Origin of the sequence: Roseovarius sp. ZX-A-9 (assembly GCF_028369135.1) — a bacterium.
GTDB lineage: Bacteria > Pseudomonadota > Alphaproteobacteria > Rhodobacterales > Rhodobacteraceae > Roseovarius.
The window spans coordinates 112,771-211,866 of the sequence record NZ_JAPWHW010000006.1 but is presented as its reverse complement, the minus strand read 5'-3'; the positions used below and the strand labels follow the sequence as shown (position 1 = coordinate 211,866).

The following is a 99,096-nucleotide window of genomic DNA, read 5'->3' as shown; positions in this document are numbered from 1 at the left end:
GAACGCCATTTCGTCTATTGGCGTCATCTCTCGAATGGTGACATCGGGATCGTGACCATCCTGCACGAGCGCATGCATCAGATCGACCAGTTTCGCGATGATTTTGGGCTCGGATGATCGGACGCCTTTTCACGGCGCATCAGATTTGCGCAGCGTGGAGTTGTCAATGTTTGCACGGTCCAGCGGTAACAATAGCCACCTACTTGCTGGAGGGAAGGAGGATGCCGCTCTCACCATACGGCATCACCACGTCAAACGCTTGCAGTGCTGGAGGCGCTCGTGGGGCGCATTGCGCGAAAACTAAAAATGTAAAATCAATGTCTCGATGTGGAGAGGGTTCGACGCCAGACCCGTTCCCTCCGCCACTTGCCCCTGCGAAGGCGTTCTCTCAATCCGGCTACGGCCGGATTTTTCCGTTATATTAAAGGGTTATGCGGGGGAGGCTGTTCACCGGCCCGGGCGCATCAATGCCCGGAAGCGTTCTCTCCCCGCCTATATTCTCTGGACCTGATGACTGCGCTGATCTGGTGCAGTTTTAGTCCGGCGTTGACAAGGAGCGTTTTTACAACTTCCACAGGCCACACGGCGCGCACAACGGAAAAGCGCCTTACGAAGCGCTCAGAGAAAAGCTATAAACAACGAAGGGGACGTCTCACGAGTAACCGCACCTTACATGCCGCATGTCGCATTAGGACAAGAAACACGAAAGCGGTGGGACAATTATCCCGAAAAACCAAATGAAACTATGGGGCATTTGTGTGTCCCACTTTTCCTTAAGTATTTGTTTCCGGGCATTTTATGAACTCCGCCCCCGGGCACCATTAGAAACCTAGTAAAATATGGTGTTTTTTGCACTCACAGTGCCGTTGGGTTTGGTTGTTGTTGCCTCAAGACGACAGACTGACATTGCCCTTTCCTTGCTGCTGCTTCCGTCATATCGACCGGCGACGCGCTGCGGGTTGCCCTTTTCCAGTCGATCAGCCTATCATCTGCGGTGCATCGTCAGCATTACGCGCATCGGCTGCCGAGCGGCAGGCCCTGCGAGCTTGAGACCGGAGGGGCTGGGTTGACCGCGGAGCAGCAGAATTTTCCCCTCGCACGATTCGATCTCGTGACCCTGCGCATTTTCCTGACCGTCATTGATACCGGCAGCATTCGCTCGGCGTCGGAAAGCCTGAACCTGTCGCCGTCGGCGATCAGTCGGCGGCTGGCGGAGTTGGAGGAGAACTTCGGTCAGCCCTTCTTTTCCCGCCACTCCCGGGGTGTCGAGATATCCGATGCCGGGCATGTGATGGCGGCCAAGGCGCGCGATATCTTCGCCGCCATTGACGGCGCCCATTCAGAACTGCGCCGGCTGAGCAGCGGCGAAGCCGGGAGCCTTTTGCTGAGTGCCAATGGTTCGGCTTTCGTCAACGGGCTGGCGGCGGACATGAAGTGCTTCTCCGAACGCTTTCCGCATATTGGTATCGAGCTTTTCGAGCAGATCAGCCCGAACGTTGTGGCATCGGTAGTCAGTGGAAAGACCGAGCTTGGACTGATTTCGCGGACCTTTCGCCTTCCGCCCGAGATCGAATGTACGCGCTACTGCACAGACCGGCTGGTGCTGGCGGTGCCGCAAGGCCATGACCTTGCCGAGTTGTCGGAGGTCACGTTGTCGGACATGTCCTCCTATCCCAGTATCGGGGTGATAGAGGGCAGTTCGATGACCCGGCTGATCCGACGGGTGTCTGTCATGGGCAACAAAGAGTTCAAGTATCGCTACATGGCGAACACCAACGAGGTGGCGCGAACGCTGGTGGCGCATGGGCATGGTATTGCGATCCTGCCAGAGCAGTTCGTGCGCCCGCACGATCAGACCATGCCGATTGTGGCTGTGCCGATCAACGAAAGCTGGGCCGAGAGGGAGATCAGCCTCGTGCGGCACAGTGATGTGCCCTTGTCGAAAACCGCGACGATCTTCCGGGATTTCCTGCTGGAACTGGTGAAAGAGCGGGATATCGCACGCTAAGGGTGTCGCGTTGCGTTTTCCGTGACGCAAACATCTGGATTTCCCGCTTGGCGCAGAATGAACCGCCTTCCACCGTTTCCGCCACGACCGGCGCCGCTTGGGGCAAGCAGTGGGAGAGCCTGTTTCGCCCGGCTTCCGGCTGTATGCTGTTCGCGCCAATACTTTTTGCGGGTGATGCTCTTCCCTTCAGGGATGATGCTCCTGCCAAGGGGCGCGCATTGGACACCGCGTTGCAAATGGCGGAACGCATGGTTCGGGAATCGGCACTTCGAAGATGTTGGTCGCGGCTGTAGTCTGCACTGGACGAAAACGGTGCTGTATGCGCGAGGAGGAAGCACGCGTGCCAAGGTTCGGTATATTCCCGAAGGCGCGCGCGGTTTGCTCCTTGTTTTCGCATGACGGTTTCACATCACGCAGGCACGCGACGCGGCCCGCGGTTCGAACACGAGGACGGCAAATCATGAGCGTACATTCCGGAACCAAGAAGCTGACAGCGATGTCACTGGCGAACCGCCGTGGCGAGACGCCTGTCGTGGGTCTGACGGCCTATACCGCGCCAATCGCGGCGGCGATGGATGACAAGGTGGATTTCATCCTCGTCGGTGACTCGCTGGCGATGACGATCTACGGTGAAAGTTCGACCGTCGGGGTCGATCTGGACACGATGATCCGCCACGGGCGGGCGGTTGTGCGTTCGTGCAAACATGCCTGCGTGGTGGTTGACCTGCCGTTCGGGTCCTACGAGGCGTCGCCAGAACAAGCCTTTGCGTCGGCGAGCCGTGTGCTGATGGAAACCGGCTGTGACGCGATCAAGCTGGAAGGTGGGGCCGAGATGGCCGAGACGGCTGCATTTCTCGTGAAGCGGGGTGTGCCGGTGATGGCACATATCGGGCTGACGCCGCAGGCGATCAACACGCTCGGCGGGTTCAAGACGCAAGGCAAGGACGAGGCCGCTGTCGAGATGCTGGTCGCCGACGGCAAGGCAATGGAGAAAGCCGGCTGTTTCGCCATGGTGATCGAGGGGATCATGGAAAGCGCTGCCCGCAAGGTGATTGATGCAACCTCGGTGACAACCATCGGCATCGGTGCATCGGCAGAGTGCGACGGGCAGATCCTTGTCATAGATGACGTGATCGGGCTTTTCGCGGCATTCAAGCCGAAATTCGTGAAGCGTTATGCCTCGATTCTCGAAGATATCGAAGGCGCCATCGAGACTTTCGCCAATGAGGTGCGGACAAGGCAGTTCCCGAGCGCGGAGTATCTTTTCGGGGCCGGGAAATGACCATTGATATAACGATCACCGAGGTCGCCGCTCGCGACGGGCTGCAAAACGAGACGCATCCGGTCAGCACGGAACAGAAGATCGAGTTGATCGGGCGGATTGCGAAAGCGGGCATGAAACGTTTCGAGGTCACGTCCTTCGTGTCGCCCCGCGCCGTGCCGGCCCTGGCTGACGCCGAGGAGGTGGTGAAGGGGCTGCCGGAGCGTGACCGCCTGATCGTCGAGGGGCTGGTGCCGAACATGCGCGGGGCCGAGAGGGCCGCGGCGCTGAAGCTGGATGAGTGGGTGTGTTTTGCCTCTGCCAGCGAGAGCCATTCGCAGGCCAATTCCAACACCAGCACCGAAGAGGCGCTGGGCCGGTTGCAGCCGGTGATCGACCTGGCCAGACAGGAGGGTGTGACACCCGTGGGCGCCATCGCCACCAGCTTCGGCTGTCCGTTCGAGGGCGACGTGCCGGTCGCGCGCGTGGTTGATGTGGCCCGGCGGATGACGGATATGGGCGTCGAGACGATCAAGCTGGGCGACACGATCGGCACCGCATGGCCGTCGCGTGTGCGCGAACTGGTGCAGGCAATCAGGGCCACGCTGCCAAAAACGACGATTGTCCTGCATTTTCACAACACCCGTGGCATGTCCCTTGCCAACGTGCTGACCGGGATCGCCGAAGGCGTGGATCGCTATGAAAGCGCGCTGGGGGGCGTCGGAGGCTGTCCCTTTGCGCCCGGCGCCACCGGCAATGTCCCGACCGAGGATCTTGTGCATTTCCTGCATCTGGAAGGGAATCGGACGGGTCTGGATATGGACGGGCTGATCAAAGCGGGCCACTGGTTCGAAACGGTTCTTGAGCGCAAGCTTCCCGCGCATTTACTGCGCGCGAAGCCGGTCGGGGTCACCACCGACCTGTCGGAGATGAAGCGCGCGACCGGGTGAACGCACGGTCAAACTGGAAGGAATTGGCATGAGCCTCAAAGGAATCCAGGTCATCGACCTGACCCGGATCATCTCGGGTCCGTTCTGCACGCAGCTGCTGGCTGATTTCGGGGCGGACGTGATCAAGATCGAAACGCCCTCGGGTGACCCGCTGCGCCAGCAGGGTAGGGGCCGGAACGGGCTGAGCTGGTATTTCGCCGGCTACAACCGGAACAAGATGTCCGTGGCGCTGGACCTGCGGAGCAAGGAGGGGCTTGAAGTTCTGCGCGACATGATCCGGGGCGCTGATGTGCTGGTGGAAAATTACCGGGCCGGGGTGCTGAGCAAGATGGGGCTGAGCGACGCGGCGCTGGAAGAGCTGAACCCGAAACTGCTGGTCTGTCACATCAGCGGCTTCGGTGCCGACGGGCCTTATGCGCAGCGGCCGTCCTTCGATTTCATCGCGCAGGCGATGAGCGGCTTCATGAGCGTCAACGGCAACCGCGACGATGATCCGCTGCGCAGCGGCCTGCCGGTTTCGGACCTTGTGGCGGGGCTTTATGCCGCGCTGGGGATATCGGCCACGCTGGCAAACTCCACGCGCGAGGAGCGCCGGTTTCAAAGCGTCGACGTGGGATTGACCGACAGCCTGATCAGCCTTTTGAGCTACATGGCGAGCGATACGCTGGCCGCGGGCAGCCCGCCCGAGCGCAGCGGAAACGATCACCCGCTGGTTGCGCCTTACGGGTTGTTTCAGACGACGGACAAGCCCATCGCCATCGCCCCGAGCAACGACATGATATATGCGCGGCTGCTGAAGGTTCTGGGGCGCGAGGATCTGCTGAATGACCCGCGATTTGACACCAATGAAAAACGGATGGCTGACCGGGCCGCGATCCGGGCCGAGATCGAGCCGATCTTCCTGACTGACAGCTGCGCCGCCTGGATCGAGCGGCTGAACGAGGGCGGGGTGCCCGCAGGGCCCGTGATGTCGGTGCCCGATGTGTTCAGGGACCCTCAGGTGCAGCATCGCGAGATGGTCGTGGATGTGCCGCATGGCGAGCATGGCAACGTGCGGATGCTGGGCTTCCCTGTAAAGGTCAAACCCGATGGCTGCGAGATGCGGCGTCCGGCGCCGGAGTTGGGCGAGCATGGCGACGCCGTTTTGCGGGCACTGGGCTATTCTGACGAACGGATTGCCGAGCTGCACGCGAGTGGCGTGCTGGCCGGGAAAGCCGAGACGGAAAGTGGTGTCTGAGCTCTCCAACCGGGTGCAGTAAAAGCCGCCGGGCTGGACTGGCTTTGAGTAGTTTGGCGGCGCGTTTTGGACGAATTTCTTGGCAGCGTCCGAGGCTGGCCTGCCCAGGGGCCAGTGAGGGCGAAATACCTCGTTTTCAGCGCGGTACGGCGTTCTTCTCATCCGGAACGCGCATCATTCACCTCGTTGCCATCACGACGGCAACGCTGCAAAGCCCCGGCATCCAGGCCCCCAGCGCTATGCGCCTCAGGCCCAGGTCCAATGAACGGGGGGATGCCCGGCGACGGGGCTACGGAAGGTCGCGATACTGTCACCCCAAATACAGCCGAGGTACGCGGTTTTTCTATCCGGCCCGCCGAAGGCGATACTCGAAGTGTTGAGCAACACGGAGGAGTGGCGCTCATAGACGAAGTCGGAATACAGCTCGCCGGCGCTCAGCCGCCGCTCTACCTCGGCGACGTGGTCAGGTTCGAAATCTTCGAACAACATGACCACGTCGCCTTCGGGAGAAACGCGGAAAATCCGGTTGGTGACGACGCTGATCACCCATAGGCCGCCGTCTTCGTCGAAGGCGAGTCCGTCCGGGAAGGTGCCGGCGCCGTATTCGGCCACGACCCTGCGGTTGGTGAGGTTGCCGTTGGCATCGAGGTCAAAGCCGGTGGTGCGCTTGCCGAAGGTTTCATTGACGTAGAAATTCCGTCCCTGCGGGTCGATGCGGCATTCGTTTGTCCAGATGAACCCGTCAGCCACGATCCGTGCGCCTTTTGCATCGATCAGCCCGACGAAGCCATCCGCCTGGCTCGTGGAAAAGGCGATATTGCGCGGGCGCATGGAGGAGACGCAGAACCAGATGCGTTCGAGGTCGTCCATCCAGACGAAATTCACGGTCGGTAAGGTGATGCCGTCAACCTCGGTCAGGAAGGGGGAGAGCGTGCCGTCGGCGTCGATCTTCCAAAGCCCGCCGTCACTGCCCAGATTGGCGAAGATAATCGACCCGTCCCGGTTCAGGACGAAACCATTGGGCTTGAAGCGCTCCGGGGCGTCAGCGTTGCCGCCGATGAGGGTCTGTGACCCGTCTGGCCCGGTCTTGAGAACCCCACTGCGCAGGTCGCTGGCGTAGACCGCGCCGGAGCTGCCGCACAGGATGCATTCAGGACGGTGCAAGTTCTTGATGTCGAAAGAAAAGTCTGTTGCCGAAAGGCAATAGGGCCAAATGTTCGCGCTGTCCATTGTCGTCTCCCCGACACATTCACGTCGCTCCGGGGGGGACGGTAGCATCGGCATGGATTAATCAGAAGTGCCGATTCCGAACGCTCGCGTTCTTGCGAGTGCAACGCAGTCGTGCATGACAAATCAGCTTATGTTGTGGCGAGTAGAGGCCCAGTAGGCAGCCTTCACTCAACCGCCCGTGCCAGCATGGAGTGATGAAGATCCGCCCATCTATCAATTAACCCACGGGTGAAAGCGAACGTCCACCCCCACGGGCGTCATGTGTTCTGCCCGGTTTCGAGGTCGATGTACTGGGCGATCCTGTCCATGAAATTGCGTGCCAGTTGTTGGGGAGGATCGTTGAGCACGATATCAAAGACGTAGAGGCTGCCCTCTCGCCGATCGAAGCTCATCGCGGAAAACCCCAATCCCATGCGCCGTGCAGTGTCCATGACACGGCAGGCGGTGTTCAGCGGGTCGCAACAGTAGAATCTGGCCTTCATTTTCGGCACCTCCTGTACGGAAGCTAAGCCGGGTGTGGGAAAAGGTGTTTTTGAAGTTTACTGTTGTTCGGAAAATTTGCGGAAGTATATGCTTTAAAATATCACATCCTAAGAAGATTATTTTTCATGGCAGAGAATATACAGATTGATGAAATCGACCGGCGAATCCTTCGGGCGCTCGCAATTGACGGGCGCATTTCGAACGCCCGGCTTGCGCAACAGATAGGTCTTTCCGCCAGCCCATGCTGGCAGCGTGTTAAGCGCTTGGAGGACCACGGCGTGATTGCAGGGTACCGGGCCATGCTCGATCAGGAAAGCCTGGGCGCGCCAGAGATTGTCCTGATCGAAATCATACTCGACCGTCACGATGACCGTACGTTGGAACTGTTCGGGGCAGAGATGGAAAAGCTGCGCGAAGTACTGGAGGTTCACTTGACGACGGGTGAATACGACTACCTGATCAAGGTTGCCGTCAACGGAACGCGCGGCTACGAGGAGTTTCTGCGAAAGAAGCTTTACCGGATACCGGGAATTCGCCATTCAAGATCGAGCTTTGTGCTTCGGAGTCTCAAGAACGTTCAGGCATACATCCCGGATGGCGCATGAGGAGGGCGAGTGCAGGCATGGCAGGGCGGGGCAATCGCTTGACCGCCGGCCAACCAGTTCAAGGTGCCGTTCCCACGCATGGCGCGTCCCGACTGAACAGGCGCATGGAGCGGGTTCTTTCCGGTTTGTGTCGCCGGAGTGCGAGATGTGATGGTCGGGCCATTTCGCGTCATCGCCAAAGCCGGGGCGTTTCTTCTCTGCCGCAGTCTCTTTTCATCTGTTGGCATTTCACCCGCGTTTTTCGGTCGATCGTCTCGCGTTACGTTTTACGCAACACACCGCTCCAAAATCACGACTACGTTATCCAAGGCCATAGCGACTATGCTGTGGCCAGTGCTACCGCGCCTTTGGGCGCAAGGGAGGATACCATGAAAATTTTCGCACGCGGCGGTCTCGCCGCTATCACGGCCATTGCGGCCCTCACCTTTGCTGGCATGTCGGATGCCCGCGAACTGCGCATTGGGACGATCTCGGCCGCCGGCAGCCCGTGGGACAAGGCGATGAATCGCTTTGCAGAAGTGCTCGCCGAGGAAACCGACGGTGATCTGACTGCCGCCGTTTACACCGACGGCCAGCTCGGCGACATCCAGCAGATGCTGACCGGCATGCAACTCGGCAATGTCGAGATGGGTTATTTCGGCCTTGGATCCGGTCTCTTTCTGAAAGGTGCCGGGCCCCTCAAGGTCATCTACGCACCTTACCTGTTCCGCGACCGCGACCACGCCCAGAAGGCGCTGAACAGCGAGGTCTTCCAGAAGATCTACGACGACATTGCCAAGAAAACCGGCGTGCGCATCGTTGGCGCATGGGGCAACCGTTCGCCCCGCGCGCTCCAGACCACGAAGGGCCCCATCGAGACGCCCGCGGATCTGGATGGCATGAAGCTCCGCGTGCCTGGTCTTGCGATCTTCCAGGACATGTTCAAGACACTCGGCGTCCAGACCGTGCCGATGTCGATGACCGAAATCTACACCGGCATGTCCAAGGGGCTTGTCGAGGGGCAAGACAACGGCTTTGACCTTGCCGTGCCGCTCAAGTTCCACGAAGTCGCCAAGTTCTGGTCGGCCACCGATCACTCCTACGAGGCAACCGGTTGGTTCATTTCCGAGCAACTCTGGCAGTCGCTCAGCGACGAGCAGCGCGCCGCCATCCGCACCGCTGCCGAGGCTGGGGGCGAGGTCACCTCGGCCGAAGAAGAGAAGCTCGAAGCCCAAGCCATCGAGATGTTCAAGGAGCAGGGCGTGACCTACACTGTGCCCGACAAGGAGGCGTTCCGCGAGGCGCTCTCGGGCATCGCAGAGAAATACGATGGCGTCGACTGGCCCGAAGGCTTCATCGACCAGATCAAGGCGATCCAGTAAGCACATGAGTGTTGGACGATCTGTTTACGACCGCACCGCGGTCGTGGCAGAGCGCCTGCTTCGGCAGGTGCTCTGTTTCGTCGTCTTCGTCCTCATGGTCATCATTGCGGTGACCATGTTCGCCCAGGCGATGGACCGATACATTATCGGTTCCGGCTTCTCGGCTTATGACCAGCTTGCCAAGATCGCGATGATCTGGCTGGCCTTCCTCGGCCTACCGCTGGTGCTGATGCACCGCGAGAACATCGCCGCCGACTTGCTGTCGGATTTCCTCGGGGAAGGGGCCCGGAAATTCCGCAACCTTCTCTTCGATATCATGATGGCGATGCTTGCCGCCGTCGTACTGTGGCACGGTCAGCCCGTCATGCGCGTTGGCGCCTTTCAGGACATCATCGGGACGCCCTTCACTTACTGGTCCGTCTACTGCGGACTCAATATCGGCATGGCGCTGACCGTCGTGGTCCTCGTGGCCCGCATCGTTTCGGTGTTCCTGCCCCCTGTGCGGAGCACCCGAACATGACCGGAGCCGTCCTGGCGCTCTTCCTTTTGCTGCTGCTTGTTGGCTTTGACGTGGGCTTTGGCATGATCGCCTCGACCTACCTCTCGGTCGTCACGGGCGAGCGCATGGTCAATGGCACTGTCCTGCCGGTCCAGATCGTCGCGGGTATCGACAAATACGTCCTGGTTGCCATCCCGCTCTTCATCCTCACGGGTGAGATCATGAACCGCGGCGGCCTCACCCAGCGGCTGATCGACTGGGCGCTGGCGCTCGTCGGCCACATGCGTGGTGCACTGGCGCAGGTCTCGCTGCTCACCAATCTGCTGATGGCGGGCGTCTCCGGCTCTGGTGCTGCCGATGCCGCTGCCACCGGGCGCATCCTTGTCCCGGCCATGCGCCGCGAGGGCTATAACGAAGGCTATGCCGGCGCGATCATCGCCGCCGGTGCCATGCTGGGGCCGATCATCCCGCCCTCGGTGCCGATGATCGTCTACGCTGCCATGGCCAACGTCTCGGTCATCCGCCTGTTTCTCGCGGGTCTTCTGCCGGGCCTGCTGCTTTTCGCGGGTTTCGCCGTGATCGGGTATCTCTACCCGACAGGACAGGCGATCGAGCACCGCCGCCCCCGCCAGTCTCTGGCGGTTCAGGGCAAGGCGACGCTCTTCGCACTGCCGGTGCTGACCCTGCCCATCGTCGTGCTGGGCGGCATGCGTTTCGGCATCGTCACCGATACAGAGGCCGCCGCCGTTGCCGCCGTCTGGGCGCTCATCGTCTCGGTATTCCTGTCGCGTGAACTCAATGCACGCGGCATCTACTCGGCCACGGTCACCGCCGCACTCAGCGCCTCGGCCATTCTCTTCCTGCTAGCGGCGGCCGGGCCACTGGCCTGGATCATCGCCGAAAGTCGCATCAACCTGGAAATTGCCGCGGTCATTGCGGGGATCAGCGACAATCCCCTCGTCGTCCTGCTGGCCATCAACGTGCTTTTGCTGCTTGTGGGCTGTTTCCTCGAACCGCTGCCGGCGATGATCGTCTTCCTGCCCACGCTCACGCCCATCGGCATGTCGCTCGGCATCGACCCGGTGCATTTCGGGATGATCGTCATCCTCAACCTGATGATCGGGATGCTTACGCCACCTGTCGGACTCCTGTTGTTCGTGGCGGGCTCTGCCGGCAACGTGCCGGTGGCGGCCATCATTCGGCGGATATGGCCGTTCCTGCTGTGGTCGCTGATCGTGCTGGCACTCGTGGTGCTTGTGCCGGGGCTGAGCCTCTGGCTGCCGGGCTCGGTCTAGAAACTGCATGTAGGTTTCAGGCGAAGTCGGCCCCCTCTCAACAAGGGGAGGGTGTCCTGTTCATTTCCAAACTGGCTAAAGACTGAATACTAAGCGCCACCGTCCTTGGGAAAGGTAACACAGACCTTCAGGCCCGGCGCATTGTCCGACAGCGCGATCCGTGCATCGTGCAGTCGGCAGATCGCCTTGACCAATGGCAGGCCAAGCCCGTGCCCTTCGAAGGTGCGGCTTTTGTCGATGCGGTAGAAGCGGCGAAACACCTTTTCGGCCTCATCCGCCGGGATCCCCGGACCATCGTCTGCAATGCTCAACACTGCATTGTTCGAACCGTTTTCGAGCGTAACATGAAACGTCGCACCCGGCGGACAGTGACGGATCGCGTTCTCGATCAGGTTCGCCAGCAACTGGCCGAGCAAGGCGGGATCGCCCTGTATCTGCACCGGGTTCCGCGGCACGGAAGTAATCAATACCTGCCCTTCATCCTCTGCCACGGGCTGATAAATCTCGGTCACGTCCCGCACGATAGTGGCCAGATCCAGCGGGACGAAATGCTCGTGCTGTGTGCCCGATTCAATTTGCGCGATGCGCAGCAGGGCCTTGAACGTCTCGATCAAGTTTTCCGTCTCGGCAAGCGCCGCTTGCAGATCCTCGTCATCGGAGCGTCCCTCGATCATCCGCTCCAGCCGCTGACGCAATCGCTGCAAGGGGGTGCGCAGATCATGGGCGATGTCAGTTGCGATCTGTTTCTGGCTTTCCAGCAGGGCCTGCAACTGGTCCAGCGTGGCGTTTACGGCGCCGGACACGCGAGACAGGTCGTCCGTACCGCGTTGGGCCGCGGGAATGCGGTCTGCCAAGGCGCCGCGTGATACATTTTCGAGGGTCTCCATGATCCGCCGGATACGCCGCTCGGTGCGTATGCCCACCGATGTGCCAATGATCAGCCCAGCCGAAATGACGAGTATGTAGCCCGCGACCAATGCGATGCTGAGCGCCTCCATCACCTCGGCAATCACATGATCGCCCGTGCCCTGGATCAGGGTGTAGGGGCCGATCTGGTCGAACCTGATCCAGTATCCTGAAACCTCCGGGTCGGGCAGCGCGCCCGCATCAACGGCAGTGACCGGCAGAAAGTCGCGCCCCGCCGCCTGATCGATCTCGATCACGTTCCCGGCAAGATGTTCGCCGTCCGGGCCGCGCAGTTGATAGATGCGTTCGTTATCAAAACTGAATGCGCTCAGGACCGCGACGCGATCTGTCAGAATGACTGCACCATTCGCATCAAAGACCCGTTCCAGCGCAACCGCGTCGGACCTCATCTGGTCCTCGATCCAGTCGCGCACCTCAAAATCCGTCATCCAGTAGGCGCCGAAAAACATCACCGCAGACAGGATGGCGTAGAGAAACGCGAATTGCAGCGATAAGCGCACGGATGTGCGGTTCAGGCCCAGTCGGGAACGCGCGCGGTCAGGCATGAAGGCTGTATCCCGCGCCGCGCACGGTGTGGATCAGGCTGGACGCGAACGGTTTGTCGATCTTGTTGCGCAGACGGCTGATATGGGTCTCGACCACGTTCGTGCGCGGATCGAAATGGAAATCCCAGACCGCTTCCAGCAGCATGGTGCGGGTCAGAACCTTGCCGGTATTGCGCAGCAGGTAGACCAGCAGGCGATATTCACGGGGTTGCAGCGTGATCGGCTGCCCAGCCCGTTCAACACTATGGCGTACCAGATCCAATTCCAGATCCGCGACCTTCATCACCGTTTCTTCAGTCTGCATCGGCGGGCGGCGCATCAGCGCGAGGATTCGTGCATGCAGTTCGGAAAAGGCGAAGGGCTTGACCAGATAATCGTCGGCCCCGGCCTCCAGCCCCTCGACCCGGTCATTCAGGCCGCCCAAAGCACTGAGGATGATGATCGGCGTTGGAACATCGGCGATGCGGATGGACTTGACCAGCGACAGGCCGTCCAGCTTGGGTAGCATGCGGTCGATCACCATCACGTCAAAATCATTGTCGAGCGCCTGCAGATAGCCCTCTTTGCCGTCCACGGCATGCACCGGCAGGTGCCCCTGCGCGCTCAGGCTGGAGCAGATGTAATCGGCCGTTTCGACATCGTCCTCGACCACCAGGATACGCATGATCGCTGTGCCTCACTCAGTGTTTCCCCCGTATCCTTTACTTCAACCAGGGGCCATTTACGCCACTGAAAATCCGTTTATTGCCAAATCGTATAGTTCTGATCAGGCGCAGGCGTGAAATGGGGAAGTAGGAAGACGGCGATACCACGCTGCCGGAGCAGACAGATGATCAATCCCGTGTCGCCAGTCGCCACTTTACAGACGCGAAGACGTGTTACCCGGCCCATTGAGCTGTCTTTCGTGATCCCTGGTCCAAGCTGATGGGGGGTGTGCAGTTGATATCGATCGGAGTTCTGGGCGAGTATTTGAGCCGGAAACCCATGGAAATCATAGGCCGGCCCGGCTGCGTCTCCCGGCGCGCAGCTTACCGATTGGTATAGTGTCGATCACATCCCCGGAACGTTTGCGCTCCTATAGGTGGCGAAAAACAAACGGTGGGAAAGCTCAATCACATGACGATAAAAGTCGCTGCCGGGTCAGCAAATGGCGAACCGGACTATTCTCGCAGCTCAATTCAAAGATCGCCATCAGGCAAGACCCTGCCTGGAGTCGCCAAGAAACTGTGGTTGGCACGCCCCGTGGTGCCGGGTTTGCTGCTGGTCATGCTTGCAAACATTTGGCTGCTGGCTGCTTACAGCCACTCTTTCTGGCAACGGGCCTATGATCTGTTTGGAGCGCAGCCCGGCCTGCTCATCATGTTCGGGGTGGGCATATGGGCGTTCACCATGGTCTACGTTCTTGTTTTCACGAACCGCTGGTTTCTCAAGCCGTTTCTGATCGCCAACATCCTGATCGGGGCAGGGGCCTCGTATTATCACGAGACCATGGGGATCATCATTGATCGCGAAATGATCCAGAACATACTGGGCACAACCGCGAACGAATCCAGGAATTTGCTCACTCCGGCTTATCTCAGATACATGTTCGTGTTCGCGTTCCTGCCGTCACTGGCCGTTCTGGCGGTGCGGGTGTCGCATCCCCCCTTCGCGAAATCGGCACGGCGCCACATGGCCTTGCTCTTTCTCTGCGTTCTGATCTTCACCGGGGCGGCATATAGCAACTACCAGGTCTTCTCCTTCAGCATCAAGCAATCACCGGGAATGAGGCAAATACTGCACCCGGAATCCACGGTCCAAAGCCTGCTGAAATACGCTGAAATGAAGTGGAAGGCGCAGTCACTGGAGTTTCAAAAAGTAGCGTTGGATGCCCACAAGGGAAACATAGCACAAGGTGCCCGACACCCTGTTCTGACCGTTCTGGTCATCGGCGAAACGTTGAGAGACCAGAACTGGGGATTGAGCGGGTATGAAAGGAATACGACACCAGAGTTGACGAAACGTGACGTTCTGCCGATTGCCGGCGTTAAAAGCTGCGGCACGTCAACATCCGTGTCCATTCCCTGCATGTTCTCGAAACTGGGCCGTCAGAATTTCACCTATGAAAGAGCCGTCGCCCAGGAAAACCTTTTGGATATCGTCAAGCGCGCCGGATACGACGTCGAGTGGTGGGATGCGAACACGGGCGACATGGGCGTGGCCGAGCGGATGACCTATGCAAACTTCAACAGGGCGGACGATCCCGAATTCTGCAATGGCGGCGAATGCAACGATGGCATCTTGCTACGGCAACTTCAGGACAGGGTCGGCTCTATCACCCGCGATACCGTTATCGTGCTGCACCAGATCGGCAACCACGGGCCGGCATATTTCGAGCGATATCCCAAGGAATTTGCCAAGTTCCTGCCTGATTGCCGGGACGCGGATCTGGCAAATTGTTCGTCCGGGGATGTCGTCAACGCTTACGACAACGCAGTCGCTTACACTGACCTTCAGATTGCGAAGACCATCGACCTGCTCTCGACCTTGCCGGGCCTCAGCACCTCGCTGATCTATGTCTCGGACCACGGCGAATCCCTTGGCGAAAAGGGTCTGTTCTTGCACGCTGCCCCATATTGGATCGCGCCCGATGAGCAGACACGGGTGCCGATGGTTCTGTGGATGTCGAACAATTTCAAACAGGATCTGAAGCTGGATTACGACTGTGTCGCTGCACACGGTGTCGGGAGTCTATCGCACGACAACTTTTTTCATTCGGTTCTCGGGTTGCTGGATATCGAAACCACCGAGCACGATCGGGAACTGGATATTTTCGCGTCCTGCAGAACGGCACAGCAGATCGCCAGCCGATGAAAATCGAGCGACAGCATGCCCGACGAAAGCCAGAACGGATGACGGGCATCCGCCATGTCTTTGATGTGGCGGCCTATTTCCTTCGGGGGATCTGGCGGCTGTGGAGGGAGATTGCCTTTCGCCATATCGTTCTGGCGTTCATCCCGTCGCTCGCCCTGCTTGTCGGAATTGGTACAAGCAGGGGCCAATTCAGTGTTGTCCTGATCCTGTTTTTCAGGTTTGACGCCGTCGAGGCTCTGAACACAACCATGCGACCGCTGCGTCAATCATCCGGCGCACTACTGGCAGGACTTCGCCCAAGATGCTAAGGAACGGGGTCTTTGGCCAAGATGTGTATGCTTATCGCAAACGGTGTGTTCATCGGGACGGTTATTTTCCAACATTTTGAATCTCTCTGAAAGCACCTCTATGAACATGATCAAGATCATCGCGGTCCCGATGCACAAGGAAGGGCGGAAATTTGTGGCGATCTTCGCTGCAATCACCGTCGCTCTGGCGTTTCTTTGGGAACCGTTGTTCTGGCTGGGCTGTGGCGCCACGGTCTGGTGCTACTATTTTTTCCGTGATCCGGTGCGCGTGATCCCCCAGCAGGAGGGCCTCGTGCTGTCGCCCGCCGACGGCATTGTGTCACTGATTCAGGATGTCGTCCCACCCAAGGAACTGGAGCTGGGGGATAGCCCAGTAACGCGGGTGTCGGTGTTCATGAATGTCTTTAACTGCCATGTGAACCGTGCGCCCATCGCAGGCACTGTTCGGCGAATTTCCTATCACAGCGGCAAATTCCTGAACGCTTCGTTCGACAAGGCAAGCGAACTGAATGAGCGTAACTCGCTGATGATCGAAACAAAGGCGGGCGTGCGCATCGGTGTTGTCCAGATCGCAGGCCTTGTTGCCAGACGTATCGTCTGCTTCGTCCGTGAGGGGGATAGTATCGAGATCGGCCACCGGTTCGGCTTGATCCGGTTCGGCAGTCGTCTTGACGTGTACCTGCCCGAAGGTGTGTCGCCCCTGGTTGCCGTCGGACAGACGGCCGTTGCAGGAGAGACCATTCTGGCTGATCTTGCCACTCCTCATTCCGTTCGTCTTGGAGTTGCAGAATGAACGGGGCGCAGCGGATCAAGATACGCCACCTGGTTCCCAGCATCGTGACGGTATTCGCGATTTGTGCCGGGATGACGTCGGTGCGGATGAGCCTGGAAGGGCATCTGGAAGCAAGTCTCTATTTCATCCTGCTGGCAGTGTTCCTGGATGCAGCGGATGGCAAACTTGCACGCTTTCTGGATTCCGCCAGCCCGTTTGGCGCCGAACTGGACAGCCTTGCCGATTTCTTCAACTTTGGCATTGCGCCGGGATTACTACTCTACAACACATTCTATATCGGGACAGAGCATGCAAGCCTCGGCTGGCTCGCGACGCTGGTTCTGGCGGTGTGCTGCGCGCTAAGGCTGGCGCGGTTCAACCTGTCCGTTCAGCGGACAGACGTAACATTGAAGATGGATGGATTCTTTGTCGGTGTGCCCGCACCTGCGCTGGCCTGTCTGGCCCTGATGCCGGTCTTTTTGCACCTGCACGGCTGGCAATACATCTTTCCTCCCGTTGCACGTACCTTTTACATCATCTGTGTCGGATTGCTGGCCGTCAGCACAATTCCGACCTATTCGATAAAACATGCATCCATAAAACGGGCCTACCTTCCATTCGCGGTTGTTGGCGCCGTGGTGCTGGTGGTGTGTCTGCTGGTCTATCCTTGGCCGACGCTGATCGTGGCCAACATGCTCTACATTGGATCTTTGCCATTTTCGTATCTGTCATTCAGGAAAAATGATCATGTCAGCGACGAGACCGAGAGCAGGTTCGCGACAGCCCACGACGAGGGTGGCGCCGGTTAATCCGACAAGGGGAAATACGTTCATGCGTGCCGTGGCAATCTTGATGCTGGGTCTTGCGCTGACCATCGGTGCCGCTGCCAGCGCCAAAACTCCGCTGCGCGATGTCAAGGAAATTGACGACGCCTTGCTTTGGGTCGCCTTGGCGATTGAAATCAGCGACAATTGCGGGGATATTGATCCGCGCACTTTCAAGGGGCTGTCGGTGCTCTATGGCCTGAAAAGGCATGCGCAGAGCCTTGGCTATACAAGTGCCGAGATCAACGCCTATGTCAAAAGCCCCGATGAAAAGGCGCGGATGCGCAAGCGCGGCGAGCGTTATGTGGAATCCAGAGGGCTGGATCCGTCAGATCCGGCGTCGCTGTGCAGTCTCGGCCACGCGGAAATAGAGCGATCCAGTGCGATAGGGATCTTGTTGAAGGCAAGGTAGACCGCGCCGCCTGACCCCGGTCCGCATCCTGGCAAGTTTCCAGCCGCACAGGGTTGCCACGTTTGGCACGACTTCGACGATTTCCACGATCGAGGCGAGAAAGGCTACGCCGACCGCAGGGTCAGCGGTGGGCCATTCAAGCGCTTTCACACTTGTCCGCGTCAGCGCGGTCTAATCCATGATATTGTTGATCCGCCGACCTGGAAAAGCTGCCTTCGGCGCGACCCAGCCTTGCTTATCAACCATCTTCCAGATGCAAGATCAGCCCAAACGCCAGTAGCAATCCGGCCGATGGCGGTGCCCATGCGGCAAGCAGGACAGGAATCTGTCCGTTTTCCCCAAGGATCAGCGCGAAAGTTCGCACGGAATAGAGGGCGAAGCCGGACAGTATCGCGAACAGGACCATCAGGCCCGTATGACCTGACCGGGCATGACGCATGGTGAACGCTGCCCCAATCAGTACCATTGTCGCCAGGAACAAGGGGAGCGCAAGTTCGGTCTGCAACCAGACGAGTTGGCGGCGTGTCGAGAACCCCGCGCGCTTGAGCTGGGCAATATGCGCGCGCATATCCCAGAACGAAACCGACGAAGGGCTGCCAATTGATGCCGCAACGCGCTCTTGCGTCAATGTCGACGGGATACGTATTGACCGATGCCATTGCGACACTGCCTCAGGATTGCCAGTTTTGGTAAATGACCAGATTTTGGCATCCTCCATCTCCCAATATCCAACGCCTAACCTCGCCGATGCGGCCTCAATCCGTTCAGACGGCATGCCGTTGCCGTCAAACATGGTGAAAGTCACGTCGTAGAATTTCGACCCGCTCGCATTGGCAGACGCGGCATGGATCACCGCCTGGCCGTCGTTCGTGCCTTGCCGCAACCAGAGCCCTTCTGCGCCGATTGAAAAGGTGGTTTCCACGCCGTTGCGATACTTTGTGCTCAGGTATTCATACCAATTGGAAGTACTGGTCACGATGGGGTTGAAAACCGTCACTGCGGTTGCGCCGATAAGCAGTGCGACAGCGACCGGGGCGATGAGCACCCGCATTGCGGACCACCCCAAGGCCCTCGTGACCACCAGCTCGGAAGAGCGCGCGAGTCCCAGAAAGAGCGCGAGGGAGGACAAGATCATGACGAGCGGCAGAAACTCGTAGAGTCCTCTTGGGGCGCTCAGCAACGTGAGTTGCATCATCTTGCGAAACCCGACCCCTTTGCCGCTGAAGCGCCCAACCTCTTCCATCAGATCGATCGACGCCAGAATGGTGGCAACGATCACGAGTATCACAAGAAATGTCAGCAGGAACTTGCGGGCGAAGTAGCGATGCAGCCTCATCTTGGCAGCGCATGACCAAAGAGGTTGAGGCTCTGGTCGCAACGCTTGCAAGACGATGTGTCAGCATAATCTTCCCGATGTATCAGGGGCATACTTACCTCATGACTAATTGGGCAAGGCATGAAGTGAGATGACTAACCGGGCGATGATTGGTTTTATACGATTTGGCAATGAAGCCTGTCGCGGGCGCTCAGCGTTGATCTTGGGTCCGTGCATGTGGAAGTCGGCAATTATGGGTGACGATTGTCTAACCTGAACCCCCTAGATCTGTCCCATGGGGGCCGACGTCAGACATGCTGAAGAGATGCCAGTAGGAGGAACAGAATCTCCGCCCCTCGTGCGCCATCATTTTCAAGTGGAAACAGATATTTTCGCGCTACCTGCTTGTGATCGGGGACACGTTGGGTAGCGCTTCAAAGGGGCTCGTGATGGCCATCTCGGGGCCTTCGCCTACCAGAACGATTTTCCCTTGATGACATTTTCAAGGTCGGTTCGAACCTCGTCATCGCGCCCATGCGAGTTGGCGACCATGCTGCGGTCTGTTCCGAAGCTGGCGCGATACCGGCTTGGTGACACCCCAAGGCGCCGCCGGAACACACGGCGCACCGTCGTGGCGGTTCCGAACCCGGTTCTGGAGGCCACGGTTTGTATGGAAAGGTCGGTTGTCTCCAGCAACTGGCGCGCCTTGCTCAGCCGGACATCCTCGATATAGCGCGAGATCGTTGTGTTGGTCACTTCCTTGAACCGGCGGCACAGTGACCGCTCGCTCATGGCTGCGCGTGCCGCCAGCGGGCCCGGGGACAGATCGGCATCGGGGTTTTCCCAGATATACAGCTGCACCTTGCGAACACGCGGATCCTCTGTCGCGTCCGCCATCAGTTGCGCGCTGAACTGCGACTGACGGCCATTGCGCCGCAGCGCCAGCACCATGAAACGCGCGATATCCAGCGCCAGCGGACGGCCGTGATCCGCCTCGATCAGCGCAAGCGCCAGGTCGATCCCGGCCAGCATCCCTGCCGACGTCCAGAATTTTCCCGAGCTGACAAAGATCGCGTCCGGATCGACCTGGCCGCGCGTGCTGGGGTCCATGTCCAGCCGCATCGCTTCCAGCCAATGGGTCGCAACGCTGTGGCCATTGGTGACACCCGACGCCAGGAGAATCGAGGAGCCGGTGCAGATCGACCCCATGCGAACACAGCGCGGCTCCAGCTTACGCAACCATTCCAGTATCTTCGGGTCTTTCGACGCGGCGATGCGGCCCGGCCCGCCGGCAACCAGCAGCAGATCTATATGCTCGGGCAGATCTTCGCAGCTACACGTGGGTTCAATCCTGAGGAAGTTGCCAGCGACCGGCACGGAAGCGCCGTCGATCGACGCGGTGATCGGGCGGTAGAGCCGCCGGCCGGTCAGGAAATTGGCGAGGCCGAACGCATCAAGTGGACCGGAAACATCGATTGATGCGATTTGCGGATAGATCAGCATCACGACTTGGCGTGGGGCGTCAAAAATTGGGTCAGACTTCAAAAACTGCGTTCCTCGTTACCAAACCGTGAAACCATCAGAATCCTTTTCAACAAAACCTAGCGCAGAGCCGCTCGCTTCGCAAAAGAACATCTGACGCCAAAAACGGAACCTTCACTGCCAAAAACGCCACAGGTGACTATGGCAGTCAGCCGCGTCGTGCCATCTACTTCGCGTGCGCTTCTATTTCGGAGCGATGCGGGCGGGGGCGGCATGGCAGCGTTGGTGGTGCTCATTTATGTATCCTTCCATGCCGCGCCCTTTCCCTAACGCCAGGATCGCTGCACGCGGTCCTGGCCGCGGGGGCGGTCGGCGCAGATTTCCCCGGGTTCCCGAATGCCTGCCCGACCGCCATCGTCCTCCCAGCGGGTGATACAGGCCTCGCTTGGAGACTTGGCCATGCGGGTCGACATAGCTGTTCGCCTTGCCGCGGGCCGCGCGGGGCGCAATTCGTCGAAATCGGTATCGCAAATCATTATCGGCCAGCTCCTCTTGATCGGATTGAGCCACGCCGCGCGCCCATGCGCTGCGTAGCAGAGTAACTTGTGCGTCAGGCGGTGTTGGGAAAGTTGCCGCCCGCTTGGCTGGCGTCCCGGCGGCCTGCCACCACCGGTACAATGCCCAGTTCGCGGTCATCGAACTGATCCACCAATCGTCTGATGTCGTCGCGGTAGACACCCATGTCCTGAAGCTGCCTGTCATTGAGCGACTGAAGCGAGGCGGTCAACTTGCGCCGCCGCCATTCGCGGATCGCGGTCAGCATCCAATTGCGGATGATATCCCGGAATCCTGTTCCGGTCGCCGAGTCGGGCATTGAAACTGTCAAGTCGTCTTGCTTGTGTGAAAAGGGACGCATGTCGTCCTCCTGAATACTCGTGCTGAAGCCAGGACGCCGGTTGCTGCCATGCCGGAATTGGCACCGCATCAACGGCAAACCAAATCCGACCGCTGCTTCTGCCGCCGTCAGTTTCGTCGATCTGTGCAAGATCCGGTACAACCCCAGAACGTAAGCAGGCGCACGCGCCTCGCCCCGCCCGGGGTTACTGGCGGTTCAGTAGCTTCCCCGCGTTGAGCAGGAACCTCTTTTGAACACGGAACATCGTCATAACTTTAACATGGGCACTGTGGCGTAGGCTTTCAACGCGGCCGGATTTCACCGTCAAAAGGATGGCGCGAAACCGCGCGGAAGGGGCGAAAAAGCGTGTGATGTGGGCCATTTGTGCCACTTTGGCATGATGATGCCTGCGGCCCGTGCGCGGCAATTGACGAACGCTCCGGGCGTACCTAGATTGATGGCATGATGGTTCATGAAGATCATTTCCGATTTCTTCTGCTAAACCGCCCCTTTCCCCGGGCGGTTTAGGCGCGTTCGCGCCGCTACACCTCCCGGGGCCTCCTCATTGACCTGAACTGAGCGAGGGACGAGCAATCGTCCGAGGAGATATCATGACCGTTATCCAACACTTTCATCCTTCAAGTAGCAAACCGGGCTTTCATCCGAAAGTGCCGCGCCCGGGCACGGTGCCACTGCGCGACGAGGACCGGCAGTATCTGGTGGATCATCTGCGGCGCAGCGAAATGGCCGGGCAACCGTTTCTTCCACATGTCCTGCAGCACAAGATCACGTCTTCGACAGCGCTGGACGAACCCGTGCCCGACGATGTCGTGACCGGCGGCTGCCGGGTTACCTACGCGATCAATGGCGGCCCGGCGGAATCGGGTCTGCTGGTCCATCGCGCCAGAACGGGGGCGGTCAACGGTATCATCCCGGTGTCGTCGCTGCTCGGGGCCACCCTGATCGGCATGCGGGTCGGTCAGCGCGCGCCGCTGCTGAGCCTGGACGGCACGATTGCCTCCGTTTCGGTCCTCGGGGTTGCGCATCCGGGCTAGCCCGGCCGGTCGCTGGTTTCCGTTTTCAGACGCGCAGCCAACAAATTTCGAACCTCCTGTCAGTTTTTCAAGGAACCCATGAAATGGAAACCCACATGACCCAGCCCGCGAAACAGCGCCGCACCCGCACGCCCAAACTCGTCATCAATGCCGATGATCTCGATCATATCGAAGCGCTCGCAGAAGGGGCGATGCAGCGCAATCCCGCGCTGGCCGACCGTCTTCTGGACGAAATCAGCCGCGCCCGTGTCGTCGCGCCCGGGAAGATGCCCAAAGACGTGGTGGCGATCGGCAGCACCGTGACCTACCGCGACGAGACGACCGGCCTGGAGAAAACGGTGACTCTGGTCTTCCCCGAGAACGCCGAAATCGCCCAACAGCGCATCTCGCTGATGACACCGATCGGCGTGGCGTTGCTGGGGCTGTCCGAAGGGGCCGCGTTCTATTGGGATACTCGCGATAACCAGCGGCGGACGTTGACCGTTATCCGGGTCGAACAGCCCGAGTCCCCGTCTGACCCGACAGGGTAGCGGCGCGACAAACAACACGCGAGGCCACCCGGCCCAACAAACCAATGCCCGGATGCAGCATGGCTGCGGCGCTTTTTGCGCCCGCGCAGCTGCGCCGGGCTACAGCAATACCAAGATCCGTCATCCGTTTCTTCCGGGAGCGATTTCGATGTTTCTTCACTCTGCACGTCACATTTGCGCCGGCTGCCGAGAGCCATTGCCCCGCGCCGCCTTTCACCGTTGCCCACTGTGCCATGAACCGATCCGGCGGGCGTCTGAAATCACCGGCATGACATGCCGCCGGTGCAATCGGTCGATCCCGCGTGACCACATCGGTGCATGCCCGTCATGCATGGGCACGGTGTCGTCAAGTCGCAGGGGATCAAGGCGATGACCGTCAGGCAACACGCAAGGCGGGTCTTGTGGCCGCTCCTCCTGATGGGGCTGAGCATGGGTCTGATCCTCTTCCAATCTGACATCGCTCATCATCTCGGTACGGATGAAACGCTGTCGCTCGGCATTACCGGGCTCGCGTATTTCGCGGCGGCCTGGCTGGCCAGCCGCGTGCTGGCGCTGTTGCTGGACCAGACCGCCAGCCGTCGGCGGCCCTATCCGAAACTGCTGAAGGACCTGATCGCGGCGCTGCTGTTTCTGGTTGCCTTCACGGCGACGGTGACGCTGTTCATGGGGCAGGGTGCTGTTGGGGCGTTGGCCGGGTCGGGCCTGATCCTCGCCATGCTGGGCTTTGCCATCCGGAACGTCGTGGCCGACACGCTGTCGGGGATCGCGCTGGGCGTCGAAGGCCCGTTCCGCATCGGTGACTGGATTGACATCGACGGGCTGGCACGCGGCAAGGTGATCGAGATCGGCTGGCGCAGCACGCGTATCCTGACCCGCGATGCGGCCTACATGATCCTGCCCAACAGCGAGATCGCGCGCCAGCGCATCACCAACTATTCGGCCCCCAAGCCGAGTTATCGCGCGCAGATCAGCATCACGCTGGATCACACCATGCCGATCGGTGAGGCGCGCAAGATCATGCTGGAGGCTATGAAATCGGCGAAACTGATCCAGCAGGACCCGGCCCCGGATGTGCGGGTGCTGGCCTATGAAGAGGGCGGTATCACCTACGCCCTGCGCTATTGGATTTCGCGTTTCGACCGTGACGTCGATTGCCGCGATGAGCTCTACAGCCTCGTCGACGACGCGCTGCGCCGCGCCGGTAGTATCGCCCCCCACAGGCGGATAGAGCTGGTGCGCGCCGAACTGCCGATGCGCACTGCCATACCAAACAATGCTGTGGCGTCCGGCCCTGAACTGGCCTGACCGGAGGCGCTTCCTGTCCGGTTGGGAGGGAGGCGCCCCTGCATGTCAGGTCAGGGTGTCGACGATCTCTCGCATCATCTTTTCGCAGGCGGCGATCTGGCCGGCTTCGATATACTCGTCCGGTTGATGGCCCTGTGCCATTGATCCCGGCCCGCAGACCACCACCGGCAGGCCCAGTTCGTGGAACACGCCCGCCTCGGTGCCAAAGGCAACCTTGGTCAGGCCGGTGCCCGACAGGCCCTGCGCCAGACGGGTGATATCCGCGTCCTCCGGCACATCCAGCCCCGGATAGGCGTTGTACCGGTCGATCTCGATCCCGGCCCCCTGCCATTGATCGCGGTGCGGCGCGGTCGCGTTTTCGGCGGCCTCAAGGATACGGGGCATCAGCATCTCGGGCGCATCGGCGGCAAGGTGGCGGTACTCGAACAACAACTCGGCCCTTGCAGGCACGATATTGAGCGCGGTGCCGCCTGACAGCTTGCCCACATGCACGGTGCTGCAGGGCACGCCGTAAGCCGCATCCTGCGCGCCGAACGCCGTCAGCCAGCCCTGCAAATCGCGCAATTCACGGATGAAATCGACCGCCAGATAGAGCGCGTTCACGAAATTCGGGGCCAAGGCCGAATGGCCGTTCTGCCCGTGGCAGACGGCACGCAGCGCCGCCTTGCCCTTGTGCCCGGTGGCAATCTGCATCGATGTCGGCTCGCCCACGAAACAGGCGCGGGGGTCGGCCAGATGCGGCGTCAGCGCGGGCAGCATCTGCTGGATGCCGACACAGCCGATTTCCTCGTCATAGGAAAACACCAGCTTCAACGGTTCGCGCAAGCGCGCCTTGGCGGCCATGTCAGCCGCGTAAAGCATGCAGGCAAGGTAGCCTTTCATATCCGTCGTGCCGCGCCCATAGAGCAGATCGCCCTCACGCCCCAGCGCAAAGGGCGCGCGAGTCCAGGCCTGACCATCCACCGGCACGACATCCGTATGTCCCGACAGCAATATCCCGCCCCCCGCAACCGGCCCGATCCGGGCGAAAAGGCCGCATTTGCCCTCGACCCCGCCGGGGATGCGCGCGGTTTGGGCACCGCGCTCGCGCAGGAACGCTTCGATATAGTCGATGATCGGCGCGTTGGATTTCGCGCTGACCGTATCAAAGCCAACCAGCTGGTCGAGCACCTGTAGCGTGACGGTCATCGCTTGGTCCTTTGCGCAGGGTCAATCGGCGGCAAGTTCGGTGATTTCCCGCCGGAAGGGAAGGGCATCGCCGATATCCTCGCCGTCCAGTTCGCGCGCATCTCGGCGGCTGCAGACGGGTCGCGATACCCGCCGCCATTGCAATGCGGCACCTGGTAAAAGCGGTTCTTGGATGTGAGTGGTCCGCTGGTCATCGGCTCAAACAGAATATCGTAGCGGGAATCGCGCAATCTCGCCTCCTGCAATCAGTTCCGGGGGACGATAGCGACTGTGCCCGAGGGCAAAAAGTTGCGCTTGCAGAACCATAGATTAGGAGCGGCCTAACCCCGGTTTGCCGGGTCTGTCCGCAGGCGTGTCGATCCCCGGCAGCCGGCCTGCGGCATGCTCGGCCTTGCAATGGGCGATGAAGGCGCGGATCACGTTCACGTTTTCGGCCTCGGGCGAGGCCAGAATACCCATCTGCATGGGGCGCACGTCGCCAGCGAGGGGCACGAAATACAGCTGTTTGCCATCCGGAGACAGATCGTTCAGCGGCCGGATGTTGGCGATGGAATAGCCAAAGCCGTTGGCGACGAGGCTACGCATGACCGCCATGTCGCGGGTGCGTTCGCCGATATTGGGCTTGGCCCCGATCAGGGAAAAGAACGACAGAAAGTATTCCGAGCTGAACGGCAGGTCCAGCAGCACCATCGGATAGGGCAGCAGGTCATTGATCGTGACGACGGAGCGCTGCGCCAGCGGGTGTTCGGCATTCAGGATCGCATAGGGCGCCAAGGAGGCAATGGGCTGAAATTTCAGATCACCGGGCAGATCAAGGTCATAGGTCAGCGCCACGTCGATCTCGGCCCGCCGCAGACGGCTGAAGATCTCTGCCTGATCCAGTTCGTTCTGATGAATGCGAACCTCGGGATGCAACCGCTCGAACCCGGCCCGCAGCGACGGCAGCATGACCTGCGCAAAAGTCAGCAGACAGCCAACAGATAACGGGCCGCGGATGCTGCCGGATATGTCGCCCGCCAGATCGACCAGCGCTTCGGCGTCCTGCAGGACCAGCTTGGCCTGCTGCATCATCTGCTTGCCGGCCAGCGTCAGCGACAGCCCCTGCGCGTGTTGCCGCACGAACAGCGGCAGGCCGAACTCTTTCTCAAGCTGGTTGATCGCGGCCGATATCGACGGTGACGACACGTTCACCTTTTCCGAGGCCAGCGCAATGCTGCCCACTTCGCCGACGGCGACGAAATATTCCAGCTGCCTCAGGGTGAACCTCAGCATCGCGTTTGCTCTGTTCGGGCGGTCAGGGTGTGTACTTGATCCATGTTGTCTTGAGTGCGGTATATTTCTCAAGAGAATGCAAGAAAAGATCGCGTCCAAAGCCCGATTGCGTCATCCCGCCGAACAGGGTTTGCGCCGGCAGGGCATCGACCGTGCTGACCGATACCGTCCCGACATGCAGCGCATCGGCCATCCGCAGCGCGTCAGCTCGTGCAGTTCGCGGGCCGCGTCAGTCGTCACCCGGAACCCCGTATGAGGGGGCCTGGCGTGGATCAAGGGCGCGCTGGATGTAGGCGTCAAGCTGGGGTTTGTAGACATCCCATGCGGTGGCGATGGCCTCTATCGGGCAGGTCTCGGTCCAGTCGCAGCGCAGGTCTGCCACGGGCCATGCGACGCTATCGACGATCATCATACCCGCCGAATGTACCGGCCCGGCCTCGCCCCCGGCCGCCAGCCCGGCGCGCATCGCCGCGATCAGCCGGTCGCCGATATGGCCCGTGGCCGCCAGATAGCCATCGACGATGGCCTGCGGCACGCCGTCATTGGCCAGAAGGTTGCCGCCCGAAGCCACGTTTTCAGCCTGCGCCTGCGTCCAGATACCCAGCGAATTGGGCCCCGAATGGATCGCCGTGCGGCCCTGATCATCGACCGCCAGAACCTGACGGTACTCGATGAAGCGGCCGCGCTGCTGCACCTCGGCGATGGCCTCGGGCGCGGACATGCCGCCCTGCATCAGGTCGAGCGTGAGCGGCCCCAGCGTCGGGTCGGTGACATTCTGCGAGGCCACCGTACCCACGTCCGCGCGCGCATAGGAACAACGCGCCGCGACGGCGGGCGAGGATGACGAGATGGCGACGCCGAACATGCCGGTCTCGGCGCAGCGGGCAACCAGCGAGAAGGTCATGCCTGATACCCTTCGGGGATCACCGCCGTGCCGTCGATCTCGACCAGCCATTCGGGCCGCGCCAGCGCCTGCACAACAAGGCCCGTCGAAACCGGATGCACGCCTTTGATATATTCGCCCATGGTCCGGTAGACCGCCTCGCGGTGGCGCACATCGGTGATGTAGACGACAACCTTGACCAGATGGGACATGTCGCCGCCGGCTTCTTCGATCAATTGCTTGATGTTCTGCATGACCTTGTGGGTCTGCTCGACCGGATCATGGCTGTCGATGTTGCGCGCATCATCGAGGTTCTGCGGGCATTGCCCGCGCAGCCAGACGGTGCGGCCCCCTTGCGTCACGACCGCCTGGCACAGGTCGTTGTCGAGCTTCTGTTCGGGGTAGGTGTCGGAGGTGTTGAACTTGCGAATGCGCGTATGTGCCATGCATGGCTCCGTGGATTGAAGTTTGAATGATCGAAGCGGCGGGACCGCTTCATCGGGACTCAGGGCGCGTCGCCGTCGATGCGGCCCATCAGGTACTGCGCGAAATCATAGTTCGGGCGTTCCAGATGCGATAGATGTCCCGGCGCCGCCAGTTGCGACGACAGCCCGTTGAACACTTTTTCGGTACAGCCGCGATCCTCGACATTGACCTCACCCAGCAGCGTCTTGAGATCGGCAAAGTTCTGGGCCGCATCGGCATCCTCGGCGAAATCGTCCGACATGCCGCCACCAAAGCGGATATGCACCTGTCCCGGACCGCGCGGATGCAGCGACAGATACCAGAAATACCCCGGCGTGAGCGTGATCAGCAGGCTGGGGTAGAGCGCCAGCAGGAACGTGGTGCGGCGTTCCTCGCCCTTCAACCGGGTGTTGGAGGGATGCGCCATCGCGATCCGCAGTGTTTCGTCCTTGAGGATGGTGTGGTAGTTGAAGGCGGGCCGTCCGGGCACGCAGACCATCTCGTCCAGCTTGCTGAGCCCGCCGATGGTGCCCGCGTGACAGACCGGCAGATGGTAGCTCTCCATGAAATTCTCGGCCAGCACCTTCCAGTTGGTATCCCAGACATGTTCTTCGAAAAACGCCTCGGTATAGCGGGTCATGTCGTAACCCTCGATCAGCGTCTCGACCTCGGCCAGCCGCTCTTTGACGGGGGCGGCGTCCGCGTTCAGCGTGACGAATACCCAACCCAGCCATTCCTCGCAGCGCAGTTGCGGCAGGCGGTACCCCTCCTTGCAGAATCCCTGATTGAGAGTCATCGCGGGCGCGCCGCGCAGCGTTCCATCCAGGTTGTAGGTCCAGGCGTGGTAGGGGCAGACGATGCTGCGAATGCGTCCGCGCCCCTCCAGCAGGGTGGACATGCGGTGTAGGCAGACATTGGATTGCGCCCGCAGCACGCCATCCTTGTCCCGCAGCACCATGACCGGTTGACCAGCCAGATCGCAGGTCACGTAATCTCCGGGTTCGGGCAGGGCGGTGGCGCGACCGACGCAATACCAGTCCTTGCGAAAGATCTGGTCCAGTTCCAGCTCTGCGAACGCCTCCGAGGTGTAGACCTCGGGCGGCATGGCGCGGGCATTTTCGAAGGGGATGCCGGCGGCCTCGCGCAGCGCCTTCGTGGCGGTGGAGTCGATAATATCCTTGGCCATGAGAAACCTCCATCCTGACGGGCCCCGAAGGGGGCAGATGCGCGAACAGTTTCATGTTTGGTGGTGGGGCCGAAAGTAGAGACTCCCTCAGCCCCGATTAGAGCCTGCCTAAGCTGCCCGCGTTTGCGTGGCGGAAGGTCGCCCTTGGCGACAGTAGGGAAAGGCTAATCAATGCTGAACCATTTCGTATTTTCCGCGCGACGGATCAGCAACTAATGTCGCTGGAAGGGTCCGCGAACGGGCGCAATGGATATGGAAAAAGGGGCGCAGGGATGCCGGTTGAAAAGACTAACACACTCGTCGTGGGGGCCGGGCAGGCCGGTGTCGCGATGAGCGAGCACCTGAGCAACAACGGCATCTCTCACCTGGTTCTGGAGCGTGATCGCATCGCCGAACGCTGGCGCACGGCGCGCTGGGACAGTCTGGTGGCCAATGGCCCCGCGTGGCATGACCGGTTTCCCGGGTTGGAATTTCCCGATATCGACGCCGACGGTTTTGTCCCCAAGGAGGGCGTTGCCGATTACTTCGTCGATTATGCCAGGAAGATCGCGGCCCCGGTCCGCTGCGGTGTCGAGGTCAAATCGGTCAAGCGGTTGACCGGGCAACGCGGCTTTCGCGTCGAAACGTCCGAGGGGCCGATCGAGGCGCAGAACGTGGTCGCCGCCACCGGGCCGTTCCAACGCCCGGTCTTTCCGCCCATCATCCCGGCTGAGGCAAATCTGCTGCAAATTCACTCGAACGCCTACCGCAACCCCGATCAGCTGCCTGAAGGGGCGGTGATGGTCGTGGGGGCGGGGTCGTCGGGCGCGCAGATCGCCGAAGAGCTGATGAATTCCGGGCGGCAGGTCTATCTGTCGGTCGGCCCGCATGACCGTCCGCCGCGTCGCTATCGCAACCGCGATTTCGTGTGGTGGCTGGGTGTTCTGGGTAAATGGGACATGCAGACACCGGGGCCGGGGACAGAACATGTGACGATTGCAGTGAGCGGCGCCAATGGTGGCAAGACGGTCGATTTTCGCCGCTTTGCCGCGGGCGGCATGCAACTGGTCGGCCTGACGGCTGGCTATTCGGATGGCAAGCTGCAGTTCGCTGACGATCTGGTGGATAACGTGGCCAAGGGCGACGCCAATTACCACTCCGTGCTGGACGAGGCCGACGCCTATATCGCGCGCAACGGGCTCGACTTGCCCGAAGAACCAGAAGCCCGCAAGAAGTGGCCGGACCCTGATTGCCTGACCAACCCCATCCGAGAGCTTGATCTGGCGGCGGCTGGCGTCACGTCTGTGATCTGGGCCACCGGTTTCGCGCTCGATTACAGCTGGTTGGAGGTGGACGCGTTCGACGAGACTGGCAAGCCCGATCACCGGCGCGGCGTGTCGACCGAGCCGGGCGTCTATTTCATCGGATTGCCCTGGCAATCGCGGCGCGGCTCATCTTTCATCTGGGGGGTATGGCACGACGCCAAATTCGTGGCCGATCATATCGCAACCCAGCAGACCTATCTGGAATACGAGCCATCGACCTCTGATGCGATGGTTGACGCCTGACCGGCACCGTCCCTGAGCCGGAGCGGGGCAGGGGCGGTGTCAGAGAGTGGCGCGGTAGGTCGTGATCTCTTGCAGGATGCTGAGAACCGTCGTCGCAGAGGTGCGCGCATTTCCCGCCGACCCGGTGGCGTCGATCTGCATCTGGTAGCGGCAGAGCGGCGAGACGACCTCGTAGGCGTGCTGGTTGCCCTGCGCCGCCGGATCGGCCACCAGCGCGACGCGCATCGTGTCGAAACCCGCACCTGCCAGCGCCAGCGCCGCCACCACATTGGCGTTCTTGGGATATTGCAGTGCTGCCTGACGCCCGCTGCCGGTGAAAAACGTGGCCGCTTCCTCCAGCCGATCCAGATTCACCGCATCCTCTGCTGGTGATCCCTTCCACGCCTGCGGCGGCTTGCGCCCGGTATAACTCACCTCAACCTTGCCCGACAGCGCAACGCCGCGCAGCAGGTCCAGTCCGCCGATGGCCCCGCTGGGCAGGATGATACGCGCCTTTCCCTCGCGGGCAGCGGTGTCCATTTGCTCTTGAAACTGTGAATCGGCCAGCGCGCCGAGCGAGGCGATCACCATGTCATGCCCCGCCCGCAACAGGGCTGGCCCATGGTCGCGCAAGGCCGCATGGCCCGCACATTCCACGATCAGTTGCGGACGCGCGTCAGTCAATGCCTCAAGGCTGGTGACAAAGCGGACCGGCGGCGCGCCCTTCAGGGGCTGTGCCGCATGACGTTCCGCCGCGTCCGAGGCAGGCCGGATCAGCGCGGTGACCTGCCTCACCTGCGACGGTGTGAGCCGTTCGATCAGGGCGGCTGCGATATTGCCGTATCCGATCAATCCCAGATGCATGTCTCGATCCTTGCCGTGGTGCTGTCTTACTCCGCCGATGCTTGGCGGAACCAGGTGATGATGGCGGCGCGGTTCTCGTCCGTCATGGTACGGATCGCGTTGGGTGGTGGCATGGCGTGGCTCGCGCCGGCCTGAAGAAAGATCATCTTCGCGTGCCGCGCCACGTCACTCTCGGTCTCCAGCACGACGCCCTTGGGCGGCCAGCGAATGCCATCCCAGGCCGGTTCGCGGGCATGGCACATCGAACAGTTGCCCAGCACGATGTCATAGGCATCCTCGAACCCCGGAGCCGAAGCGAACTGCTGTTCATAGGGGGTCAGCTCTCGCGCCTCGGCGTCGTCATAGTTGTCCAGCATCGACGCGGTCGACAGCCACGCGATCAGCACCATCAGCAGCACGGTCACGGCCCACGTCCAGTGCGGCCCCTTGCCGGTGGCGTGCAGGGTGTTGAAATAATGCCGAATGGTGACACCTGTGAGGAAGATCAGGCTGGCGATGATCCAGCTATATTCCGTCGCGAAGGCCAGCGGGTAATGGTTGCTGAGCATCAGGAAGATGACCGGCAGCGTCAGGTAGTTGTTGTGGGTCGAGCGCAGCTTGGCGATCTTGCCGTATTTCGGATCCGGCGTGCGGCCTTCCTGCAGGTCTTTCACCACGATATGCTGGTTTGGCATGATGATGAAAAACACGTTCGCGGTCATGATCGTGGCGGTGAAGGCCCCCAGATGCAGCAGCGCGGCGCGGCCGGTGAAAATCTCGTTATAGCCCCAGGACATGACCGTCAGGATCACGAACAGCAGCAGCATCAGTACGGTCGGCGTCTCGCCCAGCTTGGATTTGCACAGGAAATCATATGCGATCCAGCCGATGGTCAGCGATCCGCCCGAGATCACGATGCCCTGCCACAACGCCAGATCGGCCTTGGTGGGATCAAGCAGATACAGCTCTCCGCCGACCCAGTAGACAATCATCAACAGCGCCGCACCGGATAGCCATGTCGCGTAACTTTGCCATTTGTGCCAGACGAGATGTTCGGGCATGTGCTCTGGCGCGACCAGATATTTCTGGATGTGGTAGAACCCGCCGCCATGTACCTGCCATTCTTCGCCAGAGGCCCCGGTGGGCAGGTTAGGGGCCTTTACCAACCCCAGATCAAGGGCGATGAAGTAAAATGACGCGCCGATCCAGGCCATCGCGGTAACGACATGCAGCCATCGCACGGCAAATCCCGCCCAGTCCCACATGACGGCTAAATCATACATGTTACGCCTCCCAATTTTCGCTGCGGCCTGACTAGGCGGAAATCATCTTTTTTGGTATCGCCCTAAATGCCCAAGCTGTATCAAAAAAAGCAGAAGAAAGCAGATTAGCATAGAGCGAAACGGCACAAGGCGGCACACAATCATGTCCTATTTTGACAATATCCGCACTTTTGTCCGCGTTTACGAATTGGGCAGCATGTCGGCCGCCGGGCGCGACCTGCGGATTTCGCCCGCCGTCACCTCGTCGCGGATTTCGCAGCTCGAATCGCATCTGGGTGTGCGGCTGTTTCAGCGGACCACCCGGAACCTGACCGCGACCGAGCAGGGCGTGGCATTTTACGGTGGTGCGTGCCAGGTGCTGGAAGCGGTCGAAGCCGCCGAGGCCCAGGTCGTCAATATCACCGACCAGCCGCGCGGATCGCTTTATGTGGCGGCACCGCTGGGCGTGGGCCGCCGCCTGATCGCACCGCAAGTGTCTGCATTTCTGGCGAAATACCCCGAGGTCAGCGTGCGTCTGCGCCTGACCGACCGCAAGGTTGACCTGACCACCGAGGGGCTGGATCTGGCGTTTTTCCTTGGCCAGCCCGAGGACAGCAACCTGCGGATCAAGAAGATTGCCGATGTGCAGCGGGTGCTGTGCGCTTCGCCGGACTATATCAAGGCCCACGGGCATCCGCGCAGCGGCGACGATCTGGACAAGGGCAAGCATGAATGCCTCAACCTGCGCTATCCTGGCGCGACAGAATTCCAGTGGCCGCTGATGACCCCGGAGGGCCCCAAGCGCTACCGCGCGCTCGGACGCTATGAATGCGATGACGGTGACGTTCTGGTGGACTGGGCGCTGGCCGGGCACGGAATCTCGCTGAAACCCGTCTTCGAGGTTGCCGACCATCTGGCGTCGGGCGCGCTGGTCGTGGTCGCGGAAGATACGCCGCCCGAGCCGATCCAGATGGCGTGCCTCTTTACCCACCGTCGCCACCAGGATCCCAAGACGCGGCTGTTCATGGAGTTCGTGATCGAGCGGATCCGCGACGTCATCAAGGTGACCGGACCCGAGGGTTAAAGGCGAAACGTTTTAGCTGCCGCGATAGGTCGAGTAACCGAACGGCGACAGCAGCAATGGCACATGATAATGCACTTCCTCGGACATGCCAAAGCGCAGCGGGATCACATCCAGAAAGCGCGGGTTTTCGGGGGCAACGCCGGTCCGGTCCAGGTAATCACCGGCATGAAACACCAGTTCATAGCTCCCGGTCCGAAACTCTGCTGACGGCAGGATCTGCGCATCGGTCCGGCCGTCATCATTGGTAACAAGGGTTTTCAGGTGAGTCCGCTCCGTCCCATCAATGCGATATAGCTCGATCGAAAGTCCTTCGGCAGGGCAGCCGCGCGCAGTATCAAGAACATGGGTGGTCAGATAGCCAGACATGAGATTCTCCATGGGTTTTCGGCAATGTCTCAACTCTGCATGATTGACGCAAACCCTGACAGGTTTAAGGCTCCTTACCGATTTTTTTGAAAAACAAACAGATTGTTTTGAAATACAATCATCCCACCCAGGAGGACGAACAGTGACCAGATACCCGCGTGACATGACAGGATACGGCGCTACGCCGCCCGCCGCCAATTGGCCGAACGGTGCAAAGATCGCCGTGCAGATTGTGTTGAACTACGAAGAGGGTGGCGAAAACAACATCCTTCACGGTGATGCCGCCTCCGAGGCGTTCCTGTCGGAAATCACCGGGGCGCAGCCCTGGCCGGGGCAACGTCACTGGAACATGGAAACGCTCTATGAATATGGATCGCGCGCCGGTTTCTGGCGTGTGCATCGCATGTTGGGCGATCTGCCGATCACAGTCTACGGCGTTGCCACCGCGCTGGCGCGTGCGCCCGAACAGGTCGCTGCGATGCAGGCCTCGGGCTGGGAAATCGCCAGCCACGGCCTGAAATGGGTCGAGCACAAGGACATGCCCGAAGCCGAGGAGCGCGCGCAGATCGCAGAAGCGATCCGCCTGCACACTGAAGTGACGGGCGCGGCGCCGCGCGGCTGGTATACCGGGCGCTGCTCCAACAACACCGTGCGGCTGGCGGCAGAGACAGGTCAGTTCGCCTATGTCGCCGACAGCTATGGCGATGATCTGCCCTACTGGGTGCGCACAGGCGGCCGCGACCAGCTGATCGTGCCCTACACGATGGACTGCAATGACATGCGGTTCGGCATCCAGGCGGGCTTTACCAATGGCGAGCAGTTCGAATCCTACCTCAAGGACAGTTTTGACTACCTCTACGAGGAAGGATGCGCTGGGCAGCCCAAGATGCTGTCCATCGGGTTGCATTGCCGCATCGTCGGGCGTCCAGGGCGGGCCGCCGCGTTGCGCCGGGCACTGGAACATTTCAAATCGCACAAGGGCGTCTGGTTCGCGACGCGGTTGCAGATTGCCGAACACTGGGCATCGCAAAACCCGCCCCTGCGCCAGATGCGCGCCTCCGAGATGGACCGCGAAACCTTCGTTGCCGAATTCGGCTGCATCTTCGAGCATAGCCCGTGGATCGCCGATGGCGCCTATGACCTTGAACTGGGGCCAACCCATGACACCGCCATGGGTGTGCATCAGGCCCTGACCCGGGTGTTCCGCAGCGCCGACGCCGACAAGCGGCTGGGCGTGCTGACCGCACATCCCGATCTGGCTGGCAAACTGGCCGAGGCCAAGCGCCTGACGGCTGAATCGACCGCCGAACAGGCATCGGTCGGCCTGAACGAGTTGACCGACGAGGAACGCGCGAGTTTTACCGCCCTGAATGACGCCTACACGTCGAAATTCGGCTTCCCGTTCATCATCGCGGTGCGCGACAACACCAAGGCCTCAATCATGGAGGCGTTCCGCCGCCGGATCGACAATGACCGCGACACCGAATTCGCCGAGGCCTGCCGTCAGGTCGAGCGCATCGCGCAACTGCGCCTGTTGGAGAAGTTTTCGGCATGACGATACGGATCAAGACCGAACCGCTGACCGCCGAGGCACTGGCGCCTTACGGCGACGTAATTCAGGCCACGGGCAACCCGGAAAAACTGATCAATCAGGGCAGATGTGCCCGCTTCCACGACCGCGCGCGCCTCGATTTCTCCGATGGCCGCGCCGGTATCAGCATTTTCAAGGGCGAGAAGGAAACGCTGCCACTGCCGCTGAAAATGGTCGAGCGGCACCCCGAGGGCAGTCAGGCTTTCGTGCCGATGTCGGCCGATCCCTTTCTGGTGGTCGTGGCCGAAGATGATGGCGGAGTGCCGAAAAATCCGCGCGCGTTTTTGACCGAGCCGGGGCAGGCGATCAATTTTCACCGGGGCACATGGCACGGCGTTCTGACCCCTCTGTCAGAGCCGGGCCTTTTTGCAGTGATCGACCGCATCGGCGATGGCGCAAACTTGGAAGAACACTGGTTCGAAACATGCTATATGATCGAAGAATGACCGTTTCCGACGATTGACCAATATGGCGGCGGGCGGTCAGCGCGTCACAGCGAACAGGGAAGGAACCCAGCCAATGGCAGATACTTCCATCGGGACGCCAGAACAGCTCCGGGATCCGGATTATACACCGGCGCTCCACCGTGCCATCCCTCTGGGGATTCAGCACGTGCTGGCAATGTTCGTGTCGAACGTCACGCCGGCGATCATCATCGCGGGGGCTGCGGGGTTTGGTTTCGGCTCTGACGCGGGCGCGCAGAACTTTCCTGACATGACCTACCTGATCCAGATGTCGATGCTGTTCGCCGGGATCGCGACCCTGTTTCAGACCATCGGCTTCGGTCCCGTGGGGGCACGCCTGCCGGTCGTGCAGGGCACCAGCTTTGCCTTCATTCCGATCATGATCCCGCTCGTCGCGGGCAAGGGCGTCGAGGCGCTGCCGGCCCTCTTTGGCGGTGTCGTCATCGGTGGCCTGTTCCACACCTTCATCGCCACCTTCATCGGCAAGATCCGCTTTGCCCTGCCGCCGCTGGTCACGGGGCTTGTGGTCACCATGATCGGTCTGGCGCTGGTCAAGGTCGGTATCCAGTATTCTGCCGGTGGCGTGCCTGCGATCAACCAGCCTGAATATGGCTCCTTGCTGAACTGGTCCGCCGCGCTGGTCGTGGTCCTCGTGACGCTCGGGCTGAAATTCTACGGGCGCGGCATGCTCGCGGTCTCTGCCGTCGTGATCGGAATCCTTGTCGGTTATCTCTATGCCCTGATCATGGGCATGGTGACCTTCGAAGGCATCGCCTCAAGCTGGAACAGCGCGGCCCCGGTCGCCTTTCCGATCCCGTTCAAATACGGCTTCGAGCTGAGCTTTGCCGCAATCGTCGGCTTCTGCCTGATGGCCTTTGTATCCGCGGTTGAAACCGTGGGTGACGTATCGGGCATCACCAAGGGTGGCGCGGGGCGCGAGGCTACCGAGGCGGAGATCACCGGCGCGACCTATGCCGACGGTCTCGGCAGCGCGGTTGCAGGCGTCTTTGGCGGCTTCCCCAACACCTCGTTTTCCCAGAATGTCGGCCTCATTGCCATGACCGGCGTGATGAGCCGCCATGTGGTGACGATCGGTGCGATCTTCCTGATCGTCTGCGGCATGATCCCCAAGGTGGGCGCCGTGATCCGCACCATCCCGATCGAGGTTCTGGGCGGTGGCGTTATCGTGATGTTCGGCATGGTCGTGGCCGCGGGTATCTCGATGCTGTCGGATGTGAAGTGGAACCGGCGCAACATGGTGATCTTCGCGATTGCCCTGTCAATCGGTCTGGGTTTGCAGCTTGATCCCAAGGCGGTTCAATATCTGCCGGATACCGCGCGTATCCTGCTGACCAGCGGTCTGCTGCCTGCGGCCCTGATCGCCATCGTCCTGAACCTGATCCTGCCCGAAGACCTGTCGGACGAGGCCACCGATGAAGTCTCTGGCGGTTTGGCCGGTCACGGCGACGGCGAACTGGTCAAGGACCACCGTTCCTGAAATCACCTCTCCCATCCGCCCTCGCCACCGATATGGCCGATAGCAGGGCGGGTTGACCCGCTGCGCGAAAGGCTGAACAAGACGGGCGCAGGCGATGACGCGCCCGCGTCCCTTTTGGTGGTGTATGCCCATGTTCGATCTCATCGTCCTGATCCTCGCGGGCTTCGGCGCCGGCGCGCTTAACACCATAGCGGGGGGCGGCACTTTCCTGACCTTGCCGGCCCTGATCTTTACCGGTGTGCCGCCAGTGGCGGCCAACGCCACCAGCGCGGTCGCGGTCTTTCCGGGCTATGCCAGCGGCGCGCTTGGGTTTCTGCCCGAAATGCGCGCTTTCGACCGCGCGCTTCTGATCCGCCTGACACTGGTGACATTGGCGGGCGCGCTGCTGGGCAGTCTGCTGCTGCTGGTCTCGTCAGACGCGGCGTTTTCCGTGGTTGTGCCGGTCCTGCTGCTCGGTGCGACGCTGGTGTTTCTCTTTGGGGGGCCGATCCGGGCCTGGGCGGCGGCCAAATCGCGCTCGGTGACGCCTTACGGCAGTGCCGGGCTCTTCGCGGTCAGCGTCTATGGTGGCTATTTCAACGGCGGGCTGGGGATTGTCCTGCTGGCGCTCTTTTCACTCTGGGGGATGTCGAACCTGCACCAGATGAACGGATTGAAGAACGGGCTCTCTTTCGCCCTGTCGGGCATTTCGGTGGCAACCTTTGCCGTGGCGGGCCTTGTCGAGTGGCACCAGGCAATCGTGATGATGATCGCCTCGACCGCCGGGGGCTATGCCGGGGCGCCGCTGGCGCGGATCATTCCGATGCCGGTGCTGCGCGGACTGATCGCGGCCATCGGCTTTGGCATGAGCGCGGTGTTCTTTGCCCGGCTGTTCTGACCCTGCGGCTCAATAGCCCCAGAGCAGCGCCAGCCCGGGCATCCAGCCAGTAGTGATGCCGAGAAACGAAGTGATGATCCCGGTCACGCGCTTGATCGGCCAGCGCCCGACATGCCGCAGGAAGTTGAGAAACCACAGCACCGCCCAGCCCGCCCAGCAAAGCCCGAGCCAGACGTCCATCAGCCCGTTTGCCGTGCCAAGTCCGACCACCGCCATGGGCAGCACGGTGATGGCCACGAAAAAGCTGAACCACCCCAATCCCCGCTCGTCGCAATCGTAGATCTGGTTATAGGCAACCCATAGATAGGTGATGGCAAAAAGCAGCGTCATCGCGGCCGCGCGGACACCGTCGATACTGTCGGCCAGGATGGCGCTATGCACCGCCACCAGAAAAGAGAGGCCGGCCACAACCAGATTGATCACGATTATCTCGCGGCTTGCGATCTTGTCGCATTGCCACAGACCGTTGAGAAAGAGGACGGCCCCGACATAAAGCAGCGCCAAGCCCAGCAACATGGTTCAGTCCTTCCTTCAAGCCGTTCCGGCAATAGCCTGCGGCCACAATAATGCGAAAATGCGGGTGTGGCCTATGCGTGTTCTACATGGTTTTGCAAAAAGCTGCATATTGGAATTTTTGCGAAAGCTCTCCGTCGCGCCGGGGGCCGGGCAGGGAGGGCGGACAGGCCTGCGATAAGGGAGAGGTTCACAGACCTGCCGTTGGTCGCTCTCGGGGGGAATGCCCGGATTTCGGCGACCAATCCTGTCGTTTCCGATGTCGGGGCCGTAAAACCCGGCCCGCTCGATCAGAAATCGACCTCGATGGTGATGCCCTTCTGCACCGCCAGTTCCACGACGCTGGCGGCAACCGCCAGATCCTGCAGGCCCACGCCGGTGCCATCGAACAGGGTGATCTCATCCTCTGATCCGCGTCCGGTATGGGTGCCGTTGATCACCGCGCCCAGCTGATGCACATCGGCCTCGGTGATCAGCCCCGCCGCGATTGCGTGCTGCGCCTCGCCGATGCTGACCGATTGCGCCACCTCGTCGGTAAAGACCGTGGCCCGCGCCAGCAGCGCCGGATCGACCTCCTGCTTGCCCTTCGTGTCGGTGCCCATGCAGGCGATATGGGTGCCGGGGCTGACCTGATCGGCCTTCAGGATCGCGTCAAATGACGACGTGATGGAAATCAGCACATCGGCCGCGCGCAGCCCGTCCAGCTCGACCGCCTCGAAGGGCAGCCCCGCCTCGTCGGCGACCTTTTGCAGGTTGGGCAGCATCTCTGGGTGGAAATTCCAGCCGATGACCTTATCGAAGGTGCGCTGCTCCAGTGCCGCGCGCAACTGGAACGTGGCCTGATGGCCCGCGCCGATCATGCCGATGACGCGGGCATCCTCGCGCGCCAGATGCTTGATCGAAACCGAAGACGCCGCCGCCGTGCGCAATGCGGTCAACAGGTTGCCGCCAACCATCGCGCGGACTCGGCCAGTGTCCGGATCGAACAGGAACACCGTGGACTGGTGGTTGATGATACCGTGCTTTTCGAGGTTGTTCGGCCAGTAGCCCCCGGCCTTCAGCCCCAGCGCCATGCCCGCCTTGTCAAATCCGCCCTTGAAGCCATAAAGCGCATCCTCGTGCCCGATCGCCTCGCGGATCACCGGAAAGTTGTAGGCGTCCTGCGATGCCATTGCGGCAAAGACCCCTTCGACGGCGTCAAATGCGGCGCCTCTGGTCATCAGGTCGGCGATTTCACGTTCGGGAACGATCAGCATCTTTCGGGCTTTCTTCTTTGGGAAACTACTCCGGGGGGCCGGGGCAGGGCCCCCGACGGATCGCGGCGCGCCTGTGCGCCGCGAAGCTCTTGCTCAGTAGGCCTTGCCGCGGGCCGAGACGGGCCAGACGGTTTCGACCTTGCCGTTCCGAACGCCCACGTACCAGTCATGCACGTTGCAGGTCGGATCGCAGTGACCGGGAACCAGCCGGAGCTTGTCATTCACCGCCAGCGCGCCATCGGGATCAGCAACCACGCCATGTTCGTCCGAACATTTCACGTATTCGACATCAGTGCGGCCAAAGATGAAAGGCAGCCCGCTATCGACCGACTGCGCCTTGAGCCCGGCATCGACAATCGCCTTGTCGGCCTTGGCATGGCTCATCACCGTGGTCAGGATGAACAGCGCGTTTTCCCACTCGCCGTCGTCGATCCGCTTGCCATCCTTGTCCAGGATACGACCGTAATCGGCATCCATGAAGGCGTAAGAGCCGCATTGAAGCTCGTTATAGACGTTCGAACCGCTCTCGAAATAATACGAGCCGGTGCCGCCGCCGCCCACGATATCGCATTCCAGCCCGTTGCTTTTCAGCCCCTGAACCGCCTCGGCGACCTGCGCGATGGCCGCATCCAGCTTTTCCTTTCGGTCGGCATAAAGGTCCATGTGCTGCATCGCGCCCTGGTAGGCCTGAATACCTGCGAATTTCAGGTTCGGTGCCGCGTCGATCAGCTTGGCGATGTTCACGACGTCCTGCGTGGTGCTCACACCGCAGCGCCCGGCGCCGCAATCGATCTCGACCAGCGCCTCCAGTTCGGTGCCATGTTTCACCGCCGCCTCGGACAGCGCCTTGACGTTCTCGGGGTCATCGACACAGACCAGAATGCGCGCGCCCCTCTTGGGCAGGCGGGCCAGCCGGTCGATCTTGGCCGGTTCGGTCACCTGGTTGGACACCATCACATCCTTGATGCCGCCGCGCACGAACACCTCTGCCTCGGAAACCTTCTGACAGCACACGCCACAGGCGGCGCCCAATTCCTGTTGCAGCTTCAGCACGTCAACCGACTTGTGCATCTTGCCATGGGCGCGGTGACGCATGCCATGCGCCTTGGCATAGTCGCCCATTTTCTTGATGTTGCGCTCCAGCGCATCCAGATCCAGCACCAGGCAGGGCGTCTGGATATCGGCCTCGTCCATGCCGGGAACGGCCGGAATGTCATAGCCGACTTCGAACTTCGAAAAATCTACAGATGCATTCATGGTCTTTTCCCTCACTTGAGCCACGGCAGCAGGTCTAGATCGACATTGCCGCCCGTGACGATGATACCGACGCGCTTGCCCGCGAACCGGTCCTTGTTTTTCAGTACGGTCGCCAGCGGCACGGCGCTGCTGGCTTCCATGACGATCTTCATCCGCTTCCAGATCAGTTTCATCGCATCGATGATCTCGTCCTCGCTGGCGGTCAGAATATCCGTCACGTGGTTCGAGACAAAATGCCATGTCAGTTCCTTCAGCGGCACCTTCAGCCCGTCGGCGACGGTGTCGGGCGCATCATCGGCAATGATATGGCCCGCCTTGAAGCTGCGACAGGCGTCATCTGCCTGCTCGGGCTCGGCCGCGATGATCTGCACCTCGGGGGCGATGTTCGACAGGGTCAGGCAGGTGCCCGAGATCATGCCACCGCCACCGATCGGGGCCACCACCATGTCGAGCCCACCACCGTGATCCGCCTGCACCTGCTCCAGCAATTCGCGGCTGCAGGTGCCTTGCCCGGCGATCACCCGCGGATCGTTATAGGGATGCACGAAATCCCCTCCGGTCGCGGCCTGCACTTCGGCAAACACTGCCTCGCGGCTGCTGGTCGATGGCTCGCACTCGGTGATTTTGCCGCCATAGCCCCTGACGGCATCCTTCTTGGCCTGCGGCGCGGTGCGTGGCATGACCACGTTGCACGGGATTCCCCGCCGGCCCGCCGCATAGCTGAGCGACAGCGCGTGATTGCCCGAACTGTGGGTGCACACGCCTTTGGCCGCATCCGCGTCGGACAGGCCAAAGACGGCGTTGCACGCGCCCCTGACCTTGAACGCCGCCGCTTTCTGGAAGTTCTCGCATTTGAAGAACAACTGCGCGCCAGTCAATTCGTCGAGATAGGACGAGGTCAGAACGGGGGTGCGATGAATATGGGGTTTGACCCGTTCATGCGCCGCCTTCATGTCTTCGAAGGTGGGAATATACATCTGACCTCGCTCCCTTTTTCAGGCTGCTCTCTGCAGGGCAACCACGCGATTGTTTCGGTAGTATTCCTGCGCTGCGGCAACGCCGGAGCCCAGCGTGATATCCAGCCCGAGATCGACCATGCACATCTCTGCCGTGGCCAGTCCGCTCAGCATCATCACATCCGTCAGGCTGCCCAGGTGGCCGATGCGGAACGCCTTGCCGGCCAATTCGCCCAGGCCCCCGCCAAGGGCAACGCCGTAGACATTGCTGGCATGGGTCACGATATCGGTTGCGTTGAACCCTTCGGGCGTGCGGACGGCGCTGACGGTATCGGAATAGGTGTCAGGCGACACGGCGCAAAGCTCCAGCCCCCAGGCATCGACGGCGGCGCGCACGCCTGAGGCGATCCGGGCATGACGGGCAAAGACGTTTTCCAGCCCTTCGTCCAGCAGCATCTCCAGCGACAGCTTGAGCCCGTTCATCAGCCCGGCAGGGGGCGTGTAGGGGTATGCGTTGGCGTTGTAGCCACTCTGCATGTCATTGATATCAAAGAAGGTGCGCGGCAGATCGGCGGTTTTGGAGGCGGCGATGGCCTTGTCCGAGAAACCGATGATCGCAAGCCCCGGCGGCAACATGAAACCCTTCTGGCTGCCGGTGACGGCGATATCGACACCCCATTCGTCAAACCGGAAATCCATCGACCCGATCGAGCTGACACCGTCCACGAACAGCAGCGCCGGATGGCTGGCGGCGTCCAGCGCCCGGCGAATGGCCGCGATGTCGGATTTCACGCCGGTGGCGGTTTCGTTATGCGTGGCCAGCACGACCTTGATCTGATGGGCGGTATCGGCGCGCAGGATTTCCTCGTAGCGGTCGGCGGGCAGGCCCTGACCCCAGGGGGTTTCGATGACCTGAACATTCAGCCCGTGACGCTGGCACATGTCGATCCAGCGGTGACTGAACATGCCGTTGCGCGCCGCCAGAACGCCGTCACCCTTGCTAAGCGTGTTGCTGATCGCGGTTTCCCAACCGCCGGTGCCGGTGGAAGGGAAGATGAAGATCTTGGCATTGTCGGATTTCATAACCCGGCGCACACCGTCAAGGCAGGGATGCAGGAGCTTGCCGAAAACGGGCGAGCGGTGGTCGATGGTCGGCATGTCGCAGGCCCGGCGCAGGGCTTCGGGCATGTTGGTGGGACCGGGGATGAATGTGGGGTTCTGAAAGCTCATTGTTGTCTCCTGTTGACCTCGGGTTGATGACCTCTGACCCCTTTGTATTTGCTCGGCACATCTGACGATACTTTTTTGAAATCGTTTTTCGAAAAATTGAAAAATTGAAAAATCAAGCATTGTCAGTGCGTTGTATTTTTCATATGGTGATTTAGATTTTCACGTGGACAAAGATGCATCTCATGAAATCGCAGGATACTCCCGAAAAAAGCCCCCGGCGGGCGCGCGGTCGGCCCCGCGACTGGCATGACAAGACGGCCCAGAACACCATCAAGTCTCTGGACCGCGCGATGGAGGTGCTGGAGTATCTCAGCGAAGGCCCGGGCAAGGCGCTGACGACCCTGGCCAGCGATTTGGGGCAGTCACCAGCCACCATTTACCGCATCCTGATCACGCTGGAGGGGCGGGGGCTGGTCGAGTTCGACCAGGTGGATCAGGTCTGGCATGTCGGGCCGCGCGCCTTCGTGATCGGTGCGCGTTTCCTGCGCCGCACCAGCGTAGTGGAACGCGCCCGCCCGATCCTGCGCGCGTTGATGGAGGAAACCGGCGAGACCGCGAATCTCGGGATCGCCCAGCATGGTCATGTGCTGTTTGTCAGCCAGGTCGAAACCCATGCCAGCATCCGCGCGTTCTTCCCGCCCGGTACGCTGACACGCATGCACGCCTCCGGGATCGGCAAGGCGCTGCTTGCGGAAATGGATGCCCCCCGGATCGAAAGGTTTCTGGCGGCCGCGCCGCTGGAGCAATTCACCGAATTCACGCTGGTCACGCCCGAGGCACTGATGGCCGATCTGCGCGCCATCCGGGAACGGGGCTATTCGATCGACGGGGAAGAGCGCAATCTGGGTATGCGCTGTATCGCGGCACCGGTCTTTGACATCCACAAGGAGCCGGTTGCGGGCATTTCGGTCTCCGGCCCGACATCGCGCATCGGCACGGACCAGATCGCGGACCTCGCGCGGGCCGTGGTTGCCGCCGCCAATGACCTGACCGTGGCGATCGGCGGCGGATCGTAGCCGGTCGCGGCTTTAGCCCGCAACGCCCGCCGGGCGCAGTGCCATATGCCGGTTCACATCCTTGTAGAGCAGATAGCGGAACTTGCCGGGCCCGCCCGCATAGCAAGCCTGCGGGCAGAAGGCGCGCAACCACATGTAATCGCCGGCCTCGACCTCGACCCAATCGGAGTTCAGCCGGTAAACCGCCTTGCCCTCCAGCACATACAGCCCGTGCTCCATCACGTGGGTTTCCAGAAACGGGATGACCGCGCCCGGCTCGAACGTGACGATGGTCACATGCATGTCGTGGCGCAGATCGGCAGGATCGACAAACCGCGTCGTTGCCCATTTGCCATCCGTGCCGGGCATCTCGGTCGGTGCGACCTCGGTCTCGTTGGTCACGATAACCTCTGGCATGGGCAGGCCATCAACCGCCTCATATGCCTTTCGGATCCAGTGGAACCGCAGCACCTCATCGCCGGTGTTGCGCAGCGTCCAGCCGCTGGCGGGCGGCAGATAGGCATAGCCACCCGGTGTCATTTCATGCGTCGCGCCATCCACGGTCAGCGTCGCGCTGCCTTCGACCACGAACAGCACGCCCTCGGCGCCGGGATCAGTCTCGGGCCGGTCCGAGCCGCCGCCCGGAGCCACTTCCATGATGTATTGCGAAAACGTTTCGGCAAACCCGCTGAGCGGGCGGGACAGAACCCAAAGCCGCGTGTCATCCCAGAAGGGCAGGAAACTGGTGGTGATATCGCGCATCGTCCCCTTGGGGATCACGGCATAGGCATCGGTAAACACTGCCCGGTCCGTCAAAAGCTGTTCCTGCCCGGGATGTCCGCCCTTGGGCGCAAAATAATTTGGTGCCATGGGTCACGCTCGCCTTGATGAAGTCACTCCAACTATAGGATGCGCGCGATTCCGGTGCCACGGCGATTGCCCAGATAGAACCTTTCGCGAAATTTTGATAAAAACTTCGATATTCAAGCGCGGCGGAAGAAAGGGCTGGAAGGCCGCAGCCCATTGCCGTTCGTGGCTCAGATGAGTGATCCCGAGGGGCGGAAGGCAATGACCGCTGCGAGCGCAAGGCGACCAATGCTGCAGTTTCACGAATGTCAGCTTTAAAGACAATCCAACTTCACATATTCCGTTCGGCTCAGGCGCAGGACAACACAGCCACAGAAGCGCTTATGTCGGCCATAAGGCTTTGAATGCTCTTTATGGCGGACAACCCTCGTTCTGCGCAAATGCACAAAAGATTCGTCAGCCTCTTGCAAGAGACGAGGTTTAGTCAGAGAGCAGGATCAGCTGCTTTTGCGACGCCGAACCAAGGCCAAAAGTCCCATGCCACCCAATAGCAAAGGCAGGCCCGCAGGCAATGGTACGGCCGAAGGCGCGCGCACCGTCAGATCGGTAAAACGAAAGTCGATACGTTCGCGCGCACTAGCAGTCGTAGATGACGTGAATAACATGGTCGGCGCGTCGAAATCCGCGAGAACCAGCGGGTTAGGGAAGACGGTGGATGAAAAGGCCGCCGCGGTGGAATCCCGGATTATAAAGCTAATACGGTCATAGTATTGCCCATCAGAAGGGACATCGTTCAACCCTACAAACTGATCAAAACCACCAATGTTGTCGACCCGGGTACCGTCCAGCGTCCCAGCAGCACCGATCGCAAATTCGTTGATCGTGATGCTGGCAGGACCGTATGTTGCAGAAGTCGCTGCCGCCGACACCAAGGTATCGTCCAGCACCAACGTGCCGCTGAGTGTCGAGAACCCTGCCGCCGTGTCAACAATCGTGCTCGCGGCGTTCGTCCCGCTCCGCGATTCGAACGCCGCGGTGAAATCATATGTATATGTCGCGGCATGGGCAGGGATCGCGAGCAAACTGGTCAGAATGGAAAGAATAATTGGTTTCATGGAAATAGTCTCCAAATGCAATTTCAACAGCACACTCTTAAGGAAAAAGGAATAAATAGCATGTTGTCGCAGTTTTGTTCTCGAATCAAGCCTGCCGAGGTACGTGTGCCGAAATACGGGCATTCTTTGCTCCACCGGTATTTATGCTCGAGCGGAAGTCGATTCCTAATTTCGAAAGCGGAGTTGCTCGGGGTTTCTCGATTTTATCCCGATGATTGAGCACGAAAGCAGACGCTCAGTTTGCTAGGCAGGATGGCAGGTTTGTCCCGCAAAACAGACCTCCGGCGCGCCCGGCCCCTGGTGACTTCCTCGGGGCCACCCGCGCCGGATTTGGGCGGCTTAACTGGCCGACTGCCGCGCGGCTGCTTTCACTTCCAGCCGCCGGGCGTGCAGGGTCGGTTCGGTATAGCCGGACGGGTCTTTGGTGCCTCCCAGAACCAGATCGCAAGCCGCCTGAAAGGCGATTCCGTCAAATCCCGGCGCCATCGGCCGATAGTTCGGATCACCGGCGTTCTGCTTGTCCACGACCTCGGCCATCCGGCGCATGATCGCCATGACCTCGTCGCGGCTGACCACCGCGTGATGCAGCCAGTTGGCAATATGCTGGGCCGAGATCCTGCAGGTCGCGCGGTCCTCCATCAGCCCCACATCGTTGATGTCGGGCACCTTGGAACAGCCCACGCCCTGATCGATCCAGCGCACCACGTAGCCCAGAATGCCCTGCGCGTTGTTCTCGACCTCGCGGGTGATCTGCGCCTTGGTCCATTTGCGGTACTGCGCCACCGGGATATCCAGCAACGCCTCGACATAGGCGCGGCGGCCCTGCCTGGCCAGATCGGCCTGCACCGCGAACACATCTACCTTGTGGTAGTGCAGCGCATGCAGGGTCGCGGCGGTGGGGCTGGGCACCCAGGCGCAATTTGCCCCCGCCTTGGGGTGTTCGATCTTGGTTTCGATCATCGCGGCCATGCGGTCGGGCATGGCCCACATGCCCTTGCCGATCTGGGCCTTGCCCGACAGGCCGCATTCCAGCCCGATATCGACGTTCTGGTTCTCATAGGCGGTGATCCAGCCCTTGCGCTTGATGAAATCCTTGCGGCTGAACGGCCCGGCCTCCATCGAAGTGTGGATCTCGTCGCCGGTCCGATCCAGGAACCCGGTATTGATGAAGCAGACCCGGTGCCGGGCGGCGCGGATGCATTCCTTGAGGTTGACGCTGGTGCGGCGCTCTTCGTCCATGATGCCCAGCTTGACCGTGTGCGCGGGCAGGCCCAGCACGGTTTCGACATGGGCAAAGATCTCGTCGGCAAAGGCGACTTCTTCGGGGCCGTGCATCTTGGGCTTGACCACATAGACCGAGCCGGTGTGCGAATTGCGCGGGCCGGTCGATTTGTTCAGGTCGTGCATTGCGATCAGCGTGGTGATCATCGCATCAAGCAGCCCCTCATACGCCTCGTTGCCGTTGCGATCCAGGATCGCCGGGTTGGTCATCAGGTGGCCGACATTGCGCACCAGCAGCAGTGCGCGCCCCTTGAGCGTGATTTCACCGCCATCCGCGCCGGTATAGCTGCGGTCGGGGCTGAGCACGCGCGTGACCGTCCGGCCCCCCTTGTCAAAGCTTTCGGTCAGATCGCCTTTCATCAGGCCCAGCCAGTTGCGATATGCCACCACCTTGTCCTCGGCATCGACGCAGGCCACGGAATCCTCGCAATCGACGATCGCCGACATGGCGGATTCCAGGATGACATCGGCCAGCCCCGAGGGCGTTTCGCGCCCGATCGGGTGGTCGCGGTCAAAGCAAAGTTCGACATGCAGCCCGTTATTGCGCAGCAATACCGCGCTGGGGGCGTCGGCCGGGCCGCGATAGCCGATGAATTTTTCCGGATCGATCAGGGCAGAGCCGTCAACCTTCAGCTTCCCATCGCGCACCGCGTATTGCACCGCCTTGCCGTGGCTGGTGTCGCGCAATGGAAACGCCTCGTCCAGAAAGACCGCGGCGCGGGCGACGACGCGGGCGCCGCGGCCAGTGTCGAACCCGCCAGAGGGCGGCACCGAGCCCATCGCATCGGTGCCGTAAAACCCGTCATACAGGCTGCCCCAGCGCGCGTTCGCAGCGTTCAGCACGAAGCGTGCATTGGTGCTGGGCACAACCAGTTGCGGCCCTGCAACCTGCGCGATCTCGGGATCGACATTCGCGGTTTCGATCTTAAAATCATCCCCCTCGGGCAGCAGATAGCCGATCTCGCTCAGAAATGCCTTGTAGGCGGTGCCGTCATGCGGCTGGTTCCGCCGGTCGCGATGCCATTTGTCGATTGCTTCCTGCAATGTGGCGCGCTTTTCCAGCAAAGCGGCGTTGCGGGGACCGAAATCGTGAATCAGGTCTGCCAGCCCGGCCCAGAACGTATCGGGCGCGACACCCGATCCGGGCAGGGCTTCGGTCTCGATGAAGGCGACCAACTCAGGTGAAATCTGAAGATCGTTGCGAATGACGCGCTCGGGGGTGGGCTGACTGGACGGCATGAGTCTCTCCTCAAACGATGAAGGGGGTGAGAGTGGCGGTGCTCTCAAGTACCGCATGCGGTGGTATACCGCATTTTCGCGCTGGCTTGAATGGCAAATCCCGCCGGGGTACTCATTTGGATGGTCAGAAACTTGGATAGGACTTTCAAACAAAATTTGAAAATAACGCTCTCCGGCCGGGCAAGGCCCGGTTTCGGTGACGTTGTTCCGCAATCCCAAAACGAAGCCATCGCGATGGAGAACGCCCGCTGCACCGCAAACTGACGCAGCACCCGCTCGCCTATACACCTAGTGTATAAAGCGTTATGCTTAGCGTTAATCCTGAAAAAAGGGTGCCAAGGCATGACATCGACCTACAGGGATGTGAAATCGGACATCCTGTCAAAGATCACCAAGGGTGAATGGCAACCGGGCAGCCTTGTGCCCAACGAGGTCGAACTGGCCGAAACCTACGGCTGCGCGCGCGCCACTGTGAACCGGGCGATGCGCGAACTGGCCGATGAAGGGATCATCGAGCGGCGCCGCAAGGCAGGAACCCGCGTGCGCATGGCTCCCTTGCGGCAGGCGCGTTTCGACATTCCCATCGTCCGCTGCGAAATCGAGGAGAAAGGCGCCGAATACCGCTATTCCCTGGTCAGCCAGATCGTCGAGGATGTGCCCGCCTGGCTGCGCGGACGGCTCAAGCTGCAATCAGGGGGGCGGTCGCTGCATCTGGTCTGCATGCATTACGCCGACGGCGATCCCTACCAGCACGAGGATCGCTGGATCAGTCTCGATGCCCTGCCGGACGCGGAAACGGCTGATTTCACCACGACGGGCCCCAATGAATGGCTGGTCTCGACGATCCCGTTCTCGGATGCGGAAATCAGCTTTTCCGCCGCACTGGCGGACAAGAACATCGCGGACCATCTCAGTTGCAGTCTCGGCGACCCGGTTTTCACGGTCGAACGTTCGACCTGGTGGGAAGGGCAGGCGCTGACCTATGTCCGGCTCACCTACCGCCCCGGCCACCGCCTGACCACGCGCTACTAGGGCGTTCCGCGCAATCCCATATTCCGCGTTCTCAAGAAAATCTCTGGGGGCGAGCCATAAAAAAACGCCGCCGCCCGGATCGGGGCAGCGGCGCTAGGGATGATGTTACAGGATGCCGGGCAGGTTCAGCCCGTTTTCCCGCGCGCAATCCAGCGCGATGTCATAGCCCGCATCGGCATGGCGCATGACACCGGTGGCCGGATCGTTCCACAGAACCCGCGCGATGCGCCGGTCTGCATCCTCGGTCCCGTCACAGCAGATCACCATGCCAGAATGCTGGCTGAAGCCCATGCCGACACCGCCACCGTGGTGCAATGACACCCATGTGGCCCCGCTGGCAGTGTTGAGCAGCGCATTCAGCAGTGGCCAGTCGCTGACCGCGTCCGAGCCATCCTTCATCGCTTCCGTCTCGCGGTTGGGCGAGGCGACCGAGCCGCTGTCCAGATGGTCGCGGCCAATCACGATCGGTGCGCTCAGCTCGCCGGTGCGCACCATCTCGTTGAAGGCCAGCCCCAGCTTGTGACGCACGCCCAGACCGACCCAGCAGATCCGCGCGGGCAGGCCCTGAAACGCAATGCGCTCGCGTGCCATGTCCAGCCAGTTGTGCAGGTGGCTGTCCTCGGACAGGATTTCCTTCACCTTGGCGTCGGTCTTGTAGATATCCTCTGGATCGCCCGACAGGGCGGCCCAGCGGAACGGGCCGATGCCCCGGCAGAACAGCGGGCGAATGTAGGCGGGTACGAAACCGGGGAAATCAAAGGCGTTTTCCAGCCCTTCTTCCAGCGCCATCTGACGGATATTGTTGCCATAATCGACCGTGGGGATGCCAGCGGCGTGGAAATCCACCATCGCCTTGACCTGCACCTTCATGCTGGCGCGGGCGGCCTTTTCCACGGCCTTGGGGTCGCTTTCGCGCTTGCCGCGCCATTCCGCCATCGTCCAGCCCTGCGGCAGGTAGCCGTTGATCGGGTCATGTGCGCTGGTCTGGTCCGTGACGATATCGGGGCGCACGCCGCGCTTGACCAGTTCGGGGAACACATCGGCGGCATTGCCCAGCAAAGCGACTGACTTTGCCTCACCGGCCTTGGTCCAGCGGTCGATCATTTCCAGTGCTTCATCAAGGCTTTCGGTCTTTTCGTCGACGTATTTCGTGCGCAAACGGAAGTCGATGCTGTCAGGGTTGCATTCAACCGCCAGACAGCACGCACCGGCCATCACGGCGGCCAGCGGCTGTGCGCCGCCCATGCCGCCCAGACCGCCCGTGAGGATCCATTTGCCGGTCAGATCGCCACCGTAATGCTGGCGGCCCGCCTCGACGAATGTCTCGTAAGTTCCCTGCACAATGCCTTGGGAACCAATGTAAATCCACGATCCGGCCGTCATCTGGCCGTACATCGCCAAACCCTTTTTATCGAGCTCGTTGAAATGGTCCCAGTTCGCCCAATGCGGCACGAGGTTGGAGTTGGCAATCAGCACGCGCGGCGCGTCCTTGTGGGTCTGGAATACGCCCACGGGCTTGCCCGACTGCACCAGCAGCGTCTGGTCCTCTTCGAGGTCTTTCAGGCTGGCCACGATCTTGTCAAAGTCGTTCCAGGTGCGTGCCGCCCGCCCGATGCCGCCATAAACCACCAGCTCATGCGGGTTCTCGGCCACGTCAGGGTGCAGGTTGTTCATCAGCATCCGCATCGGCGCCTCGGTCAGCCAACTCTTGGCCGTGATCTCGCTTCCGGTCGCGGGATAGATGTCACGGGTGTTCTTGCGGGGATCGCTCATGTGTTGCCTCCAAGGGTAGGGGCCATGTCGGCCAGTTTTGTCAGGATCTGCTTCAGGATCGGGCGCAGCCGCGCGGCCTTGGCGGCGTCATATTCCCAGGGGGCCGCCTCATCCGTGAGGTAGGTTGATTGCGCCAGCTCCATCTGGATCGCGTGGATGCCGCTGCCGGGCTGGCCATAGTGGCGGGTGGTCCAGCCGCCCTTGAACCGCCCGTTGATCACCGAGCTGTAGCCCTTCGCCCCGGCACATATCTCGGCCACGGCGCTTTCGATGGCCGGATCGCAGGTTGTCCCCAGATTGGTGCCAATGTTGAAACCCGGCAAGGTGCCTTCGAAAAGATAGGGGATAACCGACCTGATCGAGTGGCAATCGTACAAGATCGCCACGCCGTGAATGTCGCGCACCCGCGCCAGTTCAGCCTCAAGCGCCGCATGGTACGGTGCGTGGAAGGTCAGGCGGCGTTCTTCGATTTCGCTGTCGCTGGGCGGCCTGTCCCAGATGTCATTGCCGTCGAAATCGGTCAGCGGTACCAGCCCGGTGGTGTTCTGTCCGGGATAGAGCGACGCGCCCGACGGGTCGCGATTGGCATCGATGACATAGCGGTGGAACATGGCGCGTACGGTCGTCGCACCTTCCAGCAGCCCGTCGTAAAGCTCGTGGATATGCCAGTCGGTATCATCCAGCCCCTTGCCACGTGCATTCAGCTTGGCGGAGACCACATCGGGAATATGGGTTCCGGTATGCGGCAGGCCCAGAACAATCGGGCTGTCGCCCTGGTTCACTTCAATCGCGTTCATGCAGAAATCTCCGGCATTGTGATCCCGGCGGCAGCCACGATGGCCCCGCTGGCGATGATGGTGGCGGCGCGCTCCAGATCGGGCGCCAGATAGCGATCTTCGCCCAGGGTCGCGACATCCTCGCGCACACGCGCCACGACGCGCTGCAATGTCTCGCTGGTTTTCAGCGGCGCGCGAAACTCGATGCCCTGCGCGGCGCAGAGCAGCTCCACCCCGAGGATGCGCTCCAGGTTCTCGACCATCTGCCCCAGACGCCGCGCGCCATGTGCGGCCATGCTGACATGGTCCTCCTGGTTGGCGGATGTCGGCGTGCTGTCGGTGACGCAAGGGTTGGCCAGATGCTTGTTCTCGCTCATCAATGCGGCGGTGGTCACTTCCGCGATCATATAACCGCTGTTCAGGCCCGGATTGGGCGTCAGGAACGGCGGCAGGTTGAAGCTGAGCACCGGATCGACAATCAACGCCACGCGCCGCTGCGCAATCGCGCCGATTTCGGCGATCGCCAGCGCGATCATGTCGGCGGCAAAGCCCACCGGCTCGGCGTGGAAATTGCCCCCCGAAACGATCAGGTCGGCCCCCACCAGCACCAGCGGGTTGTCAGTGGCGGCGTTCGCCTCCACTTCCAGCGTGCGGGCGGCCATGCGCAGCACGTCCATCGCAGCACCCGTCACCTGCGGCTGGCAGCGGATGCAATAGGGGTCCTGCACGCGGGCGTCATCCACCACGTGGCTTTCGCGGATTTCAGAGCCGTCCAGCAGCGCGCGCATCGTTGCCCCGGCCTCGATCTGGCCCGCATGGCCGCGCAAGGCGTGGATCTCGGGCTGCAAGGGTGCGGTGGAACCCATGATCGCGTCAGTGCTCAGCGCCGATGTGATCAGCGCCGAATGCGCCGCGCGCCATGCGCCAAAAAGCCCGGCCAACGCGAAAGCGGTCGAGAATTGCGTGCCGTTGATCAGGGCCAGCCCTTCCTTGGGGCCAAGCGCCACCGGCGTCAGGCCCGCCGCTGCCAGTGCATCGGCACCCGGCATCACTTTTCCGCCGAATTCGGCCTCGGCATGGCCCATCATCACCGCGGCCATATGGGCCAGCGGTGCCAGATCACCCGACGCCCCGACCGACCCCTGCGCCGGGATGACGGGCGTCACGCCCTTGGCCAGCATCCCTTCCAGCAGATGCACCAGCTCCAGCCGCACACCCGAGGCGCCGCGCCCGAGGCTGAGCAGTTTCAGCGCCATCAGCAGCCGCGCGTGGCGGCGCGGGATCGCGGGGCCTACGCCGCAGCAATGCGACAGGATCAGGTTGCGTTGCAACGCGGCGGTATCTTCGGATGCGATCTTGACGCTGGCCAGTTTGCCGAACCCGGTATTCACACCGTAAACCGCATCGGTGCCTGCGACGGCCTGCGCGATGCGGTCATGCGCCAGTTCGATCGCGGCGTGGCACGACGGATCAAGGCGCACAGACGCTTCGTTCCAATAGATATTTGCAAGATCGGCCAGCGTCACTGCACCGGGGGTGAGGGTCAGGATCGTCACGATTTGCCTCCGAAAATGCGGGAGTGAAGGGGGTTATAGCCGATACGGTACGCCAGTTCGGCAGGGTGCGCCACGTCCCACACCGCCAGATCGGCGCGCAGGCCGGGAGCGATGCGCCCGCAATCGTCCAGCCGCAGGGCCGCGGCAGCGTGGCGCGTGACGCCCGCCAGCGCCTCTTCGGGTGTCATGCGGAACAGGGTGCAGGCCATGTTCATGGTCAGCAAGAGCGATGTCATCGGCGACGATCCGGGGTTGCAGTCGGTGGCCAGCGCCATCGGCACGCCGTGTTTGCGCAGCGCGGCGATGGGCGGCATCTGCGTTTCGCGCAGGGTGTAGAACGCGCCGGGCAGTACCACGCCAACGGTGCCGGCCTCGGCCATCGCGGCCACGCCATCCTCGTCGAGATATTCGATATGATCCGCCGACATCGCGCCATAGCTGGCCGCCAGTTTTGCACCGCCCAGGTTGGACAGTTGCTCTGCATGCAGTTTCACCGGCAGGCCCAGCTCTGCCGCCACGTCAAAGACCCGCGCGATCTGCGCCGGTTGGAAGGCGATGCCCTCACAGAACCCGTCAACTGCGTCCACCAACCCTTCGGCATGGGCAGCGCGCAGGGCGGGGATGCAAATATCGTCGATATAGGCATCTGCATCGCCGCTGAATTCGGCAGGCACCGCATGTGCGCCCAGGAAACTGGTGGTGACGCGTACTGGCCGGTGCCGGGCAATTGCACGCGCGGCGCGCAGCATCCGCAGCTCGGTCTCAAGGTCCAGCCCGTAGCCCGATTTGATCTCAAGCACGCAAGCGCCCTCGGCCAGTATCGCATCGACTCGGGGCAGGGCGCTGGCAATCAGCGCCTCCTCACTGGCGGCGCGCGTGGCTTTCACGGTCGACACGATCCCGCCACCGGCGCGCGCGACTTCTTCGTAGCTGGCGCCGTTCAGGCGCATCTCGAACTCTACGGCGCGGTCGCCGCCATGCACGATATGGGTGTGGCAATCAATCAGGCCCGGCGTCACCAGCCGCCCGCCCAGCGATGTCTGCGCCAGCGCGGCGTGGTCCTGCGGCAGCTTGGCCTTGGGACCGACCCATGCGATCATGCCGTCCGTGATCGCGATGGCGGCATCCTCGATCAGACCATACGGCGTGTCCGACACGGCCAGTGTCGCCACGGACAGATCGGTCAGAATCTGGCTGTTGTCAGTCATTGCGAGTCTCCGGCTATGTCGATTTCTCTTTTCTTGTACGATTTAATGTGAGATATGTCTATACATAAACGCGAGGGACCGAAAATATGATCTTTGCAAAGCGTGCATTTCTGTCGTCGGGATGGGCCGACAATGTCCGCCTGACCCATGAAGCAGGGCGTCTGACCGGCATCGACACCGGGGCAACCCCACAGCCGGGCGATACGGTCGTGGATACACTGCTGCCCGCGCTGGCCAACCTGCACAGCCACAGCTTTCAGCGCGCGATGGCCGGCATGACCGAATTCCGCATGGCCGGCAAAGACAGCTTCTGGACATGGCGCGACCTGATGTACCGCTTTACCGGAACGCTGACGCCTGAGCAGATCGAGGCGATTGCCGCGCTGGTGTTTCTGGAAATGCAGGAGGCCGGATATGCCAGCGTCGGCGAATTCCACTACCTGCACCACCAGCCCGGCGGCACACCCTATGACGATCTGGGAGAGCTGTCTGCGCGCATCGCCGCCGCCGCCGCCCGGACCCAGATCGGCCTGACGCATCTGCCGGTTCTCTATACCTATGGCGGGGCAGGGCAGGCGCCGCTTCAGTCAGGGCAGGCCCGGTTCGGCAACTCGGTCGAACGCTACGCCGATCTGGTGGCCCGCGCCCGCGCGGCGGTGAAAGAGCTGCCCTCCGATTGCCGCGTCGGCATCGCGCCGCATTCGCTGCGTGCCACATCGCCCGATGATCTGCGCGCGGCACTGGCGGCGCATGATGACGGGCCGATCCATATCCATATCTCCGAGCAACCCAAGGAAGTCACCGATATACAGGCATGGCTGGGCGCACGCCCGGTCGAGTGGCTGCTGGACAACGCCCCGGTGAATGCCGATTGGTGCCTGATCCACGCCACCCACATGACCGAGGCCGAGACGCTGGACATGGCGAAATCCGGCGCTGTCGCAGGGCTTTGCCCGATCACCGAGGCCAATCTGGGCGACGGACCGTTCAACGGCCCCACCTACCTGACGGCCGGGGGCCGGTTCGGGCTGGGATCAGATTCCAACGTGCGGATCTCCCTGACCGAAGAATTGCGCACGCTGGAATATTCGCAGCGCCTGCGCGACCTCGCCCGCAACGTGATGGTCGTAGGCGAAGGGTCGGTGGGCGAAACGCTCTACACGGGGGCCGCGCGCGGCGGGGCTCAGGCGCTGGGCCGGGGCACCGGCGAGATTGCCGTGGGCCAGCTTGCCGATCTGGTGGCCATCGACAGCAACGATCCCGCGCTCTGTGCCTTGCGCGCCGATCAGTTGCTCGACGGGCTGGCCTTTGCCGCCAGCGACAATGTCGTGACCGATCTGTGGTCAGCCGGGCGTCATGCGGTCCGCGAGGGCAGGCATGTCGCGCGCGGCCGGATCATGGCCGACTACCGCGCCGCGATGGCCAGCTTGATGGCTGCACTCTGATCCAGATAACTGATGCGGATTTCCAGCGCCGCGTCGCCATCCCGCAGGATCGGCGCGGTGCCTGCATCACCCACGAATGCGGTATCGCCGGGGGCCAGTGACTCACCATCAATCTCCGGCACGCCCGCCAGCCCGTGAAACGCCCTCATGCCGGGCTGCACCGGGGCAAGGGCAGGCCGGGATGGCCCGCGATGCACGATCACCTCGCCCGCGCAGATCGCTGGGTCGAACATCAGGTTGAGATCGGTCAGCGGCCCGTCCGTCAGCCTTGCATAGACGCTCAGCCCGCCGTCAAAGCGGACCGGCTCCCACAGGGGCGCGTTCAGAACACCGCCCGCATGTTCCAGATCGACGCCACCGCCCTCGACCACGGTCAGAATTCGCATCACGCCCGAGAAATCCGAAAACGCCCCGTCCTGGCCCACATCCGCCCGGCTGATCCGCCAGGCCATCCGGTCGCCAAGCGTCGCGGTGGCAATCTCGCGGGTCACGCCGCCATCGTTTTTCCAAGGAATGTCGATCAGGTTGGAACAGCGCAGGATGTCCATCGGGGCGGGCCTTTCCATCGTATAAAGCAAGGGGCGGTCAGGGCGATTCATGACGCGCAGCTCTCGCCGCGTCTAGCCCTGCAGCGCGAAGCGCGTCAACACCGCTTCCAGACAGTCAACGGTTTCGGCCATGTAATCTTCGCAATAGCCGGCCGCGTTCTCCAACACGCTGAAATACGCGCAAGACAGGCCCGTGACCGTATCCACCATCAGGAACTGCCCGCCATAGCCCGCATGCCCGATCCAGCGCCCGTTGGTCATCATCTGGTCGGCATAGCGCACATGGTCGCGCGGCGGCGCCAGCGTCTTGGCATCGCGGCCCGGCACGGCTTGGATAAATGGCTGATTCCAGCCGGGGCAGGGGGCGGGCCCGGCGATCCGCGCCAACAGCAGGCCAAAGCGCGCCAGATCTCTGGCCGTCATGCAGGCACCGCCAGAGAAGGCCGGCAGCCCTTCGGGGCTGAGGCTGATATGGAGCGCATCGGCGATCCCTGCCGCCTCTGCAATGGCGTCGATCTGCGCATTCAGCCCGCCGGGCCGCAGCCCGTCGCAGATCAGCGTCAAAAGATCGGTGTTGGCCGAGCAATAGTTGATCACAGACGCCCTGTTGTTTAGGTCCGCCCCGCCAATCGAGCGCACGAAGGCCCCCATCTCCGTCTCGGGTGCGCCATCGGGCGGCAGCCGCCAGCCCAGCGCAATTTCCTCGGTATAACAACTGGCGTTGGGGTCGGCGTAATCCTCGGAAAAATCGTTGATCACGTTCATGTCCAGCACGTCCTGCACCCGCGCGCCGCGATAGCCCGCGCCGATATCCGGGATATAGGCCTCCACCGGGCGGGCAGGGTCCAGCAACCCCTCGCCGATCATCCTGCCCGCAATCAGATGCATCATCAGCTTGCTGACCGATTGCATCGAATGCGGCTGGTCGGGGGCGAAATCGTCGGCATGGCGCGCCAGCACGATCTGGTTGCCACGCGCACAGACCAGCGCCGAAAACTCTTTCCGCGCTGTCAGCGTCGCCACCTGCGGCAGCGCGGCGAGGGCGGTGTTTTCAGCAGGCTCCAGCACCAGTTGCCGCCGCGCCCGCACCATATAGGCGCGGCGAAACAGCCGATGCGCGTTGTGAAAACCATGGCGGCGATATTCCGGCTGGTTCCAGCGTTGCTTGTTGCCCGCACCCACCGCGAGGTCGGGATTGGGGATGCGCCCGGCGCTCATGCCGGATCCACCTGCATCAGGACATCTACCGCCAGAACCTCGCGCTCGTAGACGAACAATGGGTTGATCTCGATCTCGGCGATCTCGGCGGCATGGGCCATCGCATAGTCCGCCAGCCCGGTGAGTGCGGCCACCAGTGCCTGCCGGTCCACCGCAGACTTGCCGCGAAACCCGTCCAACAGCCGCGCCACCTTCAACCCGTCCAGCGCCGCGTCGATCTCGGCCGAGCGGGCAGGCAGCAGCAACGACACCGTATCGCCGATCAGTTCCACCAATATGCCGCCGCTGCCCAGCGTCATCGCCAGCCCGAATTGCGGATCGCGGCGGATGCCGACCACCAGTTCCGCCAGCGGCGGGGTGGCCATCCGCTCGACCAGAAACGTGTCGGTGACGGCGTCTGCCGCGAATTGCGTGACGGCGTGGCGCATGGCGTTGGCCGCCTGCATCAGCGCTCCTTCATCCGCGATGTTCAACGTCACGGCCCCGGCATCGGATTTATGCGCCAGCGCCGGTCCCATCATCTTGAGCACGACGGGATACCCGATATCGGCGGCCGCCTCGGCCAGTTGCGCCCCGCTACAGGCCCGCCCGCGCGGGATGGCGATCCCGGCGGCGGCCAGCCGCGCCTTGCCCTCCGCCTCGTTCAGCAGACGGGGGGCCGCATTGGGCCGGCCGGGGATCAGCGGCGCGGGCGCGGCGCTCAGGATCTCGCGCTGGCGCGCCCGCCACCATGCGGCACCGCGGATCGCGTTCAGAGTCTCGTGCACCCCCTGCATCGGGGCGACACCGCGCGCCACGTAAAGGTCGCGCACCTCGCGCCCGATATTCTCGGGGATCGTCGCACAGATCGCGGCGGGCAGGCCCGCCTGCCGTGCGGCCTCGGCAAAGGCCAGCCCGTCATTGAGGTAAAGCTGCCGGCTCTCGTCCAGACCGGCGGCGGGATAGTCCTGCACCAGCACCGCCGCCTGCGCCGGGATATGCGCGGCGGCGGCCTCGAACACGGGGGCTGTATGTTCGGGCTGTCCCCAGATCGGCGTGGTGTAATCCAGCGGGTTCGAAACCGTGGCGATGGGCGGCAAGAGCGGCGTCAGCGCGGCCAGTGCCGCGGCGTCCGGCGCCGCGAACTGCAAGCCGATCCTCTCGCCGTGATCCGCCAGCATCGTCGCCCCGCCCCCCGAACAGGTAAAGCCCAGCACCTCCCGGCCTTCGGGCGCGCCCGCGATGCACAGGAATTTCAGCGTTTCCAGAAATTGCGACGGGTTGGTGACACTGATCACGCCCGCGCGCTCGAACAGCGCAAGATAGAGCGCGTTCGACCCCGCAAGCGAGCCCGTGTGGCTCAGCGTCAGGCGCTCTCCGATGGCGGAACTGCCGGTTTTCAGCGCCACGATGGGCGTGCCCGCGCGGGCTGCTTTCAACGCCGCGCGCTCGAAGGCGGGGATGTCGCGCAACCCCTCGATATGCACCCCGATGGCGCGCACTTCGGGCCGCTCGCACAGCAGGTCGATGAATTCGGCGATGCCCAGATCGGTCTGATTGCCAGCCGATGCCATATAGGCCAGTGGCAGGGACCGCTGGCTCATGGTGATGTCGGACGAAAACATGCCCGATTGGGTAATGATCGCCGCGCCGTAGCCGGGGCAGGTGCCGCCATGGGCAAAGGGCCAGAGTGCCGACTTGCCGATGTAGTTGATCAGCCCGTAACAGTTGGGTCCGATCAACACCATGTCCCCCAGCGCCGCCTTCAGCGCCTCCTCCAGCGCGCGGCCCTCCGCATGTGCCTCGGCAAATCCGGCAGAATAGCAGACGATCCCGCCCGCACCCATCGCCGCCAGTTCCGCTACGGCCCCCGGCACCAGCGCGGCCGGGATGGCCAGGAACACCGCATCGGGCGGTTCGGGCAGGGCGGCGATGTCCGGCAGGCAGGGCAGCCCCGCGATCTGCGCACGGCGCGGGTTCACCACCCACATCTGCCCGCCGTAACCGGCACGCCGCGCCTCGCCGATGCCCACCGCCGCATCCGCCCCGCCGACAAAGGCGATGTGACGCGGGTTCAGCAGCCGCTCGAAATTCTGGCGCTTGGCCTGCGTCATTACAGCCGTCATGCCGCTCAGGCCCCCAGCGGGCGCAGGATCGAGCGGGTGATGATATGGCGCTGGATCTCCGACGTGCCGTCCCAGATCCGTTCCAGCCGGCTGTCGCGCCACAGCCGCTCGATGGGCAATTCCTCCATCAGGCCCATGCCGCCGTAAATCTGCACCGTGTCATCGGCGATCCGGTTCAGCATCTCCGAACAGTAGACCTTGACCATCGCCGCATCGGCATCCTCCATCGCGCCGCGCTCGGCGCGCGCCACCGCATCGGCAACCATCAGATCGGCCGCCCGCAACCCCATCGCCCCATCCGCCAGCCGGAAACCGGTGGCCTGAAACCGCCCGATGGGCTGGCCGAACTGGCGGCGGCTCGCGGCCCAGTCGGTTGCCAGCCCCAAGATGCGCTCGGCCTTGCCGCAACAGCACGCGCCGACCCAGATACGTCCCATGCCCAGCCATTGCCCCGCCAGTTCCAGCCCGTGCCCCTCCTGGCCCAGCACCTGGCCGGGGCCTAGCCGCACATCGTCGAATGTAAGCTGGTAATTGCGGTAGCCCCGGTAGCTGACACAGCGATTGCCCTCGCGACATTCGAACCCGGGTGTGCCGATATCGACGAGGAACGCCGTCACCCGCTTGCGGCTGCCGCGCGGCCCCTCATCCACGCCCGTGGCGGCAAAGACGATGGCGAAATCCGGCATGCAGGGGCCAGAGATGAAATGTTTCGTCCCGTTCAGAATCCAGTCGTCACCGTCGCGCCGGGCGTTGGTCTTCATCCCCATCACGTCCGATCCGGCCTCCGGCTCGGTCAGCCCGAAAAGCTCGCGCTTTTCGCCACGCACCGCGGGCAGCAGGTATTGCTCGCGCTGATCGCCCTCGCAGGCCAGCAACAACTCGGTCGGGCGCGCGGCCCAGCTGTGCAACGCATGGCTGGTCTTGCCATATTCGCGCTCGATCAGATGCATCGCGCTCAGGCCCAGCCCGCCGCCGCCCACTTCCTCGGGCAGGTTGCAGGCATACAGGCCCAGCTCCTGCGCGCGCGCCGCGATCTGGCGGCCCAGGTCCTCGGGGACCTCGCCGGTCTTGTCGACCATCTGCTCATGCGGATACATCTCGGCGTCCATGAAGGCGCGCACGGTGTTCAGCAGCAGTTCGTTCTCGTGGCTGACCAGAATATTCATCGGCTTAGTCCTCTTTCAAAGCAGTTTGCGCACGCTGGCGCGACACGATGGCCGACACGGCAAACGCGCCCAGTGTCACGGCAATCAACACCACGGCCGCTGCCGCCACAGTCGGGTCGGTGTTTTCGCGGATGCCGTTCCACATCCGGCGGGGCAGGGTGTAGACGTTGAATTTCGAGATGAAGAGCGTGACCACGATCTCGTCCCAGCTGAGGATGAACGCAAACAGCGCCCCCGCGAACACGCCGGGCCGGATCGACGGCAGGATCACCCGCCGCATGGTGGTCCAGGCCGGTGCGCCCAGATTACGGCTGGCCTGTTCCAGCTTGGGGTCGAAATTGGCCAGGCTCGCGCTGACGGTGATCAGCACCAGCGGCGCCGCCAGAACCGTGTGCGCCAGAATGAGGCCCGCATATGTGTCCAGCAGGCCCAGCGGGATCAGCAGCCGGTAGAACGCCATCGCCGAAATGATCTGCGGGATGATCAGCGGCAACAGCAGGAAGGCGCGCACCATTTCGCTGTATTTCGATGTGACACGCCACAGGCCGATCGCCGCCAGCGTGCCCAGCGCGGTGGCCAGTACGGCAGTGCTGACCGCGATGATGCCGCTCTGGGCAAAGCTCGACAGCCATTCGGGGCTGGAAAACAGAAACTCGAAATGCCGCCATGAATAGTCGCCCTTGGGCATCGACAAGAACCGCTTGGGCGTCAGTGACACCGGGATCGCGATCAGCGCAGGCAGCACCAGGAACAGCAGCGCCATCCACGCGCCTACCCGGTTCAGTCGTGCAAAAAGCCCCGGTTTCATCGTGTCGCCCCGCCGCCAAAGGCCGCGCTCAACTGCATGAAGCGCGACATGAGCCACAAGAGTGCGAGCACCGAGAACAGCATCAAAGTGCCCAGCATCGCCGCCGTGCCCCAGTTGAGCGTGACCAGCAGCTGCACCGAGATATATTCGGCCACCATCAACACCTTGCCGCCGCCCAGGATCGCGGGCGTCACGTAGAAACCGAGGCTGAGAATAAAGACCAGCAACGACGCGGCAATCAGCCCCGGCGCGGTCAGCGGCAGATAGATCCGCCAGAATGTCTGCGTGCCGGTGGCCCCCAGATTGCGCGACGCGGCCATCACGCGGGTGTCCAGCGTCTGCATGTTCGCCAAGAGTGGCAGCACCGCGTAGGGCACCATGTAATGCACCATGCCGATCAGCACGCCCAGCTCGTTGCGCATGAAGCGGACCGGTTCGGAAATCAGGCCAATGGCCTCCATCGACTCGTTCACCAGCCCGTTGCGCCCCAGCAGCATCAGCCACGCAAAGGTGCGCACCAGCACCGAAATCCAGAAGCTGACCAGCAGGAAGGTCAGCATGACATGCTGGTTGCGCGCGTGGGCATGAACCATCGCGTAGGCCACCGAATATCCCAGCGCGACGCTGAAAAACGTGGTGATCAGGCAGATGCGGAACGTGGTCCACAGGATACGCCCCAGCGCGTCGGTCTGATAGAGTTTCTGATAGTTGCCAATCCCCGGTTCGGGATCGGTCACGCTGAGCCACAGGATATTGGCCAGTGGCCCGGCATAAAACGCCAGCACCACCAGCAGCAATGGTGCCACCAGAAGCCAGCCAGGGCTGATATGTCTGCCAAGTACCCGCATGTCATCGACCGATAATTGAGGAAAGCGCCGAAGGCCGGCATGGCCTTCGGTCAGTGAGCGGGCAACCCAGGGAGAAAGGGGCCGCCCGCCAGAGAGGATCGGATCAGCTGATCGCGTCGAGGAAGGCGTTGACCGCCTCGCTGCCATTCTCGCCCCACCAGACCGGATCGTTGTAGACGATCTTGTCGATATTCATCGCCGACGTGATCGCATAGGGCTGCTGGTCTTCGGGGATTTCGCCAAAGGCCGCCGGGTTCGACGGTGTCATCCCCAGGCAATCCAGCAGCGCCAGCTGGGCCGGTACTTCCTGCGCCGTGGCGATGAATTTCATAACCGCATCGCGGCCCGCCGGGTTGCCCTTGGGCACGATATAGGCACCGGGCATGGCCATCGCCTGATTGTTCACCAGCTTGTAGCGGCCTTCGGTGTCCGTCTCGATGTTGCGGCCCCGGTTCTGCCAGATGATCGCCATGGACGCTTCGCCATTGACGCACATCGAATGCACTTCCGACCCCGAGCCCCAGTAGATGCTGTCATCCTTGATGGATTTGACCTTGTTCAGCGCCCGCTCCATGTCCAGCGGATAGAGCGCATCGCCCGGCACCCCGTCGGCCATCAGTGCAGCCTCAAGTGACCCGTTGGCCCATTTGTAGAGCGCGCGGGTGCCAGGGAAGCCGGCAGTGTCAAAGAAATCCTTCCAGTCCTTCGGCGGATTGTCCCCGTAAACTTCGGTGTCATAGACGAAGGCATAGCCGTAAAGGATGATCGACACCCCGTATTCCAGCGCGTAATTCGGCAGCGTCTTTTCCTTGCTGACGATGCTGTAGTCGATCGGCTCCAGATGCCCTGTGGGGCCAAGCGAGACCGCGTTGAAGAGGTCCCCGTCAGCCACATCCGCCGTCACGTTGCCGCTGTCGACCATCTCGCGCAGCTTGCCTTCCAGCGGGCCGGAGGTATCATACTTGACGCCCAGCCCGGTCGCTTTGGTAAAGGCATCACCGATGGCCGATCCGTGGCATTCCACCGACTGGCCGCCCCAGTTCCACATCACCACGTGATCGGCGGCCGCCTTGGCGTCGCCTGCGATGACGGACGCGGTCGCGACCCCGGCCATGCCGCACAGCGCCAGAAAGCTGCGACGGTCCATTCGGCCGGCCTTGTAGGCATGGGCGCTCTCGATCAGCGTCTCCTTCATGAATTGCTTGTCTTGCATGTCGGTCTCTCCTTGTTGGTTATGGGCCGTTTTCTGCCCTTATCGTGGGGCGCGCATTTTGCCCGCCCGGGTCATTTCTTCAGGTATCTTCCAGCCTGACGGCGGCCGTATCGCTCCAGCCCAGATCGACCGGCTGGCCCTCGCGCAGCGCGTGCGGATTGCGCCAGCTGTCCACGTCCACCTCGATATCGTCGCGGCCCTCGACCGCGACCATGAGTTTCTGCACCGCGCCGAAATAGGTGATGCCCCGGATCGTGCCGGTCAGCCGTGCTGTCCCGTTCATCTGCCCGCCGGGCGCGATGTCGATCTTCTCGGGGCGCAGCGCATAGGTGCCGTCCGGCATCGTCAGAAAGTTGCTCTTGCCAAGGAACCCGGCAGCAAATCGCGTGCGCGGATGCTCGTAAAGCTCGTTGGGCGTGCCCAGTTGCTCGATCCGGCCCTGTTGCATGATCACGATCCGGTCGGACATCGAAAGTGCCTCTTCCTGATCGTGTGTGACATAGACAAAGGTGGTGCCGACGCGCTGGTGAATATCCTTCAATTGGTCCTGCACCTCGATGCGCAGCTTCTTGTCCAGCGCGCCCAGCGGCTCGTCCAGCAGCAGCACCGGCGGCGCAAAGGCCAGCGCGCGCGCCAGCGCCACGCGCTGTTGCTGCCCGCCCGACAACTGGCCGGGCTTGCGATGGCCGAATTCCGTCAGCTGCACCAGGTCGAGCATCTCGTCCACCCGCGCTGCGATCTCGGCGCGGGGGCGTTTGCGCACGTCCAGCGCATAGCCGATATTGTCGCGCACGGTCATATGCGGAAAGAGCGCATAGCCCTGGAACACCATGCCGAAATTGCGCCGCTCCGCCGGGACATCGCGGATCGACCTGCCGTCCAGCAGGATATCGCCCGCCGTGATGTCCAGAAACCCCGCGATCATCATCAAGAGCGTGGTCTTGCCCGATCCCGACGGGCCAAGCAGCGTCAGGAACTCGCCGCGCTGGATGTCCAGATCGACGTTGTCCACTGCGGTAAAGCTGCCAAAGTGTTTGGTCAGCCCGCTGAGCGTCAGCCCTCCTGATTTGGCATCTGACGCGGCTTCTCTCATTTGTCTGCCCCTCGCAGGTTCAGTCTGTTACGTGCTTCCTGTGGTGAAAGGACGCGACCGCCCATGCGCTCGATGATCTCGACCGCGCGAGTCACCAACTGGCCATTCGTGGCCAGCACACCGCGCTCCAGATAGATGTTGTCCTCCAGCCCGACGCGCACATTGCCGCCCAGCGCCACCGACGCCGCCGCCATCGCCATTTGCATCCGGCCGATACCGAAACTGGCCCAGCTTGCGCCCGGCGGCAGTTGAGCCTTCATCGCCGCCATCGTCTCGACCGTCTGATCGGCACCCCACGGAATGCCAAGGCAGAGCTGGAACATCGGCGGCGCGTCGATCAATCCCTCCTCGACCATCGCGCGGGCAAACCGGATATGGCCCAGCTCGAACACTTCCAGTTCCGGCTTCACGCCCCATTCCTGCACGAGTTTGGCCATCCGGCGCAGCGTCGGCGGGGTCGAGATGTAGATGCTGTCGGTGTCCGAGAAGTTCAGCGTACCACAATCCAGCGAACAGATCTCGGGCATGCATTCACGCACATGCGCCAGCCGCTCATCGGGGCCGATCATGTCGGTGCCGGGGCCGGGCATCGCCGGGTCGTCGGGGCTGGGCGCCCAGTCGCCGCCCATCCCGGCAGTCAGGTTGATCACCACGTCGGTGTCGCTGGCACGGACCAGATCGACCGCCTCCTTGAACAGCGCCACATCGCGCGAGCCCTGGCCGGTCTCGGGATCGCGCACATGCAGGTGGGCGATGGCCGCGCCGGCCTGTGCTGCCTCGATGGCGGCATCGGCGATCTGTCGTGGCGTGACCGGGACATGCGGGCTTTTGCCGGTGGTATCCCCGGCGCCCGTGACAGCACAGGTGACGATGGTTTCGAACTTCATGCGGGTCTCCTCTTCGCATCCAGTGTGCGACCGGACGCCGCAGAAAATGTAGAAATTACGACGAGTTTTGGCTATAGATGTCGAATATTCACATCTCCTCCCCCGCAGCTGTTCCGAGAATGAAGCATGCTTACCGAGATCAAACAGACGCAGCAGAGCGGGCGAATCGTCTGTGTCCTTGTGCCGCGATTCAACATGATGAGCCTCATCAGCCTGCTGGAGCCCGCGCGCATCGCGAACTACCTGTCGCGCCATCCGCTCTACACGGTCGAGCATTGCTCGGTCGGCGGGGCGACGGTCACCGCAAGCAATGGCATGCCCGTCGCCTGCACCGACCTGCCGGATAAATTGGCGCGCGACGATCTGGTGCTGGTTGTCGGCAGTTGGGGGGCCGAACATCACGATAATCCGCGTCTGGAATCATGGCTGCGGCGTCAGGAACGGGCGGGCGCGCGGCTCTGCGCGGTCGAGATGGCGCCCTATATTTTTGCCCGCGCGGGGCTGCTGTCGGGGCGCAAGGCGACGGCGCACTGGTCCTATCTCGCGGGGCTTTTAGAGAACTACCCAGAGGTGGAGGGGGCCGAACAGCTCTTTACCATCGACGGGCGCATCATGACCTGCGCCGGATCGACCGGCGGGATCGACCTGATGCTGGAACTGATAAAGCGCGACCACGGCGATGCGCTGATCACCGAGATTTCCGACAACCTCATGCATCACACGGTCCGGGAGGGGACCGATCCGCAACGCCGCCCATTGGGTCGGGGGCTGGAGGGTTTGCCACCCCCGGTGCGCGCCGCGATCAAGCTGATGGACGCCCATATGGACGAGCCGCTCAGCGTGCCGCAGATCGCGCAGCGGGTGGGTCTGTCGCAGCGCCAGTTGGAGCGGCAGTTCAATCGCTCGATGGGTTGCAGCGCGGTCCAGTTCGGCAGGCTCATGCGGCTGCAACATGCGCGCGTCCTGCTGATCTCGACCGATCTGGGTGTGCGCGAGGTCGCCGCCGCCTCGGGCTTCAACTCGCTGTCACATTTCGCCTATGCGTTCCGCAACTGCTTTGGCAGCCGACCCAGCGACTACCGGCAGGGCTGGCCCGAACAAAACGACATGCCCGCATGGCCCGGCACGCTTGCGCGCTACCTCGAAACCCTGCGCCCGCATGGCGCGGCGCGTGCGCGGCGTTAACCGGGCAATTCTGCGCATTGATACCGACGCAATACCGATGTGTTGCCGACGCAATGCCGAACGCGTTTTGTGACCGTTAATCAATGCCTTGACGCCCATTCGCGCGCTCAGTCCCGCAGCGCCTTCAGCACCGCCACGATCTTGGCGTCCCGCTCGGCGGCCATCTCGGTGAAATGGCGATCCCCGGCGATGGCATTGCAGCCGTCCACCATCCGGTCGCGCAACTCCCGCGTCAGTTCCGGTGCCTCCAGCCGGGTCCAGGGCCATTTCAGCGCCGGGCCGAACTGGTCAAGGTTGGTGGCCATGCCGCCCTCACCGCAGGCGACGTGAAACGCCATGCATTGCCCTTGCACGGCCATGCGCGGGGCAGGGCCATTTATCAATGCAGTATCAATGTCTTGCGGTGTCGCTTCGCCATTGGCAACCATGTGCAGCGCCTCGCGCCACAGCGCCTCTTGCAGCCGCGTGGCGACGAAACCGGGTATTTCCTTTTTCATCACCAGTGGCGCCTTGCCCGCCACCTCGTAGAACGCCGCAGCCCAGGCCACGGCGGCGGGGTCGGTCCGCTTGCCGCCGACGATCTCGACCAGCGGCAGCAGGTAGGGCGGGTTGAACGGATGCCCGATCACCGTGCGCTCTGGCGTTGGGCAATCGGCCTGAATCTCGGTCATGGTCATGCCCGAGGTGGACGAACAGATGACCACATCAGGGGGCAGGATGCGGCCCAGTTCAGCATAGAGCGCCTGCTTGATGTCCAATCTCTCAGGCGCGCTTTCCTGAATGAAATCAGCGTCCTGAACGGCTTCTTTCAGGTCCGTTGTGATGCTCAGCCGGTCCAGAGATGCGCCCTCTGCCAGCCCCAGCGCGGTCAGGCTGGTCCACGCGGTCTCAATCACCTGCAGCAATGCGGCGCGCTCCGCCTCGGTATGGATGTATGCGCATACGTCATAGCCGCGCGCCAGGAAATGTGCCGCCCAGCCACCGCCGATCGGGCCCGCCCCGATGCTGGTGACACGGCGCACGCTCTGTGGATCGCGATAGCCCATCATTCCCCCCGGAACTTCGGTTCGCGCTTCTCGACAAAGGCGGCCACCCCTTCGGCGGCATCGGCGGATTTCAGCATCTTGCGATAGGTCGGCAAACCGCCGCCGCGCATCCTGGCAAAGGCCTCCTGCAGGGGCACGCATTCGATCTCACGCTCCACCTCTTTGACGCTCTGCATCGCCAGCGGCGCCGACCAGGCAATAGAGGCCGCCCATTCGCGCGCCGCATCCATCAGTTGCGCACGCGGAACCACCTTGTTTACAAGGCCGTAATGCGCTGCCTCTTCGGCGCTCATCCGGCGGCCCAGCAGGAACATCTCCATCGCGATATTGTGCGGAATGCGGCGCGGCAGGCGTTGCAGGGCGCCGGCATCCGGCACGATCCCCAGCGGCATTTCCGGCAGGCCGAACTCCACGTGATCAGCCGCGATCAGCAGGTCACACCCCAGCGCCATTTCGAAGCCGCCGCCGATGGCCAGCCCGTTGATGGCCGCGATCACCGGTTTGTTGAGCGCCCAGTTTTCCGTCAGCCCGGTAAAGCCGCCGAACCCGTAATCGTCGGTCTCCCACCAGTTATCGAGCTGCATCTCGCCCGCGTTCAACGCCTTGAGGTCCCAGCCCGCCGAGAAAATCTTGTCACCGCCCCCGGTCAGGATCGCGCAGCGCAGGTCCTTGTCCTCGTGCAGTTGCTGGAACGCCGCCGCCAGCGCCTGACTTGTGGGGACGTCGATGGCGTTCACCTTTGGGCGGTCCAGCGTGATCTCCAGCACATGGCCGTCACGCACGACCTTCACTCCGTCTGACATGGGGTATTCTCCTTGTTGGCCGTGCCCGTCGGGCCGGGGGACGTGTGCCATCTTCCCGCGAAAGGGCGGGGGCGCATACGATTTTTCGACATCTGTTGACGATAATTGCGCGGTTTTTCCGCATTCCGGCGGCTGTACGGCCTGCCGCCACGCCACGGAGCCGTTCGGTCGGGCCTGCGCATGTTGGGCGCACGTCACGAAAACCCGTGATTCATGTTTTTCGCTCATGCTGGCACCCTCCCGTTTCCTCGACACGTTGCGGGCGGTGCGCGGATATAGCCCCATGGACAACCCGCCGCCTCTTGCCCTCTGCCGGGCAATGATGCGAAAATCGCCGCGATGATCTGCCGAACCCGGAGGGCGCATGACAGCCAGACTGACAGACCAGTTTCCGCCGCGCCGGGGCCGCACCCACGAGGTTCAAGGACCGGGGGCCATCGGCTTTGCGCTGGCGCTGGCCGGGCGGCTGGGCGGGGTTGTGCTCTGGGTGATGCAGGGCTGGCAGGGGCGGCAACTGAACCCGGTGGGGGCGGCGGAATACCTTGATCCGCAGCGCCTGCTGATTGCCAGAACCCGCGACGAGGCCGAGACGCTGGCCGTCGCCGAAGAGGCGCTGCGCGCAGGGGCGGTGACGCTGGTGGTGATGGAACTGACCCAGCCGCTGGGGCTGACACCGGGGCGGCGGTTGCAACTGGCCGCCGAGACCGGGCGCAGCACGGGCCTGTGCCTGATGCCCGAGGGGGTGGGCAGCAATGCGGCCGAAACCCGCTGGTACACTGCGCCGGTTTTCGACGCGGCGGACTCGACTCTGATGCGGTGGGAGATTACCAAGAACAAATCAGGAACATTAGCAGCATGGGATGTCCGCTGGGATGCCGAGACGCATCGTGTCATTGTGGTTTCCGAGGCTGGCGAGCGACCGGGTGTTGCGGGCGCAGCCGGTTGATGGCCCTTTTGCGCTGACCCTGCGGCAGGGCAATACCGAGCGTCTTTATTGTTTGAACCCGGCGGGGCTGCGGCAGGGGTTGACGCCCGGCATGCCCGCCTCGGATGCGCGCGCCTTCTGTCCCGATTTGCAGAGCCGTCCGGCAGAGCTGTCGCGCGACACCCGTTTCCTGCACGCGCTGGCGCGCTGGGCCGGGCGATATTGTCCGTGGGTCGGCCTGGACGGGCGTGACGGGCTGGTGCTGGATGTCAGCGGTACGGTGCATCTGTGGGGCGGGCAGGAAAGCGCGATGATCGCCGACATGCGCCAGCGGCTGACGCGCGCGGGGCTGGCGGTGCGCATCGGGGTTGCGGACACGCGCGGCGCCGCCTGGGCGCTGGCGCATTACGCCGAAGGGATCGCGCCACCGGGGGCCGCGTCCGAGACGCTGAAGCCGCTGCCGGTCGAGGCGCTGCGCATCGAAGCCAAGGCGGCGCTGGCGCTGCAACGCCTGGGGGTGCGCAGCATCGGCGATCTGATGGCGCTGCCGCGCGGCACGGTCAGTCGCCGCCTTGGGCCGGGCGTGCTGATGCGGCTCGATCAGGCGCTGGGCGCGCGCGGCGAGCAGGTCTCGCCCCTGGCCGAGCCGCCGCATTACGGGGTGCGCATGACGCTGCCCGATCCCATCGGCCTCAGCGCCGATGTGATGGCGGGGGCCAAACGCCTGCTGGAACGGCTCTGCGCGCGGCTCAAGGAAAACGAGATGGGCGCGCGGGTGCTGTGCCTGACGCTGCGCCGGGTCGATCAGGAAAGCCAACAGGTTGAACTGCGCCTCGCGCGCCCCTTGCGCGATGTGGCGCGTATCCTGCCGTTCTTCGAGCGCGGGGTCGGGCAGGTCGATGCGGGCTACGGGATTGACCTGCTGCGGCTGGAGGCGACGCAGGTCGAGCCATTGCCGACCGAACAGATTGCCCATATGCGCGGCCCCGAGGATGGCGCGCTGGAGGATCTCATCACCCGTCTCGGCACCCGGATCGGGCTGGAGAATATCCAGCGCTTCCTGCCCGCCGACAGCCATATCCCCGAGCGCAGCTTTCTCATCGCACCGGCCGCCTGGTCGCGGGCGCAAGGCCCGTGGGTGGCGCTGCGCCCGCGCCCGGTGCAACTGTTCGCGCCTGAACCCATCGGGGCCACGGGCGCGCGCCCGCCGCGGCATTTCCGCTGGCGGCGCATGGCGCTGACTACGCAGCGCGCCACCGGGCCAGAGCGGATCGCGCCGGAATGGTGGCTGGAGGATGACGGCTGGCGGCGGGGTCTGCGCGACTATTGGAAGGTGGACACCGCGCAGGGGCGGCGGCTGTGGCTGTTCCATACACCACAAGATCCCGGCTGGTTCGTGCAGGGGGAATTCGCATGAAAGATCCGCTGCAAACCACCACCCCCGCCGACATCGCCGCACCCGGCTATGCCGAGCTCTGCGTGACCAGCAATTTCACCTTCCTCACCGGAGCCTCGCACCCCGAGGAGCTGATGACCCGCGCCGCAGAACTGGGGCTGGAGGCGATCGCCATCACCGACCGCAATTCGCTGGCTGGGGTGGTGCGTGCCTATGCAGCGCTGAAAGAGCTGCGGCGCGAGGCCGACGAGGTGCATATCCGCTCGCACAGGCAGATCGACGCCAGCTCACGCCAGCGCATTGCCGCGGAACGCACCATGACCCGGCCCTCTGGTCCCCGTCTGCCGCGTCTGATCGTGGGCTGCCGTCTGGTGCTGGAGGATTGCCCGGTGCACTGGATCGCCCTGCCGCAGACCCGCGCCGCCTATCAGCGGCTCTCGCGCCTTCTGACTCTGGGCAAGCGGCGGGCGGAGAAGGGGGGCTGTCTGCTGACACTCAAGGACCTGCTGGAGGGCGCGCGGGGCATGATCCTGATCGCCTTGCCACAGGGCGAGCCGGACGAGCATGACGTGGCCGAGCATATCCGCGCCGTGCTGCGCCGCTATCCGGCCCATGTCTTTCTGGGGGCGGCGCCACGCTATGACGGATCGGATCAGGCTTACTTGCGCCGCTGTGCGCAGTTGGCGCACAGGACGGCAGCGCCGATGGTGGCGGTGGGCGATGTGCTGATGCACCGCGCGCACAGACGGCAACTGGCCGATGTGCTGACCTGTATGCGCGAACATATCGTCATCGACGATATCGGCACCCGCGCGCTGCCCAATGCCGAACGGCGGCTGAAAGGGGCGGGCGACATGGCCCGCGTCTTTCGGGATCATCCCGCCGCCCTGCGCCGCACGGTCGAGATCGCGGCGCGGTGCAGTTTTTGCCTCAGCGAATTGAGTTACGAGTATCCCGATGAGGTTTCGGGCGATGAACCGCCACAGGCGCGGCTGATCCGTTTGACAGAAGAGGGGATCAAGCGGCGCTACCCCGAGGGCATCCCCGATAAATACCGCGCCATGGTGGACAAGGAACTGGCGCTGGTCGAGGACCTCGGCTTTGCTGCCTATTTCCTGACCGTGCACGACATCGTGCAATATGCACGCAGCATCGGCATCCTGTGTCAGGGGCGCGGATCGGCGGCCAATTCGATCCTGTGCTACGCGCTGGGGATCACCGATGTAGGCCCCGATCAGATCACCATGGTGTTCGAGCGCTTCGTCTCCAAATATCGCGGTGAGCCGCCGGATATCGACGTGGATTTCGAACATGAGCGGCGCGAGGAAGTGATCCAGCATATCTATGCGCGCTACGGTCGCCACCGCGCGGGCCTTTGTGCCACGGTGATTCATTTCCGCTCCCGCGCGGCGATCCGCGAAGTGGGCAAGGTGATGGGCCTTTCCCAGGACGTGACGGCAGGGCTGTCCAGCCAGATATGGGGCATGTCGAACGGCGGCGCGGATGTGGACCGCATCCGCGAACTGGGGCTGGACCCTGAAGAACGCAGGCTGGCGCAGACCCTGAAGCTCATTCAGGACCTCATCGGCTTTCCTCGCCATCTCAGCCAGCATGTCGGCGGCTTTGTCATCACCAAGGGGCGGCTGGACGAGCTGTGCCCGATCGAGAACGCGGCGATGGAGGACCGCACCGTGATCGAGTGGGACAAGGACGACATCGACACGCTGGGCATCCTCAAGGTCGATATCCTCGGGCTGGGCATGCTGACCTGCATCCGCAAATGCTTTGACCTGCTGGCCCTGCACGAACGCATCGATCTGAGCATTGCCAGCGTCCCGCAGGCAGATACAGCCACCTACGATATGCTCTGCGTGGCCGATGCGGTGGGCGTCTTTCAGGTAGAGAGCCGGGCACAGATGAATTTCCTGCCCCGCATGCGCCCGCGTGAATTCTACGATCTGGTGATCGAGGTGGCCATCGTCCGGCCCGGCCCCATTCAGGGCGGCATGGTGCATCCCTATATCAACCGCCGCCAAGGGCGCGAGAGTGTCGAGTTTCCCTCTGACGCGCTGCGCGAGGTGTTGGGCAAGACGCTGGGCGTGCCGCTGTTTCAGGAGCAGGCGATGCAGATCGCCGTGGTCGCCGCCGGGTTCACCCCCGAAGAGGCCGACCGCCTGCGCCGCAGCCTTGCCACCTTTCGCAAGATGGGCACGATCAGCACGTTCCGCGACCGCTTCGTCAATGGCATGCTGGAGCGCGGCTATGAAGCGGAGTTTGCCGAGCGGTGCTTTGGCCAGATCGAGGGGTTCGGTGAATACGGCTTTCCCGAAAGCCACGCGGCGGCCTTTGCGCTCTTGGTTTATGTCTCGGCCTGGCTGAAGCGGCATCACCCGGCGATCTTTGCCTGCGGGTTGCTGAATTCACAGCCGATGGGGTTCTATGCGCCCGCGCAGATCGTGCGCGACGCGCGCGAACACCAGATCGAGGTGCGGCCCATCTGCGTCAATGCCAGCGACTGGGACAACACGCTGGAGCGGCGCGCGGATGGTGCCTTGGCGTTGCGGCTGGGGTTCCGGCAGATCAAGGGGCTGCGCGAAGAGGATGCGGGCTGGATCGTTGCGGCGCGCGGCAATGGCTATCCCGACCCCGAGGCGCTGTGGCTGCGCGCGGGCGTGGGCCCCGCCACGCTGGAACGGCTGGCAGAAGCGGATGCGTTCACCGGCATGGGGCTCAGCCGCCGCGATGCGCTCTGGCAGGTCAAGGCGATCCGCGGCCAGCAGCCCTTGCCGCTGTTCAATGACCAGATCGAAGGCGAGGGGATCAAGGAGCCGGACGTGGTGCTGCCGCCGATGCATCTGGGCGAAGAGGTGGTGGAGGATTACGTGGCGATGCGCCTTACGCTGCGCGCGCACCCGATGGAGCTGCTGCGCCCCGCGCTGCCCGGTCTCACGCCGCATGCGGAGCTGGCCGAGGCCCCGCTGGCCCGTACTTGCGTCTGCGGGCTGGTGATCACCCGGCAGCGGCCCGGCACCGCGTCGGGCGTGATTTTCCTGACGCTGGAGGACGAAACCGGCGTGTGCAACGTGGTGGTCTGGCCCAAGATGTACGAGGCCAACCGCCGCGCGGTGATGGGCGGGCGGCTCTTGCGCATAACGGGCTATCTGCAGCGCGAGGGGATCGTCGTGCACCTGATTGCGCAAAAGGTCGAGGATGTCTCGCATTGCCTTGCCCAGCTTGGACACCCGATGGATGAGGCCGTGGGCGTGACCGCGCCTGCCGCGGATGATGCGCCCCGCCCGGCGCGCCAGCCCGCCCGCGCGATGCATCCGCGCGATCAGGCCAAGCGGTTGTTTCCCAGTCGGGATTTCCACTGAGCCGGGGAGGAAACCCTGCCGGACGGCCCTCCTGCGAAAATTTGCGGGATATCCGCGCGTCGCAGCGCAACGCTCTTGCCATGAGGCCGCGCCCGCCTATGATCGAAACCGAAGGACACGAAGGGGAGGACAATCGCATGGACATGACCGGCGAACACCGAATCGCGGCACCACGGGCCGAAGTCTGGGCGGCACTGAACGATCCCGAGGTCCTCAAGGCCTGCATTCCGGGCTGTCAGGAGCTGGAGAAAACCTCGCCCACCACGATGGAGGCCAAGGTTGTTCAGAAGATCGGCCCGGTGAAGGCAACCTTTACCGGCGCTGTCGAGCTGGTGAACATCAACGCGCCAGAAAGCTACACCATTCAGGGCGAGGGCAAGGGCGGCGTTGCGGGCTTTGCCAAGGGGGCGGCGGATGTGCACCTGGCCGAGGACGGCGACGAGACCATCCTGACCTATGACGTTCGCGCCACCGTGGGCGGCAAGCTGGCGCAGCTTGGCAGCCGGCTGGTTGCGTCGACGGCCAAGAAACTCGCAGCGAAATTCTTTGACAATTTTCATGACCATTTGACCAACGTGACCCCGCCAGAAGCATAAGCTGCAGGGGCTATGATACACGCGTGCGAAGCACGCTCGCCAATCCAGGGAGGACCCAGATGACAAACGTAAAGATGAAAGTGAACGGCAAGACGGTCGCGAGGGAGGTGCCGGACGAAACCCTGCTGTCGGAATTCCTGCGCGAGCATCTGCGCCTGACCGGCACCCATATCGGCTGTGACACCAGCCAATGCGGCGCCTGCGCGGTGCATGTGAACGGCAAGATGGTCAAGGCCTGCACGGCGCTTGCCGTGTCGCTGGAAGGCGCGGAAGTGACGACCATCGAGGGGCTGGCCAATGGCGAACTGCACCCGATGCAGGTGGCATTCCACGACAACCACGGGCTGCAATGCGGGTTCTGCACGCCGGGCATGATCATGGCCGGGGTCGACATGGTGAACCGGTACAAGGCCGAGGGCCGCGAGCTGACATCAGAGGCGATCCGCCACGAGCTGGAAGGCAATATCTGTCGCTGCACCGGCTACCACAACATCGTGAAGTCTATCGAAGACGCCGCGGCAAAGATGTGAATGACGCAAGGGAGGAAATGACATGAGTTCTGGAATTGGCAAAAGCGTCAAACGCAAGGAAGACAAGCGATTCATCACCGGCAAGGGCCGCTATACAGATGATCACCGCATGGACAACCAGGCCTACGCGGCCTTCGTCCGCAGTTCGCACGCGCATGCAAGGGTCAAGGGGATCGACGCGTCGGCAGCACGCGAGATGCCGGGAGTCATCGACGTTCTGGACGGCCATCAGCTGACCGCAGACGGGATCGGCAACATCATCTGCGGCTGGGCCATTACCTCGAAGGATGGCAGCCCGATGAACATGGGCGCCTGGTCGGCGCTCGCCACTGAAAAAGTGCGCTATGTGGGCGACGCCGTGGCCGTCGTCATTGCAGAAACGCAATCGCAAGCCCGCATCGCCGCCGAAGCGGTAGAGGTCGATTACGAAGAACTGCCCGTGGTCGCGCATGTGGCCAAGGCCGGCGCCGAGGGCGCGCCGCAGATCCACGACAACGCGCCGGGCAACCTGATCTACGACTGGGAGCTGGGCGACGAGGCCGCAACGGACAAGGGGCTGGCAGAGGCCGCGCATGTCACCACGCTCGACGTGACGCAGAACCGCTTGTCGCCAAACCCGATGGAGCCGCGCTCGGCCATTGCCACATATGACGACGCCGAAGAGCATTACACGCTCTACACCACAAGCCAGAACCCGCATGTGGCGCGTCTGGTGCTGTCGGCCTTCTACAACGTCGCGCCGGAACACAAGCTGCGGGTGATCGCGCCCGACGTGGGCGGCGGCTTCGGGGCCAAGATCTATATCTATCCCGAAGAGATCACCTGCCTCTGGGCCTCGATGAAAACCAATCGCTCGATCAAGTGGACATCGGATCGGGGCGAGGCGTTCATGACCGATGCGCATGCGCGCGATCACGTCACGACTGCCAAGATGGGGTTCGACAGCGACGGCAAGATCACCGGCTTCAAGATCGACACGATTGCCAATCTTGGCGCCTACATGTCGCTCTTTTCCAGTTCGGTGCCGACCTATCTCTATGCGCCGCTGATGTCCGGGCAGTACCAGATGGAGAACATCTACTGCAACGTGAAGGCCTATTACACCAACACCGTTCCCGTTGATGCCTATCGCGGGGCCGGGCGGCCCGAGGCCACCTATCTGGTCGAACGGATGATGGAGACCGCCGCGCGCGAGATGGGGATGGACCCGGCAGAGTTGCGGCGGCGTAACTTCATCACCGAATTCCCGCACCAGACACCGGTATTGATGCAATACGATGCGGGTGATTTCCACACCATCCTTGATAAGGCGCAAAAGGCGGCCGATGTTGCGGGCTTCCCCGCACGCAAGGCCGAAGCGGCATCGCGCGGCAAGCTGCGCGGTCTGGGCTATTCGACCTTCATCGAGGCCTGCGGGCTGGCGCCCTCCAAGGCGGCGGGCTCGCTCGGGGCGGGCGTTGGCCTGTGGGAATCCGCCGAAGTGCGGGTGAACCCGGTGGGCACCGTCGAGATCCTGACCGGTAGCCACAGCCACGGGCAGGGGCACGAGACCACCTTTGCGCAGATCGTTGCCGACAGGTTCGATATCCCCGTCGAGAACGTGCAGATCGTGCACGGCGACACCGACAAGGTGCAGTTCGGCATGGGCACCTACGGTTCCCGCTCTGCGCCTGTCGGCATGTCGGCCGTGGTCAAGGCGATGGACAAGGTCGAGGCCAAGGTGCGCAAGATCGCGGCCCATACGCTGGAGGCCAGCGAGGACGATATCGTCATCGAGGGTGGCCAGGTGAAGGTCGCGGGCACCGACAAGGCGATGGCCTGGCACGAAGTCGGGCTGGCGGCCTATATCGCCCACAACCTGCCGGACGGGATGGAGCCGGGCCTGAAGGAAACCGCGTTCTTTGACCCGGTCAACTTCTCGTTCCCCTCGGGGGCGTTCATCTGCGAAGTCGAGGTTGATCCCGAGACCGGACATACAGAGGTCGTCAATTTCACCTCGGCTGACGATTTCGGCACCATCATCAACCCGATGATCGTCGAAGGGCAGGTGCATGGCGGTGTCACGCAAGGCATCGGGCAGGCGCTGCTCGAACAGGTGATCTATGACGAGGATGGTCAGCTTCTGACCGGATCCTACATGGATTACACCATGCCGCGCGCGGCCGACGTGCCGTTCTTCAGCGTTCAGCATCACGAGACGCCCAGCCCCAACAACCCGCTGGGTGTGAAAGGGTGCGGTGAGGCGGGGGCCATCGGTGCGCCGCCCGCAGTGATCAACGCGATCACCGATGCGATCGGCACCAATGATCTGGCGATGCCGGCCACACCACTGGCCGTCTGGCGCGCGCTGCAAGCCGCGTCCAAACCCATCGCGGCAGAGTAAGGAGGAGACAGAAGATGTATCCCGTAAAATATCACAAACCGAATACCATCGACGACGCTGTTGCCGCCCTCGCGGCGGGCGAAGAGGCGATGGTTCTGGCCGGTGGGCAGACATTGCTGGCGACGATGAAACAACACCTCGCCTCGCCCAGCGATCTGGTGGACATCCGCGGTATCGACGGCATGGTGGGAGCCTGCATTGACGGTGACACACTGGTCATCGGTGCGGCAACCACCCACGCCGAAGTGGCGGGCAGCGCCGTTGTGCGCAAGCATTGTCCGGGCCTTGCAGCACTCGCTGGCAACATCGGCGATCCGGCGGTGCGCAACATGGGCACGATCGGCGGGTCACTGGCCAACAACGATCCGGCGGCGTGTTACCCTTCGGCCATGTTGGCGCTGGGGGCCACCATCGTGACCAACACGCGGCAGATCAGCGCCGATGACTATTTCCAGGGCATGTTCGCTACCGCGCTGGAAGAGGGCGAAATCATCACCTCGGTCCGCGTTGATGCGCCAGCCAAAGCGGCCTATGCCAAGTTCGCCCAGCCCGCATCGCTCTTTGCGCTGGTCGGTGTCTTTGTCGCTGACGGCCCGCATGGTGTGCGTGTCGCCGTGACCGGCGCAGGGGACGATGGCGTGTTCCGGCACGCCGGGCTGGAGGCGGCGCTGGCGTCTGACTGGTCGGCAGGGGCGCTGGACAGTGTCGATGTCTCTGAAGACGGTCTGATTTCGGACATACACGGATCCGCTGATTACCGTGCGCATCTGATCAAGGTCATGGCAAAACGCGCCGTCGCGGCGGCATAGAAAGCCGGGCCATCGGGGCCGATTGCTCCGGTGGTTCCTGCCAGCCACAATGCGTGCCCCATGCAAGGGAGTCTTGTCCCTTGCATGGGGCGCAACGTTTTGTGGTAGATTGCCCCAGTCGTAACCTGCTGCTGCCGGAGCAACCTGCATGAAACGCACCGCATTCTGGAAACAGGCCATTCTATCGGCGATGCTGCTCGCAGGTGCGGCGCTGGGCTGGCAGAACCGTGCCGAACTGGGCGCGCTCTGGGCGTCCTTCGGTGCCGAACCCGGTCAGGGTGGGGGGGTGGTGTCTACCTCTAATGCCGCGCCGGTGATCGTGGATCAGGTGCGCCTAATGCGCGACGATCTGACATTTTCAGCCATAGGTACCGGTTTTGCGCTCAAGTCGGTGACATTGCGCGCACCGTCCACGGGCGAGATCGTTGAATTCAACATTGCGCCGGGGCGCAAGTTCCGGACCGGCGATGTCCTGCTGCGCTTGAAGGACATCGATCAGCGCCTTGCTGTCGCGCTCGCCGAGGCACGGCTTGCGCAGGCCACCTTGGCGCAGGACAGGTACAGCCGCCTGCAAGACAGCGGAGTCGCGGCTGCGGCCCGGATGGAGGAAGTGCAGACCACCTATGAGGTCGCCACCATCGAACTGGAAAAGGCAAAGGCGGATCTCGATGACCGTGTGCTGCGCGCGCCGTTCGACGGGGTGGCGGGCCTTGCCACGGTCGAGAAAGGCGAACGCGTCAACGAGGCCGAGGTGGTCGCCAGCTACGACGACCGCAGCCAGATTCTGGTGGAATTCGACCTGCCCGAGGCGCTGCTGTCGCGGGTCTCACCCGGCCTCGCGGTGTCGGCCAGCACGCCGTCGATGGAGCGCCAGCAATTCGCAGGTACGATCACCGCCATCGACAGCCGCATCGCTGCTGTTACCCGAACCGCGCGGGTGCGCGCCGCCATCGACAATAGCGACGACAAGTTCCGCCCAGGTGCCTCCTTTGCCCTGACGCTTGATCTGCCCGGCCCGACCTACCCATCGGTGCCGGAACTGGCGCTGCAATTCTCGCGCGGTGCGCTGCATGTCTGGCGCGTGAACGATGGTATCGCCGAGCCCGTCGAGCTGCGCATGGTGCGCCGCCGTGCGGGGCGTGTGATCGTCGAGGGGCCGCTTGACGAAGGCGATGCGGTGGTCGTCGAAGGCACGCAGCGCCTACGGCCCGGAATCGCGGTGAATGTGCTGAATGCGCGCGGGGATGGCAGCTCATGATGATCGGTGGCCGCGGCATCAGCGAACTCAGCGTGCGCCGCCCATACATGGCGGCGGTGATGAGCCTGCTGATCGTGATCGCGGGGATCGGTGCGCTCTTTGGCGTCGAAGTGCGCGAATTGCCCGATGTGGATCGCCCGGTGGTGTCTGTGCGCGCCAACTATCCCGGCGCGTCGCCAACCACCGTCGATGCCGAGGTCGCGTCCTTGATCGAAGGCGCCGTGGCGCGCGTTGCGGGTGTTGAGGGGGTGCGAACCTCGTCGGAGGAAGGCAATGTTCGCATGCGGGTAGAGTTCAACCCGGACCGTGATCTGGCCACCGCGTCGAACGACGTACGCGAGGCGGTCAGCCGGATCGAGAACCGCCTGCCGGCCGGCGTCGAAGACCTCTTTGTGGTCAAATCCGAACAGAACGCCAATCCGATCATGGACATAGCGGTATGGAGCGACACCCGCTCGATCGACGCCCTGACGCGGCTGGTAGAAGATGCCATCGCGACCGAATTCACTGCCGTCGATGGCGTGGCCGAAGTGGTGTTGTTTGGCGACCGAAAGCGGGTGATGCGGGTCGAGGTCCGGCCGGACCGGCTGGCCGCGTTCGGGCTGTCGATCGGCGAGGTGGCCGATGTGCTGCGCGCGGCGCAGTTCGATGTGCCGGTGGGCAGTTTTACCTCTGGCCCGCTCGAGGTGCTGGTGCGCGCCGATGCCACCGTGGCCGACCCCAAGCGGATCGAGGACCTGATGTTGCGCGACAAGGTGCGGATGGGCGATGTCGCAGAGGTCTATTTCAGCATGGCCACGGCCGACAGCATCGCCCGGCTGAACGGGCGGCAGGTGGTCAGCCTCGGGATCGTCCGGCAGGCACAATCGAACACGGTGCAGATATCGAACGATGTGCGCCGCGCCATCGGGCAGTTGCAGTTGCGCTTTCCCGATCTGGGTTTCCAGATCAGCAGCGACGACGCCGTATTCATCGAAGGCTCGATTGCCGAGGTGCTGAAGACGCTCGTGCTGGCGCTGGTGATCGTGATCGCGGTGATCTGGGTGTTTTTCGGGCAACTGCGCGCAACCCTCATTCCGGCGATCACCATTCCCATCGCGCTGATCGGGTCGGTCGCGGGGATCTGGCTGATGGGGTTCTCGATCAATCTGGTCACGCTTCTGGCGTTGGTGCTGGCGACCGGGCTGGTGGTGGACGATGCCATCGTCGTGACCGAGAACATCCAGCGCCGCCAACAGGACGGCATGGGCCCGCGCGCCGCGGCTGTCATCGGCTCGGGGCAGGTGTTCTTTGCGGTGATCGCCACGACGCTGACCTTGATCGCGGTCTTCGTGCCGATCTCGTTCCTGCCCGGAGACGCGGGGCGGCTCTTTACCGAGTTCGGCTTTGTCCTTGCGGTCACAGTGGCAATCTCGTCCTTCGTGGCGCTGACCATGTGCCCGATGCTGGCTTCGCGGGCGGGGCGGCTGGGGGCGGAAGACGGGCTGTTCATTGCCATTGGCCGCCCGATTGCCGCGCTCTATGCCGCGATGATCCGCCCGATGATTCGCGCGCCGCTGGTCACGCTGGTGGCCGCTGGCGTGCTGGCGGGTGGCGCGGCGCTGGTTTACGACGATCTCGGCGAAGAGCTGGTGCCGCCCGAGGATCGCGGCTTTGTCAACGTCTGGTTGCAGGGGCCGGACGGGACGGGCCTTGAATACACTGACCGGCAGGTGGTGCAGGTCGAGAACACCTTGCGGCCCTATGTCGAACAGGGCGTGGCGCAGGGCCTCTATTCGATCACCGGGCGCTATGACCTCAATCGCGGCAGCATCGGTTTGCGGCTGATACCGTGGCACGAGCGCGAGATCAGTCAGGCCGATATCGAGGCGGCGATCCGCAGCGATCTGAACGCATTGCCGGGCGCGCGGGCACAGGCATGGCCGGGCAACAGTCTGGGATTGCGCGGCGCATCGGGGGGCGGGATCAAGGTCGCGCTGCTGGGGCCGACCCATCCCGAAATTGCCGAGGCCGCCGATGATTTCGCCATCGCGCTGGAGAACGTGCCCGGCGTCTCGGGCATCCGCGTCCAGTATCAGGCGACCCAGCCGCAGCTGAGCATCGGGGTGGACCGCGAGCGCGCCTCGGATCTGCGCGTGCCGATGTCCACCCTGTCGGTGACGCTGCGGGCCTTGATTGACGAGGACGAGGTGGCAGAACTGACCATCGAGGACGAGGCGGTGCCGATCCTGCTGCAATCGGCGGCTGGGGCCGTGCGCGACCCGGTCGATCTGATGAACCTCTATGTGCGCTCGGAAGATGGCAATCTGGTGCCGCTCAGCCAGATCGTGACCCTTGAGGAAAAAGGCGTTGCGGCAGAGTTGGACCGCCATGCGCAGCGTCGCGCCATCGAGATCGACGCATCGGTGGCACCCGAGATCACGCTGCGCGAAGTGATGGAAGAGGTGCGTGCGCTGGCGCAACAGACATTGCCGGACGGTATCAGCCTGATATTTCTTGGTGAGGCCGCGTCGCTGGACGAGACGTCCTCGGCGATGACGATCACCTATGTAATCGCGCTGCTGGTGGTCTTTCTGGTGCTGCTGGCACAGTTCGAAAGCGTGACCAGCGCGCTGGTGGTGATGACGACCGTTCCGTTTGGCGTATGTGCAGCGATCTATGCCTTGATGCTGACCGGCACGACGATCAACATCTACAGCCAGATCGGGGTACTGATGCTGATCGGGGTGATGGCCAAGAACGGCATCCTGCTTGTGGAATTTGCCGACCAGCTGCGCGATCGGGGCCTGTCGGTGGCCGATGCCGCCTTTGATGCGGCGCGCGCCCGGTTGCGGCCCATCTCGATGACGTTGATCTGCACGGTGATGTCGGGGCTGCCGCTGATCCTTGGCACCGGGCCGGGGGCAGAGGCGCGCGCGGCCATCGGCTGGGTGATTGTCGGCGGGCTGGGGCTGGCGGCGGTGTTCACGCTCTTTCTGACACCTGCGGCCTATGCGCTGGTCAGCGGGTTGTCGCAGTCACGAGCATCAAGCGGCGAGGCGCTGGAAGAAGAACTGCGCGCCGTGGCAAACGGCGAGCCTGCTGAGTAGCACATAGATCGCAGGGATAAATTCAGCGCGGCAGTGAACGGCAGGGCATGTTTTCCGGATATGCTCAAACCCCTTGTTTTGCGACCGATTTCGCGAGAAGCTCGACTGAACAGCAGTTCAATGGGTGGCTTCATGACCGACGACGATCTTTACGACCAGCTGCATATCGACTTTCTCGAGGAGCTCTGGGGCGAGGGCTATCTGTCGCCGGGCGGTGCGGATGAGGTGGCGCGGGTCATTGATGGCGTCGATCTGACGGGGCGGCATGTGCTCGATATCGGCTGCGGTTCTGGCGCCATCGCGCTGGAACTGGTGCGGACCCACGGTGTCGGCCACGTGACCGGTATCGATGTCGAGGATCCGGTGTGCCTCGCGGCGCGGCAACGGGCAGAGGCTGCCGGGCTGACAGACCGGGTTACGATCCAGAAGGTGACGCCGGGGCCACTTCCTTTTGCGGATGGCACGTTCGATGTGGTGTTTTCCAAGGATTCCATCATCCACATCCCGGACAAGGAAACGCTGGCGATGGATGCGTTTCGCGTGTTGAAGCCGGGCGGCATGTTCGCCGCTTCGGACTGGCTGATTTCGCATGACGAGGCACCGTCGCCCGAGATGACGCGTTACATCGCCGCCGAGGCGCTGGAATTTGCCATGGCGTCGCCCGCGCGCTACGCGGCGGCAATGCAGGACGCAGGGTTCACGGATGTTGAACTGGTCAATCGCAACCCCTGGTACGCCGAGGTCGCGCGCGCGGAACTGGAAAGCCTTGCAGGCTCTGACCGCGCGAAGTGGGAGGCGCGCTATGGCGCGGATTTCATCGCCGAACAGATCAGGACATGGCAGGCGATGATGCCGGTGCTGCAATCGGGCGAGCATTGCCCGCATCACATCCGTGGCCGAAAACCGGCATGATCACACCGCTGACAGCCGATGCATTGGTGCTGGACACGCCGCGCCTGCGCCTGCGGCCCTATTCGCCGCTGGACATAGATATCGCGTGCGCAGTGCTGTGTGATCCGGAAGTGACAAAATTCGTCTGTGATACGGCCACGCCGGAAGCCGTCGCAAAGATCATGCTGCAGATCACCCGGCGCGGGGCGGGTGGGCGGGTCGGCATGTGGTGCGCCGAATTGCGCGACACCGGCGAAAAGGTGGGCGATGGCGTTCTGACGCCGATTCCGGTCGAGGGCACTGAAACCGATTGGGCAAAACTGGTGCCGGAAGCCTATCCCGACGATCCGATCGAAGTGGGCTACATGCTCAAACGCAGCGCCTGGGGGCAGGGTTATGCCACCGAGATTTGCGCGCGCCTGCTGCGTTTTGCGTTCGAGGCCACCACGCTTGATCAGGTGGTGGCCTGCACGGACCCGGATAATGCCGCATCCCAACGGGTGTTACTGAGATGCGGCATGCGCGATTGCGGCACAGGGCGCGCCTATGCCGAAGAGCTGCCGTGGTTCGAGATCACCCGCGCCGAATGGTGCGCCGCTCAGGCGTCGAACCAGTAACCGTCGGGATCGTCCGGGTAGACGCCCAGATACGGCCCATGCGCCTGATAGCCCATCAGGCGGCGGACATGTTCGGGGTAGGCGTCTGCCTTTTCACGGGGCACGGACAGATACATGTTTTCTTCCTGCCGCAGCCAGCCCAGCGAATAGGTGGTGATCAGGCCGGTGCGCGGGGCGTCGCTTTCATTCTTGCCGCCGCCATGCACCGCGCCGCCGAGGTAGAACAGGACAGACCCGCGCGGCATCACGGCCTGCGTCACGTCCGTCTCGGGGATATCGGCGATCTTGCGCAGGTCTTGGGATCCGGGCACCACGCGGGTTGCGCCGTTTTCCAGCGTGAAGTCCGTCAGCGCCCACATGGCGGAAATCTGGAACTCCACGCCGGGGATGCGAATGGGATAGAAATCATCGTCTCGGTGCAACTGCTGGCCGCCTTCACCGGGGTGAATTTCGATCGCGGTGGAACTGCCCAGTCGGTAGTTGGTGCAGTGGCGTTTCAGCACGCGGTCGGCAACCCCCATCACCAATGGATGCGCGATCAGGTCCGCCGACGCGGTGCTGTAGGCCAGGATGCTGGCCAGACGGCGCGTCTTGTACCCGTTGAAGTCATTGGCGAACTTGTCGCCCTGCTCCTCGAACGGCGCATCGAAATCCGCCAGTATCTGATCCAGCAGAGCAGGCTCCGCCAGGTTTTCCACGATCACCGCGCCATCCTTCAGCAGGGTTTCTGCCACGCTGGCCGGGTCGTTCTTCAGTCTCTTGATATCAACCATTGTATTCTGCGCTGAGCTTTTTCAGCCCCGCCTCCATGATGTCGAACATATCGTCAATTTCGTCTTTGGTGATGATCAGCGGCGGCGAGAAAACCGCCATATTGCCGGACGGGCGCAGCATCAGACCCATTTCCTCACAGACCATGTCGAGCCGCGCGCCGAATTTCAGATGCGCATCGAACGTCTCTTGCGGCAGGTCCGGGCGGCATTCGATGCAACCCAGCAACCCCATGCCGCGCACGTCGCCGACGATATCGAAATCCTCGCCGATCTGTTTCAGCCGAGCCTGAAAATGCGGCGTGACCCGCAGTACATGGCCGAGGATATCCTCGTTTTCCATGATCTCGATATTCTTCAGGGCTGCGGCACAGCTGACCGGGTGGCCGGAATAGGTGTAGCCATTGTAGAAGACCTCCTCGCCGGCCGGGGCCTCCATCCGTTTCAGTAATGCGTCGGACATGATGCAGGCCCCCAGCGGCAGATAACCCGAGGTCAGCCCCTTGGCGCAGGTGATCATGTCCGGCACGATGCCGAACACGTCCTCTGACGCGAACCAGTGGCCAAGGCGGCCAAACCCTGTCACCACCTCGTCCGAGATATAAAGGATGTCATGCTTGCGGCAGATATCCAGTGTCCGCTTGTGATAGCCGGGCGGGGGCACGATCACTCCACCCGAACACAGGATCGGCTCGGCGATGAACGCGCCGATATTGTCGGCCCCCTCTGTCTCGATCATCGCTTCCAGATCACCGACCTTCTGATCGCACCACTGCTCCAGCGTCATGCCTTCGGGCCGCCCATAGGGGTTCACATCCGGCAAGAAGCGCACCAGATCGCTGGCGTTGTCGAACTTGGTATTGAACCGTTCCTTGCCCGTAACCGTCGAGGCAAGGTAGGTCGAACCGTGATAGCCCTTCTCACGGGCGAGGATCAGCTTCTTGTCCGGGCGGCCAAGCCGGTTGTTATAGAACTGCACGGTGCGCAGCGCGGTATCGACCGCGGTCGAGCCACCGGTGGTGAAAAACACGTTATTCAGGTCGCCCGGAGCAAGCTCGGCGATTTTGCGCGCCAGCACGGCGGCCGGTTCCGAGGTCGAAGACCACGGCGAGGCATAGGGCATTTCCATCACCTGTTTGGCGATGGCGTCGGCCATGTCCTGGCGACCATAGCCGATCTGCACGCACCACATGCCGCCCGGCCCGTCGATGAACCGCTTGCCGGTGCTGTCCCACAGATAGATGCCGCGCGCGGTGTTCACGCGCATGTAGTCGTCGCTGCGCCAACTGTCGGTGCTGGCCCAGGGGTGCAGGTGGTGATCGCGGTCCCATTCCGTCAGGTCGGTGTCGGTAGGGGTGTTCGCGGCGGCGGTTACTAACTCGGTCATTACTCTCTCCGGTTGGATCTCTTGGGTGCCTCAGATGCGGCCCGGTGGCGTGGCGCGGGCGCGCGGCGGCGCAAAAAACGGTGTCTTCAGCGGTATCAGCCGGGCCATCCGGGTGCTCCACTGGCCTTCTTGGGATGTATAGACTTCGGCCCACAGGTTGCCGGGGCGCTGCCGGGCGTGGGATGCCTTTACATGCGCCAGCGCGATGTTGCGCTTGGCGGTCGGCGACCACAGGCCGGACGTGATATGCCCGACCTCACGCCGCTTGGCATGGTAGACCAAAGCCCCGGTGGCGGGTTTGAACCCTTCCACATCGACCTTCAGAAGCAGCGTGCGCGGAGCATCCCGCGCCGCCAGAAGCGCGCGGCGGCCGTTGAAATGCCCCTTGTCGAAATTGACCAGCCAGCCAAGGCCCAGCTCGAACGGCGTCTTGCCACGGTGCAGACGCTCGGTGGCGTGGATGGGTTGGAAATCGACGCCCGCGGCCAGATACCCGGCCTCGATCCGGGCGATGTTCAGCGCCTCATAGCCAATGGCGCGCAGACCCCAGAGCGCGCCGGCCTCCCACAGCCGGTCCCAGACGGGCAGGGCGGCGTCGCGGTCCATCCAGATCTCGTAGCCCAGATCGCCGGTGAACCCGGTCCGCGAGATCATCAGCCCCGGCTCCACCTCGCGCAAGTCGAACGGCTTGAGGTCCGCCACATCCAGGCCCGCCGCATCGAGGATCGAAAACGCTGTCGGTCCCTGCAAGGCAAGGCCCGCCACGGTGTCGCTCTCGTCCGTCACTGTGGCGTCAAACCCCCATGTGGCATCCAGCAGCCATGTCAGCATCGGCTCCTGACAGCAGAGCCGCCAATCGGTGTCGTCCAGCCGAAAGAGCGTGCCATCGTCGATGACCATCCCCTCTTCGTCGCACCAGACACAGTAGGCGACGCGGCCCACCTCGATCTTGGTGGCGTCACGGGTAATCAGACGGTTGATCGCGGCCAGCGCGTCGGGCCCCGCGATCCGGTATTTATGCATCGGCGAGATGTCAAAGAGCGACGCCTGATTGCGCAACGCAAAATATTCGAACTCGACCGAGTCGAGCACGGCAGGCGCAATATAGCCCGCCCAGCCATACCATGCCTTGGCGCGGCTCTGCTCTGCGAGCCGGGGCTGGAACGGCCCGTCGATCAGGCCAAGGGCGGGATCGGTGAAAACGCTCATTTCCGGCCCTCCGATGCAAGCGCGGCCAGAGCCGCATTGCGGCCCGCAAGGCCCATGATGTCGCCGCCCGGATGCGCCGACGCGCCGCAGAGATAGAGCCCCGCAGGACCCAGCGCATAGCGCCCCAGCCCGTTTGCCGGACGCAAGGTCAGCAACTGGTCAAGGCTCATTTCCGCATGGTGCCAATGCCCGCCCGGCGCGCCGGTCTGCGCCTCGATATCGACGGGGGTCAGCACTTCGCTCGCGGTGATCTGGCCGGGCAGGTCCGGCATGTAGGTGGCCAACGTGTCGATGGTTGCTTTCGCCAGCGCGCGTTTTGCCGTCTCGGTCCAACCGCCTTCCAGATCGCACGGCGCGTATTGCACGATCGCTGACAGGTAATGACTGTCCCCAGAGGTCAGGCCGGGGTCGGTGACGGACGGAATCACTGCCTCGATCACCGGGTTGGGGGACATCTCGCGGTATTTCGACGGGTTGAAGGCACGCTCTACATAGGTGGCAGAGGGCGCGGCTATGAGGCGCGCGGCCATCAGATCGCGGCTCAGCCCGATGACCGCAGGCAGGCTGCTGAGCCGCAGATTTACCTTGGCGGCGGTGCCACGGGCGCGAACATTGCGCATCCGGCGCGTCGCTTCGATATCGAAATGCTGCGGGCCGGCCAGGTGGCAGGTCACCTCTGCCCCGGTGCTGGTCAACACCAGCGGCGCGGTGATCTGGCGGCCATCGGCGGTCTCGACACCGCAGGCAGCCCCCGCTTCGATCAGCACGCGGGTGACAGTAACGCCGGTCTCGATCTGACAGCCCGCATTACGCGCGGCGTCTGCGAAGGCACTGCATAGCGCGCTCATCCCGCCCATCGGCAGCGTGACCTCGCCGCCATGGCCCATGCGGTAGATCAGGCTGAATACGGTGCCGGGGGCACGCGGGCCGGCCGCCGCCCCGCGCACCGCATCGGCGGCCAGCAGTCCGGCCATCGGGCCATCGGGCATTTCGTCCAGGATCGTGTCATAGGCATTGGATAGCAGCACGCGCAGGAAATTGCGCATCTCGTCGCGGCCCAGCCGTTTGAGCCCGAGCCCGAACCAGCCCAGCCGCATCATTTGACGTAACGCGCTGCGCGAGGCGAGCTTGCCGTCAAAGCCGGGCGGGGCATTCTCGGCCAGTTGCCGCAGCAGCGCGCCGTATTTGGCCAGCCGCCCGTGCAGCGCGCGATAGGCGTCCGCGTCGGGATGGGCACTGCTGTCCCCATTTGTCGCTTCGCCACCGCGCAGCACCACATGGCGGCCATCGGGTGACAACGCGACCGAGGGCAGGGGGGCGCTACGAAACGGCCAGTCGCGATTGCCAAGACCGATATCGCGGCGGACAGCCGGGCTGAGATTATAGAGCAGATGCGCGCCGCGCGGCGCGCCGTCCGGCCCCGGTGCTGCCATGCCGCCCAAGGTTTCCGCCTGATCCAGCACGCAGACCGATTTGCCGCGCCGCGCCAGCACGGCGGCTGCGGTCAGTCCGTTGATCCCGCCGCCGATCACAATCGCATCAAACCGAGTCATGCGGCGTAACCCTTCATGCGGTTGTCACGGGTTTCGCGCCGCAGGATGGCGCGCGCGGCATTGGCGCCGGGCGCGCCCATGACCCCGCCGCCGGGATGGGCGGAGGAGCCGACCAGATAGAGCCCCTTGATGGGAGATTCGTACTGGGAAAATCCCGGTACAGGCCGGTTAAACAGCAGCTGATCGAACGTGAGTTCGCCCTGGAAAATGTTGCCTTCGGTCAGACCGACTTCACGCTCGATATCGGCGGGGCTGCGGACCTCCTTGTGAACAATACGCTCGCGTATGTCGGGGCAGGCTATGGCGATACGGTCGATCACCACCTCGGCCATCGCGGCGCGCTGCGCATCATCCCAATTCGCGCCTGACCGGGTGCCGTTCACCTCCAGGTCATAGGGCGCGTATTGCACGAAGACCGTCATCATGTGGCTGCCTGACGGGGCCATGGTTGGGTCGATCTGGCTGGGGATCAGCATGTCGATATAGGGTTTGGCGGACCAGCGGCCATCCTTCCAGTCATCATAGGCACGTTCCAGCTCCATCAGGCTTTCCGAGACGTGCATATCGCCACGCAGGAAACTGGCATGAGGCGGCGCGGCAGGCATGTCGGGCATCCGGTCCAGCGCGATATTCAGCTTGGCCGAAGAGCCGCGAATCTTGAAACGCTCGACCGCGGTGGCGAAATCACCGGGCAGCTTGGCGCGCGGGACGTGCTTCAGGAAGGTGCGTTTGACATCCATGTTCGACGCCACCACCGGCGCGTGGAACGTATCGCCATTCTCCAGCGCGACGCCGATGACCCGACCGTTTTCGACGATGAATTCCTCGACGCCCGAGCCGGTCCGGATCGTGCCGCCGAAATGCTCGAACGCGGCCCCCATCGCGGCGGTGATTGCGCCCATCCCGCCCCGGGCAAAGCCCCATGCGCCGATGCCGCCATCCAGATCGCCCATGTAGTGATGCAGCAGAACGTAGGCCGTACCCGGCGAATAAACACCGAGGCCAGTGCCGATGATGCCGGAGCCTGCCAGATGCGCCTTGATCAGGTCATTCTCGAAATGCTCGTCCAGCAGATCACCGATGGACATGGTCCAGAATCGCAGCGTTTCGCCAAGCTCGCGACTGCCCAGCCCGTGGGCCTTTTTCACCAGATAGGCCAGTTCGTTCAGGTCGCGCGGGCGCAGGGATGTGGGGTCCGGCGCGTCGCGCAGCAGAAAGGGCCGGATGAAACGGCACTGGCGCATGATCGCCTGACTGTAGCGCGCGTAAGCATCCGCATCGCGGGGGGAATGGCGCGCCATTTCCCGGCGCAGGGCGTCATGGTCCGAGTAATAGGCGAAGTAATCACCGCTCTTGGTAAAGCTGGCACCGCCCTCGTAGGGGATCACCTGAAGCCCGAATTTGGGCAGATCGAGGTCGCGCACGATTTCGCGCCGCAAGAGCGAGCAGACGTAGGAGCAATTAGAGTAGGTCCAGCCCTCGTGCAGCGAGCGGCTGACCGCCGCGCCGCCGATCCAGTCGTTTTTCTCGACCACCAGAACACGCAGGCCCGCGCGCGCCAGATAGGCGGCCGTGGTCAGGCCGTTATGGCCCGCGCCCGCGATGATCGCGTCATATTTGGTGTTTTCGGTCATATGAGAGGTTCCCTGCGGCCAATCTAGACCGGGACGGGCCTCCGGGTAAAGTTATTTGAGCGCTCACATAAAAATAAGGGCTGACGGCGCTGATTTCCTGTGCCAAAAAGGGGATGAGGCGCCCGGAATGAAAAGGCATGATATGGCTGAAACACGCTCCAGACCGCGAAAAGAGCGTACCGAAAACGCGAATCGAAGACGGCGGCAGTTGCTTGACGCGGCCAAGCGGTCGATCCTGACGCACGGGCTGGCCCGCACGACTCTGGCCACCGTCGCGGACGAGGCCGGGCTGAGCCAGGGCGTGGCCGTCTTCTATTTCAAGTCCAAAAACGGGTTGCTGACCGAGACGCTGCGCGATCTATATTCCCAGTACGAGGCGCTCTGGATGCGCGCGCTGGAGAAGGCGGGGGAGGATCCTCGCGAACAACTGGGCGCGATTGTTGCTGCCGATTTTGATCCCCGCGCCTGCGGGCCCAAGGTGCTGCCGCTCTGGTTCGCATTCTGGGGCGAGCTGCGCTTTTCCGCGCAATATGCCGAAGTGGCGCAGGAGTTCGACCAGCGCCGCCGCGACGCACTGACCCGGGTCTGGTCGGCCTTGATGCAAGGCGCGGCACCTGGCGCGGCCGAAGAACTGGCGGACTGGATGGAGACGCTGACAGACGGGTATTGGCAGCATCTGCACGTCGCCCCCGGTGCGATCGACCGCGCCCGGGCCGAACGAGCCACACGGGTCTTTCTGGGCCGGATGGTGCCCACGCTTGTAGGGCATATTGACCGCGCGTGAACGTGGTCGGCAATTGCGCCTGCTTTTTGCTCGCCGCCATTTTCGTCTTTGGCGGCGATTAGGGCGGGTCGGCTTCCGGCGTGGCGGCGGGCGGGCAGGATACCCGGCAAAAATCCGATCAGAATTTAACCATTGAATGAATGTTCAATAAGTGGGCGTGGGATTCCACCCGCTATGGCTGCGTTCTTTTACATTGACTGGTGTCAGCACTCGGGTGATCATCCACGGATAACCGGTACATAATAATCCGGGCCATACCATAAGGGAGTCTGACAGAGATGGATATTGTTGATCAGCTAGGCGCGGTGCGCGAAGGCAAGATGAGTCGCCGGGCGTTTGCACGCTCACTACTGGCAAGCGGGGTGGCGATCGCCACGTTGCCAGCGGGTGCGCGACGCGCGATGGCCGCCCCCGAGGATCAGGGGACGTATTTCACATGGGGCGGGTATGACATCCCTGAGTTGTTCGGTCCCTATATGGCGAACAACAATGGCGAGATGCCAAACTTTGCCGTTTTCGGCGGCTCCGAAGAGGCGCTGACCAAGATGCGCGGCGGGTTCGTCGTGGACGTGTCACACCCGTGCAATCAGGCGATGCCGCGCTGGGTCGCGACCGGACTGTTCCAGCCGATCGACCCGTCGCGTCTGGGCAACTGGCCCGATGTCATTCCGGCGCTGGTCGACCTTGAGGGCAACGATGCCGAAGGCGGTTCGATCTGGATGGCGCCCTTCGACTGGGGTCAGACCTCGATCACCTACCGGACCGACCTTGTCGATCTGGAGGGCAAGGAAGAGAGCTGGGATATCCTGTGGGACCCGAAATATTCGGGCAAGCTCGGCTCGCTCGGCTCGGGGGCTGACGCATGGTGGGTCGGGGCGATCAAGGCGGGGGTCGATTTCAAGGATATCGACACGCCCGAGGCGTTCGAGAAGATCGCCGCAGTGATGCGCGAACAGCGCCCGCTGATGCGGACCTATACCGACGACAACACAACGCTGGAGCAGGCGCTGTCCTCAGGAGAGATGGTCGCGTCGATGACCTGGGCAAGCTCTGCGGTGCAGTTGCAGGCCGAAGGCGTGCCGGTCAAGTTTGCCAAGCCGAAGGAAGGCGCGCTGACCTGGGTCTGTGGCCTGATGATTCACAAGGACGCGCCCAAGGTCGACAAGGCGTATGAGATCATCGACAGCCTGCTGAGCGTCGAGACCGGGCATTTCATGATCAACGATTATGGTTACGGTCACTCCAACATCAAGGCGTTCGATGCGTTTGACGCGGCCAAGCTGGACAGCCTCGGGCTGAGCAAGACCCCCTCCGAAGTCTTGTCTGCGGGCCATTTCCAGGTGCCGCAGACCCAAGAGTGGGAAACGAAGATGAACGAGACGTTCGAACAGATCAAGGCCGGTTTCTGAACGCCGCGCTGCCAGGCCCGCGAACCCCAGGTTTGCGGGCCTTTTCAGATGTTCCAGAATTGGTAGGGCCGGATGACAGAAACGTCGAATTCCAGCACGAAAGCGCAGCGCAGTCCTGGCCGGGGCGGGCTGAGCGGGCTGCTTCACCGCCACGAGAACCTGCGTGGTTTTCTGCTGATGACGCCGACATTGCTGGTTATGGGGGTCGGCATCATCGCCCCGTTTTTCATCCTCGTCACGATGAGCCTCTGGACCCGTCAGGGCTTCGATTTCGACACGACACTGACGATGGCCAACTACGCGCGGACATGGAACGAACCGATCTATGGCGCATTGCTCAGCCGGTCGTTCTGGATTTCGGGCATTGCCACGGTTGCCACGGTTATCCTGTGCTACCCGATGGCCTATTTTGTCGCCTTCCACGTCCATCGAAACAAGATGATGTGGATCATCCTGATGACACTGCCATTCTGGACCAGCTACCTGTTGCGGGTTTTCGCTTGGAAGGTGATCCTCGGCTATGAGGGGGTGATCAATTCCGGCCTGATGGCTGTTGGACTGATCGAGGCGCCGCTGGAATTCCTCCTGTACAGCCAGGAGGCGGTGATCATCACGCTGGCCCATGCATGGGCGGCTTTCGCGATCCTGCCGCTCTATGTCAGCCTTGAAAAGATCGACAAGTCGCTGCTGGAGGCGGCCACCGATCTGGGCGACGGGCCGGTGGCGCGGTTCATGCGGATCACGTTGCCGCTGTCGCTGCCCGGCGTGATCGCGGCGTGTTTCCTGATCTTCATCCCCACCACGGGTGACTATATCACGCCGGCATTGCTGGGCGGGCCGGATGGCGCGATGATCGGCAATTTCATCCAGTTGCAATTCGGCCCGGTGAACAACTGGCCGATGGGGGCCACGCTGTCGATGGTCCTGATGATGTGGATTTCTTTGATTGCGCTGGTGTTCTTGTTCATCACCCGCCTCGCGAGGGAGAAAATTGCATGAGCGATCTTTCGTATATCAAACGCCCCAACCGACCGTTGCAGATCTACGCGATCCTCTTTCTCGTGGTTCTGTATCTGCCGGTGCTCTTCATCCCGCTCTTCAGCTTCAATGACTCGGTCTATGTAAAGTTTCCGCTGACCGGTCTGACAACCAAGTGGTATGTCGAATTATGGAGCCGCGAGCCGGTGTGGAACGCGCTGTGGAACAGCGTCAAGGTGGGCGCGGCGGTGGCCGTGATTTCGACCATTCTCGGCGTTATCGCTGCGCGCGCGATCACCCGCTATCGGCTGCCGGGCAAGAACGTGTTGGTGACGTTCATCATGATGCCGCTGGTCATACCGGGGATCATCTTTGGTGTGGCGCTGCTGATCCTGATGAGCCGGCTGGGCGTGCCGCTGTCGCTGTTTACCGTGACGCTGGGCCACCTGATCGTCTGCCTGCCTTTCGCGGTGGCAACATTGCTGCCGCGGTTCGAAGGGTTCGACAAATCCATGGAGGAGGCGTCGGCCGATCTGGGCGAAAACGGTTGGTGGACCTTCTGGCGTGTGACGATGCCGATGGTGTTTCCCGGCATCGTGGCCAGCCTGTTGTTGTCCTTCACCATCTCGTTCGATGAATTCATCATGGCGTTCTTTCTGACCGGCACCGACCCCACGCTGCCGATGTATATCTGGGGGCAGCTGCGCTTTCCCCAGGAATTCCCGTCGATCTTGGCGCTGTCTGCGCTGATCCTCTTCGTTTCGTTTTTCGTGGTCTTCGTCGCCCAGTATTTCGGGCGGCGGGGTCTTGAATCTGACCAATAAAGGGCGCCCGGCACATGACCCATGCAGACGCATTCATCTTGATCGACCGCGTGAGCAAGTTCTTCGGCGCGTTTCAGGCGGTCGACGAGATATCGATTGATATCGGGAAGGGGGAATTCTTCTCGCTTCTGGGGGCATCGGGCTGCGGCAAGACCACGCTGTTGCGGATGCTGGCGGGGTTCGAATCGACGACCAAGGGCGAGATCTATATCGACGGGCAGCCGATGTCGGACGTGCCGCCGCATCGCCGCCCGGTGAACATGGTGTTCCAGAGCTACGCGATCTTTCCGCATCTCAGCGTTGCGGACAACATCGCCTACGGCTTGCGCAAAAAGAAACTGCCGCGCGCCAAGCGCCGCGAAATGGTCGATGAGATGCTGGAGCTGATCAAGCTGCCGGGCTATGGCGACCGCAAGGCGACGCAGTTGTCGGGCGGGCAGCGGCAGCGGATCGCGCTGGCGCGGGCGCTGATCCTGCGGCCCAAGGTTCTGCTGCTGGATGAACCGCTGGGCGCGCTGGACAAGCAGTTGCGCGAACAGATGCAGCTGGAACTGCGCGCGCTGCAACGGCAGGTCGGTATCACCTTCGTCTTTGTCACCCACGACCAGGAAGAGGCGCTGACCCTGTCGGACCGGATCGCGGTGATGGCGGGGGGCAAGGTGCTGCAGGTGGACACGCCTGAAGGGCTCTACGAGTCGCCAAAGACCCGCGCGGTCGCCAGCTTTATCGGGAACATGAACTTCTTTCCCGCAACGGTCCGCCGCAACGGTGCCGCCAGTGCCGCGATTGAGGCCGAGGGGCTGGGGACCTTCCCCATGCCGATCGAGAATATAACCCAGCCCGACGGCGCCCCGGTGCAGGTCGCGCTGCGCCCCGAGAAGTTTTCACTGACGCCGGAAAAACCCGATACGGCGCATGCGGTGGCAGGAAAGGTCTGCGAAGCCGCCTATCTGGGCGAACGCAGCCATTTCCACGTCGCCATCGAGGGCAAGGAGACACCGATTGCCGTCTCCACCCCCAATCAATCGCGTGGCGGGCGCGAAGCGCGCGAGCAGGGCATCGGTGCGCAGGTCTGGCTGTCATGGTCGCCCGAGTCCATCGTGATCCTGCAAGGCGACTGACGCGCCCGGGCACCACCAACCCGCCGCCGACCAAGAGCCGGGACCACCACTCCGAGGACAATATTGCCATGCCGACGACCAAGCCCTCCAGCGCAGACCGCAAGGCACCGGCGTCCCGGCGCACTGCCTCCAAGGAGGTGCGGCGCCAGCAGTTGATTGATGCAACCATCAATTCGATTGCCAAACACGGCATCGCCGGTACCACCATGTCCACCGTGACCGAGTTTGCCGGATTGTCGATCGGGATCGTCAACTTTCATTTCCAGAGCAAGCAGAACCTGCTGGAAGAAACGCTGATGTATCTGGCCCGCGAGCATCACGACCACTGGATGAAATCCTACCGTGACGCCGGACTGGGCGCGCCCGAAAAACTGCTCGCCATCGTTGATGCGCATTTTCACCCGCGGATCTGCACGCGCAAGAAGCTGGCCGTCTGGTACGCCTTTTACGGCGAGGCCGGGCGGCGGGCGCGGTATCGCGATCTGGTGGACCAGATCGACGATGAACGACTGGGCGTGTCCAGGGCGCTCTGCGCAGAGATCATCGGCGAGGGCGACCACACCGGACCGCCCGCACAGCAGATCGCCTACACGCTCGAAGGGCTCTATGACGGAATCTGCCTCAATATCCTGATGTATCCCGAGCATTTCAGCCGCCCACAGGCCAAGGCACAGATACGGGCCTATCTGGCGTCGGTCTTTCCCCGCCATATCGCCATGCCGATCTTTGACAGTGAGGGTGCGAGCAAGACGGGCATTGATTGAACATCCGCCGCAAATGGAGTGAACCACATGAGCAGAGACCGAAGGTACGACATCCTGTTCGAGCCGATGCAGATTGGGCCGGTGACCGCGCCCAACCGGTTCTATCAGGTGCCCCATTGTACCGGCATGGGGTTCTTGCGCCCGCGCACGCTGGCGGCGATGCGCGGGGTCAAGGCCGAAGGCGGCTGGGGCGTGGTTTGCACCGAATACAATTCCATCCACCCCACGTCGGATGATCTGCCGCATGCCTATGCCTCTCTCTGGGACGACAGCGATGTGCGCGCGCACCGGCTGATGACCGATGCGGTCCACGCGCACGGATCGCTGGCCGGGGCAGAGCTTTGGTATGGCGGCGCGCGGTCACCCAACATGATGAGCCGCCTGCCGCCGATGGATCTGGCCAGCGTGCCCAACACCGCCGGACATCCGTTCCAGTGCCGCGCGATGGACAAGGACGATATCCGCACCTTCCGCCACTGGCACAAACGCGCCGCGATCCGGGCGCGCGATGCGGGCTTCGATATCGTCTATGTCTATGCGACCCACGGCTACATGCTGTCGAATTTCCTCAACCCGCGCATGAATACGCGCAGCGACGAATATGGCGGGTCACTGGAGAACCGCGTGCGCCTCGTGCGCGAACTGATCGAGGAAACCAAGGACGCGGTGGGCGATACCTGCGCCGTCGCCGTCCGGTTTTCCGCTGACGAAGAAATCGGCGAGGACGGCGTGCCGATCGAGGGCGAGCGCCGCGACATGTTCCAGATGCTGCAGGGATT

Annotated in this window: 90 protein-coding genes and 2 pseudogenes (1 of these 92 only partly in view); 46 read left to right on the top strand and 46 right to left on the bottom strand. The window is 62.6% G+C overall.

The window, feature by feature from the left end; all coding sequences use genetic code 11:
• The 6 genes and pseudogenes from O3306_RS08265 to O3306_RS08240 all read left to right on the top strand — a co-directional run.
• Positions 1 to 117 (top strand): annotated as a pseudogene (locus O3306_RS08265) (type II toxin-antitoxin system RelE/ParE family toxin); the annotation flags it as partial.
• Between the two features lie 437 nt (positions 118 to 554).
• Positions 555 to 635 (top strand): annotated as a pseudogene (locus tag O3306_RS08260) (IS481 family transposase); the annotation flags it as partial.
• Between the two features lie 476 nt (positions 636 to 1,111).
• Positions 1,112 to 2,008 carry a LysR family transcriptional regulator gene (locus tag O3306_RS08255; protein WP_272005562.1) on the top strand — a complete coding sequence of 299 codons (897 nt, stop codon included), beginning with the start codon at positions 1,112 to 1,114 and terminating at the stop codon, positions 2,006 to 2,008.
• Positions 2,009 to 2,468: 460 nt separating this feature from the next.
• Positions 2,469 to 3,290, top strand: coding sequence for a 3-methyl-2-oxobutanoate hydroxymethyltransferase (gene panB / locus O3306_RS08250; RefSeq protein ID WP_272005560.1), 822 nt, complete (start codon positions 2,469 to 2,471; stop codon positions 3,288 to 3,290).
• Complete coding sequence (locus O3306_RS08245; protein WP_272005557.1) at positions 3,287 to 4,219, top strand: hydroxymethylglutaryl-CoA lyase; 933 nt, start codon at positions 3,287 to 3,289, stop codon at positions 4,217 to 4,219. The genes panB and O3306_RS08245 overlap by 4 nt, the downstream gene beginning before the upstream one ends.
• A 28-nt stretch (positions 4,220 to 4,247) precedes the next feature.
• Positions 4,248 to 5,456 carry a CaiB/BaiF CoA transferase family protein gene (locus O3306_RS08240; protein ID WP_272005555.1) on the top strand — a complete coding sequence of 403 codons (1,209 nt, stop codon included), beginning with the start codon at positions 4,248 to 4,250 and terminating at the stop codon, positions 5,454 to 5,456.
• A 246-nt stretch (positions 5,457 to 5,702) separates the two neighbouring features.
• Here O3306_RS08240 and O3306_RS08235 read toward each other — a convergent pair whose 3' ends face one another.
• Together O3306_RS08235 and O3306_RS08230 are read right to left on the bottom strand one after the other, a co-directional pair.
• Positions 5,703 to 6,686, bottom strand: coding sequence for an SMP-30/gluconolactonase/LRE family protein (locus tag O3306_RS08235; RefSeq protein ID WP_272005553.1), 984 nt, complete (start codon positions 6,684 to 6,686; stop codon positions 5,703 to 5,705).
• A gap of 257 nt (positions 6,687 to 6,943) precedes the next feature.
• The gene (locus O3306_RS08230) at positions 6,944 to 7,168 is read right to left on the bottom strand and encodes a hypothetical protein (protein ID WP_272005551.1); all 225 of its coding nucleotides are present in this window, start codon (positions 7,166 to 7,168) and stop codon (positions 6,944 to 6,946) included.
• Between the two features lie 126 nt (positions 7,169 to 7,294).
• Between O3306_RS08230 and O3306_RS08225 the strand changes: the two genes are divergently transcribed.
• The 4 genes from O3306_RS08225 (at position 7,295) to O3306_RS08210 (ending at position 10,929) form a co-directional block, all read left to right on the top strand.
• Positions 7,295 to 7,774, top strand: a complete 480-nt coding sequence (locus O3306_RS08225) for an Lrp/AsnC family transcriptional regulator (RefSeq protein WP_272005549.1) — start codon at positions 7,295 to 7,297, stop codon at positions 7,772 to 7,774.
• 368 nt (positions 7,775 to 8,142) lie between these two features.
• Complete coding sequence (locus O3306_RS08220) at positions 8,143 to 9,135, top strand: TRAP transporter substrate-binding protein (protein WP_272005546.1); 993 nt, start codon at positions 8,143 to 8,145, stop codon at positions 9,133 to 9,135.
• A gap of 4 nt (positions 9,136 to 9,139) precedes the next feature.
• The gene (locus O3306_RS08215) at positions 9,140 to 9,655 is read left to right on the top strand and encodes a TRAP transporter small permease (protein WP_272005544.1); all 516 of its coding nucleotides are present in this window, start codon (positions 9,140 to 9,142) and stop codon (positions 9,653 to 9,655) included.
• Positions 9,652 to 10,929 carry a TRAP transporter large permease gene (locus O3306_RS08210; RefSeq protein ID WP_272005542.1) on the top strand — a complete coding sequence of 426 codons (1,278 nt, stop codon included), beginning with the start codon at positions 9,652 to 9,654 and terminating at the stop codon, positions 10,927 to 10,929. The genes O3306_RS08215 and O3306_RS08210 overlap by 4 nt, the downstream gene beginning before the upstream one ends.
• A gap of 89 nt (positions 10,930 to 11,018) precedes the next feature.
• On the opposite strand, the gene O3306_RS08205 is transcribed toward O3306_RS08210, so the two are convergent.
• Together O3306_RS08205 and O3306_RS08200 are read right to left on the bottom strand one after the other, a co-directional pair.
• Positions 11,019 to 12,401: a sensor histidine kinase gene (locus O3306_RS08205; RefSeq protein ID WP_272005540.1), complete on the bottom strand. Its 1,383-nt coding sequence runs from the start codon at positions 12,399 to 12,401 to the stop codon at positions 11,019 to 11,021.
• Positions 12,394 to 13,065, bottom strand: coding sequence for a winged helix-turn-helix domain-containing protein (locus tag O3306_RS08200; RefSeq protein WP_272005538.1), 672 nt, complete (start codon positions 13,063 to 13,065; stop codon positions 12,394 to 12,396). The genes O3306_RS08205 and O3306_RS08200 overlap by 8 nt, the downstream gene beginning before the upstream one ends.
• Before the next feature lie 602 nt (positions 13,066 to 13,667).
• On the opposite strand from O3306_RS08200, the gene O3306_RS08195 reads away from it, so the two are divergent.
• From O3306_RS08195 to O3306_RS08175, 5 genes are all read left to right on the top strand, one after another.
• Positions 13,668 to 15,254 carry a phosphoethanolamine transferase gene (locus O3306_RS08195; RefSeq protein WP_272005536.1) on the top strand — a complete coding sequence of 529 codons (1,587 nt, stop codon included), beginning with the start codon at positions 13,668 to 13,670 and terminating at the stop codon, positions 15,252 to 15,254.
• Positions 15,251 to 15,562 (top strand): hypothetical protein, encoded by a 312-nt coding sequence (locus tag O3306_RS08190; RefSeq protein ID WP_272005533.1) that lies wholly within the window; start codon positions 15,251 to 15,253, stop codon positions 15,560 to 15,562. The genes O3306_RS08195 and O3306_RS08190 overlap by 4 nt, the downstream gene beginning before the upstream one ends.
• A gap of 76 nt (positions 15,563 to 15,638) precedes the next feature.
• The gene (locus O3306_RS08185; protein ID WP_272005530.1) at positions 15,639 to 16,355 is read left to right on the top strand and encodes a phosphatidylserine decarboxylase; all 717 of its coding nucleotides are present in this window, start codon (positions 15,639 to 15,641) and stop codon (positions 16,353 to 16,355) included.
• The gene (locus O3306_RS08180) at positions 16,352 to 17,143 is read left to right on the top strand and encodes a CDP-alcohol phosphatidyltransferase family protein (RefSeq protein ID WP_272005527.1); all 792 of its coding nucleotides are present in this window, start codon (positions 16,352 to 16,354) and stop codon (positions 17,141 to 17,143) included. Before O3306_RS08185 ends, O3306_RS08180 begins: the two co-directional genes overlap by 4 nt.
• A gap of 22 nt (positions 17,144 to 17,165) precedes the next feature.
• Entirely contained in the window at positions 17,166 to 17,570 is a 405-nt protein-coding gene (locus tag O3306_RS08175; RefSeq protein WP_272005525.1) for a DUF5333 domain-containing protein, read from the top strand.
• A gap of 238 nt (positions 17,571 to 17,808) precedes the next feature.
• Here O3306_RS08175 and lptG read toward each other — a convergent pair whose 3' ends face one another.
• The 4 genes from lptG to O3306_RS08155 form a co-directional block, all read right to left on the bottom strand.
• The gene (lptG, locus tag O3306_RS08170) at positions 17,809 to 18,906 is read right to left on the bottom strand and encodes an LPS export ABC transporter permease LptG (RefSeq protein WP_272005522.1); all 1,098 of its coding nucleotides are present in this window, start codon (positions 18,904 to 18,906) and stop codon (positions 17,809 to 17,811) included.
• 450 nt (positions 18,907 to 19,356) lie between these two features.
• Positions 19,357 to 20,388, bottom strand: a complete 1,032-nt coding sequence (locus O3306_RS08165; protein ID WP_272005519.1) for a GlxA family transcriptional regulator — start codon at positions 20,386 to 20,388, stop codon at positions 19,357 to 19,359.
• A 589-nt stretch (positions 20,389 to 20,977) separates the two neighbouring features.
• Positions 20,978 to 21,241 (bottom strand): DUF1127 domain-containing protein, encoded by a 264-nt coding sequence (locus O3306_RS08160; RefSeq protein ID WP_272005517.1) that lies wholly within the window; start codon positions 21,239 to 21,241, stop codon positions 20,978 to 20,980.
• A 226-nt stretch (positions 21,242 to 21,467) separates the two neighbouring features.
• Complete coding sequence (locus O3306_RS08155; RefSeq protein ID WP_272005516.1) at positions 21,468 to 21,644, bottom strand: hypothetical protein; 177 nt, start codon at positions 21,642 to 21,644, stop codon at positions 21,468 to 21,470.
• A 229-nt stretch (positions 21,645 to 21,873) separates the two neighbouring features.
• Here O3306_RS08155 and O3306_RS08150 point away from each other — a divergent pair, with 229 nt between their 5' ends.
• The 3 genes from O3306_RS08150 to O3306_RS08140 all read left to right on the top strand — a co-directional run bounded on the left by O3306_RS08150 (position 21,874) and on the right by O3306_RS08140 (position 24,152).
• Positions 21,874 to 22,317, top strand: coding sequence for a hypothetical protein (locus tag O3306_RS08150; RefSeq protein WP_272005514.1), 444 nt, complete (start codon positions 21,874 to 21,876; stop codon positions 22,315 to 22,317).
• A gap of 83 nt (positions 22,318 to 22,400) precedes the next feature.
• Positions 22,401 to 22,847 carry a nucleoside diphosphate kinase regulator gene (gene rnk / locus O3306_RS08145; RefSeq protein ID WP_272005511.1) on the top strand — a complete coding sequence of 149 codons (447 nt, stop codon included), beginning with the start codon at positions 22,401 to 22,403 and terminating at the stop codon, positions 22,845 to 22,847.
• 318 nt (positions 22,848 to 23,165) lie between these two features.
• The gene (locus O3306_RS08140) at positions 23,166 to 24,152 is read left to right on the top strand and encodes a mechanosensitive ion channel family protein (RefSeq protein ID WP_272005509.1); all 987 of its coding nucleotides are present in this window, start codon (positions 23,166 to 23,168) and stop codon (positions 24,150 to 24,152) included.
• A 45-nt stretch (positions 24,153 to 24,197) separates the two neighbouring features.
• On the opposite strand, the gene argE is transcribed toward O3306_RS08140, so the two are convergent.
• The 7 genes from argE to O3306_RS08105 all read right to left on the bottom strand — a co-directional run bounded on the left by argE (position 24,198) and on the right by O3306_RS08105 (position 29,146).
• Positions 24,198 to 25,340 carry an acetylornithine deacetylase gene (gene argE, locus O3306_RS08135; protein WP_272005507.1) on the bottom strand — a complete coding sequence of 381 codons (1,143 nt, stop codon included), beginning with the start codon at positions 25,338 to 25,340 and terminating at the stop codon, positions 24,198 to 24,200.
• Positions 25,337 to 25,570, bottom strand: a complete 234-nt coding sequence (locus O3306_RS08130) for a hypothetical protein (RefSeq protein WP_272005582.1) — start codon at positions 25,568 to 25,570, stop codon at positions 25,337 to 25,339. Before O3306_RS08130 ends, argE begins: the two co-directional genes overlap by 4 nt.
• A 79-nt stretch (positions 25,571 to 25,649) precedes the next feature.
• Positions 25,650 to 26,612, bottom strand: coding sequence for a LysR family transcriptional regulator (locus tag O3306_RS08125; RefSeq protein ID WP_272005505.1), 963 nt, complete (start codon positions 26,610 to 26,612; stop codon positions 25,650 to 25,652).
• Between the two features lie 22 nt (positions 26,613 to 26,634).
• Positions 26,635 to 26,811 (bottom strand): aldehyde dehydrogenase family protein, encoded by a 177-nt coding sequence (locus tag O3306_RS08120; RefSeq protein ID WP_272005580.1) that lies wholly within the window; start codon positions 26,809 to 26,811, stop codon positions 26,635 to 26,637.
• Between the two features lie 30 nt (positions 26,812 to 26,841).
• Positions 26,842 to 27,516, bottom strand: a complete 675-nt coding sequence (locus O3306_RS08115; protein ID WP_272005503.1) for a DUF1028 domain-containing protein — start codon at positions 27,514 to 27,516, stop codon at positions 26,842 to 26,844.
• Positions 27,513 to 27,941, bottom strand: a complete 429-nt coding sequence (locus O3306_RS08110) for a RidA family protein (protein WP_272005500.1) — start codon at positions 27,939 to 27,941, stop codon at positions 27,513 to 27,515. Before O3306_RS08110 ends, O3306_RS08115 begins: the two co-directional genes overlap by 4 nt.
• A 59-nt stretch (positions 27,942 to 28,000) precedes the next feature.
• The gene (locus O3306_RS08105) at positions 28,001 to 29,146 is read right to left on the bottom strand and encodes an aromatic ring-hydroxylating oxygenase subunit alpha (RefSeq protein ID WP_272005498.1); all 1,146 of its coding nucleotides are present in this window, start codon (positions 29,144 to 29,146) and stop codon (positions 28,001 to 28,003) included.
• A gap of 272 nt (positions 29,147 to 29,418) precedes the next feature.
• Here O3306_RS08105 and O3306_RS08100 point away from each other — a divergent pair, with 272 nt between their 5' ends.
• Positions 29,419 to 30,693, top strand: a complete 1,275-nt coding sequence (locus O3306_RS08100; RefSeq protein WP_272005495.1) for a flavin-containing monooxygenase — start codon at positions 29,419 to 29,421, stop codon at positions 30,691 to 30,693.
• A 39-nt stretch (positions 30,694 to 30,732) separates the two neighbouring features.
• Here O3306_RS08100 and O3306_RS08095 read toward each other — a convergent pair whose 3' ends face one another.
• Positions 30,733 to 31,536: an aspartate dehydrogenase gene (locus O3306_RS08095; protein ID WP_272005492.1), complete on the bottom strand. Its 804-nt coding sequence runs from the start codon at positions 31,534 to 31,536 to the stop codon at positions 30,733 to 30,735.
• A 26-nt stretch (positions 31,537 to 31,562) separates the two neighbouring features.
• Positions 31,563 to 32,798, bottom strand: coding sequence for a urate hydroxylase PuuD (locus tag O3306_RS08090; protein ID WP_272005490.1), 1,236 nt, complete (start codon positions 32,796 to 32,798; stop codon positions 31,563 to 31,565).
• Positions 32,799 to 32,940: 142 nt separating this feature from the next.
• Between O3306_RS08090 and O3306_RS08085 the strand changes: the two genes are divergently transcribed.
• Positions 32,941 to 33,861 carry a LysR family transcriptional regulator gene (locus O3306_RS08085; protein WP_272005487.1) on the top strand — a complete coding sequence of 307 codons (921 nt, stop codon included), beginning with the start codon at positions 32,941 to 32,943 and terminating at the stop codon, positions 33,859 to 33,861.
• A gap of 12 nt (positions 33,862 to 33,873) precedes the next feature.
• Here the strand turns inward: O3306_RS08085 and uraH are convergent, their stop codons facing one another.
• On the bottom strand, positions 33,874 to 34,227 hold the full coding sequence (gene uraH, locus O3306_RS08080) for a hydroxyisourate hydrolase (RefSeq protein WP_272005577.1): 354 nt from the start codon (positions 34,225 to 34,227) through the stop codon (positions 33,874 to 33,876).
• 142 nt (positions 34,228 to 34,369) lie between these two features.
• On the opposite strand from uraH, the gene puuE reads away from it, so the two are divergent.
• The 4 genes from puuE to O3306_RS08060 all read left to right on the top strand — a co-directional run bounded on the left by puuE (position 34,370) and on the right by O3306_RS08060 (position 38,657).
• Complete coding sequence (puuE, locus tag O3306_RS08075; RefSeq protein ID WP_272005484.1) at positions 34,370 to 35,782, top strand: allantoinase PuuE; 1,413 nt, start codon at positions 34,370 to 34,372, stop codon at positions 35,780 to 35,782.
• Complete coding sequence (locus O3306_RS08070; RefSeq protein ID WP_272005481.1) at positions 35,779 to 36,264, top strand: ureidoglycolate lyase; 486 nt, start codon at positions 35,779 to 35,781, stop codon at positions 36,262 to 36,264. Before puuE ends, O3306_RS08070 begins: the two co-directional genes overlap by 4 nt.
• A gap of 73 nt (positions 36,265 to 36,337) precedes the next feature.
• Positions 36,338 to 37,780, top strand: a complete 1,443-nt coding sequence (locus O3306_RS08065; protein WP_272005479.1) for a nucleobase:cation symporter-2 family protein — start codon at positions 36,338 to 36,340, stop codon at positions 37,778 to 37,780.
• 130 nt (positions 37,781 to 37,910) lie between these two features.
• Positions 37,911 to 38,657, top strand: coding sequence for a sulfite exporter TauE/SafE family protein (locus O3306_RS08060; protein ID WP_272005475.1), 747 nt, complete (start codon positions 37,911 to 37,913; stop codon positions 38,655 to 38,657).
• A 9-nt stretch (positions 38,658 to 38,666) separates the two neighbouring features.
• Here O3306_RS08060 and O3306_RS08055 read toward each other — a convergent pair whose 3' ends face one another.
• The 5 genes from O3306_RS08055 to bhcA all read right to left on the bottom strand — a co-directional run bounded on the left by O3306_RS08055 (position 38,667) and on the right by bhcA (position 43,869).
• The gene (locus O3306_RS08055; protein WP_272005472.1) at positions 38,667 to 39,173 is read right to left on the bottom strand and encodes an AmiS/UreI family transporter; all 507 of its coding nucleotides are present in this window, start codon (positions 39,171 to 39,173) and stop codon (positions 38,667 to 38,669) included.
• A gap of 287 nt (positions 39,174 to 39,460) precedes the next feature.
• Positions 39,461 to 40,426 (bottom strand): iminosuccinate reductase BhcD, encoded by a 966-nt coding sequence (gene bhcD / locus O3306_RS08050; RefSeq protein ID WP_272005469.1) that lies wholly within the window; start codon positions 40,424 to 40,426, stop codon positions 39,461 to 39,463.
• A 93-nt stretch (positions 40,427 to 40,519) separates the two neighbouring features.
• Complete coding sequence (gene bhcC / locus O3306_RS08045; protein WP_272005467.1) at positions 40,520 to 41,683, bottom strand: 3-hydroxy-D-aspartate aldolase BhcC; 1,164 nt, start codon at positions 41,681 to 41,683, stop codon at positions 40,520 to 40,522.
• 11 nt (positions 41,684 to 41,694) lie between these two features.
• The gene (gene bhcB / locus O3306_RS08040) at positions 41,695 to 42,660 is read right to left on the bottom strand and encodes a beta-hydroxyaspartate dehydratase BhcB (protein WP_272005464.1); all 966 of its coding nucleotides are present in this window, start codon (positions 42,658 to 42,660) and stop codon (positions 41,695 to 41,697) included.
• Between the two features lie 18 nt (positions 42,661 to 42,678).
• Complete coding sequence (gene bhcA / locus O3306_RS08035; RefSeq protein WP_272005461.1) at positions 42,679 to 43,869, bottom strand: L-aspartate--glyoxylate aminotransferase BhcA; 1,191 nt, start codon at positions 43,867 to 43,869, stop codon at positions 42,679 to 42,681.
• Between the two features lie 182 nt (positions 43,870 to 44,051).
• On the opposite strand from bhcA, the gene bhcR reads away from it, so the two are divergent.
• Positions 44,052 to 44,885, top strand: a complete 834-nt coding sequence (bhcR, locus tag O3306_RS08030; protein ID WP_272005458.1) for an HTH-type transcriptional regulator BhcR — start codon at positions 44,052 to 44,054, stop codon at positions 44,883 to 44,885.
• Positions 44,886 to 44,897: 12 nt separating this feature from the next.
• On the opposite strand, the gene O3306_RS08025 is transcribed toward bhcR, so the two are convergent.
• From O3306_RS08025 to O3306_RS08015, 3 genes are all read right to left on the bottom strand, one after another.
• Positions 44,898 to 45,734 (bottom strand): bifunctional allantoicase/(S)-ureidoglycine aminohydrolase, encoded by an 837-nt coding sequence (locus tag O3306_RS08025; RefSeq protein ID WP_272005455.1) that lies wholly within the window; start codon positions 45,732 to 45,734, stop codon positions 44,898 to 44,900.
• Positions 45,735 to 46,168: 434 nt separating this feature from the next.
• Entirely contained in the window at positions 46,169 to 46,909 is a 741-nt protein-coding gene (locus O3306_RS08020; protein ID WP_272005452.1) for a VPLPA-CTERM sorting domain-containing protein, read from the bottom strand.
• 216 nt (positions 46,910 to 47,125) lie between these two features.
• On the bottom strand, positions 47,126 to 49,306 hold the full coding sequence (locus O3306_RS08015; RefSeq protein WP_272005450.1) for a malate synthase G: 2,181 nt from the start codon (positions 49,304 to 49,306) through the stop codon (positions 47,126 to 47,128).
• Positions 49,307 to 49,648: 342 nt separating this feature from the next.
• Between O3306_RS08015 and O3306_RS08010 the strand changes: the two genes are divergently transcribed.
• On the top strand, positions 49,649 to 50,338 hold the full coding sequence (locus tag O3306_RS08010; protein ID WP_272005447.1) for a UTRA domain-containing protein: 690 nt from the start codon (positions 49,649 to 49,651) through the stop codon (positions 50,336 to 50,338).
• A gap of 105 nt (positions 50,339 to 50,443) precedes the next feature.
• On the opposite strand, the gene hutU is transcribed toward O3306_RS08010, so the two are convergent.
• From hutU to hutI, 4 genes are read right to left on the bottom strand one after another with little or no spacing between them, the layout of a single operon-like run.
• A complete protein-coding gene (gene hutU / locus O3306_RS08005; RefSeq protein ID WP_272005444.1) occupies positions 50,444 to 52,111 on the bottom strand; it encodes a urocanate hydratase in 1,668 nt (555 codons plus the stop codon).
• On the bottom strand, positions 52,108 to 52,908 hold the full coding sequence (gene hutG / locus O3306_RS08000) for an N-formylglutamate deformylase (protein WP_272005441.1): 801 nt from the start codon (positions 52,906 to 52,908) through the stop codon (positions 52,108 to 52,110). Before hutG ends, hutU begins: the two co-directional genes overlap by 4 nt.
• Positions 52,905 to 54,437, bottom strand: coding sequence for a histidine ammonia-lyase (gene hutH / locus O3306_RS07995; RefSeq protein WP_272005574.1), 1,533 nt, complete (start codon positions 54,435 to 54,437; stop codon positions 52,905 to 52,907). Before hutH ends, hutG begins: the two co-directional genes overlap by 4 nt.
• Before the next feature lie 2 nt (positions 54,438 to 54,439).
• Positions 54,440 to 55,651, bottom strand: coding sequence for an imidazolonepropionase (gene hutI / locus O3306_RS07990; protein ID WP_272005438.1), 1,212 nt, complete (start codon positions 55,649 to 55,651; stop codon positions 54,440 to 54,442).
• An 86-nt stretch (positions 55,652 to 55,737) separates the two neighbouring features.
• Here hutI and O3306_RS07985 point away from each other — a divergent pair, with 86 nt between their 5' ends.
• The gene (locus tag O3306_RS07985) at positions 55,738 to 57,096 is read left to right on the top strand and encodes a formimidoylglutamate deiminase (RefSeq protein ID WP_272005435.1); all 1,359 of its coding nucleotides are present in this window, start codon (positions 55,738 to 55,740) and stop codon (positions 57,094 to 57,096) included.
• On the opposite strand, the gene O3306_RS07980 is transcribed toward O3306_RS07985, so the two are convergent.
• The 9 genes from O3306_RS07980 to O3306_RS07940 form a co-directional block, all read right to left on the bottom strand.
• Positions 57,057 to 57,695 carry a HutD/Ves family protein gene (locus O3306_RS07980; protein WP_272005432.1) on the bottom strand — a complete coding sequence of 213 codons (639 nt, stop codon included), beginning with the start codon at positions 57,693 to 57,695 and terminating at the stop codon, positions 57,057 to 57,059. The genes O3306_RS07985 and O3306_RS07980 overlap by 40 nt on opposite strands.
• Positions 57,696 to 57,716: 21 nt before the next feature.
• Complete coding sequence (locus tag O3306_RS07975; protein ID WP_272005430.1) at positions 57,717 to 58,862, bottom strand: serine hydrolase domain-containing protein; 1,146 nt, start codon at positions 58,860 to 58,862, stop codon at positions 57,717 to 57,719.
• On the bottom strand, positions 58,859 to 60,967 hold the full coding sequence (locus tag O3306_RS07970; RefSeq protein ID WP_272005426.1) for an acetate--CoA ligase family protein: 2,109 nt from the start codon (positions 60,965 to 60,967) through the stop codon (positions 58,859 to 58,861). The genes O3306_RS07975 and O3306_RS07970 overlap by 4 nt, the downstream gene beginning before the upstream one ends.
• A gap of 5 nt (positions 60,968 to 60,972) precedes the next feature.
• Positions 60,973 to 62,133 (bottom strand): acyl-CoA dehydrogenase family protein, encoded by a 1,161-nt coding sequence (locus O3306_RS07965; protein ID WP_272005423.1) that lies wholly within the window; start codon positions 62,131 to 62,133, stop codon positions 60,973 to 60,975.
• A 4-nt stretch (positions 62,134 to 62,137) separates the two neighbouring features.
• Complete coding sequence (locus tag O3306_RS07960) at positions 62,138 to 62,941, bottom strand: ABC transporter permease (protein ID WP_272005420.1); 804 nt, start codon at positions 62,939 to 62,941, stop codon at positions 62,138 to 62,140.
• Positions 62,938 to 63,789 carry an ABC transporter permease gene (locus O3306_RS07955; RefSeq protein ID WP_272005417.1) on the bottom strand — a complete coding sequence of 284 codons (852 nt, stop codon included), beginning with the start codon at positions 63,787 to 63,789 and terminating at the stop codon, positions 62,938 to 62,940. Before O3306_RS07955 ends, O3306_RS07960 begins: the two co-directional genes overlap by 4 nt.
• Before the next feature lie 103 nt (positions 63,790 to 63,892).
• Positions 63,893 to 65,002 (bottom strand): extracellular solute-binding protein, encoded by a 1,110-nt coding sequence (locus O3306_RS07950; RefSeq protein WP_272005414.1) that lies wholly within the window; start codon positions 65,000 to 65,002, stop codon positions 63,893 to 63,895.
• Between the two features lie 79 nt (positions 65,003 to 65,081).
• The gene (locus tag O3306_RS07945; protein WP_272005411.1) at positions 65,082 to 66,095 is read right to left on the bottom strand and encodes an ABC transporter ATP-binding protein; all 1,014 of its coding nucleotides are present in this window, start codon (positions 66,093 to 66,095) and stop codon (positions 65,082 to 65,084) included.
• Positions 66,092 to 66,982, bottom strand: a complete 891-nt coding sequence (locus tag O3306_RS07940; RefSeq protein ID WP_272005408.1) for a 3-keto-5-aminohexanoate cleavage protein — start codon at positions 66,980 to 66,982, stop codon at positions 66,092 to 66,094. Before O3306_RS07940 ends, O3306_RS07945 begins: the two co-directional genes overlap by 4 nt.
• Before the next feature lie 126 nt (positions 66,983 to 67,108).
• Here O3306_RS07940 and O3306_RS07935 point away from each other — a divergent pair, with 126 nt between their 5' ends.
• Positions 67,109 to 68,167, top strand: coding sequence for a GlxA family transcriptional regulator (locus O3306_RS07935; protein WP_272005405.1), 1,059 nt, complete (start codon positions 67,109 to 67,111; stop codon positions 68,165 to 68,167).
• A gap of 107 nt (positions 68,168 to 68,274) precedes the next feature.
• On the opposite strand, the gene O3306_RS07930 is transcribed toward O3306_RS07935, so the two are convergent.
• Together O3306_RS07930 and O3306_RS07925 are read right to left on the bottom strand one after the other, a co-directional pair.
• A complete protein-coding gene (locus tag O3306_RS07930; RefSeq protein ID WP_272005402.1) occupies positions 68,275 to 69,216 on the bottom strand; it encodes a 3-hydroxyacyl-CoA dehydrogenase NAD-binding domain-containing protein in 942 nt (313 codons plus the stop codon).
• Positions 69,213 to 70,016: a carnitinyl-CoA dehydratase gene (locus O3306_RS07925; protein ID WP_272005399.1), complete on the bottom strand. Its 804-nt coding sequence runs from the start codon at positions 70,014 to 70,016 to the stop codon at positions 69,213 to 69,215. Before O3306_RS07925 ends, O3306_RS07930 begins: the two co-directional genes overlap by 4 nt.
• A 364-nt stretch (positions 70,017 to 70,380) precedes the next feature.
• Here O3306_RS07925 and O3306_RS07920 point away from each other — a divergent pair, with 364 nt between their 5' ends.
• The 11 genes from O3306_RS07920 (at position 70,381) to O3306_RS07870 (ending at position 85,884) form a co-directional block, all read left to right on the top strand.
• On the top strand, positions 70,381 to 70,962 hold the full coding sequence (locus O3306_RS07920; protein ID WP_272005396.1) for an ImuA family protein: 582 nt from the start codon (positions 70,381 to 70,383) through the stop codon (positions 70,960 to 70,962).
• Positions 70,877 to 72,358, top strand: a complete 1,482-nt coding sequence (locus O3306_RS07915; RefSeq protein ID WP_442969986.1) for a Y-family DNA polymerase — start codon at positions 70,877 to 70,879, stop codon at positions 72,356 to 72,358. The genes O3306_RS07920 and O3306_RS07915 overlap by 86 nt, the downstream gene beginning before the upstream one ends.
• Entirely contained in the window at positions 72,355 to 75,711 is a 3,357-nt protein-coding gene (locus tag O3306_RS07910; protein ID WP_272005391.1) for an error-prone DNA polymerase, read from the top strand. The genes O3306_RS07915 and O3306_RS07910 overlap by 4 nt, the downstream gene beginning before the upstream one ends.
• Positions 75,712 to 75,809: 98 nt before the next feature.
• Positions 75,810 to 76,307: a CoxG family protein gene (locus O3306_RS07905; protein ID WP_334312344.1), complete on the top strand. Its 498-nt coding sequence runs from the start codon at positions 75,810 to 75,812 to the stop codon at positions 76,305 to 76,307.
• 59 nt (positions 76,308 to 76,366) lie between these two features.
• Entirely contained in the window at positions 76,367 to 76,837 is a 471-nt protein-coding gene (locus O3306_RS07900; protein ID WP_272005388.1) for a (2Fe-2S)-binding protein, read from the top strand.
• A gap of 22 nt (positions 76,838 to 76,859) precedes the next feature.
• Positions 76,860 to 79,220: a xanthine dehydrogenase family protein molybdopterin-binding subunit gene (locus O3306_RS07895; protein ID WP_272005387.1), complete on the top strand. Its 2,361-nt coding sequence runs from the start codon at positions 76,860 to 76,862 to the stop codon at positions 79,218 to 79,220.
• 14 nt (positions 79,221 to 79,234) lie between these two features.
• Positions 79,235 to 80,029 (top strand): FAD binding domain-containing protein, encoded by a 795-nt coding sequence (locus tag O3306_RS07890; protein WP_272005385.1) that lies wholly within the window; start codon positions 79,235 to 79,237, stop codon positions 80,027 to 80,029.
• 148 nt (positions 80,030 to 80,177) lie between these two features.
• Complete coding sequence (locus tag O3306_RS07885) at positions 80,178 to 81,287, top strand: efflux RND transporter periplasmic adaptor subunit (RefSeq protein ID WP_272005382.1); 1,110 nt, start codon at positions 80,178 to 80,180, stop codon at positions 81,285 to 81,287.
• Positions 81,284 to 84,376: an efflux RND transporter permease subunit gene (locus O3306_RS07880; RefSeq protein ID WP_272005379.1), complete on the top strand. Its 3,093-nt coding sequence runs from the start codon at positions 81,284 to 81,286 to the stop codon at positions 84,374 to 84,376. Before O3306_RS07885 ends, O3306_RS07880 begins: the two co-directional genes overlap by 4 nt.
• Before the next feature lie 132 nt (positions 84,377 to 84,508).
• On the top strand, positions 84,509 to 85,288 hold the full coding sequence (locus O3306_RS07875) for a class I SAM-dependent methyltransferase (RefSeq protein ID WP_272005377.1): 780 nt from the start codon (positions 84,509 to 84,511) through the stop codon (positions 85,286 to 85,288).
• Positions 85,285 to 85,884, top strand: a complete 600-nt coding sequence (locus tag O3306_RS07870) for a GNAT family N-acetyltransferase (protein ID WP_272005374.1) — start codon at positions 85,285 to 85,287, stop codon at positions 85,882 to 85,884. The genes O3306_RS07875 and O3306_RS07870 overlap by 4 nt, the downstream gene beginning before the upstream one ends.
• Here O3306_RS07870 and O3306_RS07865 read toward each other — a convergent pair.
• From O3306_RS07865 to O3306_RS07845, 5 genes are read right to left on the bottom strand one after another with little or no spacing between them, the layout of a single operon-like run.
• A complete protein-coding gene (locus O3306_RS07865) occupies positions 85,866 to 86,657 on the bottom strand; it encodes a phytanoyl-CoA dioxygenase family protein (RefSeq protein ID WP_272005371.1) in 792 nt (263 codons plus the stop codon). The genes O3306_RS07870 and O3306_RS07865 overlap by 19 nt on opposite strands.
• A complete protein-coding gene (locus O3306_RS07860; RefSeq protein WP_272005368.1) occupies positions 86,650 to 88,041 on the bottom strand; it encodes an aminotransferase in 1,392 nt (463 codons plus the stop codon). The genes O3306_RS07865 and O3306_RS07860 overlap by 8 nt, the downstream gene beginning before the upstream one ends.
• Positions 88,042 to 88,071: 30 nt before the next feature.
• Complete coding sequence (locus O3306_RS07855) at positions 88,072 to 89,250, bottom strand: aminomethyltransferase family protein (protein ID WP_272005365.1); 1,179 nt, start codon at positions 89,248 to 89,250, stop codon at positions 88,072 to 88,074.
• Positions 89,247 to 90,803, bottom strand: coding sequence for a phytoene desaturase family protein (locus O3306_RS07850; RefSeq protein ID WP_272005363.1), 1,557 nt, complete (start codon positions 90,801 to 90,803; stop codon positions 89,247 to 89,249). The genes O3306_RS07855 and O3306_RS07850 overlap by 4 nt, the downstream gene beginning before the upstream one ends.
• Entirely contained in the window at positions 90,800 to 92,437 is a 1,638-nt protein-coding gene (locus O3306_RS07845; RefSeq protein ID WP_272005360.1) for a phytoene desaturase family protein, read from the bottom strand. The genes O3306_RS07850 and O3306_RS07845 overlap by 4 nt, the downstream gene beginning before the upstream one ends.
• A gap of 142 nt (positions 92,438 to 92,579) precedes the next feature.
• Between O3306_RS07845 and O3306_RS07840 the strand changes: the two genes are divergently transcribed.
• From O3306_RS07840 to O3306_RS07810, 7 genes are all read left to right on the top strand, one after another.
• Positions 92,580 to 93,221, top strand: a complete 642-nt coding sequence (locus O3306_RS07840) for a TetR family transcriptional regulator C-terminal domain-containing protein (protein ID WP_272005357.1) — start codon at positions 92,580 to 92,582, stop codon at positions 93,219 to 93,221.
• 278 nt (positions 93,222 to 93,499) lie between these two features.
• Entirely contained in the window at positions 93,500 to 94,630 is a 1,131-nt protein-coding gene (locus O3306_RS07835; RefSeq protein ID WP_272005353.1) for an ABC transporter substrate-binding protein, read from the top strand.
• Positions 94,631 to 94,702: 72 nt separating this feature from the next.
• Entirely contained in the window at positions 94,703 to 95,629 is a 927-nt protein-coding gene (locus tag O3306_RS07830) for an ABC transporter permease (protein ID WP_442969985.1), read from the top strand.
• Positions 95,626 to 96,432, top strand: a complete 807-nt coding sequence (locus O3306_RS07825) for an ABC transporter permease (protein WP_272005351.1) — start codon at positions 95,626 to 95,628, stop codon at positions 96,430 to 96,432. The genes O3306_RS07830 and O3306_RS07825 overlap by 4 nt, the downstream gene beginning before the upstream one ends.
• A gap of 14 nt (positions 96,433 to 96,446) precedes the next feature.
• The gene (locus tag O3306_RS07820; RefSeq protein ID WP_272005349.1) at positions 96,447 to 97,553 is read left to right on the top strand and encodes an ABC transporter ATP-binding protein; all 1,107 of its coding nucleotides are present in this window, start codon (positions 96,447 to 96,449) and stop codon (positions 97,551 to 97,553) included.
• A gap of 68 nt (positions 97,554 to 97,621) precedes the next feature.
• Positions 97,622 to 98,317, top strand: coding sequence for a TetR/AcrR family transcriptional regulator (locus tag O3306_RS07815; RefSeq protein ID WP_272005347.1), 696 nt, complete (start codon positions 97,622 to 97,624; stop codon positions 98,315 to 98,317).
• 27 nt (positions 98,318 to 98,344) lie between these two features.
• On the top strand, positions 98,345 to 99,096 hold the beginning of the coding sequence (locus O3306_RS07810; protein WP_272005342.1) for an oxidoreductase. Its footprint extends 1,315 nt past the window's final position; the window shows 752 of its 2,067 coding nt (coding positions 1-752); its start codon is at positions 98,345 to 98,347; its stop codon lies off the right edge, out of view.

Bases quoted from the DNA above. Each gene is read 5' to 3' on its own strand.
- O3306_RS07815 (WP_272005347.1), top strand. From the start codon at position 97,622: ATGCCGACGACCAAGCCCTCCAGCGCAGACCGCAAGGCACCGGCGTCC.
- O3306_RS08055 (WP_272005472.1), bottom strand. From the start codon at position 39,173: ATGTTGCTGGGCTTGGCGCTGCTTTATGTCGGGGCCGTCCTCTTTCTC.
- O3306_RS07890 (WP_272005385.1), top strand. From the start codon at position 79,235: ATGTATCCCGTAAAATATCACAAACCGAATACCATCGACGACGCTGTT.
- O3306_RS07920 (WP_272005396.1), top strand. From the start codon at position 70,381: ATGACAGCCAGACTGACAGACCAGTTTCCGCCGCGCCGGGGCCGCACC.
- O3306_RS07945 (WP_272005411.1), bottom strand. From the start codon at position 66,095: ATGAGAGAAGCCGCGTCAGATGCCAAATCAGGAGGGCTGACGCTCAGC.
- O3306_RS07880 (WP_272005379.1), top strand. From the start codon at position 81,284: ATGATGATCGGTGGCCGCGGCATCAGCGAACTCAGCGTGCGCCGCCCA.
- O3306_RS07855 (WP_272005365.1), bottom strand. From the start codon at position 89,250: ATGAGCGTTTTCACCGATCCCGCCCTTGGCCTGATCGACGGGCCGTTC.
- bhcA (WP_272005461.1), bottom strand. From the start codon at position 43,869: ATGAGCTTTCAGAACCCCACATTCATCCCCGGTCCCACCAACATGCCC.
- O3306_RS07875 (WP_272005377.1), top strand. From the start codon at position 84,509: ATGACCGACGACGATCTTTACGACCAGCTGCATATCGACTTTCTCGAG.
- O3306_RS08150 (WP_272005514.1), top strand. From the start codon at position 21,874: ATGACCGTTATCCAACACTTTCATCCTTCAAGTAGCAAACCGGGCTTT.
- O3306_RS07900 (WP_272005388.1), top strand. From the start codon at position 76,367: ATGACAAACGTAAAGATGAAAGTGAACGGCAAGACGGTCGCGAGGGAG.
- O3306_RS08205 (WP_272005540.1), bottom strand. From the start codon at position 12,401: ATGCCTGACCGCGCGCGTTCCCGACTGGGCCTGAACCGCACATCCGTG.
- O3306_RS08180 (WP_272005527.1), top strand. From the start codon at position 16,352: ATGAACGGGGCGCAGCGGATCAAGATACGCCACCTGGTTCCCAGCATC.
- O3306_RS08115 (WP_272005503.1), bottom strand. From the start codon at position 27,516: ATGACCTTCTCGCTGGTTGCCCGCTGCGCCGAGACCGGCATGTTCGGC.
- O3306_RS08175 (WP_272005525.1), top strand. From the start codon at position 17,166: ATGCGTGCCGTGGCAATCTTGATGCTGGGTCTTGCGCTGACCATCGGT.
- O3306_RS08140 (WP_272005509.1), top strand. From the start codon at position 23,166: ATGCCCGTCATGCATGGGCACGGTGTCGTCAAGTCGCAGGGGATCAAG.
- O3306_RS08065 (WP_272005479.1), top strand. From the start codon at position 36,338: ATGGCAGATACTTCCATCGGGACGCCAGAACAGCTCCGGGATCCGGAT.
- O3306_RS07835 (WP_272005353.1), top strand. From the start codon at position 93,500: ATGGATATTGTTGATCAGCTAGGCGCGGTGCGCGAAGGCAAGATGAGT.
- O3306_RS08025 (WP_272005455.1), bottom strand. From the start codon at position 45,734: ATGGCACCAAATTATTTTGCGCCCAAGGGCGGACATCCCGGGCAGGAA.
- O3306_RS08245 (WP_272005557.1), top strand. From the start codon at position 3,287: ATGACCATTGATATAACGATCACCGAGGTCGCCGCTCGCGACGGGCTG.
- O3306_RS07930 (WP_272005402.1), bottom strand. From the start codon at position 69,216: ATGATGGGCTATCGCGATCCACAGAGCGTGCGCCGTGTCACCAGCATC.
- O3306_RS08200 (WP_272005538.1), bottom strand. From the start codon at position 13,065: ATGCGTATCCTGGTGGTCGAGGACGATGTCGAAACGGCCGATTACATC.
- O3306_RS08230 (WP_272005551.1), bottom strand. From the start codon at position 7,168: ATGAAGGCCAGATTCTACTGTTGCGACCCGCTGAACACCGCCTGCCGT.
- rnk (WP_272005511.1), top strand. From the start codon at position 22,401: ATGGAAACCCACATGACCCAGCCCGCGAAACAGCGCCGCACCCGCACG.
- O3306_RS08220 (WP_272005546.1), top strand. From the start codon at position 8,143: ATGAAAATTTTCGCACGCGGCGGTCTCGCCGCTATCACGGCCATTGCG.
- O3306_RS07845 (WP_272005360.1), bottom strand. From the start codon at position 92,437: ATGACCGAAAACACCAAATATGACGCGATCATCGCGGGCGCGGGCCAT.
- O3306_RS07955 (WP_272005417.1), bottom strand. From the start codon at position 63,789: ATGCGGGTACTTGGCAGACATATCAGCCCTGGCTGGCTTCTGGTGGCA.
- O3306_RS07830 (WP_442969985.1), top strand. From the start codon at position 94,703: ATGACAGAAACGTCGAATTCCAGCACGAAAGCGCAGCGCAGTCCTGGC.
- O3306_RS07940 (WP_272005408.1), bottom strand. From the start codon at position 66,982: ATGAAGTTCGAAACCATCGTCACCTGTGCTGTCACGGGCGCCGGGGAT.
- O3306_RS08010 (WP_272005447.1), top strand. From the start codon at position 49,649: ATGACATCGACCTACAGGGATGTGAAATCGGACATCCTGTCAAAGATC.
- O3306_RS08155 (WP_272005516.1), bottom strand. From the start codon at position 21,644: ATGGCCCACATCACACGCTTTTTCGCCCCTTCCGCGCGGTTTCGCGCC.
- O3306_RS08060 (WP_272005475.1), top strand. From the start codon at position 37,911: ATGTTCGATCTCATCGTCCTGATCCTCGCGGGCTTCGGCGCCGGCGCG.
- O3306_RS07825 (WP_272005351.1), top strand. From the start codon at position 95,626: ATGAGCGATCTTTCGTATATCAAACGCCCCAACCGACCGTTGCAGATC.
- O3306_RS08105 (WP_272005498.1), bottom strand. From the start codon at position 29,146: ATGGCCAAGGATATTATCGACTCCACCGCCACGAAGGCGCTGCGCGAG.
- O3306_RS07985 (WP_272005435.1), top strand. From the start codon at position 55,738: ATGATCTTTGCAAAGCGTGCATTTCTGTCGTCGGGATGGGCCGACAAT.
- hutU (WP_272005444.1), bottom strand. From the start codon at position 52,111: ATGAGCGATCCCCGCAAGAACACCCGTGACATCTATCCCGCGACCGGA.
- bhcR (WP_272005458.1), top strand. From the start codon at position 44,052: ATGAAATCGCAGGATACTCCCGAAAAAAGCCCCCGGCGGGCGCGCGGT.
- O3306_RS07850 (WP_272005363.1), bottom strand. From the start codon at position 90,803: ATGACTCGGTTTGATGCGATTGTGATCGGCGGCGGGATCAACGGACTG.
- O3306_RS08210 (WP_272005542.1), top strand. From the start codon at position 9,652: ATGACCGGAGCCGTCCTGGCGCTCTTCCTTTTGCTGCTGCTTGTTGGC.
- O3306_RS07935 (WP_272005405.1), top strand. From the start codon at position 67,109: ATGCTTACCGAGATCAAACAGACGCAGCAGAGCGGGCGAATCGTCTGT.
- O3306_RS07960 (WP_272005420.1), bottom strand. From the start codon at position 62,941: ATGAAACCGGGGCTTTTTGCACGACTGAACCGGGTAGGCGCGTGGATG.
- O3306_RS08090 (WP_272005490.1), bottom strand. From the start codon at position 32,798: ATGTATGATTTAGCCGTCATGTGGGACTGGGCGGGATTTGCCGTGCGA.
- argE (WP_272005507.1), bottom strand. From the start codon at position 25,340: ATGACCGTCACGCTACAGGTGCTCGACCAGCTGGTTGGCTTTGATACG.
- O3306_RS08215 (WP_272005544.1), top strand. From the start codon at position 9,140: ATGAGTGTTGGACGATCTGTTTACGACCGCACCGCGGTCGTGGCAGAG.
- O3306_RS07975 (WP_272005430.1), bottom strand. From the start codon at position 58,862: ATGAGCGCCGGGCGCATCCCCAATCCCGACCTCGCGGTGGGTGCGGGC.
- O3306_RS08095 (WP_272005492.1), bottom strand. From the start codon at position 31,536: ATGCATCTGGGATTGATCGGATACGGCAATATCGCAGCCGCCCTGATC.
- O3306_RS07965 (WP_272005423.1), bottom strand. From the start codon at position 62,133: ATGAATATTCTGGTCAGCCACGAGAACGAACTGCTGCTGAACACCGTG.
- O3306_RS07895 (WP_272005387.1), top strand. From the start codon at position 76,860: ATGAGTTCTGGAATTGGCAAAAGCGTCAAACGCAAGGAAGACAAGCGA.
- O3306_RS08190 (WP_272005533.1), top strand. From the start codon at position 15,251: ATGAAAATCGAGCGACAGCATGCCCGACGAAAGCCAGAACGGATGACG.
- O3306_RS07980 (WP_272005432.1), bottom strand. From the start codon at position 57,695: ATGAATCGCCCTGACCGCCCCTTGCTTTATACGATGGAAAGGCCCGCC.
- O3306_RS08195 (WP_272005536.1), top strand. From the start codon at position 13,668: ATGCTTGCAAACATTTGGCTGCTGGCTGCTTACAGCCACTCTTTCTGG.
- O3306_RS07970 (WP_272005426.1), bottom strand. From the start codon at position 60,967: ATGACGGCTGTAATGACGCAGGCCAAGCGCCAGAATTTCGAGCGGCTG.
- O3306_RS07925 (WP_272005399.1), bottom strand. From the start codon at position 70,016: ATGTCAGACGGAGTGAAGGTCGTGCGTGACGGCCATGTGCTGGAGATC.
- O3306_RS07870 (WP_272005374.1), top strand. From the start codon at position 85,285: ATGATCACACCGCTGACAGCCGATGCATTGGTGCTGGACACGCCGCGC.
- O3306_RS08100 (WP_272005495.1), top strand. From the start codon at position 29,419: ATGCCGGTTGAAAAGACTAACACACTCGTCGTGGGGGCCGGGCAGGCC.
- O3306_RS08020 (WP_272005452.1), bottom strand. From the start codon at position 46,909: ATGCCCGTATTTCGGCACACGTACCTCGGCAGGCTTGATTCGAGAACA.
- O3306_RS07865 (WP_272005371.1), bottom strand. From the start codon at position 86,657: ATGGTTGATATCAAGAGACTGAAGAACGACCCGGCCAGCGTGGCAGAA.
- O3306_RS08165 (WP_272005519.1), bottom strand. From the start codon at position 20,388: ATGCTGATCTATCCGCAAATCGCATCAATCGATGTTTCCGGTCCACTT.
- panB (WP_272005560.1), top strand. From the start codon at position 2,469: ATGAGCGTACATTCCGGAACCAAGAAGCTGACAGCGATGTCACTGGCG.
- lptG (WP_272005522.1), bottom strand. From the start codon at position 18,906: ATGAGGCTGCATCGCTACTTCGCCCGCAAGTTCCTGCTGACATTTCTT.
- O3306_RS08240 (WP_272005555.1), top strand. From the start codon at position 4,248: ATGAGCCTCAAAGGAATCCAGGTCATCGACCTGACCCGGATCATCTCG.
- O3306_RS08110 (WP_272005500.1), bottom strand. From the start codon at position 27,941: ATGGCACATACGCGCATTCGCAAGTTCAACACCTCCGACACCTACCCC.
- O3306_RS08125 (WP_272005505.1), bottom strand. From the start codon at position 26,612: ATGCTGAGGTTCACCCTGAGGCAGCTGGAATATTTCGTCGCCGTCGGC.
- O3306_RS08235 (WP_272005553.1), bottom strand. From the start codon at position 6,686: ATGGACAGCGCGAACATTTGGCCCTATTGCCTTTCGGCAACAGACTTT.
- O3306_RS07910 (WP_272005391.1), top strand. From the start codon at position 72,355: ATGAAAGATCCGCTGCAAACCACCACCCCCGCCGACATCGCCGCACCC.
- O3306_RS07820 (WP_272005349.1), top strand. From the start codon at position 96,447: ATGACCCATGCAGACGCATTCATCTTGATCGACCGCGTGAGCAAGTTC.
- O3306_RS07915 (WP_442969986.1), top strand. From the start codon at position 70,877: ATGTCCGCTGGGATGCCGAGACGCATCGTGTCATTGTGGTTTCCGAGG.
- O3306_RS08225 (WP_272005549.1), top strand. From the start codon at position 7,295: ATGGCAGAGAATATACAGATTGATGAAATCGACCGGCGAATCCTTCGG.
- O3306_RS08015 (WP_272005450.1), bottom strand. From the start codon at position 49,306: ATGCCGTCCAGTCAGCCCACCCCCGAGCGCGTCATTCGCAACGATCTT.
- bhcC (WP_272005467.1), bottom strand. From the start codon at position 41,683: ATGAATGCATCTGTAGATTTTTCGAAGTTCGAAGTCGGCTATGACATT.
- O3306_RS07860 (WP_272005368.1), bottom strand. From the start codon at position 88,041: ATGACCGAGTTAGTAACCGCCGCCGCGAACACCCCTACCGACACCGAC.
- O3306_RS08085 (WP_272005487.1), top strand. From the start codon at position 32,941: ATGTCCTATTTTGACAATATCCGCACTTTTGTCCGCGTTTACGAATTG.
- bhcB (WP_272005464.1), bottom strand. From the start codon at position 42,660: ATGTATATTCCCACCTTCGAAGACATGAAGGCGGCGCATGAACGGGTC.
- O3306_RS08160 (WP_272005517.1), bottom strand. From the start codon at position 21,241: ATGCCCGACTCGGCGACCGGAACAGGATTCCGGGATATCATCCGCAAT.
- hutI (WP_272005438.1), bottom strand. From the start codon at position 55,651: ATGACTGACAACAGCCAGATTCTGACCGATCTGTCCGTGGCGACACTG.
- hutG (WP_272005441.1), bottom strand. From the start codon at position 52,908: ATGAACGCGATTGAAGTGAACCAGGGCGACAGCCCGATTGTTCTGGGC.
- bhcD (WP_272005469.1), bottom strand. From the start codon at position 40,426: ATGCTGATCGTTCCCGAACGTGAAATCGCCGACCTGATGACCAGAGGC.
- O3306_RS07840 (WP_272005357.1), top strand. From the start codon at position 92,580: ATGGCTGAAACACGCTCCAGACCGCGAAAAGAGCGTACCGAAAACGCG.
- O3306_RS07950 (WP_272005414.1), bottom strand. From the start codon at position 65,002: ATGCAAGACAAGCAATTCATGAAGGAGACGCTGATCGAGAGCGCCCAT.
- O3306_RS07885 (WP_272005382.1), top strand. From the start codon at position 80,178: ATGAAACGCACCGCATTCTGGAAACAGGCCATTCTATCGGCGATGCTG.
- O3306_RS07905 (WP_334312344.1), top strand. From the start codon at position 75,810: ATGATCGAAACCGAAGGACACGAAGGGGAGGACAATCGCATGGACATG.
- uraH (WP_272005577.1), bottom strand. From the start codon at position 34,227: ATGTCTGGCTATCTGACCACCCATGTTCTTGATACTGCGCGCGGCTGC.
- O3306_RS08070 (WP_272005481.1), top strand. From the start codon at position 35,779: ATGACGATACGGATCAAGACCGAACCGCTGACCGCCGAGGCACTGGCG.